Annotated in this window: 112 protein-coding genes and 1 pseudogene (2 of these 113 running past the window's edge); 87 read left to right on the top strand and 26 right to left on the bottom strand. The window is 48.8% G+C overall.

Annotated features, from left to right (window positions below; translation table 11 throughout):
* The 3 genes from fusA to BM091_RS02205 form a co-directional block, all read left to right on the top strand.
* Nucleotides 1-1385, top strand: the 3' portion of a protein-coding gene (fusA, locus tag BM091_RS02215; RefSeq protein ID WP_093393151.1) for an elongation factor G. Its footprint begins 700 nt before the window's first position; the window shows 1385 of its 2085 coding nt (coding positions 701-2085); its start codon lies off the left edge, out of view; the stop codon is at nucleotides 1383-1385.
* Between the two features lie 68 nt (nucleotides 1386-1453).
* The gene (locus tag BM091_RS02210; protein ID WP_093393149.1) at nucleotides 1454-2161 is read left to right on the top strand and encodes a P-loop NTPase family protein; all 708 of its coding nucleotides are present in this window, start codon (nucleotides 1454-1456) and stop codon (nucleotides 2159-2161) included.
* A gap of 3 nt (nucleotides 2162-2164) precedes the next feature.
* A complete protein-coding gene (locus tag BM091_RS02205; RefSeq protein WP_093393148.1) occupies nucleotides 2165-2881 on the top strand; it encodes a hypothetical protein in 717 nt (238 codons plus the stop codon).
* On the opposite strand, the gene BM091_RS02200 is transcribed toward BM091_RS02205, so the two are convergent.
* The 3 genes from BM091_RS02200 to hcp all read right to left on the bottom strand — a co-directional run bounded on the left by BM091_RS02200 (nucleotide 2862) and on the right by hcp (nucleotide 5998).
* On the bottom strand, nucleotides 2862-3716 hold the full coding sequence (locus tag BM091_RS02200; RefSeq protein ID WP_093393146.1) for a flavodoxin family protein: 855 nt from the start codon (nucleotides 3714-3716) through the stop codon (nucleotides 2862-2864). The genes BM091_RS02205 and BM091_RS02200 overlap by 20 nt on opposite strands.
* Nucleotides 3716-4216: a universal stress protein gene (locus BM091_RS02195; RefSeq protein WP_093393145.1), complete on the bottom strand. Its 501-nt coding sequence runs from the start codon at nucleotides 4214-4216 to the stop codon at nucleotides 3716-3718. The genes BM091_RS02200 and BM091_RS02195 overlap by 1 nt, the downstream gene beginning before the upstream one ends.
* A gap of 156 nt (nucleotides 4217-4372) precedes the next feature.
* Entirely contained in the window at nucleotides 4373-5998 is a 1626-nt protein-coding gene (hcp, locus tag BM091_RS02190) for a hydroxylamine reductase (protein ID WP_093393143.1), read from the bottom strand.
* Nucleotides 5999-6193: 195 nt separating this feature from the next.
* On the opposite strand from hcp, the gene BM091_RS02185 reads away from it, so the two are divergent.
* The 4 genes from BM091_RS02185 to BM091_RS02170 are packed head-to-tail and all read left to right on the top strand — an operon-like array spanning nucleotide 6194 to nucleotide 11826.
* Nucleotides 6194-6850 (top strand): TetR/AcrR family transcriptional regulator, encoded by a 657-nt coding sequence (locus BM091_RS02185; RefSeq protein WP_093393142.1) that lies wholly within the window; start codon nucleotides 6194-6196, stop codon nucleotides 6848-6850.
* Nucleotides 6851-6867: 17 nt separating this feature from the next.
* Nucleotides 6868-8892 carry a squalene--hopene cyclase gene (gene shc, locus BM091_RS02180; RefSeq protein WP_093393140.1) on the top strand — a complete coding sequence of 675 codons (2025 nt, stop codon included), beginning with the start codon at nucleotides 6868-6870 and terminating at the stop codon, nucleotides 8890-8892.
* A 50-nt stretch (nucleotides 8893-8942) separates the two neighbouring features.
* On the top strand, nucleotides 8943-10394 hold the full coding sequence (locus tag BM091_RS02175; protein WP_093393139.1) for an RsmB/NOP family class I SAM-dependent RNA methyltransferase: 1452 nt from the start codon (nucleotides 8943-8945) through the stop codon (nucleotides 10392-10394).
* Nucleotides 10395-10413: 19 nt separating this feature from the next.
* Nucleotides 10414-11826, top strand: a complete 1413-nt coding sequence (locus BM091_RS02170) for a flavin monoamine oxidase family protein (protein WP_093393137.1) — start codon at nucleotides 10414-10416, stop codon at nucleotides 11824-11826.
* Nucleotides 11827-11871: 45 nt separating this feature from the next.
* Here BM091_RS02170 and cimA read toward each other — a convergent pair whose 3' ends face one another.
* The gene (cimA, locus tag BM091_RS02165; RefSeq protein WP_093393136.1) at nucleotides 11872-13464 is read right to left on the bottom strand and encodes a citramalate synthase; all 1593 of its coding nucleotides are present in this window, start codon (nucleotides 13462-13464) and stop codon (nucleotides 11872-11874) included.
* A gap of 18 nt (nucleotides 13465-13482) precedes the next feature.
* On the bottom strand, nucleotides 13483-14742 hold the full coding sequence (locus BM091_RS02160) for an aspartate kinase (RefSeq protein WP_093393134.1): 1260 nt from the start codon (nucleotides 14740-14742) through the stop codon (nucleotides 13483-13485).
* Between the two features lie 131 nt (nucleotides 14743-14873).
* Between BM091_RS02160 and BM091_RS02155 the strand changes: the two genes are divergently transcribed.
* From BM091_RS02155 to BM091_RS01940, 44 genes and pseudogenes are all read left to right on the top strand, one after another.
* On the top strand, nucleotides 14874-15605 hold the full coding sequence (locus tag BM091_RS02155; protein WP_093393133.1) for a DUF434 domain-containing protein: 732 nt from the start codon (nucleotides 14874-14876) through the stop codon (nucleotides 15603-15605).
* Between the two features lie 24 nt (nucleotides 15606-15629).
* Complete coding sequence (locus BM091_RS02150; RefSeq protein WP_093393131.1) at nucleotides 15630-17036, top strand: sigma-54-dependent transcriptional regulator; 1407 nt, start codon at nucleotides 15630-15632, stop codon at nucleotides 17034-17036.
* 26 nt (nucleotides 17037-17062) lie between these two features.
* Entirely contained in the window at nucleotides 17063-19474 is a 2412-nt protein-coding gene (locus tag BM091_RS02145) for a tetratricopeptide repeat protein (protein WP_093393130.1), read from the top strand.
* Nucleotides 19475-19492: 18 nt separating this feature from the next.
* On the top strand, nucleotides 19493-20797 hold the full coding sequence (locus tag BM091_RS02140; RefSeq protein WP_093393128.1) for a sigma-54 dependent transcriptional regulator: 1305 nt from the start codon (nucleotides 19493-19495) through the stop codon (nucleotides 20795-20797).
* A gap of 217 nt (nucleotides 20798-21014) precedes the next feature.
* The gene (gene flgB, locus BM091_RS02135) at nucleotides 21015-21416 is read left to right on the top strand and encodes a flagellar basal body rod protein FlgB (RefSeq protein ID WP_093393127.1); all 402 of its coding nucleotides are present in this window, start codon (nucleotides 21015-21017) and stop codon (nucleotides 21414-21416) included.
* Nucleotides 21417-21418: 2 nt separating this feature from the next.
* On the top strand, nucleotides 21419-21853 hold the full coding sequence (gene flgC, locus BM091_RS02130; protein ID WP_093393125.1) for a flagellar basal body rod protein FlgC: 435 nt from the start codon (nucleotides 21419-21421) through the stop codon (nucleotides 21851-21853).
* Between the two features lie 21 nt (nucleotides 21854-21874).
* Complete coding sequence (fliE, locus tag BM091_RS02125; protein ID WP_093393124.1) at nucleotides 21875-22168, top strand: flagellar hook-basal body complex protein FliE; 294 nt, start codon at nucleotides 21875-21877, stop codon at nucleotides 22166-22168.
* A gap of 10 nt (nucleotides 22169-22178) precedes the next feature.
* Nucleotides 22179-23771: a flagellar basal-body MS-ring/collar protein FliF gene (gene fliF, locus BM091_RS02120; protein ID WP_093393122.1), complete on the top strand. Its 1593-nt coding sequence runs from the start codon at nucleotides 22179-22181 to the stop codon at nucleotides 23769-23771.
* A gap of 9 nt (nucleotides 23772-23780) precedes the next feature.
* Nucleotides 23781-24797 (top strand): flagellar motor switch protein FliG, encoded by a 1017-nt coding sequence (gene fliG / locus BM091_RS02115; RefSeq protein WP_093393121.1) that lies wholly within the window; start codon nucleotides 23781-23783, stop codon nucleotides 24795-24797.
* Complete coding sequence (locus BM091_RS02110; RefSeq protein ID WP_093393119.1) at nucleotides 24784-25587, top strand: FliH/SctL family protein; 804 nt, start codon at nucleotides 24784-24786, stop codon at nucleotides 25585-25587. The genes fliG and BM091_RS02110 overlap by 14 nt, the downstream gene beginning before the upstream one ends.
* Nucleotide 25588: 1 nt before the next feature.
* Nucleotides 25589-26929, top strand: a complete 1341-nt coding sequence (locus BM091_RS02105; protein ID WP_093393118.1) for a FliI/YscN family ATPase — start codon at nucleotides 25589-25591, stop codon at nucleotides 26927-26929.
* 13 nt (nucleotides 26930-26942) lie between these two features.
* Nucleotides 26943-27383, top strand: coding sequence for a flagellar export protein FliJ (fliJ, locus tag BM091_RS02100; RefSeq protein WP_093393116.1), 441 nt, complete (start codon nucleotides 26943-26945; stop codon nucleotides 27381-27383).
* The gene (locus BM091_RS02095) at nucleotides 27380-28054 is read left to right on the top strand and encodes a MotE family protein (protein WP_093393115.1); all 675 of its coding nucleotides are present in this window, start codon (nucleotides 27380-27382) and stop codon (nucleotides 28052-28054) included. Before fliJ ends, BM091_RS02095 begins: the two co-directional genes overlap by 4 nt.
* A gap of 238 nt (nucleotides 28055-28292) precedes the next feature.
* Nucleotides 28293-29792, top strand: a complete 1500-nt coding sequence (locus tag BM091_RS02090) for a flagellar hook-length control protein FliK (RefSeq protein ID WP_177193491.1) — start codon at nucleotides 28293-28295, stop codon at nucleotides 29790-29792.
* A gap of 23 nt (nucleotides 29793-29815) precedes the next feature.
* Complete coding sequence (locus tag BM091_RS02085) at nucleotides 29816-30541, top strand: flagellar hook assembly protein FlgD (RefSeq protein WP_093393112.1); 726 nt, start codon at nucleotides 29816-29818, stop codon at nucleotides 30539-30541.
* A gap of 16 nt (nucleotides 30542-30557) precedes the next feature.
* A complete protein-coding gene (locus BM091_RS02080; RefSeq protein ID WP_093393110.1) occupies nucleotides 30558-31349 on the top strand; it encodes a flagellar hook-basal body protein in 792 nt (263 codons plus the stop codon).
* A 155-nt stretch (nucleotides 31350-31504) separates the two neighbouring features.
* Nucleotides 31505-32269, top strand: coding sequence for a motility protein A (locus BM091_RS02075; protein ID WP_093393109.1), 765 nt, complete (start codon nucleotides 31505-31507; stop codon nucleotides 32267-32269).
* A gap of 21 nt (nucleotides 32270-32290) precedes the next feature.
* Complete coding sequence (locus tag BM091_RS02070; protein WP_093393107.1) at nucleotides 32291-32767, top strand: flagellar basal body-associated FliL family protein; 477 nt, start codon at nucleotides 32291-32293, stop codon at nucleotides 32765-32767.
* A gap of 18 nt (nucleotides 32768-32785) precedes the next feature.
* Nucleotides 32786-33775, top strand: coding sequence for a flagellar motor switch protein FliM (gene fliM / locus BM091_RS02065; RefSeq protein WP_093393106.1), 990 nt, complete (start codon nucleotides 32786-32788; stop codon nucleotides 33773-33775).
* A 64-nt stretch (nucleotides 33776-33839) separates the two neighbouring features.
* Nucleotides 33840-34160 (top strand): annotated as a pseudogene (gene fliN / locus BM091_RS02060) (flagellar motor switch protein FliN); the annotation flags it as partial.
* 2 nt (nucleotides 34161-34162) lie between these two features.
* Nucleotides 34163-34468, top strand: coding sequence for a FliO/MopB family protein (locus BM091_RS02055; protein ID WP_093393104.1), 306 nt, complete (start codon nucleotides 34163-34165; stop codon nucleotides 34466-34468).
* Nucleotides 34431-35216 (top strand): flagellar type III secretion system pore protein FliP, encoded by a 786-nt coding sequence (gene fliP / locus BM091_RS02050; protein WP_093393103.1) that lies wholly within the window; start codon nucleotides 34431-34433, stop codon nucleotides 35214-35216. The genes BM091_RS02055 and fliP overlap by 38 nt, the downstream gene beginning before the upstream one ends.
* Before the next feature lie 9 nt (nucleotides 35217-35225).
* Entirely contained in the window at nucleotides 35226-35495 is a 270-nt protein-coding gene (fliQ, locus tag BM091_RS02045) for a flagellar biosynthesis protein FliQ (protein WP_093393101.1), read from the top strand.
* 34 nt (nucleotides 35496-35529) lie between these two features.
* The gene (fliR, locus tag BM091_RS02040) at nucleotides 35530-36312 is read left to right on the top strand and encodes a flagellar biosynthetic protein FliR (protein WP_093393100.1); all 783 of its coding nucleotides are present in this window, start codon (nucleotides 35530-35532) and stop codon (nucleotides 36310-36312) included.
* 23 nt (nucleotides 36313-36335) lie between these two features.
* Entirely contained in the window at nucleotides 36336-37433 is a 1098-nt protein-coding gene (gene flhB / locus BM091_RS02035) for a flagellar biosynthesis protein FlhB (RefSeq protein WP_093393099.1), read from the top strand.
* A gap of 8 nt (nucleotides 37434-37441) precedes the next feature.
* Nucleotides 37442-39556: a flagellar biosynthesis protein FlhA gene (gene flhA / locus BM091_RS02030; protein ID WP_093393097.1), complete on the top strand. Its 2115-nt coding sequence runs from the start codon at nucleotides 37442-37444 to the stop codon at nucleotides 39554-39556.
* Nucleotides 39557-39575: 19 nt separating this feature from the next.
* Nucleotides 39576-40670 (top strand): flagellar biosynthesis protein FlhF, encoded by a 1095-nt coding sequence (locus BM091_RS02025; protein ID WP_177193490.1) that lies wholly within the window; start codon nucleotides 39576-39578, stop codon nucleotides 40668-40670.
* A gap of 27 nt (nucleotides 40671-40697) precedes the next feature.
* Nucleotides 40698-41513: a MinD/ParA family protein gene (locus tag BM091_RS02020; protein WP_177193489.1), complete on the top strand. Its 816-nt coding sequence runs from the start codon at nucleotides 40698-40700 to the stop codon at nucleotides 41511-41513.
* On the top strand, nucleotides 41506-42084 hold the full coding sequence (locus BM091_RS02015) for a sigma-70 family RNA polymerase sigma factor (RefSeq protein WP_093393094.1): 579 nt from the start codon (nucleotides 41506-41508) through the stop codon (nucleotides 42082-42084). The genes BM091_RS02020 and BM091_RS02015 overlap by 8 nt, the downstream gene beginning before the upstream one ends.
* Nucleotides 42085-42089: 5 nt before the next feature.
* The gene (locus BM091_RS02010) at nucleotides 42090-42284 is read left to right on the top strand and encodes a sigma-70 family RNA polymerase sigma factor (protein WP_177193488.1); all 195 of its coding nucleotides are present in this window, start codon (nucleotides 42090-42092) and stop codon (nucleotides 42282-42284) included.
* A gap of 7 nt (nucleotides 42285-42291) precedes the next feature.
* Nucleotides 42292-42858 carry a hypothetical protein gene (locus tag BM091_RS02005; protein WP_093393092.1) on the top strand — a complete coding sequence of 189 codons (567 nt, stop codon included), beginning with the start codon at nucleotides 42292-42294 and terminating at the stop codon, nucleotides 42856-42858.
* Nucleotides 42859-42870: 12 nt separating this feature from the next.
* Complete coding sequence (locus tag BM091_RS02000; RefSeq protein ID WP_093393091.1) at nucleotides 42871-43350, top strand: hypothetical protein; 480 nt, start codon at nucleotides 42871-42873, stop codon at nucleotides 43348-43350.
* 107 nt (nucleotides 43351-43457) lie between these two features.
* Nucleotides 43458-44138 carry a flagellar hook-basal body protein gene (locus tag BM091_RS01995; RefSeq protein ID WP_177193487.1) on the top strand — a complete coding sequence of 227 codons (681 nt, stop codon included), beginning with the start codon at nucleotides 43458-43460 and terminating at the stop codon, nucleotides 44136-44138.
* Between the two features lie 15 nt (nucleotides 44139-44153).
* Nucleotides 44154-44936 carry a flagellar basal-body rod protein FlgG gene (flgG, locus tag BM091_RS01990; protein ID WP_093393088.1) on the top strand — a complete coding sequence of 261 codons (783 nt, stop codon included), beginning with the start codon at nucleotides 44154-44156 and terminating at the stop codon, nucleotides 44934-44936.
* Between the two features lie 12 nt (nucleotides 44937-44948).
* Nucleotides 44949-45947, top strand: a complete 999-nt coding sequence (gene flgA, locus BM091_RS01985; RefSeq protein ID WP_093393086.1) for a flagellar basal body P-ring formation chaperone FlgA — start codon at nucleotides 44949-44951, stop codon at nucleotides 45945-45947.
* Between the two features lie 191 nt (nucleotides 45948-46138).
* Nucleotides 46139-46699, top strand: a complete 561-nt coding sequence (locus tag BM091_RS01980) for a flagellar basal body L-ring protein FlgH (RefSeq protein WP_177193486.1) — start codon at nucleotides 46139-46141, stop codon at nucleotides 46697-46699.
* 23 nt (nucleotides 46700-46722) lie between these two features.
* Nucleotides 46723-47820: a flagellar basal body P-ring protein FlgI gene (locus tag BM091_RS01975; protein ID WP_093393083.1), complete on the top strand. Its 1098-nt coding sequence runs from the start codon at nucleotides 46723-46725 to the stop codon at nucleotides 47818-47820.
* Nucleotides 47821-47830: 10 nt separating this feature from the next.
* Nucleotides 47831-48673 carry an OmpA/MotB family protein gene (locus BM091_RS01970; RefSeq protein ID WP_093393082.1) on the top strand — a complete coding sequence of 281 codons (843 nt, stop codon included), beginning with the start codon at nucleotides 47831-47833 and terminating at the stop codon, nucleotides 48671-48673.
* Nucleotides 48639-49394 (top strand): OmpA family protein, encoded by a 756-nt coding sequence (locus BM091_RS01965; protein ID WP_093393080.1) that lies wholly within the window; start codon nucleotides 48639-48641, stop codon nucleotides 49392-49394. Before BM091_RS01970 ends, BM091_RS01965 begins: the two co-directional genes overlap by 35 nt.
* Before the next feature lie 56 nt (nucleotides 49395-49450).
* Nucleotides 49451-49747, top strand: coding sequence for a rod-binding protein (locus BM091_RS01960; RefSeq protein ID WP_093393079.1), 297 nt, complete (start codon nucleotides 49451-49453; stop codon nucleotides 49745-49747).
* Between the two features lie 10 nt (nucleotides 49748-49757).
* The gene (locus BM091_RS01955) at nucleotides 49758-50129 is read left to right on the top strand and encodes a hypothetical protein (protein WP_093393077.1); all 372 of its coding nucleotides are present in this window, start codon (nucleotides 49758-49760) and stop codon (nucleotides 50127-50129) included.
* A gap of 2 nt (nucleotides 50130-50131) precedes the next feature.
* Nucleotides 50132-51472 carry a flagellar hook-associated protein FlgK gene (gene flgK / locus BM091_RS01950; protein WP_093393076.1) on the top strand — a complete coding sequence of 447 codons (1341 nt, stop codon included), beginning with the start codon at nucleotides 50132-50134 and terminating at the stop codon, nucleotides 51470-51472.
* Nucleotides 51473-51496: 24 nt separating this feature from the next.
* Complete coding sequence (locus BM091_RS01945) at nucleotides 51497-52402, top strand: flagellin N-terminal helical domain-containing protein (RefSeq protein WP_093393074.1); 906 nt, start codon at nucleotides 51497-51499, stop codon at nucleotides 52400-52402.
* A 46-nt stretch (nucleotides 52403-52448) separates the two neighbouring features.
* Nucleotides 52449-53210, top strand: coding sequence for a hypothetical protein (locus BM091_RS01940; RefSeq protein ID WP_093393073.1), 762 nt, complete (start codon nucleotides 52449-52451; stop codon nucleotides 53208-53210).
* 51 nt (nucleotides 53211-53261) lie between these two features.
* Here the strand turns inward: BM091_RS01940 and BM091_RS01935 are convergent, their stop codons facing one another.
* From BM091_RS01935 to BM091_RS01910, 6 genes are all read right to left on the bottom strand, one after another.
* Nucleotides 53262-54125, bottom strand: coding sequence for a hypothetical protein (locus BM091_RS01935; protein WP_093393071.1), 864 nt, complete (start codon nucleotides 54123-54125; stop codon nucleotides 53262-53264).
* A complete protein-coding gene (locus tag BM091_RS01930) occupies nucleotides 54118-54516 on the bottom strand; it encodes a cupin domain-containing protein (RefSeq protein ID WP_177193485.1) in 399 nt (132 codons plus the stop codon). Before BM091_RS01930 ends, BM091_RS01935 begins: the two co-directional genes overlap by 8 nt.
* A 26-nt stretch (nucleotides 54517-54542) precedes the next feature.
* The gene (locus BM091_RS01925; protein ID WP_093393068.1) at nucleotides 54543-55826 is read right to left on the bottom strand and encodes a TRAP transporter large permease; all 1284 of its coding nucleotides are present in this window, start codon (nucleotides 55824-55826) and stop codon (nucleotides 54543-54545) included.
* Nucleotides 55817-56320, bottom strand: a complete 504-nt coding sequence (locus BM091_RS01920; protein ID WP_177193484.1) for a TRAP transporter small permease — start codon at nucleotides 56318-56320, stop codon at nucleotides 55817-55819. The genes BM091_RS01925 and BM091_RS01920 overlap by 10 nt, the downstream gene beginning before the upstream one ends.
* A 34-nt stretch (nucleotides 56321-56354) precedes the next feature.
* A complete protein-coding gene (locus tag BM091_RS01915; RefSeq protein ID WP_093393065.1) occupies nucleotides 56355-57380 on the bottom strand; it encodes a TRAP transporter substrate-binding protein in 1026 nt (341 codons plus the stop codon).
* 108 nt (nucleotides 57381-57488) lie between these two features.
* Nucleotides 57489-59420 carry an oxidoreductase gene (locus tag BM091_RS01910; protein ID WP_093393064.1) on the bottom strand — a complete coding sequence of 644 codons (1932 nt, stop codon included), beginning with the start codon at nucleotides 59418-59420 and terminating at the stop codon, nucleotides 57489-57491.
* Between the two features lie 293 nt (nucleotides 59421-59713).
* Between BM091_RS01910 and BM091_RS01905 the strand changes: the two genes are divergently transcribed.
* From BM091_RS01905 to BM091_RS13820, 29 genes are all read left to right on the top strand, one after another.
* Nucleotides 59714-61150: a 4-hydroxyphenylacetate 3-hydroxylase family protein gene (locus BM091_RS01905; RefSeq protein WP_093393062.1), complete on the top strand. Its 1437-nt coding sequence runs from the start codon at nucleotides 59714-59716 to the stop codon at nucleotides 61148-61150.
* Between the two features lie 18 nt (nucleotides 61151-61168).
* Nucleotides 61169-62410, top strand: coding sequence for an MFS transporter (locus BM091_RS01900; protein ID WP_093393061.1), 1242 nt, complete (start codon nucleotides 61169-61171; stop codon nucleotides 62408-62410).
* Nucleotides 62411-62498: 88 nt separating this feature from the next.
* Entirely contained in the window at nucleotides 62499-62747 is a 249-nt protein-coding gene (locus BM091_RS01895; protein WP_093393059.1) for a 4Fe-4S dicluster domain-containing protein, read from the top strand.
* On the top strand, nucleotides 62740-63882 hold the full coding sequence (locus tag BM091_RS01890) for a 2-oxoacid:acceptor oxidoreductase subunit alpha (protein WP_245735217.1): 1143 nt from the start codon (nucleotides 62740-62742) through the stop codon (nucleotides 63880-63882). Before BM091_RS01895 ends, BM091_RS01890 begins: the two co-directional genes overlap by 8 nt.
* A 2-nt stretch (nucleotides 63883-63884) precedes the next feature.
* Nucleotides 63885-64721 carry a thiamine pyrophosphate-dependent enzyme gene (locus BM091_RS01885; protein WP_093393056.1) on the top strand — a complete coding sequence of 279 codons (837 nt, stop codon included), beginning with the start codon at nucleotides 63885-63887 and terminating at the stop codon, nucleotides 64719-64721.
* A complete protein-coding gene (locus BM091_RS01880; protein WP_093393054.1) occupies nucleotides 64718-65251 on the top strand; it encodes a 2-oxoacid:acceptor oxidoreductase family protein in 534 nt (177 codons plus the stop codon). The genes BM091_RS01885 and BM091_RS01880 overlap by 4 nt, the downstream gene beginning before the upstream one ends.
* A 26-nt stretch (nucleotides 65252-65277) precedes the next feature.
* Complete coding sequence (locus BM091_RS01875; protein ID WP_093393053.1) at nucleotides 65278-67134, top strand: oxidoreductase; 1857 nt, start codon at nucleotides 65278-65280, stop codon at nucleotides 67132-67134.
* 12 nt (nucleotides 67135-67146) lie between these two features.
* Nucleotides 67147-67950 (top strand): MBL fold metallo-hydrolase, encoded by an 804-nt coding sequence (locus BM091_RS01870; RefSeq protein WP_093393051.1) that lies wholly within the window; start codon nucleotides 67147-67149, stop codon nucleotides 67948-67950.
* A 58-nt stretch (nucleotides 67951-68008) separates the two neighbouring features.
* The gene (locus BM091_RS01865; RefSeq protein WP_093393050.1) at nucleotides 68009-69016 is read left to right on the top strand and encodes a TRAP transporter substrate-binding protein; all 1008 of its coding nucleotides are present in this window, start codon (nucleotides 68009-68011) and stop codon (nucleotides 69014-69016) included.
* 74 nt (nucleotides 69017-69090) lie between these two features.
* The gene (locus BM091_RS01860) at nucleotides 69091-69594 is read left to right on the top strand and encodes a TRAP transporter small permease (protein WP_093393048.1); all 504 of its coding nucleotides are present in this window, start codon (nucleotides 69091-69093) and stop codon (nucleotides 69592-69594) included.
* A gap of 1 nt (nucleotide 69595) precedes the next feature.
* Nucleotides 69596-70888: a TRAP transporter large permease gene (locus BM091_RS01855; RefSeq protein WP_093393047.1), complete on the top strand. Its 1293-nt coding sequence runs from the start codon at nucleotides 69596-69598 to the stop codon at nucleotides 70886-70888.
* A 41-nt stretch (nucleotides 70889-70929) separates the two neighbouring features.
* A complete protein-coding gene (locus BM091_RS01850; protein ID WP_093393045.1) occupies nucleotides 70930-71751 on the top strand; it encodes a maleate cis-trans isomerase family protein in 822 nt (273 codons plus the stop codon).
* A gap of 12 nt (nucleotides 71752-71763) precedes the next feature.
* Nucleotides 71764-72444 carry an aspartate/glutamate racemase family protein gene (locus tag BM091_RS01845; protein ID WP_093393044.1) on the top strand — a complete coding sequence of 227 codons (681 nt, stop codon included), beginning with the start codon at nucleotides 71764-71766 and terminating at the stop codon, nucleotides 72442-72444.
* A 37-nt stretch (nucleotides 72445-72481) separates the two neighbouring features.
* Nucleotides 72482-73597 (top strand): tripartite tricarboxylate transporter substrate binding protein, encoded by a 1116-nt coding sequence (locus BM091_RS01840; RefSeq protein ID WP_177193483.1) that lies wholly within the window; start codon nucleotides 72482-72484, stop codon nucleotides 73595-73597.
* A 62-nt stretch (nucleotides 73598-73659) separates the two neighbouring features.
* The gene (locus BM091_RS01835) at nucleotides 73660-74151 is read left to right on the top strand and encodes a hypothetical protein (RefSeq protein ID WP_093393041.1); all 492 of its coding nucleotides are present in this window, start codon (nucleotides 73660-73662) and stop codon (nucleotides 74149-74151) included.
* A gap of 16 nt (nucleotides 74152-74167) precedes the next feature.
* Nucleotides 74168-75688, top strand: coding sequence for a tripartite tricarboxylate transporter permease (locus tag BM091_RS01830; protein WP_093393039.1), 1521 nt, complete (start codon nucleotides 74168-74170; stop codon nucleotides 75686-75688).
* A gap of 22 nt (nucleotides 75689-75710) precedes the next feature.
* Nucleotides 75711-76943: a nickel pincer cofactor-dependent isomerase, group 22 gene (locus BM091_RS01825; RefSeq protein WP_093393038.1), complete on the top strand. Its 1233-nt coding sequence runs from the start codon at nucleotides 75711-75713 to the stop codon at nucleotides 76941-76943.
* A gap of 13 nt (nucleotides 76944-76956) precedes the next feature.
* Nucleotides 76957-78636, top strand: coding sequence for a dihydroxy-acid dehydratase (gene ilvD, locus BM091_RS01820; RefSeq protein ID WP_245735215.1), 1680 nt, complete (start codon nucleotides 76957-76959; stop codon nucleotides 78634-78636).
* Nucleotides 78637-78640: 4 nt separating this feature from the next.
* The gene (locus tag BM091_RS01815) at nucleotides 78641-80179 is read left to right on the top strand and encodes a UxaA family hydrolase (RefSeq protein WP_093393036.1); all 1539 of its coding nucleotides are present in this window, start codon (nucleotides 78641-78643) and stop codon (nucleotides 80177-80179) included.
* A gap of 17 nt (nucleotides 80180-80196) precedes the next feature.
* Nucleotides 80197-80859, top strand: a complete 663-nt coding sequence (locus BM091_RS01810) for a GntR family transcriptional regulator (protein ID WP_093393035.1) — start codon at nucleotides 80197-80199, stop codon at nucleotides 80857-80859.
* An 18-nt stretch (nucleotides 80860-80877) separates the two neighbouring features.
* A complete protein-coding gene (locus BM091_RS01805; RefSeq protein ID WP_093393033.1) occupies nucleotides 80878-81828 on the top strand; it encodes a hydroxyacid dehydrogenase in 951 nt (316 codons plus the stop codon).
* Between the two features lie 13 nt (nucleotides 81829-81841).
* The gene (locus tag BM091_RS01800; protein WP_093393032.1) at nucleotides 81842-82852 is read left to right on the top strand and encodes a hydroxyacid dehydrogenase; all 1011 of its coding nucleotides are present in this window, start codon (nucleotides 81842-81844) and stop codon (nucleotides 82850-82852) included.
* Complete coding sequence (locus BM091_RS01795; RefSeq protein WP_093393030.1) at nucleotides 82849-83970, top strand: transketolase C-terminal domain-containing protein; 1122 nt, start codon at nucleotides 82849-82851, stop codon at nucleotides 83968-83970. Before BM091_RS01800 ends, BM091_RS01795 begins: the two co-directional genes overlap by 4 nt.
* Nucleotides 83967-85289, top strand: a complete 1323-nt coding sequence (locus tag BM091_RS01790) for a thiamine pyrophosphate-dependent enzyme (RefSeq protein WP_093393029.1) — start codon at nucleotides 83967-83969, stop codon at nucleotides 85287-85289. The genes BM091_RS01795 and BM091_RS01790 overlap by 4 nt, the downstream gene beginning before the upstream one ends.
* Nucleotides 85276-86256: a 3-hydroxyacyl-CoA dehydrogenase family protein gene (locus BM091_RS01785; RefSeq protein WP_093393027.1), complete on the top strand. Its 981-nt coding sequence runs from the start codon at nucleotides 85276-85278 to the stop codon at nucleotides 86254-86256. The genes BM091_RS01790 and BM091_RS01785 overlap by 14 nt, the downstream gene beginning before the upstream one ends.
* A gap of 126 nt (nucleotides 86257-86382) precedes the next feature.
* Nucleotides 86383-87570, top strand: coding sequence for a CaiB/BaiF CoA transferase family protein (locus tag BM091_RS01780; RefSeq protein WP_093393026.1), 1188 nt, complete (start codon nucleotides 86383-86385; stop codon nucleotides 87568-87570).
* Between the two features lie 52 nt (nucleotides 87571-87622).
* A complete protein-coding gene (locus tag BM091_RS01775; RefSeq protein ID WP_093393024.1) occupies nucleotides 87623-88597 on the top strand; it encodes a TAXI family TRAP transporter solute-binding subunit in 975 nt (324 codons plus the stop codon).
* A 21-nt stretch (nucleotides 88598-88618) separates the two neighbouring features.
* The gene (locus BM091_RS01770) at nucleotides 88619-90613 is read left to right on the top strand and encodes a TRAP transporter permease (protein WP_093393023.1); all 1995 of its coding nucleotides are present in this window, start codon (nucleotides 88619-88621) and stop codon (nucleotides 90611-90613) included.
* The gene (locus BM091_RS13820) at nucleotides 90610-90780 is read left to right on the top strand and encodes a hypothetical protein (protein WP_177193482.1); all 171 of its coding nucleotides are present in this window, start codon (nucleotides 90610-90612) and stop codon (nucleotides 90778-90780) included. Before BM091_RS01770 ends, BM091_RS13820 begins: the two co-directional genes overlap by 4 nt.
* A 45-nt stretch (nucleotides 90781-90825) precedes the next feature.
* Here the strand turns inward: BM091_RS13820 and BM091_RS01765 are convergent, their stop codons facing one another.
* Entirely contained in the window at nucleotides 90826-91635 is an 810-nt protein-coding gene (locus tag BM091_RS01765; RefSeq protein WP_093393021.1) for a beta-keto acid cleavage family enzyme, read from the bottom strand.
* A 50-nt stretch (nucleotides 91636-91685) separates the two neighbouring features.
* Complete coding sequence (locus BM091_RS01760) at nucleotides 91686-92285, bottom strand: TetR/AcrR family transcriptional regulator (RefSeq protein WP_093393020.1); 600 nt, start codon at nucleotides 92283-92285, stop codon at nucleotides 91686-91688.
* A gap of 233 nt (nucleotides 92286-92518) precedes the next feature.
* Between BM091_RS01760 and glyQ the strand changes: the two genes are divergently transcribed.
* Nucleotides 92519-93394, top strand: coding sequence for a glycine--tRNA ligase subunit alpha (gene glyQ / locus BM091_RS01755; protein WP_093393018.1), 876 nt, complete (start codon nucleotides 92519-92521; stop codon nucleotides 93392-93394).
* Between the two features lie 11 nt (nucleotides 93395-93405).
* The gene (glyS, locus tag BM091_RS01750) at nucleotides 93406-95496 is read left to right on the top strand and encodes a glycine--tRNA ligase subunit beta (RefSeq protein WP_093393017.1); all 2091 of its coding nucleotides are present in this window, start codon (nucleotides 93406-93408) and stop codon (nucleotides 95494-95496) included.
* Here the strand turns inward: glyS and BM091_RS01745 are convergent.
* From BM091_RS01745 to BM091_RS01700, 10 genes are all read right to left on the bottom strand, one after another.
* On the bottom strand, nucleotides 95471-96082 hold the full coding sequence (locus BM091_RS01745; protein WP_093393016.1) for a ComEA family DNA-binding protein: 612 nt from the start codon (nucleotides 96080-96082) through the stop codon (nucleotides 95471-95473). The two genes, glyS and BM091_RS01745, sit on opposite strands and share 26 nt — an antisense overlap.
* Nucleotides 96083-96103: 21 nt before the next feature.
* On the bottom strand, nucleotides 96104-96835 hold the full coding sequence (locus BM091_RS01740) for a hypothetical protein (protein WP_093393014.1): 732 nt from the start codon (nucleotides 96833-96835) through the stop codon (nucleotides 96104-96106).
* Between the two features lie 45 nt (nucleotides 96836-96880).
* Nucleotides 96881-97201, bottom strand: a complete 321-nt coding sequence (locus tag BM091_RS01735) for a zinc ribbon domain-containing protein (RefSeq protein ID WP_093393012.1) — start codon at nucleotides 97199-97201, stop codon at nucleotides 96881-96883.
* A 67-nt stretch (nucleotides 97202-97268) separates the two neighbouring features.
* The gene (gene dnaK, locus BM091_RS01730) at nucleotides 97269-99182 is read right to left on the bottom strand and encodes a molecular chaperone DnaK (RefSeq protein WP_093393011.1); all 1914 of its coding nucleotides are present in this window, start codon (nucleotides 99180-99182) and stop codon (nucleotides 97269-97271) included.
* 6 nt (nucleotides 99183-99188) lie between these two features.
* Nucleotides 99189-99818 (bottom strand): nucleotide exchange factor GrpE, encoded by a 630-nt coding sequence (grpE, locus tag BM091_RS01725; protein WP_093393009.1) that lies wholly within the window; start codon nucleotides 99816-99818, stop codon nucleotides 99189-99191.
* Between the two features lie 7 nt (nucleotides 99819-99825).
* Nucleotides 99826-100905 (bottom strand): heat-inducible transcriptional repressor HrcA, encoded by a 1080-nt coding sequence (gene hrcA / locus BM091_RS01720; RefSeq protein ID WP_093393008.1) that lies wholly within the window; start codon nucleotides 100903-100905, stop codon nucleotides 99826-99828.
* 103 nt (nucleotides 100906-101008) lie between these two features.
* Nucleotides 101009-101503, bottom strand: coding sequence for a hypothetical protein (locus tag BM091_RS01715; RefSeq protein ID WP_093393006.1), 495 nt, complete (start codon nucleotides 101501-101503; stop codon nucleotides 101009-101011).
* Nucleotides 101504-101620: 117 nt separating this feature from the next.
* On the bottom strand, nucleotides 101621-102250 hold the full coding sequence (locus BM091_RS01710) for a flagellar brake protein (protein WP_093393005.1): 630 nt from the start codon (nucleotides 102248-102250) through the stop codon (nucleotides 101621-101623).
* A 31-nt stretch (nucleotides 102251-102281) separates the two neighbouring features.
* On the bottom strand, nucleotides 102282-103820 hold the full coding sequence (gene murJ / locus BM091_RS01705) for a murein biosynthesis integral membrane protein MurJ (RefSeq protein ID WP_093393003.1): 1539 nt from the start codon (nucleotides 103818-103820) through the stop codon (nucleotides 102282-102284).
* A complete protein-coding gene (locus BM091_RS01700; protein ID WP_093393002.1) occupies nucleotides 103817-104275 on the bottom strand; it encodes an acyl-CoA thioesterase in 459 nt (152 codons plus the stop codon). Before BM091_RS01700 ends, murJ begins: the two co-directional genes overlap by 4 nt.
* A gap of 107 nt (nucleotides 104276-104382) precedes the next feature.
* Here BM091_RS01700 and BM091_RS01695 point away from each other — a divergent pair, with 107 nt between their 5' ends.
* The 3 genes from BM091_RS01695 to BM091_RS01685 are packed head-to-tail and all read left to right on the top strand — an operon-like array spanning nucleotide 104383 to nucleotide 108401.
* Nucleotides 104383-107046 carry a DEAD/DEAH box helicase gene (locus tag BM091_RS01695; protein ID WP_093393000.1) on the top strand — a complete coding sequence of 888 codons (2664 nt, stop codon included), beginning with the start codon at nucleotides 104383-104385 and terminating at the stop codon, nucleotides 107044-107046.
* A gap of 3 nt (nucleotides 107047-107049) precedes the next feature.
* Entirely contained in the window at nucleotides 107050-107811 is a 762-nt protein-coding gene (locus tag BM091_RS01690) for a metallophosphoesterase family protein (RefSeq protein WP_093392999.1), read from the top strand.
* A 17-nt stretch (nucleotides 107812-107828) separates the two neighbouring features.
* Nucleotides 107829-108401 carry a GNAT family N-acetyltransferase gene (locus tag BM091_RS01685; protein WP_093392997.1) on the top strand — a complete coding sequence of 191 codons (573 nt, stop codon included), beginning with the start codon at nucleotides 107829-107831 and terminating at the stop codon, nucleotides 108399-108401.
* On the opposite strand, the gene BM091_RS01680 is transcribed toward BM091_RS01685, so the two are convergent.
* Nucleotides 108402-109697 (bottom strand): serine/threonine protein kinase, encoded by a 1296-nt coding sequence (locus tag BM091_RS01680; RefSeq protein ID WP_143083080.1) that lies wholly within the window; start codon nucleotides 109695-109697, stop codon nucleotides 108402-108404. It lies immediately after the preceding gene.
* Nucleotides 109698-109778: 81 nt separating this feature from the next.
* Nucleotides 109779-111041: an L-lactate MFS transporter gene (locus BM091_RS01675; RefSeq protein WP_093392994.1), complete on the bottom strand. Its 1263-nt coding sequence runs from the start codon at nucleotides 111039-111041 to the stop codon at nucleotides 109779-109781.
* Between the two features lie 585 nt (nucleotides 111042-111626).
* Between BM091_RS01675 and BM091_RS01670 the strand changes: the two genes are divergently transcribed.
* Together BM091_RS01670 and BM091_RS01665 are read left to right on the top strand one after the other, a co-directional pair.
* On the top strand, nucleotides 111627-112529 hold the full coding sequence (locus BM091_RS01670; protein ID WP_093392993.1) for an NAD(+)/NADH kinase: 903 nt from the start codon (nucleotides 111627-111629) through the stop codon (nucleotides 112527-112529).
* 104 nt (nucleotides 112530-112633) lie between these two features.
* Nucleotides 112634-113965 carry a DUF362 domain-containing protein gene (locus BM091_RS01665; protein WP_093392991.1) on the top strand — a complete coding sequence of 444 codons (1332 nt, stop codon included), beginning with the start codon at nucleotides 112634-112636 and terminating at the stop codon, nucleotides 113963-113965.
* 48 nt (nucleotides 113966-114013) lie between these two features.
* On the opposite strand, the gene BM091_RS01660 is transcribed toward BM091_RS01665, so the two are convergent.
* Nucleotides 114014-115343: the 3' portion of a UPF0182 family protein gene (locus tag BM091_RS01660; protein ID WP_177193481.1), read on the bottom strand. Its footprint extends 1295 nt past the window's final position; the window shows 1330 of its 2625 coding nt (coding positions 1296-2625); its start codon lies beyond the right edge, outside the window; the stop codon is at nucleotides 114014-114016.

Here is a 115343-nt window from a genome sequence, read left to right as displayed (position 1 = left end):
CTCCTGAACTGATTCACGATGCTATACGAAGAGGAGTCCTATCTTACAGGATGACGCCGGTTTTTCTGGGATCGGCTTATAAAAACAGGGGTATCCAGCCCCTTCTGGACGGGGTGATACGTTACCTTCCGAGTCCGCTGGACATGCCGGTAACTGCCTATGACCTTGATAACGATGAAGCGGAAGTAAAACTTCATTGCAACCCCTCTGCAGCCCTCGTGATGTTTGCCTTTAAACTGGAGGTAAGTAGATTCGGCCAGCTGACCTTTTGTCGGATTTATCAGGGTTCTCTGCGGAAAGGTGATACGATAGTAAACATGAGAACGGGACAGAGGGTAAAAGTTGGTCGGCTGGGCCGGATGCACGCCCAGGAGATGGAGGAAATCGACGAAGTCGGCCCCGGTGAAATTGCGGTTCTTTTCGGTATTGATTGTGTGTCTGGAGATACCTTCACCGACGGTAGTGTAAGGTATGTTATGTCATCCATGTACGTTCCTTCTCCCGTGATATCCCTTGCCATAAATCCCAGGGATAGGGATTCTCAGGTTAAGGTGAGCAAAGCTTTGAACAGGTTTTCCAAAGAAGATCCTACCTTCAGGGCTTACGTGGACGAAGAAACGGGAGAAACGGTGATCTGCGGCATGGGGGAGCTGCACCTTGAGGTTTATATTGAGAGGATGAAGCGGGAGTACGGAGCTGAAGTTGAAACCAGCCCACCTCAGGTAGCCTACAGGGAAACTATAACCGACAGAGCCGAATTCGATTATACTCATAAAAAACAAACCGGTGGAGCCGGGCAGTACGGCCGGGTGGTCGGTTATATGGAACCCCTGGAAGAGGGCGAGTACGAGTTCGTTAACGAGATCGTTGGTGGGGCCATACCAAAAGAGTTCATTCCGTCCTGTGACGAAGGCTTTAAAGCGTGTCTCAAGAAAGGTGCTTTGGCCGGGTATCCCGTTGTGGGCGTGAGGGTCGTGCTGAAAGACGGAGCCTATCATCCTGTAGATTCGTCGGACCTTGCATTCAGACAGGCTGCAATCGGAGCCTTTCGGGAAGCTTACAAAAAAGCCAGGCCCATTCTACTTGAGCCCATCATGAGGGTTTCCGTTGAGGTTCCATCGGAATATCAGGGTACCGTTCTGGGAACGCTGACTCAGCGGCGAGGGGCTATCGTGAGTGCCGTGGATGACGGTACCTATTCTGTCATTGAAGCGGAGGTACCTCTGGCGGAAATGTTTGGATACGCCACACACCTGCGCTCGGCGACCCAGGGGAAAGGTGAATTTACCATGGAATTTCTACGCTACAGCCCTGTTCCGGCTAACATTGCAGAAGAGATAATATCACGGCGGCAAAAGGAAGCCAGAGCCAGGGCAACGGCTTAGTTAAATGATGGATAGAATGGAGAAAGTGTGTTATTAAAAAGGCAAGAATTTTTACGGAGGGCCCTGTTATGGAAATTTCGGAGTTCCCGGTGGTGCGGGGATTGAAGGGAATACTAAAGCGTAACCTCGGGCCTGGAGAAATAGGTGTTGTGGCGGCTCGAGCCGGGGTTGGTAAAACGGCTTTACTGACCCTGATTGCGCTTTCGGAAATATCCGATGGAGGGAGGGTACTCCACGTGTGCATAGACGAGCCGCCTGAGAAGGTTAAGATCTGGTATGAGGAACTCCTAAGATCGAGTAATCCTTCTCTTTCTTTTACTACGGTGAAGACGCTGACCAGAGCCGTGGAACAATACAGGTTTGTCCTATCCTACCTGCACAATAGCTTTTCTCTGGGCAAATTAGAAGAAGCCCTTAAGGGCATAGTTGAGCAAACCAGCTTTCGGCCCACTGTAGCCGTTATAGACGGTTTGGATTTTGATCGTTGCGAAAAGAGGTTCGTTCCCCGTCTTCGGGAGTTGCTGCAGAAATACGAAATTCCGGCGTGGCTCTCGGTGCAATTGCAGAAATATCCGGGAGAAAACGGGGAGGCCGGGCTTTCTTATCCCTGCGATCTTTTGGAAGGTGATTGCGCAATAATGATAATTATGGAATCGAATCCTGAGGGCGGTTTCTCCCTTAAGCTGGTGAAGGAAGGCATAAGGTTGACTTCACCTCGTGTTTTTTCCGATTCCGATGTCCTGTCCTTCCTATCTGCCCCGGGATCCGGGAGATAAGGCATGATGGAAGATGATCTCATTTCATGTCTTACAAGGCAGGTGCAGGAAGAGGTAATAGAAAATTACCTCAACGAGCGCAAGCTGATAGATCTGCAACTCGAAGAACTCGGTGAACTTGGCCAGAAGACCTATAAAAAAGCCTTGAAGACGGGTAAAAGGTTTACCCGAATTGGCTATCTTCTTGTAGATGACGCATTCAGAAAAGAATGGAGCGACCTCGTACGATTGGGCAAAGATAGCTTCTGGTTTCGTTGCCTTACCGATGAGTTCAAAAATGATGTGCGGTTTATCAGGGTCACGGCATTGACTCATAAGGGGAAATTTAAAAAGCTTTTTCATGAAGCTTATAGAAGGCTCCTTGCAAGGGTTAAAGAGTACAAAGAAGCTTACGAGAATCTGAAAAAAGAGTGTGATGCCGTTAATCTTAACATCAAAAAGTTTCATTCCAACTACGACCTGCTAACGATTTTGCAGTTTCTTAAGAGTATGGACGTTTGCGGCATAGAGAGGAAAAAGTTTCTGGGAGAGAACTTTTCCCCTGATGAGCTCATGTCTGTTGACGAAAAACTCTATTTTAAGCCGGTTAAATTTGAAAAATGGAGCCTGCCGGAACCGCCTGAACTGCCTCCTCATCCTTTGATCGAACGAAGACTGGATGATCTGGCCAATCAGGTTTACGAACGCTACGGTAATCAGCTCAAGAGCGTGATTTACTAGGCGGAGTGATTGTCGTTCCCCTTCCTGCCAGGGCTCGGACAACGGGTTTGAGGCTGTCCCGAACTTCCAGGAACCTCTTTTTCATTCCCCTTAACCATTCTGCATGTTCCTTTGCCGCTTCCAGAGACAGGAAGAGCTGGTGTTTTGACGGATTTATTTCGGGTAGCATTTCCCCGTCACTTAGCCGGAAGCTCCCCGTGTTGCTGCAGAGAAGGCACTGAATTGTGCTTTTATCCAGGAAGCGGAAACTTCGGCCTCCGCAAAGGGGACATTCAGGCCCGTTGCTTTGAGCTAAGGGATTTCCGGTGGCTATGGCCTTTGCCGCTTCCGTTATCTTAGCTCTGTTTTCCTCTCCAATTACACCTTCTCCGGGAAATGCCCCGTATATAACAAAAGATCCCAGCAGATTTCCGCCCATTATCTTAACGGCACTTTCTGCCATTAGAAGGGCATAGCCGTCCATGTGTCGGATTCCCGCCGTGACGACGGCAAGCATCGGTTTCCCCCATAATTCATCCAGATGGGCATAGAACATTAGCCCCCGATCTACGAATTTCTTAAGTGTAGCCGAAGCCCCCAAAAAGTAGGTGGGAGCGGTTATCATCACGGCATCGGCAGATGCAATGTGTCTTATCAGCTGACTCATGTCGTCTTTTTGAGGACACCCGTCGAAAAGGCATCGGTAACAGGCACGGCAGGGACCTATGTTCCATTCGACGAGTCGAATTATGTAAAGTTGCCAATCATTTCCCAGTTCTTTATGGACGGCCTTTATAAAAAGCTCGCCGTTTGAGGGCGTTCTGGGCGAACAGACAATTCCCAGCAGCGACGGCATCACTCTTCCTCCGTCGTATCGACAACCCAAACGGTATGACCTTTAGCGTTTCTAACGACCGTCGAAGATGTGCTCCCGATAAGGATCTCCTTTACCCTGCCCAGGCCTCTTCTTCCCACTGCTATTGTGCGGCAGTTTAGCCGTCGGGCGTGCCGCAAAATCAGATTTGCAATTGTGTCCGATGCAACATCAAAAAAAGTCTTTATGTTTTCTTCGGGAATACCCTGGGATTTAAGAAGGTTCACCGCTTCTGAAAAGATCTGAAACATCTTTTCTTCGGATTCTTTGCTCCAGAAGAACCCCGAGAGATGTTCTACTTCCTCGTGAATCTTTTCTATTCGTCTGACTTCTTCAGAAGTTAGAAGATTGGGCGAAACCATTGGAACTACATGAAAAAGATAGACCGTCGTCTTGGGTAGATGGCCTATAATTTCTGCCACGTATTTTACAACCTTAAGGGATGCAGGGGTACCGTCCAGGGCAACCAAAATGGAATTCATATTCCTTCTCCTTTGCCCCTCTGTCGTCACGGGAGACTTTTATGAATACCCTCCTAATAAAATCACAAAGCACGGGAATGATCAAATGTTTGCGTTTAAGGTGGGAAAAGGATGGATGGGCAGGGCGTTATTTTCGAAACGCCCTGCCCTGAGACATTAGCCGAGGATTTCTCTTAAATCATCTTCCGGGGTTGATATCGGTTTGATGTTGTAGTTTTCGACCAGATAAGAGAGGACGGCCGGTGTGAGAAAAGCAGGAAGAGATGGCCCAAGCCTTATGTTTTTTATGCCCAGAGAAAGAAGCGTCAGAAGGATTGCAACGGCTTTTTGTTCATACCACGAAAGGACCATTGAAAGGGGGAGCTCATTTACGTCGCAGGAAAAAGCCCTGGCAAGTGCCACGGCCACCTGAATTGCAGAGTAAGCGTCGTTGCACTGTCCCACGTCTATAAGCCTCGGTATTCCGTCTATTGTTCCCAGATCTTTATCAAAGAATCTGAACTTGCCACAGGCCAGTGTCAGGACTACGCAATCTTCCGGAAGGAGCTCCACAAATCTCGTGTAATAATTTCTTCCCGGTTTGGCCCCATCACAACCGGCCACAAGGAAGAAGTGGCGAATTTTACCGTTTTTTACGGCTTCTACAATTTTATCGGCCACGCTCAAAATGGCATTGCGGGCAAAGCCGACCGTAACAGAACGACCGTTGCTATCCTCGGTAAATCCCGGTAGTTCCATGGCCCTTTCGATTACCGGTGAGAAATCATAGTTGTCGATGTGAACGACTCCAGGCCATCCGACTACCCCTGCCGTAAAGATGTTACTTTCGTAGGACTCCTTTGGTTTTTGAATGCAGTTGGTGGTCATCAGTATTGACCCGGGAAATTGGGCGAATTCTTTTTGCTGGTTCTGCCAGGCTGTGCCGTAGTGGCCGTAAAAGTGCTGGTATTTTTTCAGTTCGGGATATCCGTGGGCAGGGAGCATTTCTCCGTGCGTGTACACATAAATGCCTTTACCTTCGGTCTGTTTTAGCAATTCTTCCAGATCCTTCAGATCGTGACCGGAAACCAGAATGGCCTTACCCTTTTTGTGTCCCAGCGGAACTTTTGTAGGTACGGGGTGGCCATAATTCTCAGTGTGAGCGGCATCCAGAAGCTCCATTGCTTTCAGGTTTACCTGACCGCATTTCAGAACCATTTCCACGGCTTCTTCGAGGGACGGAGTTTTCTTAAGCGTAAAGTCAAGAGCCTGATGGATAAAGCTGTAAACCGCTTCATCCTTTTTGCCGAGTATCTCTGCATGGTAGGCATAGGCGGCAATGCCGCGAATTCCGAAGATTAAGGTGTGCTTCAGGGATCTTATGTCGGCGTTTTCGCCAGCCTCCGGGGCAAATCCGTGAGCTTCCCCCTGAGCTATCATTCCTTCCAGGTCTTCTGCGGGCTGGAACGTTGCAGGCCCTTCAGGGAAGGCAGAACCTCCTGCATCCAGCACTTTTCTTTTGAGCCTTTCTCTGAGTTCGACCGTTTTGCGAATAAGAGGTGGAAACCTCTGAGGGTCGAAATTTACATTTGTCAATGTGGAGAAAAGAGCCTTGCAGGTAAAGACATTCACTTCGTCGTCCGATATGCCCAAACGACGGGCCTCACTGGCAACCTGCCCCAGACCTTTAAGTGCATAGGTTAGCAGGTCCTGAAGGGCCGCAACATCGGGTTGTTTTCCGCAAACCCCGACTTTGGTGCAGGCTTCGTTTTTTGCGGTCTGTTCGCACTGATAGCAAAACATGGCTTACCTCCTCTTTTCGAGTTTTGTTGACCCTTGTTGCCGTAAAGGTAAAACCCGGGCAGGTTAAAACCATTGATTCAGATCAAGATTGCAAAAAATTTTTCTTGCTCCCGGAGAATTTTTTATCTATTTATTGATCGAACGTTCAGTTAGCTTAACGGCTTTTTTGAAACTTTCAGGGAACTGGAGTAACCGGTGCTTGTTGAGAAGGCAAAAAGCAGAGATGCCGAAAACACCAAGCAAGCCATTCTCGATGTAGCAGAAAAGCTTTTTTCTGAAAAGGGATTTTCCGGGGTTTCCGTCAGGGATATTTCCGAAGCTTCAGGGGTATCGCAGTCCCTGATACATCATCATTTCGGAAGCAAGCATGCCCTTTATCAGGAGGTTAAACGCAGGGCAATTGAGCGATTCTGGCATAAGTGGCATGCGAGAACTTCTGCCATCACACATAGACCCAACATTATTCGTGAGGGCATAGAAACCTTCTACTGGTTTGTACGCGATAACCAGACGATTATGCGCCTGAGCTGCTGGGCTTGCCTTGAAGGAGATACGGATCTATGGCCCGGTGAAAAAGAAACGATGGATTTTCTCGCCCAGGAGATTGCCGAAGCACAGAGAGAAGGGATCTTGCGGAACGACATAGACCCCATCATGCTTACCATTCTGATTGAAGCGGCTTCGTTCTTCTGGTGGCAGTACCGTGCCAATCTCGTTAAACTTTTTGAAGGCTCCGGTAGGAGTGCTGGAGAAATAGATTGCGAATATTTGCAGACGATAACAAAAATCCTCCTATGTGGCGTCCTGACACATCAGAAGCAGACGAGCGGTTCAAAAGAGGAACTTCATTAAACGAGATAGGAGGGGTTATGATGCCGGTGGCTTGTCTCAGGGAAGGAGATTTTGGAACTGCCATGGACCGGGCTATAAGTTTAGCCCTCCGGTGGCTGGAAGCACAACAAAAGCCGGAAGGCTACTGGATGGGGTGGCTGGAATCCAACTCCTGTATGGAAGCAGAGTGGCTTCTGGCCTTCCACTTTATGGGTATTCGCGACCCGGTGAAGGAAGAGGGCCTGGTGAAGGCTATCCTCAGGGCTCAGAGGCCCGATGGATCGTGGCAGGTCTATTACAATGCCCCTCAGGGTGACATAAATACCACGGTGGAATGCTATGCCGCATTAAGGAGTGTTGGCTTCTCGCCGGATCACGAAGTCCTTAAAGCGGCACGCCGCTGGATTCTTTCTCACGGCGGATTGAACTCCGTAAGGGTCTTCACTCAGTACTGGCTAGCCCTGATCGGCGAATGGCCCTGGGAGGCCACACCCACTTTGCCTCCCGAATTAATTTTCCTTCCGGGATGGTTTCCCATAAGCATCTACGAATTTGCTTCCTGGGCCAGAGCCACAATAGTGCCTCTGGCCGTGTTGTCTGCAAGGCGACCTGTGCGCCCTCTACCGCCGGATCGACGCCTTGACGAATTATTCCCTCAGGGGCGATCTTCCATAAGGCCCAAGCTTACGCGGCCTCAGCAATTCTTTTCCTGGGACAGCCTGTTTTACTGGGGAGATAGATTTCTGAACAAATACACCTCTTTCCCATTCCGTCCCGGCAGGGAAACGGCCATAAGGTTGTGCCTCGAATGGATTATAAGACATCAGGAATCAGATGGTGCCTGGGGAGGCATACAGCCTCCCTGGGTTTACGGCCTTATGGCGCTTTATAATGAAGGTTATTCTTTGGATCATCCCGTAATGTCCAGAGGGCTGCAGGCCCTTGATGCACCTCACTGGTCGTACTGGAAAGACGGGGCATTGTATGTTCAGGCCAGTAACTCTCCCGTCTGGGATACCGTTTTATCCCTGCTTGCAATGCTTGACTGCGGTGCAGATGCCCGTAGCTCAGAAACCCTGAGGAAGGCCGTTAACTGGCTTCTGGAGCAACAAGTCACGAGTTACGGCGATTGGGCAGTAAAGGCAGCTAACGTTGAACCCGGCGGCTGGGCTTTTGAAATGGCCAACTCCTTTTACCCCGATCTGGACGATACCGCCGTTGCCATGATGGTTCTCGCCCGGGTTCTTCCGGATTGGCCCGGCCCTGCAGAGCCCATTATTAAGGCGCTGGAGAGGGCCGAGAGGTGGGTAAGGGCACTTCAGTCATCAAACGGCGGGTGGGCCGCCTTTGACAAGGACAACACCAACAGGCTCGTTACGAGGATTCCTTTTTGTGACTTCGGTGAAGTGCTTGATCCTCCCAGTGTGGATGTAACGGCCCACGTCGTAGAAGCACTTGCCGCGGTAGGCAGGAACCGTCGTGACCCGGCCGTACGAAAAGCTCTTCGATACATAAAGAGCGAGCAGGAAAGCGACGGAAGCTGGTTTGGACGCTGGGGCGTAAATCACATTTATGGAACCTCTGCCGTACTTCAGGCTCTCAGAGCAATCGGTGAAGATATGCGGCAACCTTACGTAAGAAAAGCCGGTGAATGGCTTGTTGTACATCAAAACGAGGACGGCGGCTGGGGGGAAACTCCCGCTTCTTACATGGATGCGAAACTCCGGGGTAGAGGAGAAAGCACCGCTTCGCAGACTGCATGGGCGCTTCTGGGTCTTTTGGCCATAGGAGATCACGCTTACAGGGATTCAATACGCCGGGGCATTCTATATCTTATTGAACATCAGCGGGATGATGGTACCTGGGATGAGCCCCATTACACGGGTACGGGTTTCCCCGGGTACGGACATGGTGGCAGGACCCGTTTGAACGGGGATGCCGATACGCTGGAACAGGGGCTTGAGCTGTGCCGTGGGTTTATGATCAATTACAACATGTACCGCCATTACTTTCCCATGATGGCCCTTGCCAGAGCGAGGAAGTTTCTTTGCGGCATGGGCTGAGTCTTTCGATTTTAGAAAAAATTTCCTGATCCTTGCGCCGTGCCAGCGAAATGATGGAGTTTCTGGAACGCTACCGAGATATCGTGGACGATTGGCCTGCTTTCCTGCACTTTTCCAGAAAGCCACTTAAATCGGGGGTGTGGGTTAACCTTCTTAAAACGGAGCAAAGGGTTTGTGAAAGGTTACTGCAGGAAGCGGGAATAGATTTTGAACCCCTCCGGTGGTGTCGTTTCGGTTACAGGGTAAGTGATCCGGGAGCCGTGGTTTCTTCGTGGTTTTTTCTGGTGGGACTCTGCCATGTGCAGGATGTTATTTCACTGGTGCCAGTAATCCTGCTGGATCCCCAACCCGGTGAAAGCGTCCTCGATTTGTGCGCCGCTCCGGGAAACAAGACCTCTTTTGCTGCAATGCTCATGAAGAATTCCGGCCGTATTGTGGCCAACGACATGGATACGCATCGTCTGGGTACTGCCATGCACCTCTGCGCACGCCTTGGCGTGGTCACGGCGGTATTTACCAAGTATAATGGAGCCAGTTATCCTTACTCCGGTATGATAGGGGATGCCGGTTTTGACAGGATTCTGGTAGATGCTCCCTGCTCCGGAGAAGGAACAACCCGGAAAAACCCTTCGGGACCGGGGTGGTGTGATAAGGACTTTTCTCTTCGAATGAGTCGGCTTCAGAAAGCGCTTCTGGAGAGGGCCGTAAGGCTTTGTAAACCCGGTGGGCGAATCGTCTATTCGACCTGTACTTACGCTCCAGAGGAAAACGAGGAAGTGGTGGATCATGTCCTTCGGGTCTTCGATGGGCTGATCAGTGTCATTGACGCTGATTTGCCCGGGCTGGTTTGCTCTGAAGGCATCGATTCCTGGGAAGGACGAAGCTTTGATCGTCAGGTCAGGAAATGCCTGCGAATATGGCCTCATCAAAACGATACGGGCGGCTTTTTCGTGGCCGTTCTGGAAAAATCAGGAGACCGGGAATACCCCCGGGGATCGGAAAAGGATCCCGCTTTGGTCAGGTGGAAAAAGGACGAAGTGTGCTCCTGGATGAGCTTTTTAGAGAAGCGCTTTGAGATTGATACAACGGCCTTTGATGCTTATCAATTTTACCGTGGGAATAAAAAACGGGTGCATGTGATAAAGGCAGAAAAATTAGGCATACCCGGTTTTCCGGTACCTCTGGGTATCGGTATGCCTTTTTTGAAAGATCAGGGTGCTGTTCCGAAGTTGACGACGGCGGCATCAATGTACTTTGGTGCCATGATCAGAAAAAATGCGGTAGATCTTTCTAGGGAACAGCTTGGGGCTTATTTCCGCCGGGAGGAAGTGACCCTGACGAAGGAGCAGATTTCTTTATGTGACGGCAGGGGTTATGTGCTGGTGCGGCATAGGGGCGTTCCTTGCGGGCTTGCCATGTTAAAATCACGGGGAAGCGAAATATGGTATCTTGAAAGCCTATTTCCCGCTGGATGGGCTAAAGCTTACGGACAATTGAACTAACATTCGGAGACGGGAGGTTATGAGTGAGAAAGGTGACAAATGGACCATTCATCGTCGAAGTCCTTCGGCAGATTTACCATCTGTAATCGTAGTAGGAGCCGGAATGGCGGGGGCCGTCTGTGCCCGGATACTTCACGACAGCGGCTTCAGGGTAACGGTCCTGGAGGCCCGTAACAGACCCGGTGGGCGAATATGGACGGATCGTCAGGCTGGGTTGCCCTGTGATCTGGGGGCTACCTGGATTCACGGAGTGAAAAATAATCCTCTGACCAGGTGGTGCGATTCCAGAGGATTTCATTATGTAGTATGGCCTAAACGGGATCCCCTCTTTTACGAGCGCGGTGGTGTCGTCGGTTCCTTTCACGGACTCTTTATGAAGCTCGCCCGGGAATTATTCCCGTCGGGTGTTCTGGCCCTGGGAACCAAGTTAAGGATTCAGTGCAGGCATTTCATAGGCCTTGACGGTGATGTGCCACTGGCTGATTGGTTTGTGACCCTTCGAGGCCGTAAGCCGCTACCGGAGATCCTTCAACGGTTTCTCTACTGGTGCGAGGGAATTATTGAAGCCATTGAGGGGGGAACGCTTGCCAGGATCAGTCTGGCCGAGTGGAACCCCATGGAGTATCATCAGAAAAGTGCCGTACTTCTTGAAGGCATGGATGTTTTCATAAGAGATGCACTTACCGGAATAGATGTTCACTATAATCAGACTGTTAAGACCATAGGTTACGGGAATAATGGCGTCTCTGTGGTAACCGCTTCTGATAGGTGGAACGCCGATGTCGTGGTAGTGACCGTCCCACTGGGGGTTCTTAAGGCCGGAAGTATAGTCTTTGATCCGCCTCTGCCGAATTGGAAAGTCAGGGCAATTGAAAGAATTGGTTACGCAGACGATTGTGTGCTCAATAAGGTAGTGCTCCGTTTTCCCAGGCGCTTCTGGATGAAAAACGGCGACCGTATGGGCTGGTTGCCCGACCGTGAAGAACATAGGGGAAGGTTTTCTTTCTGGATAGATCATGACCCTGCAAGGGATGCTCCGGTTCTCGGCGGATATGCGAGTAGCTTTTGGGCGGCCAGAGCTGACAGGGAGCTTTCCGATGATGAGATAGTTCGGGCTGCCTGCGAATCTCTGAAGGAGATGTTCGGGCCCTTTGATTTTGTTCCCGATGTGGCCGTAATCAGTCGCTGGCTTACCGATCCGTACAGCCGGGGATCTTATTCCTACTGCGATTACAGGAGTTCAAAGGAGGACAGAGTACTGCTTGCCAGGCCACTACTGGATCGAGTTTATTTTGCCGGTGAAGCCTGTCATACCCGGGACTACGGAACCGTTCACGGTGCCCTTGAGTCGGGTGAGTCGGCGGCGATGATGATTCACAAAAGATTTTGTGGCTGTGAAGTCTCCTTTTCAGGAATACCCTGGCGTGATTAGCAAGAATTTTCGGGAACGCCCGATTGGTGGGGCGTTCCCGGTTAATCAGGACGAGCTTTTTTCTTTTTCGTCCTTGTACATTTTGTAGGTGATGCTGTCCACGAGAGCCTGCCAGCTTGCTTCCAGTATGTCGTGAGACACGCCCACGGTGCCCCAGGTGTCTTTGCCGTCCGAAGACTCTATAAGAACCCTTACTTTTGATGCCGTACCTTCTCGACCGGGCAGGACCCTGACCTTGTAGTCGATTAGCTCCATGGTCTTGAGTTGAGGGTAAAACTTTTCCAGGGCTTTCCTTAATGCGTTGTCCAGCGCGTTTACCGGGCCCTGGCCGAGGGCAGCCGTGTGTTCTACCTGCCCGCCGACACGAATCTGAATCGTTGCCTCCGAAACCGGGGGGCGTCCGTCTTCTTCCTTCTGGTCGATGACCCGGAATCCCAGGAGTTCAAAATATTTCCTGGATTCCCCTTCCAGACGCTTGATAAGAAGCTCCAGACTCGCTTCGGCCGCTTCAAACTGGAATCCTGCCGCTTCCAGTTCTTTTATCCTCAAAAGTATTGACCGTGCTACCGGATCGTCTTCGGGTAGCTTGATGCCGAATTCTTCGGCTTTCATTTTTACGGCCGCTTTTCCCGAAAGATCTGAAATCAAGAACCGCCTTTTGTTACCCACGAGTTCTGGATCTATGTGTTCATAGGTACGGGGATTCCTTCTGACGGCGCTGATGTGGACTCCTCCCTTATGAGCAAAGGCACTTCGCCCAACAAAGGGCTGATACTTATTTGGTGGCATGTTGGCCAGTTCCAGAATGTACCTGCTTACGTGGCGAAGTTTTCTGAGGTTTTCCGCTGGAATACAGGGGATATTCATTTTAAGGCACAGGTTGGGGATGATTGAGCATAGATTGGCGTTTCCGCATCTTTCTCCGATGCCGTTGATTGTGCCCTGAACATGGGTTATTCCGTTTCTGACGGCCTCCAGTGAGTTCGCCACGGCAAGCTCCGAATCGTTATGGGCATGGATGCCGAAGGTAGCGGAGGGGAAGTGTTTTCTGGTTTCCTGGATTATCTCGGCCAATTCATGGGGTAGTGTGCCCCCGTTGGTGTCGCATAGGACCAGAGTCGTGGCGCCTGCTTCGTGGGCCCGTTTGAGCGTCTGGAGGGCGTAGTCTCTGTCTTCCTTAAAACCGTCAAAATAATGCTCTGCGTCGTAGATCACTTCGTCCACATGTTGTCTGAGGTAGGCGACGCTGTTTTGTATGATTTCGAGATTTCGTTCCAGGGATATGCGAAGGGCTTCTTTTACGTGTACGGTCCAGCTTTTTCCAAAAATGGTGATCACAGGGGTACCGGCTTCGACCAGCGCTCTAAGCCCCTTCTCGGGAGATTGTGCGGGATGATGCGTTGAGCCAAAGGCGGCGATTTTTGCATTTCTTAACTCGTAATTTTTTATTTCCTGAAAAAATTGCTTGTCCTTGGGATTGGAGTCCGGCCATCCTCCTTCAATGTAATGAATCCCAAACTCGTCAAGCTTTAGAGCAATGCGCACTTTATCTTCCACACTAAGAGAAAAATCTTCTCCCTGTGTTCCGTCCCTCAGTGTGGTGTCGTAGATAACCACTGCTTTTTGTTCGACGCTCATGATCCCTTTACTCCGGCCTTACTCAAAGGGTTCTTCCTTTACCCTGAAGACCCCGTTGGGGTCTTTGTCCAGCTCAAAAGTATCGTGGAGGACCCGAACGGCCAGTTCTGTGTATTTTTCGTCAATAACAACGGATATTTTTATTTCCGACGTGCTTATCATCATTATGTTTATGTTTTCTGCGGCCAGGGCAGAAAACATTTTGCCGGCCACACCGCTGTGGCTCTTCATTCCAACCCCGACAATGGAGACTTTCGCAATCCGGTCGTTCCCGTGTACCTCACCGGCACCGATATCACGGGCGATTTCTCTAACGAGTTCCATGGCCTTCTCGTAGTTACTCTTCGAGACGGTGAAGGAAATGTTGGCCTTCCCGGGAATGCCGCTACTTCCTTGTATTATCATGTCCACGTTTATGCCTGCTTCTCCAACGGGTCCGAAGATGCGCGCCGCCATACCGGGCACATCCGGAACGTCTGTTACCGTTATACGCCCTACGTTTTTGGTATAGGTAACCCCTGAAACCACATATTTTTCCATGTCCTGATCCTCCCCTGTGACCAGTGTACCCGGCACATCCTTGAAGGATGAGCAAACCAGAATGGGGATATTGAACTTCATTCCGAACTCTACGGCCCTTGCATGGAGCACCTTTGCGCCAAGGCTTGCCATCTCGAGCATCTCTTCATAACTGATCTTTGACAGCTTTCGGGCATTAGAACATATGTTGGGGTCCGTTGTAAAAACGCCTTCGACATCGGTGTAGATTTCGCAGATGTCTGCACGAAGTGCTGCGGCAAGGGCAACGGCCGTTGTGTCCGAACCTCCTCGTCCCAGAGTCGTTATGTTGTGATGGGGATCGTAGCCCTGAAAGCCTGCCACCGCAACCACATAGCCGTCTTTTAGATATTCCTTTATGATTGCCGTGTTTATCGAGGTTATTCTCGCCTCGCCGTAGTGATCGTCGGTCATAATTCCGGCCTGATAGCCCGTAAGAGATATGGCTTTCTGGCCCAGGTCTTTCATTGCCATGCAGAAAAGTGCAATGGTAACCTGTTCGCCCGTTGATAAGAGCATGTCAAGCTCTCGTGGATCAGGATTGGGACTTACTTCATGGGCAAGGGATATAAGCCTGTCGGTTTCTCCGGCCCTTGCAGAGAGCACGACAACGATATCATGCCCCTCCCTTTTACGCTGATAAACCTTGCGGGCAACTGCCTTTATTCTCTCTACGTTGGCAACAGAGGTGCCGCCGTATTTCTGAACAATCAGGCTCATAGATACACCCTCCAGTGCTCTACGGGGCTGCATAAGGGAACAAAACTTCTACCACAGGCTGATGTTAAAGAACAGATTTTTTATTAAACTTCAATGTGAGAAAAGCTGAAAAAAGCAGGGAAGGGCTCCCTATGCATGCACCGTTAATACTTCTTAAAGCCGCTGCTCAGGATTTCTTCTTCCTTCAATCTCGCGGGTATCCCAGGGAAAAGTCCCTGGAGATGGTGGGAAATCGCTACGAGTTGAGTTCTCAAGATCGGGACATACTGAGGCGAGGGGTGTTCGACCAGAAAACGGCTCTTTTGAGAAGAAGCAAGCAGTTGATCGGTCCAGACTGGTCTGATGAACTGGTGATGATAGACGGTCACAACGTTCATATCACCCTTGAAAGCCTGCTCCTTAACAGGACTCTCATAAGGGCCAACGATGGGGCTATAAGAGACATTGCCAGGATTTCCCGCAATTTTCGACCCGGTCAAACCACTTACTATGTTATTGACCTGATAACCGATTTTTTCAGGGAATATCCGGCAAAAGTGGTGTATATCTTTTTTGACGCTCCTGTAAGCAAAAGCGGAGAACTGGCAGCACTGTATCGGAGGTCTTTCGGAAAAGCCGGAGTGAAGGTTGTGACAAAAGCCGTTCCGGTACCGGAACGAGAATTTGACTATGATGGTGCTATTATTGCCAGCAGTGATAGCGCCGTCATAGATGCAGCATCTCGGTGGTTTGATCTTACATGGTTTATTATGAGTCATAGAAATGTCAAACCGGTTTCTCGCATTGTTGACTTTTTTGATTTGATTATGATGGATGTTATGTCGTGGAATTTTGCAGAGGATTGGCCTGAGGCTTGCAAATAAGGAGTGCGGTCGGTGGGGAGAGCGATGAAGGGTGAGGGAATAGTGCTTCTGGTTGACGGAGATCCGGATTTTTTAGGCAATTTAAGTGAAAAATTTATCGAAAAGGGTTTTAAGGTATTATGTTGCAGGAGTGCAGAAGAAGCGATAAGGACAGTGAATCGTCATACCGTCCATGTTTGTGTCCTTGAGATCTTTTTGCCCGACCGGAGCGGAATGGAGGTGCTCGATTACATTAAACGGTCCGTTCCCCATTGTTCTGTAATAGTGTTAACCGGGCAGGGTTCCGTTAAATCCGCTGTGGAGTCCCTTAAAAAGGGGGCCGTAGATTATTTTACGAAACCGGCGGATTTTGGTGAGCTCTACGAGGCGGTTAAGAGGGCAATGGATGGGGGAGAAAGGTCTCCGGAAGATGCCGGTGACGAAATTCCTGCCTTTGCTTCCATAGTTGGTCACAGTCCGATAATGCGGGAGCTCTTTAGGGTTATCAGGCGGGTTGCCGCAACGGATACGACGGTTCTCATCACCGGTGAAAGCGGTACGGGTAAGGAGCTTGTGGCTAAGGCCATCCATGATCTGAGCTCCCGGCATAGGAGGCCCTTCGTGCCCGTAAACTGTGGAGCCATACCGGAGGAACTTTTGGAGAGTGAGTTCTTCGGTCATGAAAAGGGGGCCTTTTCGGGGGCCATAAGAACCCGGCAGGGGCGGTTTGAACTGGCAGACGGGGGATCGGTTTTTCTGGATGAAATAGGCGAAATGAGTCCGAAATTGCAGGTAAAATTGTTAAGGTTTCTTCAGGACCGCAAATTCGAAAGGGTTGGAGGAGTTCGGACCATCGAGGTTGACGTCAGGATTATTGCGGCCACCAACAGAGATTTGTGGAAGTCTGTGCAGGAAGGATCTTTTCGGGAAGATCTTTTTTACCGCCTTAACGTCGTACCTATTCATGTTCCGGCCCTCAGGGAAAGAACCGAGGACATTCCCCATCTGGTCAGGCATTTTATCAAGATGCATTCAGAGCGGAAGGCTCTTCCGGCAAAGAATGTGAGTGAAGAGGTGATGGAATGTTTTATGAGATACCCATGGCCCGGGAATGTTAGAGAACTGGAAAACCTTATAGAAAGGTTGCTGATTCTGACGGAAGGAGATGTGATAACGATAAAGGACCTTCCCGACAGATTTTTGAATCACGCAGGAGACGGCAAAGGCCCTGTAAAAATTCGCCTTCCCGACTCGGGGATCCATTTGAAAAAAACACTGGAATCCATAGAGATCGATCTCATCATGCAGGCGCTGGATAAGGCAGGAGGAGTAAAAAACCATGCGGCAAAGCTTTTGAGGCTCAATCGTACAACTCTCATTGAAAAGATGAAGAAGCTCGGCATTTCTTATCCTCCTTCGGAGGTCAACTCCGTGATCAGGACCGGCAGGTAGCGAACGGAGCTCTGGAGAATCTTTTAATGATTTTTATGAAAAGAAAGATTCTTCTTTTTCCCTTGTTGTTTCTTGCGGCCTCCTTTGCATCCTTTGAATGTGCAAAAGCGGCCGTCATGGAGGATGTTTCTTTTCGGGTTGAAGACGGCATTACCAGGCTTGTTCTGGTTCTGAGCGGTGAGCTCCCCCAGGAAATTATCACCGATCACAATAGAGCGTTAGTAAGCTTTAAAGAACTTAATCTGTCATCTTCGACGGTGGAGAAGCTCAGGGATTTTCGGCTCCCTTCGGGCATCAAAGACTTTCAGGTCCGGAAAGGGCAGCCTGGAAGCCTTGAAATAGACTTTTCCGTAAAACCCGAATACGTAGAACGCCTGGTTCTGCCCGCGGTCCCACCCTCCGCAGGAAAGTATAGATTGATACTCGATATCTTATTTTCTGCGAAGATTGAAAAGACCGATCAGGAAGGCAAAAAAGAGGCCCCTGAAGTTTCCATGCCTTTTATAGAAGAAAAGATGGAAGAACCTTCCCCGCCGCCCAGAGGCTTTGTTGAAACTGCGCCACCGATCGGGCAGAGATCCGGAATAGTGCCTTTTGTTGAGGCTTTTTATGAAGAAGCTAAAAGAGCTTTTGAACAAAAACATTACAAACGGGCCTTTGTGCTGTTTGATCGCTACCTTCAAAAAAACGGAGAAATTCACAGAGTTGATGCTCTTTACGGCAAAGCTTTTTCTTTCTACGAGATGAACAGGGACAGAGAAGCCGATGTGGGTTTCGACATGATCCAGCTTTTTGGAGAAGCCATTTCTGCAGATAGCACTCACGAAAAAGCCCTTGAAGCTCAATGCCTGACCGCAAGGACTTACTTTATTCTGGGAGTTACCAAACGGGCTTCTGACATGTTCGAGGAGTTGAAAAAGAAGGCAACAACAAATCGAGATAAGTTATGCGCCTTGAAGGGCCTGGGAATGGTAAAAATTAAAAACGGTGAATATATAGAGGCAGTAAGTATATTGAATGATGCCTTAGAACTGGAAGCACCGGTTGATGAAGAGGCAGAACTTCATTTTCTACTGGGAGAAGCTCTTTCCGGAGCAGGGGCTTATTTGGAGGCTCTAAAAAATTTCGGCTCCCTTCTCGAACTGAAACCCGACTTTTACCTGGAAGAGCCGGATGTCGTCAAATTAATCGGCGAAGCTTTCTTTGCTCTGAGGGATTATCAATCGGCACGGGATTTTCTTATCTGGTATCTGAACCTGGACGACCAGGCCCGGGAAAACTCGATGGTCTGGGCAGAGATTGCGGAATCAATGCTTCAGAGCGGCAAGATGGAGCTTGCAGAAAGGCTTCAGAACAAAATCATCGTGGAAATGCCGGATACGGAAGGGGCTTACATTACATTACTCAGAAAAGCTCAGTATCTTGAGCAGAAAGGGACGGGAGGGAGGTTCCAGGCAGAGACAATCTATCAGGATCTTTCACAAAAGAATCTGCCCATTCCTTTGAAGGAAATTGCCTTCTTCCGCTGGGCTGATCTCAAAAGACGAGAGGGGAAAATAGAGGAATCTCTGGATATTGTGAACCGCTTCCTGTCGACCGTTCCGCCTTCGGTTCCGGTGGACGATTTTCTGGTGTTGAAAAGCAAACTCCTCAATGAGGCCGTCATCGAGAACTTCAGGCAGAAATTGTACAGCAAGGTCACATCCTTATACGAGACTGCAGATGAAAATGTAGAATGGAGTATTGATGCTCTTGAAGCGATAGCATCAAGCTATGAAAAACTCGAAATGTATCCCCAGGCTCTGGTTCTATATGAAAAGCTCGTCGATTCCGGTAAAAAATCGGAATCTTTGTATCTTTCCATTGCACGAATTGCGTACCTCCTGGGGGATGCAAAAAAAGCTGAAAAGTATGCCCAAATGTTGAAAGAGGCTGAAAATCTCAAAGAAAAGCTAACGATGCTTGCAAGAATTTACATGGAACGCAGGGATTATAACGCTGCCTTGGCGCAGTTTGAAAGTCTGACCAGATTGGGGACTTTATCGCCCGAGTTGACGTTATTATATCTCCAGTGTGCAGGGGCTCTTAAAAGGTGCGACCTGGTTTCGCGATTGGCCGATGAGATCGCTTTTGGTAAAGAGGACATTACCGATTCCATGAAGTATTCCGCCCTTTCTCAGAAACTCGAGTGCTATCGGAATGCCGGAAAGGTTGATGAAGCCATTAAGGTGGCCGGAGAAATGATAAAACTGGCTTCTGATGAACCGGTTCGATGCCAGACTTTATACCTGCTCGCATCGCTTCAGAGACGTAACGGTGACATGAAAGAAACGGAACTGACTTTGCAAGAGCTTTCGAAGTGCAAAGACCCGTTGTGGAAAAAGGTGGCCGAACAGGAGCTTGCCTTTATGAAACTTACGGGCAATCAAAGTAGATGATGACCTCGGTGGTGTGATATGGAAGTCGTCGTGATCGGGCAGGTTGAGATACCCGAAGGAGCAATGAAAGCCGCCGGCTGGCAGGTTTTCCGGTCTGAAGGCGTCGGCTCACAGATACCTTCGTTGCCGGACGGCAGGGCTTTGGTGGTTTTTCTGAAATCTTTTTCCGATCCGGAGCAAACCGTCAAAGTGTTACAGAAGATAAAGGCGAGGACACCGGAACCCTATGTCATAGTTTTGACGGATGTACCCAGTTTTGACGAAGCCGTGTATGTTATGAAGAACGGGGCGGATGATTTCTGGGTAATGCCCACACCGGAAGAGCGTTTTTTGAGCACCTTAGAATGGTTGCGGGATACTTTCTTTAACCAGTCCGATCTCGTAGATGAAAGTGTGGAGAGACCCATCGTCTCCGTAAGTCCGCGCATGCAACAGCTCAAGCAAATTGCTCTTCAGGTAGCACGGAGTGACGCTTCGGTCTTCATTCAGGGGGAAAGTGGTACGGGCAAGGAGCTCTTTGCCAGGTTTATTCATGCGCGTAGCAGCAGGTCAAAAGGTCCCTTTGTTGCCGTAAACTGTGCTGCCATTCCTGAAAGCCTTATGGAAAGCGAGTTGTTCGGCTTCGAACGAGGCGCTTTTACCGGCGCCACGCGTCAAAAGGCCGGGAAATTTGAGCTTGCTCATGGCGGAACGCTTTTACTGGACGAGGTTACCGAAATTCCCATCCATCTGCAGGCAAAGCTGCTGAGGGTTATCCAGGAAGGTGAAATTGACAGGATCGGTGGCAAAAAGCCGGTTAAGGTCAATGTGCGGATTATTGCGACGACTAATATTTCGGTTGAGGAGCAGGTCAGGGAAGGAAAGTTTCGCAAAGACCTCTATTACAGACTGAATGTAATTCCTTTAAAAATTCCGCCGTTGCGAGAGAGGGTAGAAGACATAATTCCTCTCGCCCGCCACTTCGTTCAAAAGTTTTGCAGGGCTTACAATATGTCCGAAAGAAACCTGACCCCTGAGGCCGAAAGGAAACTACTGCAACACTCCTGGCCCGGCAATGTGAGAGAACTGGAAAATGTTATTCATCGGGCGATATTGTTGAGATCGGGCAGCGAAATAGGCCCATCGGAGATCGTATTTGATAACCTTGAATCCGAAGGATCTCTGGTGCCTCTTATGCCCATACGGGAAATGGAAAGAGAGATGATTTTCAGGGCCCTTGAAGTATCCAACGGAAATCGGACGAAGGCCGCAGAGATACTGGGAATTACGGTTCGAACCTTAAGAAATAAGCTGAGAGAATATCGACAACAGGGCCTTTTATAAAAACTTCCGATAGGACGGTTTAGCTGAGACCGATCTTCTGAAGTAAGTTTTTGCCAGACCCGATATTCAGGACACTCAAAAATTAAGGCTTGACCTCCGTTCAAATCTATTCCCGGCTTTGACTACGGGTTTTCGGTCTATTCGATGTTCTTCTGTGGCACTTCTTTTGCTTGGTGTATCTGGCAACGAAAACTGTGGGTTGGTTGGGGGTGATAGGATGAAAGAGGTTACGGGTATTTTTGACAGAACGGTGGCATTGATGGAAGATAGGCTGACTCTTAATGCAAGACGCCAGGAGCTCATAGCTTCGAACATTGCCAACATTGATACTCCCGGATATGTGGCCAGAGATCTTTCTTTTGAGAGGGTTCTTGAAGAAGCAATGGAACCCAGGATTTCTATGGTAACTTCCGACGAAAAACATATCAAGCCTCCGAATCCTGAAGATGTTATCGTCCAGAGCGGTTCTGATGTCAGAGTTGTTGAAACCGGTCCTGTGGATTTTGAGACAGAAATGGCGAAGCTTATGAAAAACAACGTTGAGTATCAATTTATCGTGACGATGCTCATAAAGAAATTTTCTCTGTTAAAAATGGCACTCACCGAAGGGAGTAGGTAACCATGAACCTGGAAAAAATTTTCAGGATAAGTGCTTCAGGACTGAAGGCTAACAGGATATGGATGACCGTCGTGGCTTCTAACCTGGCAAATGCTAATACAACCCGTACAGATGACGGTCAGCCTTACAAAAGGAGAACGGTGATTTTTGAGGCATCCTCCCTTGAAGACGGGGGATTTAGGAATGTTCTTCAAAAGGAGAATGATTACTATGGGGTAAAAGTGGTCGATGTCGTTCCCGATGGTCGAGATTTCCGCCGTGTTTATGATCCGTCTCATCCTGACGCCAATGATGAAGGTTTTGTCCTCTTTCCCAATATCAATCCCGTTGAGGAGATGGCCAATTTGCTGGAGGCGGCCAGAGCCTACGAAGCCAACATGACCGTTGTGGATACCTCACGTCAGATGGCCTTGAAGGCACTGGAAATGGGCCGGTAGATTCTTAGGGAGGGGTAATCCATGAAGGTCGTAAGGGTTGACGGTATTTTGGAGCCAACGAAAAGCAACGCAGAGGTCTCAGAGCCTTCGAAGAGGGAGTCTTTTTGGGAGGCTTTGAAAGATCGAATTGAAGAAGTTGATGCATTCCAGAAGGCGGCCGACAGGGCCATGGAAAAAGGGGCTATTCAGGGAGCCGAGGACATACACGAAGCAATGATAAGGTTGCAGGAAGCAGAAATAAGCCTGAGGCTTTTTATTGAGGTTCGAAATAAGGCCCTGGAAGCCTATCGTGAAATCATGAGGATGCAGTTCTGAGGGATAGACTATGGCCCTGGATAGAATAATGCTGAGGCTTAAAGGGCTTGCTCAGGCCTTTAGGAATCTCACTACTCCTGTCAAAATTCTCGTCGTAGGCACTTTCCTTGCCGTCACTTTCAGCACGGCCTTCGTTTTCTACCAGATCAACCGTCCTGAATTAGCCCTTCTTTACGGCAGAATGAACGAACGGGATATGGCTCTGGTGGTGGAACAATTAAAGCAGCAAAAGGTGCCTTACAGGATAGAGGGAGACAGGATATTCGTTCCGAAAGATCGCCTGTACGAGGTTAGGCTGGCCCTTGCTCGTGAAGGAATTCCCAGAGGAACGGGGGTTGGTTTTGAAATATTTGATGAACAGAGACTCGGAGCCACGGAGTTTGTTCAGAGGGTTAATTATCAGAGAGCGCTACAGGGTGAGCTGGCCAGAACAATCGCCGCCATGGATAAAATTGAAGAAGCGCGGGTACATCTTGTTATTCCTGAAGAAACCCTCTTTGTCGAAGACCAAAAACCGCCCAGTGCTGCAATCGTTATACGTGTGAAAGAAGGGCAACAGCTAACAAGTCGAGATCTCCAGGGCATGGTTCATCTGGTTTCTTCGTCTGTAAAGGGACTTACAGAGGATCATGTAACCATCGTGAGCACCGATGGTCGGGTTCTTTACAAAAAAGACAGCATTGATAGGTCCTTTGAACTTTCTGAGTTGCAATTAAGTTACAAAGAAAAGATTGAGGAAGCCCTGGAGCGCAAAGCTCAATCGATGCTGGCATCCGTTCTGGGCGCAAACGATGTGATAGTTAGGGTTTCCGCCGACGTGGATTTCAGCGAGGTTCATGTAACAGAGGAACTTTTCGACCCGGATACTACTGCCGTGAGAAGTCAGCAAAGGATGATAGAGAGATCAAACCAGGAGCCGGGAGGCCCTAAAGGCAATCCCGATGTTCCCATTAACGTGGAAAGCAAATTGCTTGTAAGTAAACCACCTCAAGGCGGTGAAGGAGAGTCAACCCAAATTTTTGAGAGACAACAGGATATTACAAACTATGAAATAAATAAAACCCTTAGAAGGGTTGTTTATGCCCCGGGGGCAATCAAAAGACTTACGGTTGCCGTTGTGGTGGACGGGCCTTATAAAGAAGAAAAGACGGCGGATAATGTGATAAAAAAAGTTTTTGTAGGGCGTAGTGAAGATGAATTAAAAGCGATAGAAAGTATCGTGAAAAATGCTGTGGGATATAATCCCGATCGAGGAGATGAAATTACCGTATCCAATATTCCTTTTGCAGAAGAGATTGCGCCCAAACCGGCGCCTACCCGATGGTGGCTTGCTATGTTGAAAGAGCATAGGAGGCTTATAGTGAACGTCCTCCTGGCCCTTTTGGTTCTGTTATTCGTGGTACGCCCCCTTATTAAAAAGCTGGAGAAGATTCCCGTTGAGGTTCAGCCCAAGGCACTTCCGCCCACTGAAGAAGAGATGGCAGAGCTTGAAGCGATGAAAAAGGCCCTTACACCAAGACAGCAGGCTGCTCTCTTCGTTCAGGAAAGGCCGGAGAAAGCGGCCGAGATAATCAGAGCATGGCTTCATGAAGAGGAGGCCTGAAGGTAGGCAATGGCGGAGAAAAAGAAAGATAAACAGCTTTCGGGTGTACAAAAGGCGGCTCTCGTATTGTTAAGCCTGGGAGAGCAGGTGGCTTCTCAGGTGCTGAAGCACTTAAAAACGGAAGAGATAAAGAAGCTTGGTCTCGAGATGAGTAACCTGAGACACATTGACAGGAAGGTGACCGAGGAGGTTCTGAAGGAATTCAATGCTCAATTTCAGGACGAAGAAGCCCTTTTGGTTACGGGCGATGAATACCTGAAAAGACTGCTGCCTTCGGCAATTGGATCGGACAAGGCATCTGAGGTTTTCAAATCCATTGAGAAAGAAAAGGAAAAAGTTCCTTTTAAAAATCTAAGGGACATGGACGCCAGAGTGCTGGCCAATTTCCTTAAAACGGAGCATCCTCAAACGGTTGCCTTGGTCATAGTTCATCTTGGTGAAGAGAAGGCGTCTCAGGTGCTTTCTTACCTGCCCGAACCTTTGCAGTTCGAGGTTATAACCAGGATTACTTCCCTCGACACCATACCGTCTGACGTCATCAAGGAAGTGGATGAAGCTCTGGAGCAGGAATTATTGTCCATGGGAGAACTGCATCAGGTGCTGGGCGGGGTACAAAGAGCTGCGGAAATACTTAACCGATGCGACCGAAGGACTGCCGATAGGGTGTTGCAGGCCCTGGAGGAAGCAGATGCGGAGTTAGCAGAGAAGGTTCGCAAGCTAATGTTCGTTTTTGAAGATCTTGTGGCCGTGCCTGATCAGGGGATCAGAGAATTACTTAAAGAGGTTGATAATAAAGATCTGGTTATTGCATTGAAGACTGCGTCGGAAGACCTGAAGCAAAAGATCTTTAAAAACCTTTCGAAACGCGCGGCTCAGATGCTGGAAGAAGATCTGGCCGTGCTGGGTCCTGTGCGCCTTAGTGAAGTGGAGGAGGCCCAGCAGCGGATCCTGGAAGTTACCCGTCGTCTGGAGCGAGAAGGCCGTATAGTGCTTGTTAGCGGAGAAGGTGGAGATGCCTTCGTATAAACAGAAAGTTGTTATTAAGCAGGTCGATGGAGTTGTGGAAGTTCAGAGTGTCCAGTTTGAGGATCTGGAGCATGGAGCCGACTTCCATGGTCCGGAAGAACGGGTACAGTCGGTTAGCTTTGAAAGTTTTGATGAAAGCCTTCCAGATTCGGCACAGGGACGGTTTACTGAAAAGTCAGGATCTTCCCATGAGAATGTTTCCACTGATTCCATTGAGCCTCTTAATGCTCCTTCGGTGGATGAGATCATAAAAGATATTGTGGCGAAAGCAGAGAAAGATGCTGAAGCCATAAGACAGAGGGCTTATGAAGAAGGGTGGAAAGATGGGTACGGCAAAGGATACGATGAAGGATTGAAGGAGGCGAAAGAGAAACTAGGCGAGGTCGAAGATATTCTTTGGGAAATAAGAAATGTGCCTGCCAGAATTCTGAACGATTACAGAGATTGGCTGATAGAAGCGGCTTTTAAGATAGCAAAAAGCATTGTTCAGGCAGAACTGACATCACATCCCCAGTTGTTTCTTGAAATGCTTAATAAATTGATTGCCAGATTAGACGAAACGTCTCTGATTACGGTTTACCTTAATCCTGACGACCTGGCAGCTCTCCGTATAGCTGCGGACCTGGAAGACTGGGCGGCTCTACAGGATCGGACGATAAAACTGAAGGCCGATGATCAGCTCCCCAGAGGAAGTTGCAGAGTGGAAAGTGAAGTAGAGCTTATTGATGCGGATCTTGAAATGTGCCTTGAAGAACTAAAGAAGGACATCCTGGCCAGGGTGAGAGTTTGAAATGACGGGTACAAGGTCGGGAAATACCGATTACCTTGGTCTGTACGATCTATTGCCGTTTTTCGATGAGAAACCGCCTTTTGTCAAATACGGTAAGGTGGTCAGGGTCGTCGGTAATCTCATAGAGGTTGAGGGATTGAGGTGCGCACTGGGAGAATTATGTTCTATCTCTACCGCAAACGGTTCTGACCCAATAGTGGGCGAGGTTGTGGGGTTTGAGAATAAGCGAATGAAGCTCAGCCCTTTATCGCCTCTGCGGGGAATTCGGCCGGGTTGCTTGGTGAGGCGGTTTGAGGCTTCTGACGTTATCAGAGTTTCCGACGCCTTTGTGGGTCGCGTTATTGATGCCATGGGACGCCCTATTGATGGTTTAGGAGTAATCCCTTCTGAAGGCTTGCCTTACCCGCTCAGAGGATCGGGAGTCAATCCTCTCACAAGGCCTTTGATAAGAGAACAACTGGATGTGGGCATAAGAGCAATAAACGGATTGCTTCCTGTAGGAAAGGGACAGCGGATAGGAATTTTTGCCGGCTCCGGTGTGGGAAAAAGTACTCTGTTAGGAATGATTGCGAGATATACCGCTGCCGACCTGAATGTGATAGCTCTGGTGGGGGAACGGGGACGAGAAGTGCGTGAATTTATAGAGAATGAGCTCGGTCCTTCCGGGATGAGCCATTCTGTGGTGGTGGTCGCCACATCGGATCAACCGGCAACACTTAGAATGAGAGCCGCTTATCTGGCCTGTGCAGTTGCAGAGTATTTTCGGGATCAAAACATGGATGTGCTGCTTATGATGGATTCCATAACCAGATTTGCAATGGCCGGGCGGGAAGTGGGACTTGCCGCCGGAGAACCGCCGACCAGCCGGGGATATACTCCCAGTGTTTTCAGTGCCCTCCCTCAACTACTTGAACGGGCAGGGAACTTTGAGAGGGGTTCCATAACCGGGATTTACACGGTGCTTGTAGAAGGTGATGATTTCGAAGATCCTATTGCCGATACGGTAAGGTCAATACTGGACGGACATATCGTGCTGGATCGTGGACTTGCACAGAATCGTCATTATCCCGCTATAGACCTTCTGAAAAGTGTAAGCCGCCTTATGGATCAATTGCTGGATGAAAAACACAGGAATGCGGCAAAACGTTTTGTTGAGGTTCTGGCAAATTACAGGCGTAATGAGGATATGATACGAATAGGTGCATATGTGAAGGGTTCCGATCCGGAAACGGATTATGCAATCTCTATGATAGGCAGGTTGAAAGCTTATTTGAGACAGGACATTGAGGAAAGGTGCACGATTGAGGAAGCCAGAGAAGCTCTTTTCAGTCTCTTTGAATGAGGAGCAGTGATTTATGGCATTCCGGTTTCGCTTTGAGCAGCTTCTTCACTACAGACGGCACTTGCTTGAGCGTGTTGAACAAGATTTCGGCAGAGCCCTTGAAAAGGTCAGGAAGGTGCAAAGTGAGGTCGATCGAATAGAAAGTCAAAAAAAACTTTGCCAGGACTTGCTATACGAAAAACAGTGCGAAGGACTTCCGGCCGTAGAACATGAGCTCCTTGTTAAGAACCTCTATGGGCTGGAGTTAAAAGCCAGGCAGACCCGCAAACGACTGGAAGAAGCCATAAAAGAAATGGAAGAGCAGCGTGAGCGGCTTATTGAGGCCAAGAAAAGGCTGGAGATGCTCGAAATTCTAAAACGTCAGGAAGTCCAGGAGTATAGGCGTGATCAGACCAAAAAGGAACAAAAGCTTGCCGATGAAATTGCCGTACAAAAAACGGTGAAAGAACCATGAAAACCAGAACAATATTCTGGATCGTGCTTTTAAGCTGTCTTGGGTTTGTTTTGCTCTCCGGTATTCAGTTGTTTGATCTTGCGAGGAATTTTACGCTAAAAGCTGACGAACACCATAAGCCGGAGAAAAATTTACCCGCTCTAAAGGCGGATATGGGTAAAAATGCCTATGCTCAGGATAAGACGACAAACGGTGAAAACACAGTAGCAGTGAACTCCGATAAAGAAGAATCCAAAGGTGCTAATTCAGGTGAGACAGTATCCACTGAGTCAGTGGCGGAATACATGAAGTACCTGAGAGAAAAAGAATTAGAAATTCAAAAGAAAGAGCAAGCCCTTAAGGAAAGAGAAAAAATCCTTAGGGAACTCGAAAAGGATCTGAATACCAAACTGGCACACTTGGAAGAACTTCAGAAAAGCATTGAAGCTTTTAACCGTCAACAGGAACAGCTTGCAAACGAAAGGCTGGATACTCTTGTTAAGATTTACGTTACCATGAAACCAAAAGATGCAGCGGCTCTTTTGGAAAAACTGGACGATGATCTGGTTACCCAGATAATTTCCAGGATGTCCACCGATCAGGCGGCCAAGATTATTGCCAGTATGGACATCAAGAAGGCCGCGCGAATTACTCAAAAGCTCACGGAAAAAAAAGAACCTCTTGCCAGGTGATTATTTCATTCCCTTAATACGGAAAAATTTTTCTCCTTTCTTTCGCGGCATTTGATCGTTGCTCCTTCCCGATTCCCTGGAAACTAAAGCGTGGCGGAGATTGGTATGGTTGTTGCCTGAGAATCAGGTTGCCTGAGAAGTTGAGTGCAGTTCTTCAGGGACAAAGGGAGAACCGGAGTTAATCATGTTGGTGAAGGCAGTAGACGGATCGCCGGTATTATCGGAAGGTACCGGAAGATTGGTAATAAGTGGTAGTAAGAGAAAGAACGGGACCGGAGATGAAAGCCTTTTCCTGGACGAAGTAAGGAGCTACAGGGAAAGGAGAGAAAAAGTAGATTCAGGTGAGCTTCCGCGAGCTGAAGAAAAAAGTGACGATGGAAAATCTGAGAAAGATGAAGAGGATCTGGTTGAGAAGGTTGTAAATGATCTCGGTCTGGCTTACTACTTCGTGCCCATTGAAGAAAAATCGCTCAATTCCCCTGAAGAAACTCTATTATCCGACGATGATTCGGGATCAGGCAGCGTCGAGGATCTGCTGGATAAATTTTTTCTTGATGCCAAGAATGTAGAACAGTTGTTGGCAAAATTTGGTATTCCTTCCGATGTTATTGAGACCCTTCATTCGATGACAAATGAGTCAAATCAGGTATCACTTCAAAGCTTCCTGTCTCTGATAAAAAGCGTAACCGATCTTGAGAAAAATGGCCTTAAACTGACCGCACTTCCCGGCACAACTATTAATGAGCTACTGAACCCAATCGGTTATAATAACGACAGAGGTTTTGTGATTTCATTTGACGGTAATAAGACTTTTTCTTTTTCTGAACTGGGAGAAATATTGAGTAATGTTGCAGAGAAAGCATCGGAAAGCAGAGAAAATAACCTGATAACTCTGGATGCAAAATATCTGAAAGCTTCTTCAGGCGGTAAAGATCAGCTGGTTGCGCAATATTTGAACCAGAACTCCGATATTGTGACATCCACTAATTCAACTCGACAGAACTTTTTAATGGGGAGTGATATTTACAGTTCGGATGATTTGACCAGCTCTGCTTCAGAAAGTGGACCTCTTAATTTGAGAAATGTCAGGGATATCAATTCGGTGAGAGAGAACCTGAATTTGTCCATTGCCAGACATTCGAGTGTATCAAGAGTTGATGGTACTTTGGGATCCAATTTAAATAACAACGGTGGATTCAATGGAAACATGGGGCATAACGATCAAGCTATGCTTGGTTTCACGGGTTATGAGGGTACCCTGAGTTTATCCGGTGGAATGACAAATCCGGAAACTCCTGTAAGTTCCTTCACAACGTTTAGCACTCATTCCTGGGTTTCTCAAATGTCAAGCTACCTGCAGAGGATGGTAGTTGAGGGAAGGAATCAGCTGGTTCTTCAGCTCGAACCTCCCGAGCTAGGGCAAATCTTGATCCGACTCAGGGCTGAGGGTAATCGCATCACCACCCACATTTCGGCTTCAAACGATTCCGTAAGGGACATGATGCAACAATCTCAGTATCTACTGGAACGCTATCTTCAGGAACAGGGCCTTGTTCTCGACGGTTTCTCCGTTGATGTCCATTCTGGAGATGACAAAGAAGGTACGGCGGAAAAGGCCGATAGGGAAATATTTTCCGGGTCCAGGGGGAATGGTTCTATGACCGTTGATAAAGGAGTTAAACCTAACCTGCTGTCTGGAAAAAAATGGCATAGCGGATCTGTTTATTTGTTCGCCTGAGTTTCTGAAAGAGGTGGTTTGGTATGAGCGTTTCTGAAAACTACATACTGGGCATCCCGCCTTTCAGCAGTGAGACGCTGTTAGATACCGGTAAAACCGATCTTTTGGAGATGGATGCATTTCTCAGGATGTTCACCACACAACTGGAGTACCAGGACCCCCTGAATCCAATGCAATCCTATGAACTGGCATCTCAGCTTGCTCAGTTCAGCACGGTGGAGCAACTTACCAGAGCAAACGAATATCTTGATTATGCCAGCAAATACCTTTCATCCATCAATAATGCTCAGGCACTTGCCCTTGTGGATAGGGATGTCTCAGGTAATACAGACGTCATCACCGTAACCGGCGGTGTTCCTGTAAGTCTATCTTATACTCTCGAAGAACCCGGCATGGTTACCATAAACATATATGATCTAAACGGTAAGATGGTTCGTTCTATTGAGGTGGGGTCTCTTGAAGCCGGTACATATGAAATTGACTGGGACGGCAAAGACTACTACGGAAATCAGGTTGAAGATGGTGACTACAAAGTGGAAGTTCAGCTTGTAACGCAGACCGGCGAGACCAAGACGGTTTACCCCGATGTAGAAGGAAATGTGGCAGGAATGAAATTTCTGTCCGGTTTGCCTTATCTGATTCTCGACAGAGAAACCGGTCTTAAAATGCCCTTTGGCTTTGTTGAAGAAATCTATAGCAGAGAAAGCAATAGTGAAGAAAGTGGAGCAAAAAACCAGAACGGTGTTTAAAATATAGGAGGAAGAAATGGCCGGTTTGGGTACAGCAATGTACAATGGTGTAAGCGGTCTCAGGAGTTTCAGTACAGCCATTTCGGTGGTAAGTGACAACATTGCCAATGCAGGCACGACTGCTTTTAAGTCCAACGAGATACGCTTTGCGGATCTGGTAAGCAGTTATTACTCCACCATTTCGTCCTTTAACGATCGGGAGGGCGCCGGATCTTATCCTCTTGCAATTTTAACCGATTGGGGTCAGGGGCCCATGATAAACACCAGCAAATGGTCGGACATGGCTATCAACGGTGAAGGTTTCTTTGTTGTACGGGATGCGCAGGGAAATAATTTCTATACACGAGATGGAAGTTTTTATGTAAATGCAAATGGTGAACTGGTAAATTATTTGGGCTATAGCCTTTTAGATGTAGGAGGTAACCCGATAACGCTCGACCTGGACCAGTACAGCGGATTTGTTGTTAACAGCAACGGTGAAATTTACGGCATTGAAGCTGCCACGGGAAATATGAGCACCGATCCTCTGGCCACCATAGGGCTGGTTACCTTCAGGGATCCCAACGGTTTGATCAGGGTCGGTAATAACTTGTACCGAGAAGGACCGAATTCAGGCCGTCAAGACCCGGCTCAACCCGGGACTAATGGACTCGGAACCATTATGAGCTATACCATCGAGGGCTCGAATGTGGATCTTTCTGAAGAACTGGTTAACATGGTAATCTATCAAGCAAACTTCAATGCTAATTCGAAGGTGATAACCACGGCAGCGGATATGTTGAATACTGCCGTAAACATTGTACGATAGAAGATCGTTTTGGGCCGATAGGCAATTACTGAAAAGCAGGTAATCATTTGTCTTTGTGTAGAGTATTTGAAATGTTATTTACATGATCTGTGAACCGGAAAAATGATGGGGAAATAGGTGTGAGGGACATACCAAGCGCGAGGTAGTCGCGGGATATGGATCTGGCAACTCTGATCGGAATCGTACTGGCCTTCTCCCTGGTCCTCATTTCCATTATGATGGGAAGTGGACTGGGGCTTTTTATTAATATACCTTCCCTTATGATCGTTGTAGGGGGTACCATGGGAGCTACAATGATCAGACACCCCCTCAACGAAGTCATAGGGATGATCAAGGTCGTGAAAAATGTTTTTTTTACAAGAGTTTGGACTCCGGAAAGGATAGTTGATCAGTTTTTGGACTTTGCAGATAAATCCCGAAAGGAAGGAATCCTGGCTCTTGAAGCAGAACTTCCCAACATAGATGATCCTTTTTTTGCCAAGGGCCTGCAAATGGCCATAGACGGTATGGAGCCTGATGCTCTCAGAGAAATACTTGAGACCGAGATTGAGTATCTTCAAGAGCGACATCAGAACGGGGCGGAGATTCTGGATACCATGGGAACCTTTTTCCCCGCAATGGGAATGATCGGTACTCTGATAGGCCTGGTACAGATGCTTCAGACGATGGAAGATCCTTCCACAATAGGACCTGCCATGGCAGTAGCGCTACTGACCACCTTCTACGGAGCAGTAGGTGCAAACCTCGTTTGTTTACCCATGGCCGGAAAGCTCCGTACCAGAAGCAAGGAAGAAACTCTTGTTAAGGAAATGATAATTGCCGGTATAATCGGACTGGCAAATGGGGAAAATCCCAGGATTCTTGAACAGAAGTTGCATTCTTTTCTTGCTCCCAGCAAAAGAGTGAGCAGGTTTGAGTAAATCGGGAGGTGATCGACTGAAATGGCAGAAACAGAAGAAACCAGAGATGAAAAGAAGAAGGGATCAAAGTTAAAATTAATAATTCTGGTGGTTTTAATTTTAATTCTCGGTGGGGGAGGTTTTTTTGCCTACAAGAAATTTTTTGCTTCTTCTAAAGATGAGGAAAGTACGCCGGATAAGGCTCCTCAGCTGCAGCAGGTAATAACCCATCAGCTTGATACTTTCCTCGTCAACCTGGCCGATCCTGGTGGGAAGAGATATTTAAAACTGACGATAGATCTGGAACTGGATAACCCGAAGGTAATTGAAGAAATCACTCAGAATAATTATAAAATCAGGGATACAATACTTTTGATACTATCAAGTAAAGAATTCGATGATATATCAACGGTAGGTGGGAAACTTGCTTTAAAAAAAGAGATCATGACAAAGCTTAATTCTATTTTGACAACAGGTCGCGTCCTCAACATTTATTTTACTGAATTTCTCGTTCAATAATCAGGACGCGGGGATTTTATGGAAAAGATCTTATCTCAGGAAGAAGTAGATGCTTTACTCAGAGGGCTGAGTGAGGGCGAAATAGAGCCCGCCAAGGAAGCCGAGGAGGAACAGTATCCTGAAGGCATACGGCCTTATGACCTGACTGCCCAGGACAGGATCATTCGTGGTCGTATGCCAACACTGGAAATAATCAACGAAAGATTCGCCCGCCTTTACAGGGTAACGATTTCCAGCGCACTCAGGCGGGTCGTGGATATCTCTACAACACAGACGGACATGATGAAATTCGGAGAATTCTTAAAAACTCTTCCGGTGCCGACCAGCCTTCACATAATCAAGATGGAGCCTTTGCGTGGTCATGCCCTGCTTGTTGTGGAAAGTAAATTGATTTTTAATCTTTTAGAGTGCTTCTTCGGCGGAACGGGACGCAGTCATTTCAAGATCGAAGGTCGCGATTTTACTTCCGTTGAGCAGAGAATAATTATGAGAATTGTGAGAATGGCTCTTTCTGAGCTGGAAAATGCCTGGAGACCGGTTGTTCCCATTGAGTTTCAGTTTGTAAGAAGTGAGGTTAACCCGCAGTTTGCGGCGATTGTTCCGCCCAGCGACCTGGTCATCGTGATCCATTTTGAGTTCGAGCTCGATCAGGCAATTGGGAAGATGATTCTCTGCCTTCCTTACTCAACCATTGAGCCCATACGGTCCAAGTTGCATGCAAGTTTTCAGAGCGATCAGCTAGAAATAGACGAAACCTGGTTGCGGAGGCTTAAGAAAAGAGTAACGGAAGTGGAGGTGGAGCTTGTAGTCGAGCTGGGTCGTACAACCATTCAGGCATCGGAGCTCCTCAAGCTCGAAGTGGGTGACGTAATAGTGTTGAATCAGGATGCCGGGAAACCCCTGACCGTTAAGGTCCAGGGAGTGCCCAAGTTTACAGGGTATCCCGGTATTTTCAGAGGAAGCAAGGCGGTTAAAATAGAAGAGCTGATTTATCCCGAAATTCAGTAGTATGCGGAGGTATGTGAGTATGGAGCAAAATGCCCAGGCCGGTATTGACGGTCAGGCCGAAAGGGATGCTGAATTCCCCGATCTGAAGGTCGACGGCGAAGCGGAAAAGCAAGAAAAGGTCCGTGATTTGGAGTTCCTTCTTGACATTCCTCTGGAAGTTTCGGTTGAACTCGGACGTACCACCATCCTGATAAACGATCTTCTGCAGCTCGGTCAGGGGTCTGTTATTGAGTTAACAAAACTTGCCGGAGAACCCCTTGAAATACTCGTAAATGGCAAGCTTATTGCTCGGGGTGAACCTGTGGTGGTCAATGAGAAGTTCGGCGTTCGGATAACGGATATAGTTAGCCCAATTGAAAGGATTAAACAGCTCGGTCCAAAGTAAATATGGATCCAACCTTTGTTCATGCCTTAATCAAAATTGTGATAGCTCTTTTTGGGATCATCTGCCTGCTGGTGCTGGTCTATTTCTTTTTCAGAAAAAAAGGCCTTTACGTTACCGGTATCGGAAAAGGGCGTCTGATATCCGTGGTGGAACGCCAGTATCTTTCTCCAAAGACCTATCTTGCCCATGTTGAATGGGCCGGTAAGGCCCTGCTCATTGCGGTAACTCCTGCCGGGGTCTATGTGGTTAAAGAAATGGACGGAGATACAGATGGGCGTTCGGCACTTTTGTCCAAGGGGGATCGCTAAGGCTTTTTCGATTTTTCTCTTAGCTTTTGCCATTGCCCTGCTTGCTTTCCGTATTTCTCCTGCCGCCGAGCTGAATGTACCGCCCCTTACACTAAATCTGAATGCACAGGATGGACCGAAGCAACTTTCAACGGTTCTTCAGATCGTCATTATTTTGACGATCCTTTCTGTGGCTCCTGCAATACTGCTCATGACGACGTCATTTACACGGCTGGTAATAGCCTTTTCGTTTCTTCGTCATGCCCTGGGAACTCAGCAAAGCCCTCCCAATCAGGTCATAGTATCGCTGGCGCTTTTTTTAACTTTTTTCATTATGAAGCCGGTTTGGGAAAAAGCCTATCATGAAGCATATGTGCCTTATAGAGAAGGCAGAATCAGCGGGGAAGAATTTCTTCAGGACATCCAGCGCCCTTTCAGGGAATTTATGTTGAAGCATACCCGTGAAAAGGATCTTGCTCTGTTTGTTTCTCTTTCGTCCAAGAGCAAACCCAGGAGCCCTGATGAATTACCACTTACGGTGGTAATCCCCGCTTTTGCAATCAGTGAAATTACGACGGCCTTTGAAATTGGCTTTTTGTTGTACATACCTTTTCTTATCCTCGATATGGTAGTGGCAAGTATATTGCTGTCCATGGGTATGATGATGCTTCCACCGGTGATGATTTCCCTGCCCTTTAAAATAATGCTTTTTGTGCTGGTCGATGGGTGGAATCTTCTGGTCGGATCACTCGTGAAAAGCTTTGGTTAAGGAGAAGTTATGACCGATGAGTTCATTATAGGTCTGGGGCGTCAGGCTCTGGAAATAATGCTCATGGTGAGTCTTCCCGTTCTACTCGTGAGTCTTGCTGTTGGTATAATCATCAGTATCTTTCAGGCCGTTACCCAGATTCAGGAGGCTACGATTACCTTCGTTCCGAAAATTGTGGTCACCTTTGTGTCACTTCTCATATTTGGAAGCTGGATGATATCAAAAATAACCGATTTTACCAGGATTATCTTTGAAAATTTGCCTTACTGGATAAGGTAAATTCGAAGGTGTGTCTTTAGGAGCAACGAGTTCCGTGGAACCATGGTACATTTCGATACCTCATCTTTTGACCTTTCTTGGAATTTTCCTGCGCATAAGCATAATGCTGTTTTTGTTCCCCTACTTCAGAGGGCAGGATGTGCCGAATACTTTCAAGGCCTTTCTTGCCCTCTGTTTTTCGCTTGTATTTTATTTACCCCTGTCAGAATATGTCCGCCCTGTTGATCTTAACCCCGTAGCCGTCATGAGCCTTGTTGTTTCCGAATTCATCACCGGGATTGTTTTTTCGCTTTCTTTGCTCATCGTTATGGGAGCTTTTGAGGTGGCCGGTGACATTGTGAGTTTTCAGATGGGCTTTGGCTTTGTCAGGGTGGCCGATCCGGTAACGGGAGTACAGATTACACTTATAAGCAGATTTTTTCAGATACTTGCGGCATTGATCTTTTTCGCCCTTAAAGGCCATCATGTTGTGATCCGAGCTGTTTACGAAAGCTTTGAGGAATTTCCGGTAGGATCGCTGGCTGTTGCAATCTCGACGGAGAATCTGGACCGATTAGTGGCTTTCTCGGGGATGGTTTTTTCTCTGGCCCTGAAAATAGCCGCTCCCATAATGATAACCCTCTTTTTGGGCGAGCTCGGCATGGGCCTTATTGTTAAGTTTGCTCCTCAGATAAACATTCTGATCGTTGGGTTTGCCTTTACAATCCTTCTTGGAATCCTTTTTGCTGCCCTATCAATTGAAGCATGGTCAACCGCCGTTGCACAGGGATTCAGGATGGCGACGGACTTTATATTTCAGGTTCTTTTGCGACGGTAAATTGACGCTCAAGAGGTGTTGCATTGCCGGCTGGTGCCCAGGAGAGAACGGAAAAACCAACTCCAAAGCGCTTACAGAAGGCAAGAAGCGAAGGAAAGCTTGCCAAAAGCCGCGAAATCAATACGCTGGCATCCCTAATAGGAGGAGCTCTCGGTCTGTGGTTTTCCCTGGCGATTATACATGATCAATTTAGAGCTCTGCTTCAATACCTCTGGGGTGACGGTTTTGGTCTGATCACAACCGGAGATTTAACTTCGGGTTTGACCTTCAGACGCTCTGTTGAGTCTCTGTTGATTTCGGCTCTACCCGCTGTTGCCCTGAGCCTTATTTTTTCCGTCCTTGCGAACTTATATCAGAACAAAGGATTTCTTTTCGTGTGGAAAAATCTGGTTCGCTTCGATCTTTCGGCAATTCATCCCGTAAACGGCCTTAAAAGGCTTTTCAGCTTGAGGTCCCTCGTGGACCTGGGTAAAGCCGTAATAAAGTTCGTGGTGGTGTCCTATGTTATGTATTCTCTTTTCCGTTCTAAGGCCGCAGAAATAGCCCAGACCGTTTATCTCTCAAACTTTGATATTTCCAGAACACTGGGCATTCTGGCCTTTATCATGTTGTTCAAGGTCATTGCCGTAATGGTTCTGCTTGCTTACCTGGATTGGAGATACCAGAAATGGCAGTATATAAAAGACCTGATGATGACGAAACAGGAGGTTAAGGAAGAGCACAGGCAGGCTGAAGGTGATCCAAAAATAAAGTCGAAAATTAGGGCGAAGCAACTCCAGATAGCAAGAGCTCGCATGCTTGCACAGGTTCCGAAGGCAGAGGTTGTCGTGACCAACCCGACCCATTTCGCAGTAGCTCTGATGTACCGGCCTGGAGAGATGTCGGCTCCAAAGGTTGTAGCAAAAGGGGTTGATTTCATGGCCAGAAGAATAATTCGTATTGCCCGTCGTCATGGTGTTCCCGTGGTTTATAATCCTCCTCTGGCACGGGCTTTGTACAGGCAGGTACCGCTGGAGGGCACCATCCCGGTTGCCCTCTACAGGGCTGTAGCTAAAGTACTGGCTTACGTATATCATCAGAGGAAGAGAAGATGGCAGGCAGACGCAAAGAAAGTAGGGTAGGCTGAAGTATGGGACCTGTGTCAAAAACAGAAGTGAACGAGGGGATTCTCGGAAGATTGAGAAATATTTCCGACAGCGATGCCCTTATGGGCATTGCCGTCGTAAGTATTCTTGCAGTTATGCTTCTACCTCTCCCCGGTCGCCTGCTTGACATTTTTCTTGCGCTCAATATTTCGTTTGCGATCGTCATTCTTTTGACGGCGATCTACACATTAAAACCCCTGGACTTCATTATCTATCCCTCTTTACTTCTGGTAACCACTCTTTTTCGTCTGGCCCTGAATGTAGCCAGTACGCGTTTGATCTTGCTTTACGGTCACGAAGGGCCCTCCGCTGCCGGCTACATCATAAAGGCTTTTGGTCAATTCGTTGTGGGGGGCAATTATGTGGTAGGGCTTGTTGTTTTTGTAATCCTCGTCATTGTTAATTTTACCGTAATAACCAGGGGTACCGAGCGTATTTCCGAGGTTGCTGCAAGGTTTACTCTTGATGCAATGCCCGGTAAGCAGATGAGCATTGATGCGGATCTGAATGCTGGTTTGATAAATGAAACCGAGGCGCGACGTAGGCGGGAATTGATTGCCCGGGAGGCCGATTTTTACGGCACTATGGATGGTGCCAGTAAATTTGTAAGAGGTGACGCTATAGCGGGAATCCTCATAACTCTTATCAACATCTTCGGGGGGCTTGCGATAGGCGTTATCTTGAGAGGGATGCCACTTAAAGAAGCGCTGGAGACCTACACGATTTTAACCGTTGGAGACGGTCTCGTTTCGCAGATCCCCGCTCTAGTTATATCCACTTCGGCGGGAATACTCGTAAGCCGTGCAGAGACGGATATGGGGCTCGGAAGAGCCTTCGTCAGGCAATTTCGCCTGCAACCGAGACCGGTAGCTCTGGCCGGTCTGATGCTCTACGGTCTGGGTATAGTTCCGGGCTTTCCGGCCCTGCCCCTGTTTTTCGTGGGCTCCTGCCTTCTAGGGCTTTCATGGCAGCTTATGAAGCGAGTTGCAAAAGAAGGAGAGAAGCCGGAGCAGGAGGCTCCAGAGGAAGATGCTTCGGGAGTGGCAAGGGAGGTTGAAGAGCTCCCGCCGCCGCTTGAGTTGCTCCAGCTTGAAATCGGCTATGGCCTTATCCCGCTCATCGATGAAAGTCATGGCGGTGAGATGTTGCAGAGGATTAAAGCCATAAGAAGGCAACTTGCTCTGGAGCGTGGCATTGTGGTCCCGCCCTTGCACATAAAGGACAATCTCCAGTTAGGGCCTATGGAATATCAGTTGCTCCTGAAAGGGAATGTAATTGCCAGGGCCGAACTCATGGCAGGTCATCTGCTTGCCATAAATCCCGGAACTGTAAAACAGGAAATTGAAGGGATTCCCACAAAAGATCCGGCTTTTGGCTTGCCTGCGCTCTGGATTCCAGAAAGTAAAAGGGAGGTTGCGAAAAAGGCTGGATACACGGTAATCGATCACGCAGCGGTTATGGCGACCCATCTAACCGAGCTTTTTAAGAAGTATGCAGACCAGTTGCTGACCCGTCAGGTGGTTCAGCAACTGCTCGACCACCTTGCCGAGTCTCAACCCAAACTGGTCGAGGAACTTACACCCAATGTTCTCCCTGTTGGCGTTATTCAGAAAGTGCTTCAAAATCTTGTAAAGGAACAGGTCTCTATAAGAGATCTTCAGACCATATGCGAGACACTGGCCGATTACGGGGTTACTATAAAAGACCCCGACATCTTAACAGAACACGTGAGGCAGGCTCTTGGAAGGACCATAACGCAGCCTTATGAGTCAGAGGACGGGAAACTCAGGGTTATAACCTTTCATCCGTCCCTCGAGGATTTTCTGAAGAAGAGCATACAGCAAACGGAGCATGGAGCGGTTCCGGGGTTTGATCCCGGCTTTCTGCACAGGTTCGTTCAGGCTGTAAATATGGAAGCCAGTAAAGTGATTCATCAGGGTCACCATCCCGTTATTCTCTGTTCGTCGGCTATAAGGCGCCACGTGAGGCGTATTCTTGAGCGGTTCATACCCGATATTGCCGTAATAAGCCATAATGAAATAACAGGCCCGATCGAGATTCAGGCCGTGGGTGTGGTGCGTGTGAGCGATGCGGATTAAAACCTTTACGGCTCCTAGCATGAAGGAAGCTCTCGAATTGCTGAAAGAGGATCTCGGCCCCGATGCCGTGATTCTTGATCACAGGAAAGTGATGTTACCCGACGGGAAACACGTTTTTGAAGTACGCGCTGCAACCGATAATGTGGACAGAATGGCCCTTGCAGAAAAAAACAACTTCCCTGCTTTGTCGGCAGATACGGGTGAGTTAAAGAGGGAACTCGAGGAAATCAAGGATTTTCTTTCTTTACTGGTCAGCACGAAACAAACCTTTGCCGAGCTCCAGCGGCACAGAAATCTATCGGAACTGTATCATTATCTTTTGATGCAGGAACTGGATGAGAAAAAAATATATCTTTTTCTTACCCGTGCGGTGAAACTTCTGAACGGGAGACTGGAGGACAGGGGCAAACTGGTGACAGCTTTTTGCCAGCAACTACTGAAGTACATTAAGGTTATACAGCCTCTCAGTAACTTAACGGCAGAAAAGATCGATAAAACAGACGAAGTCTGGGCTTTTGTAGGACCTACGGGTGCAGGGAAAACAACGACTCTTGCGAAGCTTGCGGCCAGGTTGAAGCGTGACCGTGGTTACAGGGTTGGTATTGTCAGCCTTGATACATATAGGGTCGGTGCTTATGATCAGATAAAATCCTACGCCGATATAATGGGTTTACCGCTTATGGTTGCTCAGAGTGGGGAGGAACTCAATTTTGCAAGGCGTCAGCTTCGTGATTGTGATATACTCCTTATTGACACTATGGGCCGGAATTACATGAATAAAAAGCATGTTGACGAATTGTTGAAATGCTTTGAAGGTGGAGGCCGGATTAAATACTTTTTGGTATTGAGTGCTAACATGAAGGACAAGGACATGATGAAGTTGATAGCCCAATTCGGCCCCTTCGAACCCTGCGGCTTGATTTTCACAAAGCTTGATGAAACCGTGACTTATGGAAATATGGTTAATCAGCTTCTACGCTACCCTTATCCTCTGGCCTTTCTGTGTGCCGGCCAGAGGGTTCCAGAAGATATAGAGGAAGCAAATAAACGGCAGATTGTGAAGCTACTTTTCCCCGGCAGTCAAGGTAAGCTTTCCGGGAAGGGAGTGGCATGACCATTTATGGAAACCGGAGGTTTCAAGGTGGAGGGGATAGGAAACGGTGTGAGAGTTATCTCTGTCAGCAGTGGCAAAGGCGGAGTCGGTAAAAGTAACATCGTGATAAATCTGGCGCTAGCTCTTGATCGGATGGGAAAAAGGGTAATGATTCTTGACGCCGACCTGGGACTTGCCAACGTGGATGTGCTTTTGGGGCTGAATCCGAAATACAATATAAGCCATGTGCTTTCGGGAGAAAAAGAGCTTACCGACATAATAGTAAAGGGTCCCGGGAATGTGCTCATCATGCCTGCTAGCTCGGGTGTGCAAGAGCTCACAAGGCTATCTCAGGATCAGAAGATTCTGCTTATGGATCTGTTTGAGTCACTTCCGATGGAGTTTGATGTCTTCTTTATTGATACGGGAGCGGGAATTTCAGACATGGTCATGTACTTCAATATGGTGGCTCATGAGAAGATTGTTGTCTTTACTCCCGAACCGACTTCTCTCACCGACGGATACGCCCTTATCAAAGTACTTTATCAGCGTTATGGAGAAAGATATTTCAGGGTTCTTGTGAACAACGTCGATGGTGAGAAACAGGCCAGAACGATTTTCTCTCAGATTTCCAAAGTGGCAGACTACTTTCTGGACGGTATATCTCTTGATTTTCTTGGGTTTATACCGAGAGATGAGAATCTCGGTAAATCCGTGATGAAGCAAAGACCTTTGCTGGAGCTTTTTCCCAATTCCCCGGCATCAAAGGCCTTTATGACCGTTGCCGAAAGGTTGTTGAGGCTGTCTCCACCGGTGGAGCAGGGTACGGTTAGAATTTTCTGGAAGAGACTTTTAAATGTCTGAAAAGAAATTGCGGAGTGCAGGAACATTGAGTTTTCAGCGTTTGAGCCGAGAAGAGCGAAACGAGCTTGTGGTTCGCTATCTACCTCTTGTGAAAACGGCCGCGTTGCGCCTCATGGGGCGATTGCCAGATCATATTACCTATGATGAACTCTTCAGCAGCGGCGTGGTGGGGCTTCTGGACGCCGTGGATAAGTACGACCCATCTTTCGGAATTCCCTTTGAAAGCTATGCCTTAATACGCATACGGGGCTCCATGATTGATGATATACGCTCGAAAGATGTTGTTCCAAGAGGCGTAAGAGCAAAGGTTGCCGAGATTGAACAGGTCATCGAAAGACTGGAACAAAGGTTGGGACGTCCTCCCGAAGATGAAGAGATAGCAAATGAGCTTGGGATGGATGTTTCTGAATATCACGAAACCCTGGATAACCTGCGGGGGCTTTCTCTGTCTTATTCGCTGGAACATCTCCTTGATTCGGGACAGCATCCGGATTCTCTGACGGAGGACGGTGGGGATGTAACCAGGCAGGTTTATCTAAAGGAGATAAAAAAATCCTGGCCGAAGCAATAAAACGATTGCCCGAACGGGAACAGCTGATCTTGTCGCTCTATTACTACGAAGAACTGACGATGAAGGAAATCGGTGAAATCCTGGGCTACACAGAATCCAGAATATCTCAGCTTCATACCAGCATTCTTCTTAAACTGCGCACCAGGCTCAGGAGAATGCTCAGAAAGGACGACTTACCCGAGGGCGTAGCCGCAGAGTGATAGAGCCATGACGGAGATGGATCGAGAGGACTTTGAACAGGTGGAAGGCCCGGATTTCCGGGGTGACGAACTCGATGAGGATCGCGTCGTAAGCGATAGCGGGCAGCCTGAAAAGATCGTCAAAAAGAGGCAAAAAAACCGGAGACGGTTTATGTTTTCCCTGGGAATGGCAGCAATTTTCGTTGTCCTTACTACGCCGATTGCTCTCATGTTATTTAGATATGAAGAAAAAAGCAGACCTGTTCGTACTGAAGTAATAGCTCCTGTACCTTCTCAGAATTATGTTTCCCGCCTTACTTTTTATGTCCTGGCTCAAAGCAAGGAAAAAGAGGACTTTATACGCCTGGATGTGACCTTTGGCTTTGCAAGTTTAAACGGTAAAGAGTGTTTTGAGCGGAATGAGATTCTTTATAAGGATATGGCTTACAGATTCCTGAAAAAACAGAGGCCTGAAAAAAATGCTCAGTCCCAGTGGAGCAGGATAATTGAAGGGCCTCTTCTTGAGCACCTGAATAAAGAGAAAGTGCCCTGTTCGGTGAAATCCGTTTATCTTGAGATGTTGCAGAGGGTGTAAAACAGGATTTTTATGATGCCGTTGAATTCTCATTACTATGTGGTTGTTCAGTTTGCGTTGCTGGTTGTTTTGCTCATTGCAACGGTTTATTTTTCTACGAAGTACGTGCGTACTCAGAAGAAGATGATGGAATATTTGAAGATGCTGGAATCTCTGGCCGAGACCCATGCATCCCTTGCCCAACAGTTTGAACGAAACCTGGCAGAGCGGGAAGAGATCATAAAAGGCCTGGTAAAACTGCTCGATGAAAGAATAGAAGCGGCAAGAGAGCTCGGTGAAAGGCTCCGGGAAATTTCAGAAAGTGCAATGAATGTGGAAAAAAACGCCATGGGTGACATCTCTGTGAATCCCGAGCATGAAAAAATAGTAAGGCTTGCCCGCCGAGGATTGAGCGCGCGTCGGATAGCCCAGTACTTTCAGAAGCCCCTCGGAGAAATCGAGCTTATTCTCGGGCTTTACGGAATTCCGACTTCAGATAACCCTTCCGATTAGGAATTTTTTTCCCCGGTTAATCTCTTGAAGCGTTCATGGATAAAGAAACGTCATGGAAAGCCTTTTGGCATTCCTTTTGCTCTTCTTTCAGGGCGGAGGTGTGGATTATGAGGCTTGGGTTTGCGGCTTCGGCTCTGGGTTCCATTTTGCAGGAAAAGCGGCTTGAGGTAATTGCCAATAACCTGGCAAATGCCCAGACTCCGGGATTTAAAAAAGACGATGTCCGCTTTACGGACTTTCTCTATCAGGAAACTCATACAAGAATGGATCAGGGCCCTATCCGAATAACATCATCGCCTCTTGATGTTGCCCTGGTCGGTCCGGGGTGGTTCAAGGTCAAGACCGATGAGGGAATATTCTACACGAGATCCGGCAATTTCATGAGAGACCCGGAGGGCAGGCTTGTGACCCCAGAAGGGTGGCCCGTTTTGGACGAATCCGGCGGAGAGATTCAAATCAATTCGACGGATATAACGATCGACGAGAGAGGAAGGGTTTTGGAAAACGGGGTAACCGTAGGGACAATTGCCGTGGTTGATTTTGACGAGGGTGTCAGGCTTGAGAAGGTCAGGGGCGGTTATTTCCGTACCGTTGGATCGGACATAAGAGAGCAGGAACCGGAGGGAACCAGAATTCAGCAGGGAGCCCTGGAAGAACCGAATTTTCATATAGTTGAGGAAATGACCCGCATGATAGACACCCTTAGAATGTTTGAGGCCTATCAAAAAGCCATGAAGCTGTTTCATTCGGAAGATACTCAACTTGCACGAAAGGTGTCAGGGCGCTGACAGGAGGTGTAGGATATGATCAGGAGTCTTTGGACAGCAGCAACAGGAATGGCGGCTCAGCAGTTGAACCTGGATGTAATTGCCAACAATCTGGCCAACGCTCAAACTACGGCCTTCAAAAAGAGCAGAGCCAATTTTGAGGACCTAATGTATCAGACGATTATTCCCCCCGGGGTAACTACTTCAAACGATGTTACGATCCCCACGGGAATTCAGGTTGGTATGGGCGTTAAAACCGTTTCCGTTGATAAGATGTTCAGTCAGGGAAGCTTCGTTCAAACTGAAAATCCCCTTGATCTTGCAATAGAAGGCAAAGGATTTTTCAAAGTTCTGCGTGGGACAGAAGAAGTTTACACCAGGGCAGGATCGTTCAAGCTGGATGCCGACGGATACATATGTGATCCCGAAGGAAACAGGCTTCAGCCCGAAATCAGCATACCAAGAGAAGCCGTGACCATAACCGTTGATGCCGGCGGAACCCTGACCGCTCTTGATCAAAACGGGACCGTCCTCGTAACCGAAACCATAACACTCTACGACTTTCCCAATCCTGCAGGGCTTATCAGCATAGGGCGAAACTACTTTATTCCATCGGAGGCCTCGGGGGAAGAAGTGGAAGGAGAATCCGGGACCGAGGGGTTTGGTACAATACTGCAGGGCTTTCTTGAAAGCTCCAACGTAAATGTCGTGGAAGAAATGGTTAATATGATAGCGGGCCAGAGAGCCTATGAGGCAAACTCGAAGATAATTCGCACGGTGGATGAGATGCTTAGAATTGCAAATAACGTTCAGGCTTAAGGGTAACAAATCATGAAAGCCCGTAAGACGGTTCTGCTGGCTTTTCTGGTAATGTTCTCCTCAACGCTGGCCGACAGGTTATGGGCCCTGTCGCCTCTACACAGGGTGGAGATAGCATCAAGGGTTGAGGTGACCGGTGACGCTGTGTATCTTTCTGACATTGTGGTTCCAGAAAGCGTACCGGAAGACTGGTTCAGAAAATTCCAGTCCATCTATCTCGGAGAAGCTCCACAGCCGGGTGAAGTCAAATACGTTCAGGTAGCCCTTCTGGCCGATTACCTCAGAAAGGTGATCTCTTCGAATATGATGAGTTCAGAAAGTGCCGAAGACATCGTCATATCAATTCCCGACGAAGTAGTTGTTTCGAGAAAAACGATTGTTATACCGAAAGAAGAAATAGAGAAAGCCTACGTTGATTACGTTCTGGCACATAGCCCCTGGGATGCCGAGGATATCAAAATAGAACAAATAAGATATGCAGGCCTTCCTGTTGTACCTGCCGGTACAAGGACGTATGAGGTTTCTGCCGATCGAAATGAAAGGTTTCTGGGTAACGTGACCCTCACCGTCCGTTGTCTAGTTAACGGTCGTCATGCGAGGACTCTCAGGGTTGCCGGGTTTGTCAGATTGTTCAAAGAGGTGATTCATGCTTCCGAGATAATTCCGAAAGGTTCGATTATTGATGCTTCAAAGCTTTCCTGGAAAAGGGCGGACATTACAGAAAGCCCCGAAGATTATGTAACGGAACCCTCCAGGGTGATAGGGAAAAGGGTTCTTCAGGACGTTTATCCAGGAGAACCCATAAAAATTTCGGAGATTGACGATCCCATCGTCGTCCGCAGGGGTGATCCGGTAAAGATTGTCTTTCAGCGCCCCGGTCTGATTCTTACGGCCAAGGGGCAGGTCAAAGAGGACGGGCGTGTCGGTGATGTGGTAAAGGTGATAAACCTTTCGTCAAGAAAGGTGATACAGTGCCGGGTTGCCAGTAAGGACGTTGTAATGGTCGAATAAACATGGGACCAGGGAAGATGAGAACTAAAGATTTTATTTGCCTTATTTGGATACTGACCGCATGTTACGGGTGTGTGAGCACGCAAAATGCCGGAATGACCCGCCAGGCGGTTTCTCCTCCCCCGCCACCCATGGAATTGTTTTATTCGGCCCAGAGTCATGGGGGGCGTGATTCCGCCTTGGATCTTCAGATGAGCGCACCGTCAGGTTCTCTGTGGTCGCCCATGTCTCGATCTCTCTTTTCTGACATTAAAGCTCACAGAATAGGGGATATCTTAACCATAACCATAAGTGAAGAAGCCGATGCTTCGGGAGAAGCCGAAACCGAGACGGAACGAACTCACGATTGGACTGGAAAATTGTCGGCATCGGATTTCAGCGCGGCGGGAAGGAATCTTCTTGGAGGGACCACTTCTTTTAACTACGGAGCGGAATTCGGAAGAGGCCTTAAAGGTTCAGGGAAGACAACGAGAACCAATTCCGTTAAAGCATATATGACAGCGACGGTTATTGATGTTCTTCCCAACGGAAATCTCGTTATTAGAGGGTCAAGGTGGATAAAGGTAAACGACGAAATGCATCAAATTATACTGGAAGGGGTCGTAAGGCCTGTGGACATTACCCGCAATAACACCATTTTGTCCCAGAAAATCGCCGATGCAAAGATCTTTGTCGTCGGGAAAGGACCCATATCGAGACAGCAAAGGCCGGGATGGCTGGGGCAGATTATCGATTTACTCTTTCCTCTGTAAGATCCCTTACGGGGAGGGCTAGAATGAGCCGGCTTTTGAGCTTAATTCTGGTGACGGCATTTCTGGTGATGGCGGAACTCAGCTCGGGAGCCAGAATCAAAGATATTGCTTACTTTGTCGGCAATAGACCCAATTTGCTCATCGGTTACGGGCTTGTTGTGGGGCTTAACGGCACGGGCGATAAAGACAAGACTGAATTTACGGTGAGCACGCTGGCAAACCTTCTGGACAACATGGGCATTAACGTCGATCCAGAGCAGGTGAAGGTTAAAAACGTTGCCGCCGTAATGGTAACTGCGAGGCTTCCGGCTTTTGCAAGGGTCGGGAGCAAGATCGACGTACAGGTGTCTTCAATCGGAGATGCAAAGAGCCTTGCGGGGGGAACTCTTCTCATGACCCCCTTGCAGGGACCCGACGGAGAAATTTATGCTGTTGCTCAGGGTCCCGTTACAATCGGTGGGTTTGCAGCAGGAGGTGCGGCAGCACAGGTTCAGCAGAATCACCCGACGGTGGGATACATCGCAAACGGGGCTATCGTCGAAAAAGAGGTTCCCGTGGACTATTCGGGCCTTAACAGGCTCGATCTGATTATAAGAGATCCCGACTTCACTACGGCTTACCATATCTCCGAAGCCATAAACGTTGTTTTCGGGAACGGAACGGCTTCACCTAAAGATGCCGGCACCGTTACTGTGAGCATTCCTCCAAAATGGGCATCCAATATTGTGGGGTTCATCTCGAAGGTCGAGTCTCTTGAGGTTATACCCGACTATATTGCCAAGGTTGTAATAAACGAAAGAACGGGTACAATTGTTATGGGTGAAAACGTTAGAATTTCGCCCGTGGCCGTTGCACACGGAAATCTCACTGTGAGCATCACAGAACGGCCTTACGTGTCACAGCCTCTGCCTTTTGCGCCCGGAGAGACGGTCGTGGTGCCCAGAACAGAGGTTGAGGTAAAAGAAGAGAAAGCACATCTGGCCGTCGTGGGAGGAGGTGTTACAATAGGGCAGGTGGTGGAAGGCCTGAATGCCCTCGGAGCGACACCCCGGGATCTGATAAACATTCTTCAGGCAATTAAAGCGGCCGGGGCGCTGCATGCAGATCTGGAAATAATGTAGGAGGCCCGATATGGCCCGAAAGGAAAAGGAAGAAAATTCCGGAGGCGGAGGCGGTAGCTGGCTTACTACATATACCGATCTTTGCACCCTACTTTTGACCTTCTTCGTTCTTCTCCTCAGCATGTCGGTAATCGATCCAGAAAGGAAAAAAGAGGCCCTCAATTCGCTTGTTGGGGCCTTCGGTTTTCTTTCTGGGGGCAGATCACCTCTTGGGCAAAAAACGGGCATGGACGTGCGCGAAGCTACAGCCCCTTTAAGGGAAAATTCTCCCATCTCTTACGACATGCTCAAGGAGCTCACCATCAGGAATAACCTCGATCCCGACGCGGAAGTGATAAAGGAGGAAAATCGAATTGTTGTAAGAATAAGCGATAGAATACTTTTTGAGCCGGGCTCTTTGCGCCTGACCCCTCAGGGTGAAAAGTTTCTGGCCCTTTTGGGCATATATTTGAAAAAAACCTTTGAGGAGATTGAAATACGCGGTCATGTTGACATGTACGAAATGCCCGAAAACCCTGAGTGGCCTCAGCAGGCCTGGAAGCTTTCGGCTTTAAGGGCCCTTGAGGTATATAAATTTTTCCTTGATATGGGCATAAGTCCCGAGCGAATGAGTGCTCACGGGCTGAGCTACTTCTGGCCTGTTGTGGACAGCTCGGAGTATCCACATCTCAGATACAAAAACCGCCGAGTTGATATAATCATAGGAAGAAATCCAACAATTCCCCAGAGCCTTTTCCGCAGAAAACCGTCACCGCACTCCTATGTTAACTACAAGAATTTCTTCTTTCGGCTTTTTCCGAATATAGGAGAAGAATCCGGTGGCAAGAAAGAAAAAGAAACAGCAATCGAATAATCAGGGTGGTGGGGAAAGTTCTTGGATGATGACCTTTTCGGACCTTTCTACCCTTCTCCTTACCTTTTTCGTGCTCCTGATTTCCATGTCATCTCTTAACGAACAGGCTTTGAGAACGGCTTTTCATAATTTCGACAGGATGAGCGGGATTCTTTTCTTCAGAAATCGAGAAGCGGTAACCCTTCCCGAAAATGTTGCTTTTAAAGACATCATAAAATCGCTTGAAAGCGTATATGTTATCGATGTTAGGGATATTGACGAGCAGACGCCGGAAATGATTTCCGATCGCGAATTCAACCTGCTGGTCTCCACGGGGAACCTTGTCTGGTACAAAAAGCAGGAAATATATCGTTCTTTTAGCTTTATATTTAATGACGAGCTGCTTTTTGAGAGCGGAAGTGCCAGCCTGAATCCAAAGGTCTTTCCACTTTTGAACAAGCTTGCTGCCTTCCTGAAAGAATCAAGATATATGGTTTTCATTGACGGCCATACGGACAACATACCGCCTTCGCCGACTTCGGCGTATCGGAGTAATGAAGAACTTTCCATTGCCCGGGCTATGGCGGTAGCAGCTTACTTTATCGAACAGGCCGGAGTGCCTCCGTCAAAGATCGCAGTTACCGGATATGGGGATCTCTTACCTATTGCAGATAACAGCACACCCAAAGGAAGGGCTCTGAATCGTCGCGTTGAATTAATATTTCGCCCCGTTGAAGAGTAGGTCGTGAAAATCTTTCCGCCCCAGGAGGAAAGGAATAACGGCAGAGGGAAGTTACCATGAAGGTAGGAAGTTTGTTTAAGAACCCGGATGTTGATGTCGATCTACAGAAAAGAGAGCTTCGTAAAGCCTGCTCCGAATTCGAAAGTCTTTTTGTGGCGCAGATTTTGAAAAATGCCAGGGCGAGTATCCTTCGTTCAGAAGAACCGGATGCGGCAATGGCTATTTATGAGAGTATGTTCGATGATGCAGTCGCCAGAACAGTTGCTGAAAAAGGGATCTTTGGAATAGGGGAGCTTCTTTATGAAGAGCTTGTCCCTTTGATCGAAAAGAAAAAGGATCCGGCCAAGGAGTGAGGGCAGAAAGATGAATAAGGAACTTGCCCGGCGACTTATCTGTCTGAAAGATATCCTGGAGGAAGAGAAAAGATGCTTACGTGAAAAAGCCTGGGATCGGTTCCCGGGGTTAATGGGCGAAAAGCTTGCCCTTCTGTCGGAAATTCGAGAAATCGTAGAGAAAAATGAGCAGAATGACCGATCGCCAGGAGATCCGGAAGTAAGAAATCTGGCCAGGGAAATTAGAAAAATCAATGAGAGTAACAGACTCTACATAGAGGAGATGCTTTCTTTCTATCAGGGGATTCTTTCTCTTATCCTGCCGGATCAGTACAACGTTCAGGGATTGAACAAGCCTTCTCCGTTATGCACCAGGGGGTTGGCAGTACATAAAGAGGCATAACCATGGGCGGGTTGATTCAGGCTCTCGAGACGGCCAAACTGAGTCTTCTCAACACACAGCTTCAAATTCAGACGGCCAACAATAACATTTCACAGGCCGAAAATGAAAATTACCACAGACAGACCGTAGAACTGGTAACAAACCCTCCCGTGAGGTACGGTCATCACTTTATCGGTACGGGAGCAAGGGTTTATAGAATAAGACAGGAGATCGATAGATTCGTCGAGCAGCGATTGTTCAATGCCATCTCCGGAGAATCGGATTTTGCCACAAGAAGTTTCTACCTAGACACACTGTCCACCTATGCCTTTGATGATGGTGAATCCGGTGTTTCATCGCTTTTGAGAAATTTCTGGGATGCCTGGGACGATCTGTCGGCAAATCCGGGCGAAGCCGAAAAGGTAAGCGTTGTGAAAGCAGCAGAAAGCCTCGCCGATTTCATAAGAAGCACCTATCAATCCATGGCCGAAGTGGCCGGGGATATCGATAAGGATTTAGAGCAGACCGTTGACCGTGCTAACGAGCTGATACAGAAAATAACCGAGTATAATAGCCAGATCGTCAGGACGGAATATCCCCTCGATCCGGGTAATTCGGAAATCCGGGACACCGCAAATTCTCTTCGAGATCTCCGATATGAGGCAATAAAGGAGCTGGCATCACTTATTCCTATATCTGTTCAGGAACAGGAAAACGGAAGCGTTGTGGTGTCTGTGACGGATAACGTGGGAGATCCCCCAGTTCTCCAGGAAATACCTTTGATTTACGGAAATACGGGAACGGATTTTACGACCCTTGTTTACGACGGAAATGGCGAGTTTCATTATAATGGATACGCTCAAAGCCCTTCTCATTCACTGGATGGTGGCAAAATAAACGGTTTGCTGACAAGCTATGATGATCTTAACACGGTAATGGACGAGTTCAACCGGTTTGCCGTTTCTCTTATAGACGAGGTTAATTCAAGACATGCCGATGTCTTTTCCGGGACGGGTGCCGATGATATCCAGGTTTCCACGACATTCGACCCGGACCCCACACTGGCTCTTTATGTCTCAAACTTGCAGGATACGAATATCGCCTCCCTGGGTGATTTCACTTTTGCCGAATACCTGTCACAGATCCAGCACAATATCGGCTCTTTACATGAGAGTGCCGAAGACAGGCATTCCTTCTACTCGGCGCTGGTAGATGAAGTGCAGGAACAACAGCAGAGCATATCCGGCGTTTCTCTGGATGAAGAACTGGTCGATCTTATAAAATTTCAGCAGCTTTTCCAGGCCTCTGCGAAGGTAATTACCACGGTTTCTGAGCTTATGAACACGGTGGTGAACATGGTGTGATAAAAGTACATCTGGAGACCGGAAATGAAGGTCAGTTTTTCCACCAAGTATAATTCTCTTCTGGAAGGAATTTTCCGTAAAGAACAGGATATTTCCAAACTACGGGAATCTATATCAAAGGGAAAGGAACTACTTCGACCTTCCGACGACCCTGTGAGTTGGTATAGGGTGATGAACCTGAAAAACCTGTCGGGAGAAACCGAACAATGGCTTGAAAATCTGGACTTTGCTACACATTGGGGAGAATATACGGAATCAAGACTCAATCATCTTAACGACTTGCTCACAAGGGCCAGAGAAATAGCCATAAAAGCAATAAAGGTTAATTCTGAAGAGACTATTTCCGGTTATGTGTCTGAACTTGATGAAATCGTCGATGAAGCCCTTTCTATCGCCAGGAGCACTTATCTGGATCGTTATGTTTTCCTTCCGTGGAGTGATATAGATCCGACTGCCGCTATATTCGATCCATCGACTGGTGATTTAATGCTGCCTTTTGCTCCCGACGATTTTAGTGAATCCCTTGAAGTTAGAATTGGTCCGCAGGAGAAATTGCGGGTTAATGTGGACGCCAAGAAAGTTTTTTTCAGCGAAGACGGAAGTACTATCTTCAATCACCTTATAGGCTTGCGGAATGCCATTCAAAGTAATGATACGGATCAAATAAGCCAGTACATGGGGCAAATTGAGGAAGATCAGGATAGAGTTCTGGCAGGTTTGGCTGAAGCAGGAACCATTATGGTCAGGCTTGATGCCAGGTCGAATGCGCTGGAGGAATTGCAGATAGACCTTGAGGACGACACGGCAGAACTGGAACAAACCGACGTGACTCGTATGGCAACGGATTATCAATTGAAGGTCCTCGCCCTTCAGGCTCTGTATCAGACCACCTCCGGGGTTTCTTCGCTGTCATTGGTTTCCTATTTGTAACAAGCCCTTTTAAGTAGCCGATTTTTTATCAATGGAGGGTGGCACGATGAGAAAACTGTTTATACCCGGGCTAATTTTGGGGGTAGTGCTTATTGCCCAGGCTGGTGACACTGCGGTTACTCCCGATTCAATTAGTGAATATTTCAGGGAAGTTGCCGAATTGGTCATAAAGAGGGATGCGAAAGGGATTTATGAAAGAATGACACCGGAGGTTCAGCAGAAGTTTACGTCTGATTATATTGCCGATTTTCTCAACAAGACCCTTGGGGACATAGGTGAGCCGATTTCAGCGACCTTGACCGGATTTCAGTTGGACTCCGGGCAGGGGTTTTCCCAGGTAGAAGGTCTTCTGGAGTTTTCCAAGGGGAAAATATTTCTGGGGCTCCTGCTTAAAAACACCCCTGAAGGGTTTCGGATTCACTATCTGAACATACATTACCCGCAAGATGATGTTCATGGACAGAAGATGATTCAGACTTTTGCTTCTGAGGCAAAGAATTTTCTCAAAGACACATTCTTCGAAACCTTAAAGAAAGAAGGGTCGCAAATTGCCATCAATTATGTTGATCCCGAGGTTCGTAAAGAAGTGGGCGACGATTTAATAACCATGATACTCGACAGGCTGAGAAACGTCGAAATTACCGATATCCAGAACTACTCTTACGATTCAAGCAGAGAGGGTATTCTACACAAGTTTCTTTTATCCGGTCTTACTGACAATCAAGAAGGGTGCAGTGTTGAAGTAGTTCTGAGAGAGGAGAAGGAGAACTTCAATATTTTGGATATAAACATATATTCAAGTAGATAAGGTGGGGATCAGGATAGCGTGCTATCCTGATCCAGGAGGGATGGGGAGAAGCTATCCGGGGAAGCAGGCCTCAAGAACTTGCTGGATCTCCTCGCCGCTGAGCCTTACATAGTCTGCCCGCATAACTTCCGCGAGCATATCTGACGTCCAGACGTCGTAACCCGGGTTTTCTTCAAATATCCATGTTTCCATGGCGGGTTCTATAATTACCCCGGGATCAAATTTCCACCCTATGTCAAAGACAACCTCCGGGTTCCTGCACATAAATACAAGCTTTCCCTGATAGTTTCCCTTGACCATATAAACATTGGGACAGGTGTAATCAAATTTCCAGCCCTCTCTGTCAAGCGCAGCTTCGGCGAATTTTTGAATGACTTCCGGGTGGACACTTGTGCGAACGTTAATGTGCATGTGATTTGTAGTACTTTGAGTAGCGATATCAAGACCCTTTAAAAAGTGCTCACTCCTGAAATAGGCATCCAATGTCTTCTCTTCCTGAGAACCAACCTGTCGAAAGGGAAACTTTTCGTAGAAGCGGTTTATATACCATCGATTCCATACAAGCAAATTGCATCCAGATTCTCCACCTTCACAGGGTCTTATGCCCACATCCTTGTTGAAAAACCATTGAAAATCGAAATGAGGTTTACCCTTGGGCTCTATGCCATGAAGACTGCCCATTCCGGGTTTGGGTGCCATATGATCAATCCTTCTCGTAGAAGGCCACCCCAATTTCTCAAAGTAGCCGGTTATAATTGCTTCCAGTGAATCTGGATGAACTGACGTTTCCACGTAAGCGTGAAGATGGCTTCCCTGTGGATCTGGATCCACGGCTAGAGCCGCACACAGCCTTCGCCAGTGATCGGAGTTGGCGAAATAGTCTTTGACCTGATTAAGAAGCTCCTTTCTATCCATTGTTCTCCTCCTTAACATTAGCTGATGGATTTGGTTCTTTTCGGTCATAAGACCCGGGACGTACAGGTGGGCTGAAAACGCTGATTAATACCAGTGGTTCGCTTCCGGTGTTTTTTACGCCATGTTCCTCACCGGGACTTGTGAAAACCGCAACTCCAGGTTCTAGCCTGTAAACCTTGCCTTCTACCGTGGTCTCTCCCCGCCCTGAAATCACATATATGATCTCCTCTTCGTTCTCATGCCTGTGAGATCCGGGATCGCTCCCCGGGGGGAAGATTACCACCCCAAATATCATATTGCGGCAGTTTCCATCCTCAGGTCCCACGAGTTTTTTCCACAACCGTCCCGGCAACTCAAGCCCTGCAACTTCACCTTCTCTGACATAGTACATTTTTAACTCCTCCATATTTCAGGGAGTTATCCGAACATACCCGGTATTACCAGCGTCAATTGAGGAAAGAGGTTTATTAAAAACAATATAATCAACATGGTAATAATTACGGGAACTGCATGAAGAGCTGTCTTTTCCACGGGAACTTGAGAAATCGCCGACGATACGAAGAGGCAGTATCCTACCGGAGGGGTAAGAAGTCCTATTGACATGTTAAGTATAAAGATCATTGCCATATGTAACTGGTTTATACCGAGAGCATCGGCGAGAGGAATCAGAACAGGAACTATGATTACGGTGGCTACCAGTATATCCAGTAAAAGACCCGTTAGAAGAAGTATGATATTTAAAACAAATAATACTACCCACTTATTCGTCGATATTGAAAACATAAAATTTTGAAACAATTCGGGGATACCCTCGTTGATTGAAATGTATGAAAAAACCGATGCAGCGGCTATAATAATAACCAGCTTTGCTGTTGTTTTTGCCGAGTTCAGCAAAAGAGTTGGAACCTGAGACCACTTGAGCTCGCGATAGGCATAAATTGCTACGGCAAGGGAATATACGACCCCGATCATTGCAGATTCTGTGGGAGTAAATACTCCGCTTACAATGCCTCCGACTATAATCAGAGGGGTAAGAATCGCCAGGATAGAACGCCTGAAGGTATTCCATACCGTAGCCCAGGAAAAGCGGTAGCCCTCGGATGGACCATATCCCTTCTTTTTGCATACTATGTAGCACATAGCCATCAGGCTAAACCCTATCATCATGCCTGGTATGTAACCCGCCAGAAAAAGGTCCAGAAGAGAAAGACCGGCAGTCATGGAATATACAATCATCGGTATTGAAGGCGGAATTATATTTCCCAGAGGGCCTGCGGTTCCAACAACTGCCGACGAAAACTCCTTGGGATATTTTTCTTTTTCCATAAGTGGCACGAGTACCGAGGCTACTGCGGCCGTATCCGCCACGGCAGATCCGGAAATTCCCCCCATGATCATGCCCGTTAAAACAGCGACCATAGACAACCCGCCCCGGAAGTGACCGACCAGCGAATTGGAAAAATCAACGGCGCGCCTGGAAATTCCACCGATACACATAATTTCACCGGCAAGGACAAATCCGGGAATTGCAAGCAAAGCGAAAGAGTCCATCCCTATCATGAGACGCTGAGCGATGATTTGCAGGGGAAGATCGCCGAGTATACATGCCACCGCAGCGGATATTCCAAAGGAAAAGAAGAGCGGCATTCCCATAAGGCAACAAAACAGAAAAACGGCAACAACCCATAACATCAATGACATGGATTTCTCTCCGATCTGAGTGATCTGATGTATTCATTAACGGTTCTGATAAGATTTTCCGTTACGTAAAGAGCCATAAAAAAGGCTCCAACGGGAATACAGAGATAGAACCAGCCCATGGAGAGACCGAGGCTTGGGGAAAGGGCTTCCGATACTGTTGGGTAAATCCTTATACCTTCCGTGATAATTATCAGGCAGATAAAAAGCATTGCCAGGTTCATTGTGACCATCCAGATAGTACGTGGGGTTTTCGGCAGGGCATTCAGAATGAAGGTGATCTGAATGTGACTGTTTTCCCGAGTTACCAGGGCACTTCCCAGCATTACAGTCCAGAGAAACATAAGTCGGCTGACTTCCATAGACCAGGACGGTGGATTATGAAACACATATCGCATCACGACTGCGTAGAAAAGAACAGCCACTATTGCTGCCATAAAAACAATGCATACAAGGGTGAGGCCACGGGAAATAGTGTTTAAAACCGATCGTATCACGATCCCCTCCATGGGCGGTCTGACCTTAATCTGTCTATTTTTGAGACTTTCTCAATTCTTCCAGGAATTGAAGGGCTTCATCCATGAACTCGGGGCCTATTTTGTTGCGAAATGAGACGTATATGGGTTTTGTCCTTTCTCTAAATTCATTGAAAGCAGCTTCCGTTAAATAATTCACTTTAACGCCCTTGGCTTCAAGGAGTTCCTTTGATTTTTCATCCACTTCCTGTTGCTGTAGTCGTGCCCACTTCATCGCTTCAGCGCCCGTTTCTTTGATTATTTTCTGCTCTTCCGGAGTGAAGGTGCTGAAAAGCTTTTTGCTCATAATCAGAGGAGCAGATTCATAATAGTGCATTGTTTTGGTGGCGTATTTGGCAATTTCATATAGCTTAAGGTCATAGCCCAGACCGTAGGTTGTGGAAATGCCATCTACAGTGCCCTGCCTGAGTCCCATAAGACATTCGCTCCAGGCCATCGGTGTGGGGATTCCCCCCATGTAGGTTATTATTGCCATATCCAGAGGGGTCTCTACGGTTCGTATTTTGAGACCTTTAAGATCTTCGGGTCCGTTTATAGGTCTTACGTTATTCCAGATGCCTCGGAATGACCATGTTGCCCAGCCTATTCCCACGATCTCCTTTTCCTCCAGGAGCTTAAAGAGCTTCTGACCTATTTTACCGTCAAGGAAAGCATTGGCTTCTTCGTGGCTGTTGAAAAGATAGGGCATGGCTATCATTGCGAATTGAGGTACGATGTTGGCAATTACCGAGCCACTCACAACGGCGCTGTCAAGAGTTCCCAGGCGACATGCTTCTATCATTTCTCTATCGCCCCCCATTACTCCACGCCCCAGGATTTTCACCTTCAGCTTACCGCCCGAACGATCGTTTAGAAGCTCCTGCCATTTGAGGAGCCCCTTGTAGATGGTTGTTTCGGGGAGGGCAACGGTGGCTACCCTTATTGTTTTTTGAGCATGTACCGTGGCAATGGGAGTTAACACAAAGGCAAACAACGTTAGTAAAAGGGTTATAAAGCTCGTTCTAAACCACAATCTTTTCATGACCGCCTCCTTATTATACTGAGTGGTCGTTTTAATAACCCGAACTTAAAAATCTCACGCCCAAATTACTCATTCTGCCGTCGCTCTGGTTTTCACCGAGCCGGACCGCTAGATCAGACGGGCCACATCAAAAGCATGGTGAATTGCATTCATGGCGTTTCCGGGACAGGCGCAATCTCCCACGTAATAACATTCGCACTTTTTGGAAGTATCAGGTGGAACACAGAGAGCAGGTCTTGCTCCAGCAGCAATAACGACACGGCGAGCCGGCACACGCATTTCTTTTCCCCCGCCGATCAGCGGGCGATCAGAAACAACCACTGAATCGGCCTCAATAACCATGGCCCTGCAACCCGTTAAGATTCTCACCCCCTTCTTTTCTAGCCTGGCTAATAGTGACTCCCGCACCCCTGTTCCCGGAATCAGATCTCTTCCAACGGCATCGAGCATCTCTACGACGCTGATTTCCAGCTTCCGATCGGCCAGAAAATCAGCAGTTTCAAGCCCGACGGCTCCCCCGCCGATAACAACGACAGGATCTTCCCTGACCTCAACGGCTCCTGATAGAACATCGTGAGCCGTGGAGACATGAGGTAAATCGACTCCGGGAATACATGGCAAAACGGGTATAGAACCTGTTGCTACAATGTAAACATCGCCCTGGAGCTCTCTTAACACCTCGGCCGTTGCCTCGGTTCCAAGGCGAATTTCCACTCCCAGACGCTCTAGTTCCCTGGAATAAAATTCTACGAGCATGGCAAACTCTTTTTTGCCGGGAGCGGCGGAAGCAAGGTTGAATTGGCCGCCGAGAAGCTCTTCTTTCTCCAGTAAAGTGACCTTGTGTCCTCTCAGGGATGCAACACGGGCTGCCTCGCATCCGGCAGGCCCACCTCCGATGACAACAACCCGTTTCTTCTTCGGTGCCTGCTTTATCGGTTTTTCGTACTCCCGGCCTGCTTCAGGATTGTAGAGACATGATATGCCGTTGCGTTCCGGTTGTCGTAAAGCTCCAAAACATCCCTGATTGCAGCGGATGCATCTGCGTATTTCGGCAACCCTGTTTTCGGCAAGCTTGTTGGGCAAATCGGGATCGGCTATAAGGGGTCTACCGAGGCCTATGAAGTCTGCTTTTCCCTCTCTTATTACTTTTGATGCCAGCTCTGGAGTCATGGAGTTTCCAACTATTACGGGGACCTTAACGTGGGACTTTACTGTTGCTGCTATCGGTACCAAGAGGCCTCTGGGAATGTCACTGGGGGGTATGGATATGTGATTAATGTGACCGAGGCCGCCTGATATGTTGATGGCCGTTACGCCGTTTTTTTCCAGCTCCTGTGACAGGGCTATTGCATCTTCTTCCGTAAAGCCTTCCGGATGAAATTCGCTTCCCGAAATTCGATAAATAACGGGGTAATCGGCTCCGAGGGTTTCTCTAATACGTTGCAGGATTTCTAGAGCGAAGCGGAAACGCCCGTTCCTTGAACCGCCGTACTCATCGGCGCGCTTATTCCAGTAAGGAGAAAGAAACTCCGAGATCAGGCAACCATGGCACGCATGGATCTCTATGGCGTCAAACCCTGCTGATTTTGCCCGGCAAGCAGCGGAAACAAACAGTTCAACAATGTATTTTATTTCTTCTTTTGTGAGTTCCAGACAGGGGTTTATGCAGTCGGGGGCTTGTGCCGAGGCTGCAAACCTGGGGAAGCCGTTCAGGGTTTGACGAAAATAGATTCCCAGCTGTATGGATGCGAGAGAACCTTCTTTGTGGATTCGAGTGGCAAGCGCCGTAAGCCCCGGTATTAGATTGTCGCTGTAAATTCCGAGGGCATTCCTGATATGGGGCAACAGGGGATGGATATAGGCTTCTTCGACCGTTACAAGTGCCACTCCGCCGGCGGCTCGGGTGGCATAATATTCCAGCATTCTTTCGGTAACTATTCCTCTTGGGTTCGCGAAGCCGGTACTCATGGCGGTCATAATGAGTCGGTTTTTAAGGGTTAGCTGGCCGAGTTTTGCGGGTTCAAAAAGAACAGAGTACATTGATTGACCCCTTATTTGGGTTTGAAGGAAAGGTGATGTCACATCGCCGAGTCATAGGTTGCCTTGAGGTTAGGGTGATTGGAGTTGCCTTTTATTGTTCACAAAATTGTTAACAATAAAAAGACCGAGATGTCAAGTCAAAATTTTGTCAAAGAAGCAAAAAACTTCCCGACTCTCGACTTTGCTCCGCGCCTTTCGGGTTCTGAAATTTTTCCTTGACGCTCTGGAGCCAGGAGGGTACTATATTGTTAACAATATTGTGAACGATATTATTCCCGCTACAGGAGGTTTCCATGGGGCTAAAAACAAAAGAAGAGTACATCGAATCCCTTAGAGCAATGAATCCCACAGTCTATATGTTCGGACAGCGTATCACCAACGTGGTCGATAACCCCAGAATAAGAGCCGGGATAGAGGCCACCGCCGCAACCTATGAACTCGCAGAAATGGATGAGTACAAAGATCTGATTGTTACCACAAGCCCTCTGATAAATGAGCCGGTCAATCGTTTTACACTGCCCCCTTCCAGCATTGAAGACCTGGTGGCCCGGGTTAAGATTAATCGCACGCTGGGGCGGCGCGTGGGGACCTGTCATCAAAGATGCACGGGTCTGGACTGCCTGTGTGCACTTTCGATAGTCACCTACAACATCGATCAGGAACACGGTACGGAGTATCATCAGCGCTTTCTGGAATTCCTGAAGCATGTTCAGAAAAACGATTTGACCTGTAATGCCGGAGTAACGGACGCAAAAGGAGATCGGTCGCTTTCTCCGGGAGCTCAGCCAGACCCCGACATGTATCTCCGCGTCGTAGAAAAAAAGGCCGACGGCATTGTGGTAAGAGGTGCTAAAGTGCATCAGACGGGTTCTCTTTCTTCTCATGAAATCATCGTTCTCCCTACAAGGGCTCTTAAACCCGGTGAAGAGGATTATGCCGTAGCCTTTGCGGTGCCGACGGACACAAAGGGACTGATTCACGTTGTTGGGCGTTCTACCCTTGATTTAAGAGAAATCGAAGGATGCGACATAGGGAATAGGTTATATTCGAAATATTGTCCCACGGTGATCTTTGACGACGTCTTTGTCCCCTGGGAAAGAGTCTTTATGTGCGGTGAGGTTAAATTCGCTTCTCAGATGGTTTTGACCTTTTCCAGCTTTCACAGGCAGAGCCACGGTGGCTGTAAGGCCGGGAAGATCGATTGTATGATAGGTGCTGCCCTTACCATGATGGAATATAACGGCACGGCGGGGGCCAGCCATCACAGGCAGAAGCTGATAGATATGATACACCGTGCGGAGACCCTTTATGGCTGCAGTCTTGCAGCTTCTTACGAAGGAAAGAAACAGCCCTCCGGAACTTTTTTCATTGATCCGGTGCTTGCCAACGCCTCCAAGATTCACGAAGGAAAGGAAATGGCCGAAGCTATCAGGCTTATGGTGGACATAGCAGGGGGATTTGTTTCCGATCTTCCTTCAGACAGAGACTTTGAAAATCCCGAGGTAGGAGGGCTTCTCAGGAAATACATGAAGGGCGTTGATGGTGTACCCGTTGAAAACAGAATACGTATGTTCCGTCTTATTGAAAAACTGGCTCTTGAAAGTGCCGATTTTGTATCGGATATTCACGGGGGTGGTTCTCCGGAAGCCCATCGGGTGACCATACTGCGTGAAGTCGATCTTGAAGAGAAAAAGAAGGCGGCAAAGCGTCTGGCCGGAATAGAGGAATAACAGAAATCGAGCATCCCAATGGCGGCATTTTCTCAGAGATGGCGGATTTTCTCCCTCTGCTCTCTCCTGTTCATTCTTTCTCAATTTTACCGTACCTCCAGTGCCGTAATTGCTCCCGATCTGGAGCGGGAGTTTTCTCTGTCCTCGACTCAACTGGGCATGCTTGGTGCGGCTTTTTTCTATGCCTTCGCCCTTTCTCAAATTCCCATCGGTTTGCTCCTCGATCGAAAAGGCCCTCGATTGACGATGACGGTGCTCAGCCTTATTGCTGCCGTTGGGTCCTGCATCTTTGCAACGGCTGCCGATTACGGGACGGCGCTGCTGGGCAGAGTCATGCTCGGTGTCGGTATGGCGGGGAACCTTATGGGACCCATGGCCCTGATAGGAAGGTGGTTCGAGCGGGATAGGTTTGCAACTCTTTCCGGAGTGTTGCTTGCTATGGGTACCCTGGGGAATACCCTGTCCACCAGCCCGCTGGCCTATGCCGCTAAAACGGTGGGGTGGCGGCTGACATTTCTGGTCCTTGGGGTCCTGACCTTCTCATTAAGCGTCCTCTTTTACCGTATTGTCAGGGATAGGCCCGGCTGTGGCAGTGTTGATGGTGGGTATCCTCCGGATTTTTTTTCGGTAAGAAGCACCCTTTCGCTTCTGGTGGTAAACCGGAATTACTGGCTGATTTCCGCGGGGACCTTTTTGAGGTATGGAACCTTTGCGGCAATTCAGAGCCTCTGGGCGGGCCCATACCTGATAAAGCAGCACGGTCTGAGCCCTGTTGCCGCAGGAAACATCCTTTTACTTCTGAATGTGGGACTTATTATGGGTTCGCCTCTGGGGGGATGGCTCTCCGAAGCGGTGGTGAAGTCTTCAAAAAAGACGGTGCTTTTGGGACTGGCCGGCCTGAGCTTCTTTCAATTTACTTTGGGTTTATACGATTCTCCCGGTAAGTTTTCAGTTCTGGGTGTGCTCTTCTGGGGTACGGGCTTTTTTGGAGCCTTCGGGATTATTATGTATGCTCACATAAAGGAACTCATGCCGGATCGTATCACCGGGACGGCTCTTACGGGCATTAACCTTTTTACTATGCTGGGTGCGGCGGTTTTTATTCACGGTTTGGGTTCTCTTCTGGACCGGGTTTCCTCGGAATGGGGTTATTCAGGGGCTTTTGTGGTCTGTGGTTTGAGCGCCTTTGTGGGGATGGTTTTGTACCTCTTTACGTCCGAAGGCATCGGTGGGAAAGACAACTCTCGACAAAATTGTTAACAATGATGTTGACAGAAGCCGAGCGGTATGGCATCCTTAATGTGAACTTTCCGATAAAACGGTCCTTCCAACCTAACGGGAGTGGTCAATGGCTCGTGTCGTCATCATCAAAGAATCCTGCAAAGGGGTCGAAGATTGCGGCATATGTGTTTACATATGTCCCAAATCACTTTTTGGTCCCTCAGGAGAAATGAATTCCCTCGGTTACATTCCCCCTCGGCTATCCAATGAGGAGGAATGTACTGCCTGCAGGAGTTGCATGTACATGTGTCCCGATTTTGCCATAGTCGTTGATGCAAACAGCATGACCAATACCGAAGAGGGAGATGATGAATAGGGTTCTGACCGGTACTTATTTTGAAATGGGAAACTGGACCTGTGCAGAAGGCGCCCTGGCTGCGGGATGTTCTTTTTGCGCTGCCTATCCCATTACGCCTGCCAGTGAGATAGCCAACCGGCTTGCCCGGCGGCTACCCGAAGTGGGAGGTGTTTTTATTCAGATGGAAGACGAAATCGGTGCAGTATGTGCCGCCATTGGAGCCTCCTGGGCCGGCAAAAAGGCTATGACGGTAACATCAGGCCCCGGAATCAGTCTAATGCAGGAAAATATCGGATATGCAGCATCAACAGAAGCACCGCTCGTTATAGTGGATGTGCAGAGGCTCGGTCCCTCTACAGGCGTCCCCTCCGTGGGGGTTGCAGGGGATATGGTTCAGGTAGCCCGGGGTTCTCATGGCGATTACCAGATCATAGCACTGGCTCCGGAAAGCCCTCAGGAGATGTTTGACCTCACGATTCATGCTTTCAATCTGGCAGAACGTTACCGTGTTCCCGTCTTTGTAATGGCCGACGCCTTTGTGGGCCATATGAGGGAGAGGGTTCGTATTCCCGATGAAAAAGAAATAAAGATATGGAACAGAAAAGTTGCCTCAAAAGCCGGCAGTGTGCTGGAAAGGCGGGATTTTCTGGATATCGACGTTGCGCCCATGCCGGTTTTCGGACTAGGTCTTAAAGCCCACGTAACGGGATCGTGCCACGACGAACACGGAATGAGAAATCTCTCCGATCCCGAGGTGATGCACCGATATGTGATGAATCCCATAAAGAAAATAATCACTAAAATCAAGGATATAACGATGGTGGAGGATCTCTCGGAAAACAGCCCCGTGGTTCTTCTTTCCTACGGCAGTGTTGCCCGTTCTGCAAAAGCAACGGCCGTGCTTGCCCGTCAGAGGGGCATGAAGCTGGGGGTCTTTCGCCTCATAACATGCTGGCCTTTTCCCGAAGAGGAGATTGTTAAGCTGTCTCAACGATGTGATGAGATCGTCGTTTTGGAAAACAACTCCGGACAGATGTACCCTTATATCAGAGCAGTGGCAGCCTCGAATTGCAGGGTAAGGTTTATAGAACCTGAGATTATCGGTCAGATTCACAGTCCCGAATACATTCTTTCAAAACTTGGGAGTTTTTGAAAATGGTGGAAGCCTTTCACCCTTTGAAAAAGTACATTAGACCGCATGTCAAAAAGACGACCTTTTGCCCCGGCTGTGGAAATGGGATCGTAGCGCAGGCAATTCTCCGGGCCATTGATGATCTCGGCCTTGACATCGACGACTTTGTCTTTGTCTCGGGTATTGGTTGTTCCGCCTGGATTCCGAGTCCCCTGTTCAACGCGGATACCTTACATACGACTCACGGGCGCCCTGTCGCTTACGCCACAGGTGTCAAGCTGGCTCTCCCCGAAAAAAATGTCATGGTTGTGAGTGGAGACGGGGATCTGGCATCCATAGGTGGAAATCATCTGATCCACGCGGCCAGGCGTAACCTGGGGATTATAGTAATAATGATAAACAACAGTATCTACGGCATGACCGGCGGTCAGGCCGGTCCGACCTCACCTCATGGCCTCAGAACTGTTACATCACCCTACGGAACGCTGGAATATCCCTTTGATATTGCGCCACTTGTGGCCGCAGCTGGAGCCCCTTACGTGGCGCGATGGACTACCTTGCAGGTAAGGCCGCTTACCCGCTCGATCAAGAAGGCATTGCAGCGGAGGAGCTTCAGCTTCATTGAAGTCATAAGTCAGTGCCCCGTTCAATTCGGGCGTGCCAGCGGCCTGGGCAGGGTAACATCCATCCTGGATTATTACAAAAAGAACAGCGTACGCATCGACAAAGCGAGCAGGCTGTCTCCCGAGGAGATGAAGCAGAAGATTGTGATCGGAGAATTTGTGGACGAGGAGAAGCCGGAGCTTACGGAGCAGTGGCAGATCCTGTGGGAAAGGTTAAAAAAGGAGAAATCGCAATGAGCCGTGTTGAGATTACAATTGCCGGCCTTGGGGGTCAGGGGTCCATTCTGGCAGGTGTAATCATAGGTAAGGCTGCGGTGATATATGACGGTAAGTTTGCCGTGCAGACCCAGGCGTACTCCTCCGAATTAAGAGGGGGCTTTGCAGCGGCCTGGGTTGTTGTGGACGACAATCCGGTGGTTTTTCCCAGGGTGACCCGACCCGACGTTCTCATTGCCCAGGCTCAAGACTCGATAAATCGCTTCGCCCATACGCTGGCTCCGGAGGGCATGCTGATTTACGATTCCGATATGGTTCAAAACATACCCGATTCTGTGGTCAAGAACAGGTTTGGTGTTGCTGCCACGTCTTCGGCTCGAGAAAAATTCGGCAGCCCTGTGGTCGCCAACATGATCCTTCTCGGTTTATTTTCGAGGGTTAAGCCCATTCTGAGTAGTGAGGCTCTTGAGAAGGCAATTCGTGAGTCCGTTCCGCCCAGGAAAACGGAAGTTAACCTGGAAGCCTTCAGGTATGGATCTTCTCTTGCTTGAAAGCGCTTCATAGAGGAGGCGTTTAAGTGGCCGTCCTGCAGGATCCTGTTAAATTAGGCAATATGGAACTTATCAATCGCACCGTTATGGCCCCCATGGTTCCCAATATGGCCACCGAGGACGGAAAGGTTACAGAGGAATATTTGAATTTTTATCTGGCTCGTGCCCGCAACATGGTGGGCTACATTGTACTGGGTGGAGTTTATGTCCTTGAAGAAGGCAAGGGATTTAAATTTCAACTGGGCATTGATCGGGATGACAAGTGTGAAGGTCTCGAAAGACTGACCGAATCCATTACGCCCTGGACAAGGATTGGCGTTCAGCTTAGCTACAAAGGCGTGGGTCGTGCCCCTCAAACGTACACTCTCGGCGAACTCCGGGATATAAGAAAAGCCTTTGCCGGTGCAGCCGGGCGTGCCAGAAGATGTGGCTTCGATGCCGTCGAACTCCACGGATGCCACGAATACCTTATAAACTACTTTCTTTCCCCGGTTTTTAACAGGCGCGTTGATTCCTACGGCGGCGATATCAAAAACAGGATGCGGCTTCTAATTGAGATTCTTCAAGAAATAAAGGAGGCTACGGGCAACGATTTGACCATTGGTGTGAGATTGAGTGTTGACGATTTTGTTGATAACGGCCTGGGGGCGGCCGATATTCTGGAGGTAGTTAGCCGGCTGGAAGAACTGGGTGTATCCTATATAAGCGCTTCGGGCGGGATTGGTATTACTCAGTACCGGATGTCTCCTCCCTCCGACATACCGAGAGGATCGCTTCTGAGCCTGGCAAGGCTTGTCAGGTCCTACAGCAGATTACCCGTCATAGGCGTTGGACGGCTGGATAGGCCTGAGGCCTTTCGGTCCGCCGTTGAGGACGGCTATGCCGATCTTGCGGCCGTAGCCAGAGCACTGATAGCAGACCATCAGTATGTAAAGAAGGTGCTGGCGGGAGAGACGGAGGAAATTCGACCCTGCATAGCCTGCAACCACTGCCTGGCTTATCTTCATGAAAACAGACCCATAAAGTGTACGGTGAATCCTCGTTTGGGAAGAGATCTGGGGGAGCCGTCGCGGTTGGATAAGAGCAAAAGGATACTCGTTATAGGTGGCGGTCCGGCGGGTTTGACTGCTGCAACGGTTGCGGCCAAAAGGGGGGCTTCCGTAACCCTTGTGGAAAAGCAAAGTTGCCCAGGAGGGCTGGTAAGAGTTGCAAGCATTCCTCCGGGAAAGGATCCCCTGGTGGATTTCATCGCTTATCTTGAGAAGAAGGCCCGGGAGGCAGGAGTGAAAATGCTTCTCGGAAAAGAGGTCGGGCCCAGAAACCTGGTGGTTGAAGGTAATACGGATAGGTGGGATGCCATCATTGTGGCTTCGGGAGGGAAGCCGATACTTCCCGGGTTTGCCGTCAATAACCCCAGAGTCAGGATGGCGGAAGACGTACTTCTCGGCTCCTCTATTCCGGAGGGACGATACCTTGTGGTCGGGGCGGGAATGGTTGGGCTGGAGACTGCCGATTTCCTGGTAAGCAAAGGTCGATCTGTTACTGTCGTGGATATGCTACCCAGGACGGGCCGCGGGCTTCCGGGAATACGGCACAGGCTTATCCACGATCGCCTTGTCAGAGGTGGAGCGGTAATTTTGACCAGGGCAAAGGTAACGAAAATAGATGAAAGAGGTGCCGTTTTTGCCGAAATGGCCGGCCGTGAGATTGAGCTGGGTGTTTTTGATCAAATTGTTATAGCCGTGGGGTATAGTCCAGGGGACTCCGAATGGAAAAGAGTTCAGCTGGGTATCCCGGTGTACCTGATCGGGGATGTGGTGGAGCCCAGGGGTATTCTGGAAGCCGTGGCAGAAGGCTGGGAGGTCGCCTCTGCCCTTAAATAGAGGTGATGGTAGATGCGGGTTTGGGGGAGTGATATCTTTGGCAAAGAATGGGAGGATTTCTGGATACTTCTGCCGGGTGTGCCTGCGAGAACCGATCGGGGGTTTCTCGGTTTTTGCTCGGTGTGCCTTTTTCGGCTTCAAGGGGAACTCTGTCTTTTTGATACCGGCTCTTATGCTGATAGATCGCTTCTACTTCAGCAGCTTGGCGAGCTAAGGATAGACCCCATTGACATAAAATACCTTATGCTTTCCCATTTGCACTATGATCATTGTCTAAATCTCTCACTCTTCCCCAGAGCTGCCGTTTTCCTTTCAAGGAAAGATTTTGTCTATGCCAGGAGAGTATTGGCAGGAGAAGTTGTGGACAGCGCCGTGGCAGATAACGCTGTTGAGTTACTTGATCGGAGGGACTGCACTTTCGTTGATGAAGAGATGGATCTTTTCGGAGAGGTCAGTTTGAAGGTGTTTCCCGGTCATACTCCCGGTGGCCTGGTTGCGGTTCTCAGAAGGAATGTTCGGGTTGCTCTGTGCGGTGATGTGGTAAAGAACGCATGCGAACTGGTAAACCGTAAACCTTCCATGGTGACCACGGATTACGATGTGGCAGTGCGCTCAATGGAAAAGCTTTTAGAGGTTGCCGACCATTTCATTCCGGGGCACGACAGTCCCTTTTCCTGTAGAGATGGTGAAATTGTTTTGTTGTCCGAGATGAGCATCAAAATCAGCGCAGATCTGGACTTATCAAAGAGAACCCCGTTGAGTATGGAGCTTCGCAGGGGAATTAACTACGGTATCGCCTTCAGTTTCTCGCTGTAGTTGATCGGCCGCGGCGCTATAAACCCTGAATATAACAAGCAACTAATGGGAGGGTACCATGGTCAAGAGGCTCGTGGCAATAATAGTGCCGATCTGTATGTTAACAATTTTGTTGATAACTGGTGGACGGGGTCAGTGTGCGGAGTTTACCCTGAAATTCGCCAACCCCGTTCCGAAGGATCACTCCTGGGGTAAAGGTGCTGAGTATTTTGCAGAGGCCGTTGCCGAAGTGACCAACGGCCGGGTGGAAGTCAAAGTATATCACTCCGGTACACTTGGAAAAATCCGTGAAACCATTGAAATGGCCAAAAACGGATCCGTCGATTTCGTATTGGCCGGAGTCGGCCACTATACAGCTTACATTCCTGAATTGGGCATTGTTCTTTTGCCCTATCTCTGGAAAGACGGACAGACAATGTTTCAGGTTCTTGATGGACCTATAGGGGCAAAATTTAACGAGCTTGCAAACGCTCAGGGTCTTGAGATCACAGGCTGGTGGGACAACGGCTTCCGCCATGTAAGTAATAACCGTGGGCCCATTGTAAAACCGGAAGACATAAGGGGACTGAAAATCAGAACCCTTCCTACCAAAGTCCACATAGAATTCTTCAAAAAGCTTGGATGCGTACCGGTGCCGATAGGCTGGACCGAACTCTACCAGGCCTTACAGCAAGGCGTGGTCGATGCTCAGGAAAACCCCCCTGCCATGGTCTATATGGGAAAACTTCATGAGGTGCAGAAGTACTACTCTCTAACTTCTCACGTTAACGAACCCGGAATGGTTGTCATGAGCCAGATTACTTATAAGCGGCTACCTCCTGAACTACAACTCGCCGTCAAAGTTGCAGCACAGAAGGCCTCTTTATGGCAGCGTAAGGAAAACGAGAAAGATAATAAAGAAGTTATGGAAAAGTTAATATCCGAAGGATTGAAGGTTAACGAAGTCCCTGCGGACACTATTACATATTTCAGAAATGTTGCCTTTACAGTTTACGGAGAAGTTGTAGATAAGCTCAACCCTGAGTTTAAGAGAATTGTTGATATGCTTAAATGGTATAATAGATAATTTAGCTGTTATCGGTGAATACCTGCTGGCACAACAACAGGTATTCACCGACGATACTATAACGAGGTTCAGTTATGTTAAGCAATGTGCTGAAGATGGTAGAAAAAGTTATATATATCTTCTTATCTCTGATCTCATTCTTTATAATTGCAATGGTTACTTGCGATGTAATATTGAGAAAGTTCTTTGGAAGAAGTCTTATTATAACAGAAGAACTTGCACGATACCTGATGGTATGGCTGGTTTTTATGGGTAGTTGCCTTGCTATAAAAGATGATTCGCATATCAGTATAGAGTTGTTAACCAAGAAACTCAGTTCTAGAAGTAGATGTTATGTAAATATACTTGTACATCTCATATTTATAATCTTTCTGATATTTTTAGGTGTTGAAACGCTTGGTTTGCTGCCAAAACAGCGATACCAAACTTGCATTACTTTTGATGTGAGTATGTTCTATTTCTACCTTGCGATGCCTGTAGGCTGTGCTCTTATGATTCTGTTTTTAATTAGTCGCATAACAAACGAATTATCTGCATTGCGGAAAGGTGGTTATACCGACAAAATCCAGGGAGCATGACATGAACACTTTGATTCTCCTTGTAGTCTTTGCCGTTATGGTTTGCATGAATGTTCCCGTGGCGGTGTGTCTGGGGATGGCGGCGCTGGTTTTTCTGCTTGTAACCCCGGACTATTCGATCTCTGTAATTCCTACCTTGATTTTCGGAGGCATAGATTCTTTTCCTCTTATGGCGATACCTTTCTTCATCATGGCCGGTGACATGATGCGGAGATCGGGTGTGTTACCCGGTCTTGTTGCACTGGCCGATAGCCTTGTCGGGCATCTTAGGGGCGGACTTGCTTATGTAAACATAGTTTCTTCCATGTTTTTTTCGGGAGTTACAGGGGTAGCAGTAGCTGATACTGCAGCCATTGGAACGATGCTTATCCCACCGATGATACAGCAGGGATACAGACCGGCTTTCTGTGCTGCCGTAACGGCGGCATCATCGATGATGGGTCCCATCATACCGCCCTCTGTAGCTATGATCATATATGCCAATGTTTTTGGTGGGGGCATTTCCGTTGCCAAGCTTTTTTTACTGGGGATTGTTCCGGGATGTCTGCTTGGTTTTGGGATGATGATTCTTGTGTTTGCTTTTGCCAGATGGTTCGGCGTGCCGCCTGTGTCGACGGGTCGGAGTTTTTCGTTGGAGCGGGTGTTTCGGCAACTGTGGAAAGCACTCCCGGGTCTTATGGTACCTGTGATCATTCTTGGCGGGATCATAGGGGGTGTCTTCACACCGACCGAGGCCGGGGCGATTGCTGTGGCCTATGCGATGCTGGTGGGTATTTTAACAGGAAATCTCTCTCTGAGGGATGTTGCAGATAGCCTTGTTGAAAGCTGCAAGATATCGTCGGTGGTGTACCTGTTACTCGCAACTGCCAAGCTGGTGTCGTTCATTCTGGCAAGCCAACAGATACCTCAGCTTGTTGCAGAAGCTTTCCTCAGCTGGACCGCTTCTCCGTACATTTTTCTGCTGTTGACGGTCCTGTTTTTATTATCTCTGGGATTTGTTATGGAAGCAGTGGCAACAATGATCATGCTTGTGCCTGTTTTAGGCCCCGCTGCATTATCGTATGGCATAGATCCTCATATATTCGGCCTTGTCGTAGTAATGACTGTACAGGCAGCTCTCATAACTCCGCCTGTAGCACTTGGGTTGTTTATTGCATGCCCAATAGCAAAGTGCAAAATTGAAGAAGCAACTAAATATATATGGCCGTTTTTAGTATTGATGTTTTCCGTGATAATGCTCGTTGGATGTGTGCCTGGCATTACATTATGGCTTGTTGATCTATTTGGTATTTAGTGTGAACCTTAAATTATATAAATTCAAAGGAGGATGTGGTTATGAGAAGGTATGCAAGGACATTTGAAGCTCCCTACGGTTATCGAGCAAGAGTAGGTCTTATTGTCGTCGGACCCAATCTGAATCCCACTCATGAGATCGCACGAATGCTTCCCGACTACGTGGAAGTAAGGGAGACGAGAATTCACATGGAACCTGTTGTGACGGTAGAAGAATGCATGAAGTTGAGCGAACCTCTGGGACAAGCTGCCAGGGTTTTAGCCGAAGGACTCTGTTCTCCGATCTTGGGTAACCGATCTGCCATCGCCTTTGCGTGTACTGCCGGGTCTCTTGTCGGTGGTCCTGGATGGGACAGGAGAGAAATAGAGATGATGGAGACGGCTACTGCCGATTTTCCCTGCTATAAGGCATCCATAGGCGGACAGGGCAAAGGCATTCCCTGTACCACTACGGCCACGGCTGCCGAGGAAGCCATGAAGTTTATGGGCTTCAAAAAGATAGTTATTACAGGACCTTATATTGATGAGATTAATGCAAAGTTTAAAGCGTTCTACGAAAATTCGGGCTTTGAGGTTTTAAAGGTAACTGGCCTTGGTATTCGCGATCTTTATGAGATGGGTGCAACAAAGCCCTCGGATGCCTATAGAGCGGCTCTGGAGGCCGTAGTCCCCGAGGCTGATGGAATTTTCATCGCCTGCACCAATTTCCGGTGTAGTGACGTTATCGAACAGATTGAGCATGATACCGGTAAGCCGGTTGTGACGGCCAATCAGGCAACGGCCTGGCATCTCATGAAACTTCTGGGAATAAACGACGTTGTGGAAGGATACGGCCAGCTACTCAGGAAGGTACCCCGGGTCTAATGGGAGAGACGAATGAAACGAGTTGCGGCAATACATACGGCCTTCTTTGTAGCTCAGATGTTTAAGGGGAGGTTTGAAAAGAGTTTTCCGAACCTCTCCTTTTTCCACATGGTTGATGAAAGTCTCCTAAATGAGCTCCTTTCTGAAGGAAGGTTGACTTCCGGGGTTAAGCGCAGGTTGTGCAATATGGCATTTAACGCAAAGGATGCCGGTGCGGATCTGATCGTTTTTACCTGTTCGTCAACTTCTCCTGCTGTTGATGTGGTAAGAGAGTTGCTCGATATTCCTGTTTTAAAAATCGACGATCCAATGGCCGAGAAAGCAGTTAAGCTGGGGAGGCGGATCGGTGTCATTTGTAGTGCTGTTACAGCTGGCGAAGCGGCAAAATTATTGTTGCGGGGCCATTCAGAGCGCCTGAGCAAACCGGTGGATATTAAGATTGCTCTTGTTACCGACGCATTTTCGGCAATCCAGCGTGGCGACAGGGAACTTCACGATGAGCTGATAACGAAAGAAGCTTTAAAGCTCAGTAGCGATGTTGATGTCTTAGTGCTGGCCCAGTTGTCCATGTCTCATCTTGGGGCGAAATTGGATCAGATGGTTTGCGTACCGGTCCTTAACAGCTTGGATGCCTGTATGGAGCATCTTTCGCAGTTTTTTGCGTCTGATGACCCAGGGGAAAAAGCTGTGTAAGGTTTAGTTACATTGAGCAATTTAAGGAGGGATGGCGATGAAGAGACTGGCGGTGTTGTCTGTTATGGCGGCCTTTTTTATGGTTCTGGGTACCGGTAAAGGAGCCATGGCTTGGCCGGATAACCCGATTACCATCTACGTTGGATGGTCGGCAGGGGGATCGTCCGATGTTACAACCAGAGCCGTTGCTGCCGAAATGGAAAAAAAGCTTGGAACCCGCATACTTGTCACAAATGTTACGGGGGCTCTTGGGGCAATTGGAGGTACCAGGGTTGCCAAGGCTCCTGCGGACGGCTACCTGTGGTTCGGTGGAGCTGCCGTCCTGGGAACCTGGCCGGTTATGGGATCAAGTGATGTTTCCTGGAACGACTTTTATGCCTTTTTGAGCGTCGTGTTTCCCACGACGATTTACGTTAAATCCGATGCGCCCTGGAAAACCCTGGACGACCTTATTAACGACATAAAATCAAAACCCGAAGGCACCTTCAAATTCGGATCACCCGGTCCCGGAAGCAACGGGGCGATCTTTGCGGGGCTTTTGCTGGATGCCGCCGGTGTCGGGGGAAAGGTTCAGCCGGTTCCTTACAAGGGCGGCCGGGAAGCCGGCAGGTATCTCCTCTCGGGTGATGTCCAGTTTGTTTCCGTGACAATGGGAGATCTGGCCGATTGGGCAGCCGCAGGCCGTATTCGACCTCTTGCGAACCTCTACAACAAAGACGTGACCTTTGAGGGCATAACTTTTCCCGCCGTAACCAAGAAATATCCAGAGCTTGAACCCTACATGGCAATTAATCCCTACTTCGGAGTTTATCTAAACCGGGCAACCCCTGACGATATTATCATAAAAGTCGCCGAAGCCTTTGCGTGGGCGGTCAAGCAACCCGGATTTCAGAGGATTGCGGTAAAGGAACGGGCCGGTGTTCTTGCGCCCTTAATGGGTGTGGCTTCTGACCAGCAGATGTCGAAGATTGAGTCCGCCCGCTGCTGGGCTCTCCACAGCCTGGGCATTGCCAAAAAAGATCCCAAAGAATTCGGTATCCCCAAAATTACCGAATGGAAGTGGCCTCCCCACGATCGGGCAAAGAATCTTAAACCATGGCCCCAGAAGGTTGAGGAAATTTACGCCGAACTGGCCAAAGAACTCGGTATGTAGCTGATATTACGGGGCGAGAAGGGAATTCCCTTTCTCGCCCGGGTACATGGGAGAGTAGGTCTATGGGCAGTCTTAATGAAAGGCTTTACCATACGGGAGATTTTATTCTGGGCCTATTCATTTGGATGTTTTCTCTTTTCGTTATTGAAGAATCTCTGAGGATGCCTGCCAGAGGACATCTGGGGATATTGTGCTATCCCGGTTTCGTTCCCTTTTTCTCGGGGCTGATGATATTTTTGCTCAGTAGCTGGCAAATTGCGAGATCTTACAGAGGAGCGTTACGAGCAGGTGGGCTGGCTTTTGCTGAGTGGATAAGGGATGTCAGGTTATCTCTTGAAAACAGGCGTTTTCTGGCCGTTCTGTTCATCATGTGCCTGTATGTTATTGTGTTTCTCGGGCGAATTCCTTTTATCGTGGCAACCTTTTTGTATCACCTGGCCATATTTTCTTATTTACGCATAGGGCGTCCGCCTGCCGTTTTTTTCTGGTCTGTGGGAGCGACACTCCTGGTTGCCGTGGTATTGCCCTATTTTTTCGACATGCCCGTGCCCTAGAGAGGAGGCTTGATCTATGGATTGGTCTCTTGTGGTTCAGGAATGGAAGCTTTTACCTCATGTGATTGTAACGATACTTTCAAATCCCTCTTTAATTCTTACGGTATTTCTCGGAGCCGTACTGGGGCTTGTGGTAGGAATGCTTCCCGGGCTTTCGGCGGTTATGGCCATGTCGCTCCTTATGGGGTTTGTCTTTAAAGTTCCTGCCGATGTGGGTTTCGGTTTGCTCATTGCAATCTACGTGGGGGCAATGGCCGCAGGTGGTGTTACCGCCATCATGGTCAACATTCCCGGCACTCCTGCGGCGGCGGCAACGGTTATGGATGGTTTTCCCATGGCAAAGGCGGGCAGGGCAAAGGAAGCCGTGGAGGCTTCATTCAGTGCGAGTTTTGTCGGTGAAATTCTGGGCGAGGGCTGTACACTTCTGCTGCTTCCTTTTATAGCCGTGGCGGCTCTCAAGCTGGGAGATTGGGAAATATTCCTCGTTGCACTGCTGGGAATAACCCTGGCGGGTGCCCTTTCCGGAGATAATCCTCTAAAAGGGTGGATTTCTGCATTTATAGGCATTGTCATCGCAATGGTGGGTATGGATGAGATCTGGGCCTATCCCCGTTTCGGCTACACTGCCGAACTCCAAAGGGGCTTCAATTTCGTTCCTGCGCTGATCGGGCTTTTTGGAATGGCCGAGGTTTTTATGGTCCTTAAGAGCCATCGACCTTACCAGATAACCGGAGAGGGAGGCTGGATTTTCATCAATTTCAGGCTGATAGGTAGATATTTCGTTACGATTCTGAGGTCCGTTCTTGTTGCAATTGGAATTGGTATCGTTCCGGGAGTTGGAGAGTCGGCCGCATGCTGGGTTGGATATGAGATGGCCCGTAAACGATCCAGGAACAGGGCCAATTTCGGCAAAGGCGAGGTCGAAGGGGTCATAGCTTCGGAAGCGGCTAACAGCGCAACATCGGGTGGAGCCCTGATACCAACACTTATTTTCGGCATTCCCGGGAGCGGCCCGACGGCAATTCTTATGGCCGCAATGTTCATGTACGGAATAAGGCCCGGCCCTATGCTCATGATCGAACAACCCGGCTTTGTTGCCGAAGTGGTGTGTCTTTTCTGGCTTTCTGCTATTTGCTCCAGACTGGGTGGGATTATTCTGTCGCCGGCTTTTATACACATCCTGTCAAGCCCTCGAGAAATAGTATTGCCCGTTGCGGCCGCCCTTGGTGTTCTAGGAGCCTGGGCTGCCGGTTTCACCCTTTTCGATGTTTACTGCATGCTGGGCTTTGGCGTTCTTGGGTTTTTCCTGCGTCTGCGCAATTACCCTCTTGCCCCCATGGTTTTGGGGATACTTGTCGGCAAAATTGCCGATACGGCTCTGCGCAGAGCCCTTATAACTTACGGTGACAATTATCTGGGAATGCTGATCAGACCTTTCAGCATTATTATGCTCGCTTTCCTGATTTTTACGGTCTATTCACAGGTCAAACCGTTGATTGTGAAACCTAAAGGGGAGCCTGGCAAAATAGGAAAGTGATAATACGGGAGGGTATCTGGCGATGGGTTATCCTGAATTTCGTAAGGTGAGACAGATTTTCAGGTCCGAGTCCATAAAGGATCCTGTAGGCGAGCTGAGACGGCAGCTTAAGAGTCTGGATCTGCACGGCCGTGTACGTCCCGGCCAGAGTGTGGCCATTGGTGTCGGATCCCGTGGCGTTGCCCGTATTGTTGATATGGTGAAAGAAGTGGTGGCTTTTCTCAAAGAACTGGGTCTTAAGCCCTACGTAACGCCGGCCATGGGATCTCACGGTGCTGCTACTGCCGAGGGACAGGCAGATGTGTTGAGAAATCTGGGTATCAAAGAAGATGTGGTAGGTGCTCCGATAGTTGCCAGCATGGATGTAGTCTGTCTGGGGGAGCTGGATTCGGGGGCAAGGGTCTATTTTGCCAGAGATGCCCTTGATGCCGATCACCTCGTCGTTATCAACAGGGTCAAACCCCACACGGCCTTTCGCTCCGATGTGGAATCGGGGCTTTGTAAAATGCTTGCCGTGGGTCTGGGCAGGCAAAAGGGAGCCTCTTATATGCACAAGTTTCAGCTGGGCAAGACCATAGTTCCGGCCGCAAGGCTTATCCTGAGTAAAGTCTCCGTGCTTTTCGGTGTGGCCGTCGTGGAGAATGAGCGGCACGAGCTTTACAGGCTAAAGGTTGCCGGCCCGGAGGAATTCGTGGATGTGGACAGGGCGCTACTCCTTGATGCCTGGGAGGTATTCCCCCGAATTCCCGTGGACGATCTCGATACGCTTATTATCGACCGCATGGGCAAGGACATAAGCGGTGCCGGAATGGACCCCAACGTTATAGGTTTCTGGAGAAGGGAAGGCGGCGAGAGAAAGCCGGATTACAGAACCGTTATCGTTCTGGATCTCACGCCGGCGTCCCACGGGAATGCTACCGGAATCGGCATGGCCGACATTGTTCCCAGAAGACTGATAGATAAGGTCGATTGGAACGCAACCTACACGAACGCCAGAACATCAAGGGTTTTGAGATCCGCCCGAATGCCTCTCGTGGTGGATAGCGATAAGGAGGCCTTTGAGCTGGCTCTGGACATGGTGCCTGACCCTCACAGGATCCGTATGGTTCGAATCAAGAACACACTGGAGCTGGAGACTTTCTGGGCTACTGAACCCGTCGTTGCGGAGTTACAGGGGCTGCCCAACATCGTGGTCGAAAATCGATCCTTCGTTCCCGAGTTTGATGAAGAATTGCGGCTAATTCCTTTCGAATAAAGGGGGTGAACCGGTGAGCTATTTAAAGATCACAAAGACCTACAGAAGCAGAATAATCGTTGATGGGCCTGCAAGGGCAGGCCAGAGGGCCCATCTCCGTTCTCTCGGGCTTCTGGATCGGGATTTGGATAAACCCTTTATCGGGATTGTTAACTCCTGGAATGAGATGCATCCGGGTCATCGACATTTGAGGGAGTTGAGTGAAGAGGTTAAGAAAGGTGTGTACGAGGCTGGAGGTATTCCTTTTGAGTTCAATACCATAGCAATATGTGACGGTATTACGCAGGGGCATCGTGGGATGTGTTACGTTTTGCCCAGCAGGGACTGGATAGCCGACTCCATTGAACTGGTGGTGGAGGCTCAGCAACTGGACGGTCTGGTTTTTATCGGTGGATGCGACAAGATTGAGCCGGCAATGCTCATGGCAATGGCACGGCTGAATCTCCCGTCAATTATGGTAACCGGTGGTCCGATGTTGCCCGGTTATTTTCAGGGCCGCAAGGTTGCCATTCCGGACATGAGGGAGGGCGTGGGGAGGTGGCGTCGCGGCGAGTTGACCGACGAGGAGGTCCTAAAGCTTGAGTGCAGCGTCTGTCCCGGGCCCGGTTCCTGCGCCATGATGGGTACGGCCAACACAATGGCGTGTTTTGCCGAAGTTCTGGGAGTAACCTTGCCGGGATCGTCCACGGCTCACGCAGTATCATCCGAAAAAAAGCGTATTGCCCGTCAAAGCGGCCTGGAAGTCCTTCGGCTTGTCCGTGAAGACATCAAACCCCGGGACATCATGACCAGAGGAGCCTTTGAAAATGCCGTAAGAGTTTGTGCCGCCGTCGGCGGATCGACCAACCTTCTGCTTCACGCTCCCGCCATAGCAGCCGAAGCGGAAATAGATATTTCTCTGAAGGATTTTGATACCCTGAGCAGAACAACTCCCTATATATGCCATCTCAAGCCCGCAGGTCCCTTTACCCTTCTGGATCTGGACATGGCCGGAGGTATTCCGGCTGTTTGCAAACGCTTGATGCCTCTTCTGAATCCCGACGAAGTTAATGTTCTGGGTATGAAGATTAGGGACGTGGCGGCCAGGGCCGTGATCAATGACGATGAAGTTATCCGGCCTCTGGATAACCCTGTAAAAGAAGAGGGAAGCTATGCCATCCTTTTCGGAACTCTGGCTCCTGACGGAGCCTGCGTTAAGCAGACCGGCGTGGATCTGTCGGTGAAATATTTCCGGGGCAGGGCCAGGGTTTTTGATAATGAGCAGGATGCGGAGCACGCTATATACGACGGAAAGATAAAGCCCGGTGATGTTGTGGTTATTCGGTATGAAGGCCCTAAGGGAGGGCCGGGTATGAGAGAAATGCTATCGGCAACGGCGGCTCTCGTGGGAATGGGTCTGGGCAAGGAATGTGCCCTTGTGACGGACGGACGATTTTCGGGATCGACCCGGGGGCTGTGCGTGGGCCATGTTTCACCGGAAGCAGCTCTTGGTGGTCCCATAGCTTATGTCATGGACGGGGATGTTATTGAGATCGATTTGCCGGGTAGAAGGATAGATTTGAAGGTTGACGAGGCCGAACTCGAGAGGCGGCGCAAGACCGTTAAGATAAGGGAAAAAGCCGTGAAGGGGGTCCTGGCACGCTACTCCATGCTGGTGGGTAAAGTTTCAGAAGGGGCAAGGCTCAGGGAGTGATCGCATGGATGCCGTAAGGACAGGTGCAATCCTCATTCATAGAAGCGACAATGTGGCTGTGGCCCTGAAGGATATTGCCGAAGGTAGTTGCCTGCAGGTTGGTGGGCTCCGGGTAGTTTTAAGGGATCATGTTCCCCGTGGTCATAAGTTTGCCGTCAGTCCGATCCCGGCAGGAAGCCCTGTTTTCAAGTATGGGCACTACATAGGAACTGCAACGAAAGATATTCTTCCCGGTGAACATGTTCACGATCATAACATGGTGGCGGGTGAGGTTCCGGGAGATAGGAAGGTTGCTGCTGGCAGGAGTTTTTTCCCCGATACATCGGAGCCCGATGAACCGCCCGTTTTTAAAGGTTTCCTCAGACCCGACGGCAGTGTGGGTATTCGAAATTACGTTGCAATAATGACGACGGTCTCATGTGCCAACCCGGTGGCATCAAGGATTGCCGATATTTTCCGGCCACGACTTGAAAAGGACTTTCCGGGGGTGGACGGAGTCGTGGCCTTTGGTCACACGCTGGGATGCGGAATGGCCGCCCGATCTCCGGGGCTTGCAAACCTGCGGCGCTCCATTGCCGGATATTGTAATCACCCCTCCTTTTTTGCCGTGGTCCTTTTGGGGTTGGGATGTGAAACGAATCAGCTGAAGGCTCTGCTGGATGAGTACTATCTGAAGGACAGAAGCAGATTGCTTACGGTAAACATTCAGGATGTGGGCGGCACCGAAAGGGCCGTTGAAATCGTAAGGGATTGGCTTGAGAGGGAATTAAAAGAAGCTTCAGCCGTGAAGCGGGTGGATGTCCCGGTATCCAGACTTGTGGTGGGACTAGAGTGCGGCGGTTCCGATGCATTCTCGGGTATTACTGCAAATCCTTCACTGGGTGTAGCGGTGGACATGCTGGTCGGGTACGGAGGAACGGCCGTACTGAGTGAAACGCCCGAAATTTACGGAGCGGAACATATTCTAATGACCAGAGCCGTTAATGATCGGGTTTCCCTGAAACTGGCGGAAAAGATAGAGTGGTGGAAAAATTACACCGGGCTTCACGGGTGTGTGCTCGACAACAACCCGCAGCCCGGGAACAAAGCCGGTGGAATTACGACGATTTACGAAAAATCGTTGGGAGCGGTTTCCAAAGGCGGGACCACTTCACTCAGGGCGGTGTATGATTACGCCGAAAGGATAACGGAAACGGGGCTGGTTTTTATGGATACTCCCGGTTACGATGTAACCTCGATTACAGGGATGGTTGCCGGAGGAGCTCATCTTATATGCTTCACCACGGGTCGAGGATCTGTGCTGGGTTGTAAGCCTGCTCCGGTGATAAAAATTGCTTCCAACAGCGATACCTTTTTGCGTATGCAGAAAGATATGGACCTTAACGCAGGTGCCATTATCGACGAGGGGTTAACTTTGAGGGAAATGGGTGAATGTATATTTCGAGAAATTCTGGAGGTTGCTTCGGGTAAAAAAACGAAGAGTGAGTCCTTCGGTTTCGGTGATGACTCCTTTGTGCCTTGGCACATAGGGGCGGTCATTTAAGGGGGGAGAATTGTTCAATGCCGCAGAAAAGCTCTAACCTGGATGCACTGGTGAAAAAAATAGAAAACATGATCCTTACGGGTGTTTTTAGACCCAGGGAACATCTCGTCGAAACCGACCTTGCTTCCAGACTCAATGTCAGCCGCTATGCGGTCCGGGATGCACTCAAGATACTTGAGACGAAAGGCCTTGTTCAGATTACTCCCTATAAGGGAGCCACGGTTAAAGACCTGAGCAAAAAAGAGATTGAAGACATTTTTGTTATTCGGGTTCAACTGGAGCGTCTTGCCCTGAGGCTGGCCTTGAAGAACATCCGTCCCGAGGACATCGATCGGCTGGAAGAGCTGGCGGATCGGTTTGAAGAAGCCTATGAAAAGAGAGACATTGAGGCAATGATTCAGACAAATTCGAGATTTCACGATGCCATGTTTGAGCTGGCCGATAACCCCGTGCTGTTCCAGCTCATAGTGGACCTCAGAACGCGGCTCTATATCGTGCGCTATGCATCGTGGTCGTCTCCGGGCGTTTTGCAAACGATCCTTCAGGAACACAGGGAATTTTTAAAAGCTTTCAGAGAGAAAGATGTTGCCAAGCTGGATGAACTGGCAGAAAGACATCTGGCTCACGCCAAAGAACGCTATCTTGCTCAGCTGGAGGCGGTTGAGGCCTTTGCCCACTAAAGCATTGTGGAGGATAAAATGGAGAAGAGGTTTTCCGTGTTGCTTTGTGAAGACATGCATGAAGCCGGTGTGAATCTGCTTAAGGAAAAATGCAACGTTAAGTTTCCCGAGTCTCTTGAAGAGGATGACCTGGTTCGGGAGGTGGCCGACGTAGACGCCGTGGTCATAAGAGCCCGAGGGGCTATAACCCGGCGGGTTATTGAAGCAGCTCCCAGGTTGAAGGTAATAGGTCGTCACGGCGTGGGGCTGGATAACATAGATCTTGAAGCGGCCAGGGAAAAAGGTATTCGCGTTGTTTACACCCCGCTGGCAAATGCTCAGAGCGTTGCCGAGCATTTTGTCGGTCTGGCACTGGTTCTGGCGAAAAAGATCAACCACGCCTTTGAAGCACTCAAACAGGGCCATTGGAACGCCCGATACGAAATCCGCACGACCGAGCTACAGGGAAAAACCCTTGGGGTTGTGGGTTTCGGCAACATTGGCCAGTGCACTGCCCGGATATGTCATTTCGGTTTTGAAATGCCCGTTTTATATTTTGACGTTGAGCCCAAAGAGGATGCCGAAAAGCTGATGAATGCCCGTCGGGTAAGTCTGGAAGAGTTGTTTTCTCAGTCCGATATAATCTCCATAAACCTGCCCTTACTTCCCGAGACCAGGCATCTCATAGACAGAAAATTCTTCACAATGATGAAACCCACGGCCTTCGTGATCAACATGGCTCGAGGTCCTGTGTGGAAAGAAGAGGATCTGATAGAGGTTTTGAAGGAAAGAAGAATTGCAGGTGCTGCGGCCGATGTATTCGAGCAGGAGCCCCTGCCTGCAGATCATCCGCTCCTCAAGCTGGATAACTTTGTGGGGACTCCTCACATGGCCGCTCATACCGAGGAGGGGATGTACAGGATGAGCATGGTTGCCGAAGATGTCATAGCCGTCCTGGAAGGGCGGGAGCCCAGGTTCCCCGCCGTGTAGAAGGAGAAATCTCATGAAGATACTGTTAGCCGAGAAGATTCACGAAGCAGGTATGACCATTTTGGAGCAGGCCGGTAAGGTGATGGTGTCGCCGAGTGTGTCGGAGGAGGTCATCGTAGAAGAACTTAAGGACGCCGATGCTTTCGTCGTTCGTTCTTCACCTGTTACCCGGCGAATGATTCAGGCCTCTCCTCGTCTTAAGGTTATCGGAAGGCACGGAATAGGTGTGGATAACATAGATCTTGAGGCCGCAACCGAGAGAGGGGTCATCGTCGTCAACACACCCGACGCCAACAGCATGTCCGTTGCCGAGTATGTCGTGATGGCCATGGGGTATCTTGCAAAGAGGTTCAAGGAGGCCGATAGAGCCCTCCGGGAAGGCCTGTTCAACAGGGATGGTTCTCTTCCGGGGCTGGTCACGCGGCTTGGCTTTACCTGCATAGAACTAAACGGAAAAACCCTCGGGCTCGTCGGTTTCGGACGTATAGGCCGACTGGTTGCCCGGAAGTGCCGTGACGGTTTCGATATGAGGGTGATAGCCTATGACCCCTACATTTCGGAAGAGGCAATTCGGCAGGGTGGAGCCGTACCGCGGAGCGACCTGGAGTCAGTTTTTGTTGAAGCCGACGTCGTGTCCGTACACGTTCCCCTGTCCGAAGAAACCCGAGGGCTTATTGATATGCGTTATCTCAGGCTCATGAAGCCGACGGCCTATCTTATAAATGCGGCAAGAGGTGGTATTGTCGTGGAAAAGGATCTTTACGAGATTCTGAAAGAGAAACGTATTGCCGGGGCGGCAATCGACGTGTTTGAAAAGGAACCTCCACCGCCAGATCACCCCTTCTTTACCCTGGATAATGTGCTCGTTACCCCTCATATGGCCGCAATGACGGATGGAGCGCTTAAGAGGATGGCAGAAGAAGTTGCCCGTGATGTCGTTGCCGTTCTGAAAGGCGAGCGCCCCCGTAATCTTGTGAATCCTCAGGCATGGGATGAAACTCGGTTTAAGGAGAACAGGCTATGAGAAAGGTATTCTGGGAGGGTAACGAAGCCGTAGCCTGGGGAGCACTGCATGCAGGCTGCCGCTTCTTTGCGGGCTATCCCATTACACCGGCTACCACAATCTTACACACCATGTTGAGAATCCTTCCTCCTAACGGTGGAATAGTGATGCAGGGAGAAGATGAAATCGCTTCTATAGGTTTCTGTATCGGTGCATCCATGGCAGGATACAAGGCCATGACGGCCACATCGGGCCCCGGTATAAGCCTTTATAGCGAAAATATTTCTTTCGCCATTGCCTGCGAAATACCTCTTGTTATTGTTGACGTTCAGCGCCTGGGCCCTTCCACCGGGTCTGCAACGAGAGGAGCCGATGGGGACGTCCAGTTCATCAGATGGTCAAACACCGGCGGCTTTCCTACAATTGTGCTGTGTCCCACCACCGTCTCGGATTGTTACTCTCTGACGATCCATGCTTTCAATCTCGCCGAAAGATTCCGCTGTCCCGTCTTTATTGCTTCCAACAAGGAAATCGGAATGACCCGTGAGGTGATTGACCTGGATGAACTGGAAAAACCGCCTCTCCTAGACCGGATGGAAGCACCGAAGGAAGAGGTGTATCTGCCCTATAGAGTCTCCTCCGATGGTCGGGTTCCTTATTTCCTGCCCATTGGCGCCAGAGGTAGACTCAGTCGCTTTACTTCCTCCACTCACGGAGAAGACGGCTACATTACCACTAACCCTGAACACATAGAAAGACAGAACAGACGGCTTGAAGAAAAGCTGATTTCCTCGGTGGATGAGTTTACCTTTTACGACTATTTTCATAAAGATAACGCAGACACACTGGTGATATCCTACGGAATAACCGCTCGGTCTGCTCTGGAAGCGGCCAGAACCCTGGAATCCAAGGCCCAAACTGTGAGCCTTCTGGTGCTGAAAACCCTGTGGCCTGTGCCGGAGAAGCTGATAAGAGAAAAAGCTAAGGATTACGAAAGGATCGCCGTGGTTGAAATGAATACAGGCCAGTATGTGCGGGAAATCAGCAGGGTGCTCTGTAGAGATGACATCATCTCGATAACCAAAATGAACGGGACACTCATAACGCCTGAGGAGATAGAAAGGAGTCTTTCTAAATGAACTCCGGGAGCCTTATAAATCCCTCAAGACCGCCGGTTTTCTGTCCCGGCTGTTCTCACGAAACCGTGGTCAAAGCACTGGATAGAGCCCTCGTTAATTTAGGCCTTCAGGGCGACAGGGTGTGCATCGTAAGCGACATAGGATGCTCAGGCCTTTTCGATACCTTTTTCAATACCCACGCCGTTCATGGCCTGCACGGACGCGCTCTTACTTACGCCACCGGGATTAAGATGTGCAGACCCGAACTAAAGGTAATCGTTACACTGGGTGACGGTGGTGTCGGTATAGGAGGAGCTCACTTCCTGGCGGCCTGCAGACGCAACCTGGACCTGACGCTGATAATAATGAACAACTTCAACTTCGGAATGACCGGAGGACAGCATTCTTCTACAACTCCTCAGGATGCCAGTGTTACCACGAGTTTTCTTAACCGAATTGAAAAACCCCTTCCCGTTGCGGAGGTTGCTGCGGCAGCGGGAGCCCCCTTTGTGTATGTCTGTTCGGCCCAGGACGGTAATCTCACGGGTATTCTCGAAGAGGCCGTTAAATTTGACGGGTTTAGTGTGGTTGAGATCAGAGAGATATGCCCGGGCCGATATTCCCGGCGGAACAGGCTAACGCCAAAGATGCTTGAGGAATCGGTGAAATTAACGCCTTTCCGGGGTCTCGTGGAACATAACCTGCGCACCGAATACGGAAAGGCTTACAGGGAGCACCTTGGGAAGCTCGAGCCCGTATCGCTTCCGGAGGGAATAGAAATTCGCTTTGAGCCGCTGGAAAGAAGAAGATATGAGGTTTTGATTCTCGGCGCGGCTGGACAACATGTGGTTACGGCAGGAGAAGTTCTGGCTCTTGCCGCGATGAGTGCGGGTCTGAGGGTTGCGCAGAAAAACGAATACGACATAACGGTCCTGAGGGGACCGTCGATTGCGGAAGTCATTTTATCGGGAGATGAAATTCACTACACCGGGATCAAAAGTCCCGATGTGGTTCTTGCCGTTGCCCAGGAAGGCGTTGAAAGAAGGCGGGCTATTTTTGAAAAGCTTTCGGAAAAATCACTGATTATTTGCGACTCGGGGTTGAACCTCCCTGCTTGCCCTGCCGAGATTAAGGAAGTCAGTTTTCGTGATCTGGGTATAAAGAAAAATCAAAGGGCTTTTGGCGCTCTGGCTTTAATGGCAATCATGAAAAGAGGCATTACCGTGGATATGCTTCGATTTGCCATAGAAAGGCGTTACGAATCTCAAAAGATAAGGCAGGAAATGCGGGAAATGCTGAAAAAACTTTCTGAAGGGATAACCGGCAATGGGAACCGATAGTTTATACACCGGTCATGTGGAGGTCCGAAAGGTTGCATGCATAGGCTCGGGGTTTATAGGTCAGGGGTGGGCCGTTGTCTTTGCGCTCCGTGGGCTTCCCGTCGCGGCTTATGACATCGGAGAAACGGTTCTTTCAGAGGCTCAACGAAGAATAAGAAAACACCTTAATCTTTTGAGAGACCATGGCCTTGTGACTTCTGACGAAGTTGATGAAGCCTTAGGAAGGATCGAATTTACGACGGTAATGGAAAGAGCCCTGGAAGGGGCGGACTATGTTCAAGAATCCGTTCCGGACAGGCTTCAGATAAAGCGAAAAGTTTTTCAAGATCTGGACGGAATGACCGATCGGGCGGTTATTCTTGCCAGCAGCTCTTCAGGCTTCAGGATGACGGATATTCAGAAAGGACTCCGGCATCCGGAGCGTTGCGTTCTGGTTCACCCCTTTCTGCCCGTACACATCATTCCCGTGGTCGAAGTCGTTGGCGGTGAGCTGACGTCGCCGGAAGTTGTCGAAAGGGTATGTGAGTTTATGAAGCGGGTGGGTAAGGTTCCCATCAGGCTTAAGAAAGAGGTACCGGGATACATTCTTAACCGTTTTCAGGCCGCAGTGCTTAGAGAAGCCGTTGATCTGGTGGGCCGTGGGGTGGCTTCGGTTGAGGACATAGACAGGGCTTTTCGATTGGGGCTGGGGATCCGAGACCCTTTTATGGGGCCTTTTATGAGGGCCAGTATGGCCGGGGGCGACATAGAAGGTTTTTTTGAACACTTTTCTTCTTCCTACAGGAGTAGATGGGAAGATATGGCCACGTGGACCGAGATTCCGGAGGAGGCAAAAGAGAAGGTGGTAGAAGAAGTCAGTTTGCTGGAGACCGCCTTTGGGACGGATTTGGAAGCCCGAGAATTATGGCGTGATCGTATGATTGTGGAGATGATTAAATTTCTGAATTCTTTCGAGGTAAAGGAATAGCCGGTTTAAAATAGAAGAAAGGCGGAATTGTGGTAAAGAAGCTTGACTTTTTGTAGAAGGCGCTATAAAAAGTGAGTTGTGACCTACCGTTCATACGGTCGAACAGAAAACCCCCGGAGGCCTAAAATGCTTCAACCCCTTCAGGGTATCAGGGTCCTTGAGCTTGCCAGAACTCTGGCAGGCCCCTTCTGCGGAATGATTCTGGGTGATATGGGAGCCGACGTCATCAAGGTTGAACAGCCGGGTGTGGGCGACGAAACAAGACACTATAAACCCCCGGAATGGGGAGGTGAAAGCTGCTACTATCTCAGTCTGAACCGAAATAAAAAAAGTATTACCGTTAATTTAAAAAGTGAGCAGGGCCGGGAAATTATCAAAGCCCTTGCGGCCCAATCCGACGTGCTCATCGAAAATTTCCGCACCGGAACAATGGAAAAATTCGGACTGGGTTATGAAGAGCTCAAAAAGATTAACCCGGAGCTTGTCTATTGCGCCGTTAGCGGTTTTGGTCGAAGGGGTCCGCTGAAAGATGAACCCGCCTATGATCTTCTCATGCAGGCCTTTGGCGGTTTGATGAGCGTCACGGGTGAACCGGAGGGCCCGCCGGTCAGGGTGGGGTTTTCAATAGTTGACCTTGCGACGGGCCTTTATGCGGCCTTCGGTGTTATGGCCGCTCTCTTTGCCCGGACAAAAACGGGGAAAGGTCAGTATGTTGAGGTGTCACTACTTCAAGCGGTGGTATCGCTTCAAACCTACCTGGGTCAGTCCTTTCTTGCCACGGGGGAAAGTCCTGGCAGGATGGGTTCGGGCCATCCCAATCTTGCGCCTTATCAGGCCTTTGAGGCAGGTGATGGCTATGTGATCATCGCAGTTCCCAACGATTGGCTGTGGATAAAAATGTGTGATGCTCTTGGCTTGGAGCATCTCAAAAACGACCCGAGGTTTAAGACCAACAAGGATCGGGTAAAGCATCGTGAAGTTCTGGTGGAGTTAATCACCGATTTTACGAGACGGAAAAGCCGTGAGGAGATCATATCCCGGCTTAAAAAGGCCGGTGTTCCCTGTGGTCCCATAAATACCGTTGGCGAGGTGCTCACACACCCTCAGGTTGTTCATCTGAAAATGGTCGAAGAGGTTCCTCATCCCACCATCGGTATAATGAAACTCCTCGGTATTCCTCTTTATCTCTCCGATACCCCCGGCTCCATCCGTTTGGCTCCGCCTCTTTTGGGTGAACATACCGAAGAAGTGCTCCAGGGTCTTGGGTACTCCGAGGCAGACATAGAAAACCTCAGGAAAGAGGGTGTTATTTAATATCCCGGTGTACGGGAATATTGTGACCAATATCAACGGATAGGAGGGAACCATGAAAGTCAAAATGAAATGGGCAGGTGTTTTTTTTCTCACTTTTTGCCTGGCCTTTGGGGCCATCGGTTTTTCGGATCAGGCGGTGAAGTTTCTCCGTATGGCTTCGGGGCCCGAAGGTGGAGCGTGGTATCCGCTGGGTTCGGCTATGATGAGTATCATCGAGAGGGAGTTGAAAATATCTACTTCCAACGGACCGGGTGGTGGTGTTGTGAACTGCAAGGCCGTCAATGCCGGAAGGGCAGATATAGGCTGGACCTATACTCACACGGCCTACAATGCCTACGAGGGTAGAGGTGAGTTTGTTAAGAAACACTCAAATCTGAGGCATCTCATGTCCCTCTATCCCGGTGTTTTTCAAATGGCCGTTCGTCGTGACAGCAACATTTATTCCGTAGCGGATCTCAGGGATAAAAGAATTGTTCCCGGTAAGATCGGTTTTACCGGTACCATCATTGCCGAACTGGTCCTGAAGGCTTACGGATTGACCTTCGATGACATCAAGAAAAACGGCGGAATGGTAACCTTTGTGGGTTATGCCGATTCTGCGGCAATGCTGAAAGACGGCCACAGCGATTGCTACATGGCCGTAACAGCGTGTCCTCAGTCCACTCTCATTGAACTCAATTTCCAGCCCGGGATACGCTTTCTGCCGATCGATGAGGAGCACATGAAAAAGATTCTGGAGATGGAGCCCGGCCTTATGCCAACGGTTATTCCCAAGACGGCCTACAAGGGTATGACGGAGGATGTTCCCACTGTGGGTACCGTGACATGTCTTGTGGTTCGGGCGGATCTTCCCGACGATCTGGTCTATAATATTGTCAAAACGCTCTATGCTCACTGGCCGGAGCTTGCGGAAGTGAAGAAGCAGGCCATTGAGCAGGCGAAGCCCGAAAAAGCCCTTCTTGGAGCGAAGATACCGGTACATCCCGGGGCACTGCGCTATTACAAAGAAATGGGCTACGTTCAGTAGAAGATTTGGGAGGTCGATTTTATGCACCCCGTTGCAGGCAATACCGTTGAATATCACGATCGCAGAGAGAACAGCATTGTTGAGTTACTCCGCGGTGGCAAAGGTTCTCTTACCGGCGTCTCTTTAGGATATGTTATCTCTGCTCTTGCCGTGGCTTTGAGCATCTATCATCTCTACATAGCCTATGCCGGAGCCGTAGAAGCCCACGCTTTTCGTTCAACTCATCTGGCTTTTGTGATGGTACTCTGTTTTTTGACCAGGCCTCTGAGGCGGAAAAGCTGGTCGGAGCCGGTAAACATCTGGTTTTTCGTCGATCTGATTCTAATTATGTTGGTGGTAGCCGTTCAGGTTTACACCTTGTGGGATCTTGATGCCTTCATACTGCGGCGGGGTGATCTGACAGATTGGGATCTCATAATGGGAACGGTGATGATTTTTCTGTTGCTTGAAGCCACCCGCAGAGCGGTTGGGTGGGCTATGGTTATCATTGCACTCTTCTTTCTCGTGCAAACCGTTTTCTCGGATCATTTTTTCGGAGTTTTTTACGGGCCTCCCAATTCCTGGTTTAATGTGGTGGATTACCTTTTTATGAGGGAGAACGGAATTTATGGAATTCCTTTGATGGTAATGGCTACTTACATATTTCTGTTTATTCTTTTTGGGGCTTTGCTGGTACGGTCGGGTGCGGGCAGGTTTTTTATTAACGTTGCGCTTGCGCTGACCGGGCGTACGGTCGGAGGACCCGCCAAGGCCTCCATAGTCAGTTCCTGCCTTATGGCCTCAATATCCGGTTCGGCTGTTGCCAATGTGGTGACCACGGGAAGCTTTACGATACCCTTAATGGAAAGGATCGGATATCGACCCTATTTTGCGGCGGCGGTTGAGGCATGTGCCTCCTCGGGTGGTCAGATCATGCCGCCCGTTATGGGAGCCGCGGCATTCATCATAGCCGAATTTCTAAACATGCCCTACCTCAAGGTCGCCGTGGCCAGCCTTTTTCCCGCTCTGATTTATTTTTTCTCCATCTTCGTAATGGTCCATTTTGAAGCCCGTAAAAGGAATCTTCCCACTCTGAAAGAAGACGAACTTCCGGACCTTAAGTACGAGCTCAAAAGAGGAGGCCATCTCTTTATTTCTATCCTCGTTATAATTTTGCTTCTGGTTTTCGGCTATACCCCGATGTTTTCCGCTTTCTGGGCAATCGTATCCATCTTTGTTTTGAGCTTTTTGAGAAGAGAAACCCGGATGACTCCTCTGGATATCGTCAGTGCCCTTGAAGAGGGGGCGAGGGCGGCAGTGCCCGTCTCTGTGGCTTGTGCCGCAGCGGGTATAATTATCGGCTGTGTTTTTGTTTCCGGCCTCGGCCTGAAGTTCACGAATGCCCTGGTTACGATTGCAGGTGGGAAGCTCTGGGTTACCCTTATCCTCACCATGTTTGCATCACTGATACTTGGAATGGGACTCACCACGACGGCCGTTTACATTACTCTGGCCGCCCTTGTCGTTCCGGCCGTTGTGAAAATGGGGGTTGAACCCATTGCGGCCCATCTTTTCGCTTTCTATTTCGGCCTGGTTTCCGCCATCACTCCACCGGTTGCTCTTGCTTCCTTTGCCGCCGCCGGTGTTGCCAAGGCCAATCCCATGCAAACGGGGTTTCATTCCGTTAGGCTGGGGATTGCCAAGTATATTTTACCCTTTGTGTTTGTTTACAATCCGGGACTTGTCATGGTGGGCAAATGGTACAATATCGTACTGTCCATCATAGGCGGATTTCTTGGTATTTATGCTTTGACCATAACGACGGAAGGGTGGGCTTTTACCAGAGCAGGTCTGTTGTCACGGCTTTTGGCCTGCCTTGCGGCATTTCTCTATTTTGTCCCCTACCTTGACCTTGGAGGTTTAAGGCTTCCGCTCTGGGGAACGCAAATCTTAGGCACAGTCATACTTGCAGCGGTGTTGTTTGCCAATTATGCAAGGCTGAGAAAAGTGGAAAGGCTTACGGAGGAGCCTGCATGAGATTGTCTAAGTCTTTAAAAGAGTGGGCATTACTGGCGATGACGGCATTACTTGTTGTAATCTTAAAGGAGCTTCATTTTGCCGTCACTCATTACAATGTGTTTCTGTCAATCCTCCTGGGCTGGGGAGCCCTGCTCGTAGGATTTTTTGGTTTCGTCTTTCGCTGATGAGCCGATTCCGGAGGGCCTTTCAACATTGAAAGGCCCTTTCTTTCATAAATGAAGAATTTCTCTTGCTTCACCGGGGGTTGCTATCTCCCTATCGAATTCTCTTGCGAGCCTGACAATCCTTTCAACGAGCATCTCGTTGGATGCTACCACGCCTTTTTTGTAGTAGATATTGTCTTCCAGACCCACTCTTACATGACCACCCATGAGGATTGCGTGGACTGCCAGAGGAAGCTGGAATCGGCCTATGCCTGTAACGGTCCAGGTGCTGTTTTCGGGAATCATCCGTTTTAGATGTACGAGCTGTTCTATCGTAGCGGGTTGTGTACCTTTTAGCCCCATAACGAAGTTGAAATGTATGGGCGTGGATACGATTCCCTCTTTTGCAAGGTCAATAGCCGGCTGAACCATGGATGTATCGAATATTTCCATTTCCGGTTTGATACCCCGTTCCCGCATGGCTTCTGCGAGCGCTTTAACATCGGCAGGTGGGTTAACGTAAACGGAATTGGGAAAATTCACCGAACCCGTTGTGAGGGACGCCATTTCACAGGGTACGTTGAGTCGTGCTATTCTGCTTTCGAGGCCGGAGCCGGCCCGTCCTCCTGTTGATATCTGAATAATCAGCTTGCTACCGGCCGCTTTTAATCCGGAAACGACTTCTTGAAACAGCTTCGGATCGTCGGAAGGATTTTGATCTCGATCTCTTACGTGGATGTGTACTATGGATGCCCCCAGTTCTTCGCATCTTAGTGCACAATCCACTATTTCCTGTGGGGTGACGGGGACGTGCGGATTTTGTTCCTTTCTTGGGAGTGATCCCGTTGGAGCAACCGTGATGATCAACTTTTGCATCTTTTGCTCCTGCTTGTTTTAAGGGAGTAGAATGTCGTTAATCCTGGGTTTTACCCCTGTAGGGATTTATCGGCTCTCAGTCCGTTAAAGAAAATCTCCGTCATTACGGAGGCGATTTCGTCGGCTGATTTTTCTCCTTCTGGCTTAACCCACCTAATGAGCCAGTTTACCATACCGAGCATGGCAAATCCCGTTAGCTTTTCGTCCAGATTTTTGAATTCTCCCAGTTCCCTGCCCGTTCTGATAATCCCGCGAATTATGCTCTCATAGCGATCCCGGAGTCCAACGGCTTCGGGCCAGTATTCACCCATGTTTACCGGGTTTACCTCACGGAGGCTCACGGTGAAAATGTCGAGATGGTCAACGACGAGTCTTATGTGAGCCGTCATGAGGGCTTTCAGCTTTTCCGTGGGGCTCATGTTTGAGTAGGCCACCCGTTCGGCTTCGGCAATGAGCATGTTCATGCAGGCTCTGGCTATTTCCACCAGGAGTTCCTGTTTCGATTTTATGTAGTAGTATATGGAAGCTTTCTGGATTCCCGCCGCCGAGGCGATGTCGCTCATTGAGGTGGCACAGTAACCCTTTTCCCGGAAAAGCCGGGTTGCTTCGGCGAATAGCCTGTCTCTAGTAGAGCCAGCCGTATTTTTCATCTCCCAATCCTACCGGTCGTTTGGTTAAACATCTCTAACACATCCAGACTTAAAATGTCAAACACAAATATCCTAAAACCGCAACAATTGTTCCTCAAGACGGAACATCAATGGATTAAGATGGCGAATCTACTGGACAATACTGGGCATTTTGAAGCATACTGAATCAGCCGTCGGCAGTAATGTCATTGCTAACCTTTACCGTCAAATCGGCACAGCAAGGGGTGATGTCCATGACGTTTCAGGAACTTATTCTTGCACTGGATGCTTTTTGGGCAAAGCACGGCTGTGTTATTCAGCAGCCTTACGACCTCGAAGTAGGAGCCGGAACCTTCAATCCGGCCACCTTTTTGAGGGTTCTTGGCCCTGAACCCTGGAAGGTCGCCTATGTGGAGCCCTCAAGGCGACCTACAGATGGGCGTTATGGGGAAAACCCAAACCGCTTACAGCATTACTATCAGTATCAGGTCATTTTGAAACCTTCTCCGCCAGACTCACAGGAGCTTTATCTGGAAAGCCTGAAAAGCCTGGGAATTGACCCCCTGGACCACGACATCCGATTCGTTGAAGACGACTGGGAGTCTCCTACCCTGGGTGCTTCAGGCCTGGGATGGGAAGTATGGCTCGACGGTATGGAAATTACTCAATTTACCTATTTTCAACAGGTCGGAGGAATACAGCTTCATCCTGTCAGCGTTGAATTAACCTACGGAATCGAACGAATTGCCATGTATCTCCAGGGAGTTGACAGCGTCTTCGATCTTAAATGGAACGATGTTATCACCTATGGAGATGTACATCACAAAGGTGAGGTGGAGTGGTCCTACTACAACTTCGAAGAGGCCGATGTTGATATGCTGTTCAAACTCTTCGATATGTATGAAGCAGAATCGTTGCGGATGAACGAGCGTGGCCTTGTGTTGCCCTCCTACGATTACTGCCTGAAGTGTTCTCATGTATTCAATCTACTTGATGCAAGAGGTGCTATAAGCGTTACGGAAAGGACCCAGTACATAGCCCGGGTCAGACACCTGGCAAGGCTGGTTGCCCATGCCTATGTTAAACAAAGAGAAGAAATGGGCTTTCCGCTCATGAACCGCTGGAAGTAGAGGGGAAAGAGATGGCAGAAAAAAGTGTTTTTTTGCTTGAAATAGGAACGGAAGAGATACCCGCCGGTTACATCGGGCCGGCCCTTGATATGATGGCCCGTCAGATAGAGGATTTTTTCCGTAACAACCGAATAGGGTTTGAAAAGGTCGAAACGGCAGGTACCCCGAGAAGACTGGTTCTTGTTGCCCATGGTGTTGACATGGTTCAAGAGCCCGCCGTGCAGGAGATTACCGGGCCACCTTATTCGATTGCTTTCACTCCTGATGGTAAACCCACGAAGGCCGCGGAAGGCTTTGCACGGGGCTTAGGGGTTTCTGTCGATGAGCTTCAGGTGAAGGACACCCCTAAGGGTAAGTATCTTTTCTTCGTTAAGGAAGAAAAGGGCCGTTCCACAAAGGAGCTTCTGGCCGAATATCTTCCCGATTTTGTAGCACATATACCCTTTCCCAAGTCCATGAGATGGGGAGATCAGACGGTTACCTTTGCCCGGCCCATACACTGGATTGTTGCTCTGCTCGGTGATGAAGTCGTCCCCTTCAGTTATGGCGATGTCGTAAGTGGTCGTCATTCCAAAGGACACAGGTTTATGAAACCCGATGTCATTAGCGTTCCTTCCGATTTCGACGAATACAAAAAGATTCTTCGCGACCATTTCGTTATCGTTGATAGAAACGAGCGTAAAGAGATGATACGAAGTTCCGTGAAGGCTCTTGCTGAATCCCTTGGCGGGATCGTTGTGGAGGATGAGGACCTTCTCGACGAGGTAACTCATCTGGTTGAGTATCCTTATCCGCTCGTTGGAAAGTTCGAAGAAAAGTATCTTGAGCTCCCCCCGGAAGTTCCCATCACCGTTATGAAGGAGCATCAGAGATACTTCGCTTTAACGGATGCCCGGGGGAAGCTCATGCCCTATTTTATCACCGTAGCCAATACCGTACCCAGAAGACCGGAGGTAGTAGCTCAGGGTAACGAAAGAGTTGTTAGGGCCAGGCTGGAGGATGCTCGGTTCTATTATGAGGAAGACAAAAAGATACCACTGGAAAAGCGGGCCGAAGAGCTGAAAAATGTGGTTTTTCATTCAAAGCTGGGGACTAGTTGGGAGAAGGTTGAACGCTTCAGGGCCGTTGCAAAATGGCTTTCCGATCAGCTACAGTTTGATGAATCCCAGAATGCGAAGCTGATGCGGGCGGCTCTTCTATGCAAAGCCGATCTCGTAACGGGCATGGTGAGCGAGTTCCCCGAGTTACAGGGTGTGATGGGCAGGGCTTATGCTCTTCATCAGGGAGAAGATCCCGACGTGGCAGAGGCCATCTATGAGCATTATCTCCCTGCCAAAGCTGGTGACGTGGTTCCTTCAGGAATTATCGGGGCCGTACTAAGTATTGCCGATAAGATCGATACTATTGTCGGGTGCTTCGGCGTTGGATTAATACCCACAGGAACGGCGGATCCTTTTGCCTTAAGGCGGCAAACCCTTGCCATCATAAGAATTCTTCTGGAAAAGGAACTGCCCATATCTCTTGTAAGCCTGGTGCGCAATACGATTCCTGGCCTGAGGAAATGGATAACCGAGCCGGAAAATACCGTCATTGAAGGAGTAATCCAGTTCTTTAAAGGACGTCTGGAGCATTATCTGCAAACCCATTACGGTTACCCTATCGATGTTATCCAGGCCGCTTTGTCGGTGGAAATTGATGTTCTGGTAAACGACGTGAAAAGAATTGCAGCCCTTTCGGAATTTCGTAAGCGTTCTGATTTTAATGCCCTGGCGACGACCTTTAAGAGGGTTGTTAACATTATCAAAGAACCTGTGGAAATAGCGGTAAAACCGGAACTTTTTGAGGACGACGCAGAAAGGGAACTTTGGAAGCTCATTCAGGACCTGAGAGAGCGCTTCCGGACCTGGGAGCAGGAACGCAATTATGGCAGAGCCCTGGAGGAGTTCGCGTCCCTCAGGCCCGCAGTTGATAGATTTTTCGATGCCGTGCTTGTTATGGCCAAAGAGACTGAGGTCAGAAATAACAGGCTTGCTCTGCTTAGCACCCTGAAGAGCCTCTTCGAGAATATTGCCGACTTTAAAATGATTCAGACCGAAGTCTAGTTCGGCAGATTTCTACAGGGCTCGGGGTGGGGCTACAGGAAATAAACGGTTCGATTTCTTTAAGCCTTTTCTCCCCGATGCCCTCTATTCTCGTGAGTTCCTTTTTTACCCGAAAGGATTGCTTTTTTCTCATTTCGATAATTTGTTTTGCCGCCTCGTCCGTTATGTAAGGCAGTGCTCTGAGGACCTGGAAGGGCGCACTGTTTATGTTGACCGGTAGGCCCAGGGCCAGGCGGTATCGGTCCTGCATGGTGCCGAGGGATATTTTGATTTCTTCCGAGGTGTTATGGAGATACACGGCATCTCCTGTTTTCATGGGAAGGTCTAGATAAGGACCACATTGGGTTAGGTCATACGAAGGGATCTCGGCCTGCAGTATTTCCTTTAGGGTAGGCGTAGGTGACTGGAGACACATTAACCGTGATTTTCCTTCGGTTTCTATTACCAGCTCAACGAAGGTGCACGGGGGTTCCCTCGATCCGGTACATCGGATTTTATCCATGTAAGAATAACAGGTAATAAGTACGGCCAGGAAGGCCAGAAGCATGTAAATTTTTGCTTCCTTTCCCGGCCGATAAAATTTCATGAACCTTCAGCGAAAAAGGTTTTAAAGATCCGGATAAACGTTTCCGGTTTCTATGATCTGCCAGCCTCTCGGTGTTTTCCCGAGAAGCAGGTTTACATGCCAGCCTACCCGGCAGTGCGTAAGAATCTCTTCCGGAAGCCGGAGTTCAACCGTTTCGATATCCGATGACAGGCTTGATAGAATCAGTCTTCCCGGTAGAATTTCTTCTATTGTGAAGTAATCGTCGATTTCCATAGTCCAGAAGCGGGGTGCATGAAGGTGGGCATGTTCATAAAGCAGACGTGCAAGCCTTTCTGCTGCGGGCAGGACTTTTGATGCTTCGGCAGCATACCTCATCGCCTTTCTGGCGCGAGCCTTGCCCACATATCCGTAATCGGCAAGCCATTTGGCGAGTTTTTTCGTAACCGTTCCCGACCATCTGAGCAGTGATTCGGAAGCCGCAACCTTTCTTATCATGAACTCGCCGAGAAAGGTGGGGAGGCCGGCAAGAATCTTGTCTGCCCCGAAGATCGAGCAAAACTCAAGGTTTTTCACCGTGTAGAGCCGCTCGTAGAGTTGATATTCCGCATCGGTCAGAAAGTTAGGGCCGTACCCGTCCAGGCAATGTCGGAGCAGTTCGGTCACGACCCTGTACTGCCTGAACGTGGCAGGCTTCAATCTTCTGTTCTGTTCCTGAAGAAATTCGTCGAGTAATTCATTTATGTTGGGGCGTGCGACCTGAGGAAAGGGTATGACCTGAGCCTTCTGCTTCATATTGTTACCGTCCTCGTGGGGATTTGTCGTTAAACTTCCTGTTGCTTATACTTTGGTTCCGCATCTCGGGCAATAGTTAAATGACGGATCCAGTTCGAGACCGCAGGATGGACATTGCGGCCTTCTGTGAAATTGGCGGCTTCTGGCAAAGTAGTCGGCCTGATCAGGAGGAGCGGCAAAACCACAACGTTCGCACATCAGGAGAGGTTCGCCTTTTTTTACAGGAAATAGCGGAATGAAGAAAAGGCTTACGTAGTGGTCTATTCTTTTCAATTTTGCCTGAGCCAGCCCACAGGATGGACACAGCCTGGGGTTTTCATCCAGTGTGACCGTTTTTGGTTGAACACCGCCGATAAAGAAAAACATCTGGTACCTCTTTTGGACCCCTGGGATGAGCAGGGTAGATCGGCCTTTGCGACCGATCTACCGGACATCAGGCTTCCTTTCCTTCTCCTTTTACTTCCTCAAATTCTGCGTCCACTACATCGTCACCGCCCTGGCTCTTCTGTTCCTTTTCTTCTTTATCTCCGGGAGTCCCCTGTGCTGCCTCTCTGTAGACCTTTTCGGCGAGTTCGTGAGAGAGCTTTATCAGGGCATCCGTTTCTCGAACAATGGCTTCTTTATCGTCTTTGTCCATGACCTCTCTGAGTCTGGATATCTGATCCTCGATGTTTTTTCTGACCTCGGGAGCCACCTTATCTCCCAACTCTCTGAGGCTTTTTTCCGTGCCGTAGATTATGTTATCGGCTCTGTTTCTGGCCTCTACGAGCTCTCTCTTCTTCCTGTCTTCCTCGGCGTGGAGTTCTGCCTCCTTGATCAGACGCTGTATCTCTTCTTCGGTCAATCCGCTGGAAGGCGTGATTTTTATCGATTGCTCCTTTCCCGTCGCCAGGTCTTTGGCCGAAACGTGAACGATTCCGTTAGCGTCTATGTCGAAAGTTACCTCGATCTTCGGGACACCTCTTGGAGCCGGTGGGATTCCTACCAGCTCGAAACGCCCCAGGCTTTTGTTATCGGCCGCCATTTCTCGTTCGCCCTGAAGAACGTGAATCATCACGGAGGTCTGATTGTCGGAGGCGGTAGAGAATATCTGGCTCTTTCTGGTCGGTATGGTTGTGTTCCTTTCGATGATTTTGGTCATTACCCCGCCCAGGGTTTCTATTCCGAGAGAAAGTGGAGTTACATCCAGCAGGAGTACATCCTTTACTTCTCCTTTAAGGACTGCCCCCTGGATTGCAGCTCCTATGGCAACGACTTCGTCGGGGTTAACACCCTTGTGAGGTTCACGACCGAAGAACTCTTTAACCTTTTCTTGAATGCGAGGCATTCGAGTCATTCCGCCTACGAGGATTACTTCGTCGATATCCCTCGGCGTTAGCCCTGCATCCTTCAGGGCCAGCTCCATAGGCGGTATCAACTTTTCAATGAGGTCTTCAACCAGAGATTCGAACTTTGCACGGGTGAGTTTTTTGACCAGGTGTTTTGGGCCGGTATGGTCTGCAGTGATGAAGGGCAGGTTTATCTCGGTTTCCAGTGCAGAAGAGAGTTCCATCTTTGCGCGTTCCGCTGCATCTTTTAGCCGTTGTAGGGCCATTCTGTCCTGACGAAGATCGATTCCGTGTTCTTTTTTGAATTCTTCGATCAGCCAATCGATTATCCGCTGGTCGAAGTCTTCTCCGCCCAGGTGGGTATCACCGTTTGTGGCTTTTACTTCGAAGACCCCGTCCCCGATTTCGAGAATCGATATATCGTAAGTTCCGCCTCCAAGGTCAAAGACGGCGATTTTTTCGTCTTTTTTCTTATCAAGGCCGTATGCAAGGGATGCGGCAGTCGGCTCGTTGATGATCCTGAGAACATTCAGGCCGGCGATTCTTCCGGCGTCCTTGGTTGCCTGACGCTGGCTGTCGTTAAAATATGCCGGAACGGTAATAACGGCGTCCGTTACCTTTTCACCCAGATAGTCTTCTGCGGTTTGTTTCATTTTCATGAGAATATAAGCAGAAATCTCAGGGGGACTGTACTGTCTTCCCTGAACTTCTACATGAGCATCGCCGTTTGGTGCTGATACGACTTTGTAGGGCAGTATGCCGAGATCCCTCTGAACCTCCGGTGAGTTAAATTTTTTCCCCATCAGGCGTTTTATTGCGTAGATTGTATTGGTCGGATTCGTTATTGCCTGCCTTTTGGCAACCTGTCCGACCAGTCTTTCTCCGGATTCCGTAAATGCCACCACCGATGGGGTGGTCCTGCCACCCTCCGCATTTGTCAGCACTTTGGGTTCTTTTCCCTCCATTATGGCGACTACGGAATTTGTGGTTCCCAGATCAATTCCTATAACCCGTCCCATGAAGGCTTATCCCTCCTCATCCTGTTTTTTCTCTTTTACCGATCGGGCCACAACAACCATGGCCGGTCTGAGCAATCTGTCTTTTAACATGTAACCCTTCTGGTATTCCTGAAGGACCGTATTTTCCGGGTATTCCTCTGTTTCCTGCTGCATTATTGCTTCGTGATAAGAAGGATCAAAGGGCTTGCCGACCGACTCAAAGGGCGTGCAACCAAACCTTTCCAGAGTTGAAAGAAAACTTCTCAGGGTGATTTCAACCCCTTCCAGAAGGGCCTTCGGGTCGGTCTCGGAGTTTGCGTGAGAAATGGCCCGTTCAAGGTTGTCTATAACCGGCAGGAGCTCTCGCAATATCTGCTCATTAGCGTAAGCAACTGCTTCATTCCTTTCTCGTTCAAGACGCTTTCTGGTGTTATCCATCTCCGCTGCCATTCGGAGTATCTTTTCGTTAAGCCTTGCGATTTTCTGATCTTTCTGTTTCAGGAGCTCTATCAATTCCTCTCTACTTATATCCTTGTAAGGATCTTTGGCTTCTGCTTCAGCTTCGACTTCCTGTGCATCCACCTGCTGTTCTTTTTCCTGCACATCCATCGAGTTATTTTCTTTGTTCCTGTGTTCTTCCGGCTCCACCTTTATCATGATAACATTAACCTCCTGATTGTATTATTTCCCCGCAGATGTCACCTTTTTCCGGATTTTGTAACACTTCGCTGAGAACCCGGGCTGTGAAGTCCACAATTGGGACGATTTTAGGGTAGTCCATTCTAAGCGGTCCGATAACACCTACCACACCCAACACGGTTTCCCCGCGTTTGTAAGGCGATGATACGATACCGATGTTTTCGAGGTCCTGGATATTGCTTTCGGGACCGAGAATTATCTGAACACCCTGCGTGGACTCCATGGTTACATCAAGGAGTTTTAATATGCGGGACTTATCCTCAAAGGCCTCAAGAATTTTTTTTAGCCTTTCTATATCTGTGAATTCGGGGTTATCCAGCAACTTAGACTGGCCCTCGATGTACATTTCCGTACTTTCGGCCTGTAGCTGAAGGGCCTCCTTTATTATCGTCACGGCGCGGTTGTATATCCGGTCGAAGAGCGCTTTTTCCTCCTGGAGTTCTTTGATTATGCGGTTTTTTATTTCCTCCAGCGTGAGGTTCCCGTAGGTTTCGTTAATGTATCTACCGAATCTGTCCAGTTCTTCCTGAGATATGTCCTCATCCAGGATGATGAGCCTGTGGTGTATTATGCCTGATTCCGCGACGAGAATTGTGAGCACGTGATTTTGGTGCAACCTTACGAACTCTATTCTTCTGAGACGGGTTGCCGATAGTCTGGGCCAGAGGACGAGAGCCGCCTGTGCGCATAGCGAAGACAGGACATGGGTGGTGCGCTTGAGAACATCTTCTATCCCGGACACATCCATGTAAGCCTGACGGATTACTTCTTTTTCCTTCTTCTCCAGTTCCTCCCACTCCATCAGGAATTCTAAATAAAAGCGTAAACCCTTCTCCGTGGGGATTCTGCCTGCGGAGGTGTGAGGCTGATACAAATATCCGAGATCTTCCAGATCGGCCATTATATTGCGGATTGTGGCAGAACTGAGGTTTTTCATATATTTTTTGGAAACGGTTCTGGATCCAACGGGTTCACCGCTTTTTATGTAATCGAGCACTACAGCCCGGAGTATACTCTGATCTCTGGGACTCAGTTCTGCCGTCATGGCTTTTACCACTCCTGCTTGTTAGCACTCTCACCTACCGAGTGCTAATCTAAAGTAGTTATGCTGACGCAAATTGTCAATTGTGCCCGGGGAAATAACCCGTTCATAGCAAGTTAAGCTTTCTGAGCACTTCGGCGAAGTCGTCCGCTCTTTTCGAATATTCTCTCAGGGCATTGAACCATTCGGCGAATCTGTACTTTTCTTCCAGTTCTTTCATGGCTTCTTCTTTTGCCTTGTCCTTAAAGGTTCTTCTGTCCCATAGGAGCAATCCCACGAAGACTCCACAGAGACCTCCGAAAACACCGATCATGGCTATTATTAAATTCTGCATGAACTCGAGCCTCTTATCAATCTGTTCAAATCTCTTGTCGACCTGTTCGAATCTTTTATCGATCTGCTCGAATCTCTTGTCTATCTGTTCAAGGCTTCTATCTATGGATTCTTTAAAGGCCTCCAGCATTGTTTCCAGTCTCACGAGCCTTTCCCTGTCTTCCTGGGAAAAGCCCTGTTTCTCCTTTTCTGCGTAAGAAGGCTGGGACAGGAGGCCGCAAATCAGAAGGCCTAACACCACGATCAGGATCTTCCTGTTTTGTATCATTATAAAAACCTCCCTGTCAGCGGGCTTTACCTGTTAATTAGCTTTTCATTTGCAGTCGTGATAATAACCGACCCCGGCTCACATGAGTCCCTCGTGACAAATTTCATCTTCGCTTTTTTATTCTACCCTGAAATATTCACAAAAATGACAAAAAGTCTCTATTTTTTTCTTTAATTGCTCAGGGCCTGTGAATTCAATTCCGATGGTGGTTTTTCTGCGAACCCGATCGATCTTTACACTCCTGACTTTTCCTTCAATCCCCCTTATTGGTTCTCCCGTTGGAAGATCAAAGCTGAGCTCCACAGGATCCTCCTTGACGACCAGAACTATCGTCTCAACTTCAAGACGGCATCCGCCACTGCTTATGTCAACAATACTCCCGGCATATTCCTCTCTTTTCTTACCCAGATGACTTCTTGTTTCCAGATTAACGGTTATACGCGGATATTTTCGCAGCATCTCGATTTCAAATCTCTCAGGATACTCCAGAAAGGTGATTCCGTCCTTTATCTTTTCTTTAATGGTACTAGAGAACTTATACATTGTACCCTCGTGGATATACCAGCAGTTCACCGGTCCTTCCACCAGAGCAACGAGGCGATCTGAGATTGCCACGACGGGTTCCTCGACCAATATAAATTCGCCGTGTCGTGCCCCGATTATTTTGCTTCGAGCCTTATGAGGCATGGTCTTATCGAGGGACTGTATTACTATTTCTTCGCCGATGTAAAGTGGAAGCTTCTTCACATGAGCCTCCTCTAGAGGTTTTCAACTCGGGTTATTTTATCCTCATAAATTCTCGAAGATCTGACCTGCCTATTAGCATTGTAACGGTTCCCCATACGGTGATGTAAGCCGTAGAGGTAAGCATGCCGAGACAGAGCCACCGGATCACCGGACAGAAACTTTCAAAATACGATTTTACGGCCTGAAACAGAACCAACGATGCCACGGTAGCAATTATGCACGTCAGGGTGGATCGAAACAAGCAGGTAATAACTTCAAAGGACCTGATTGGAAATCTTTTTCTCCACAGGCTTCCCAGACCGACGCAGTAGATAATCAGCCCCATGACACTGGCTAGAGCTATTCCCCTTTCCCCCATCAGTATTCTGCCGTAATGGAAAACGGGGATGCTTATAAAGGTAGCGACGGTTCCCACGGCAACGGGTGTGAGGGTATCGCCTGTAGCGTAGAAGGCTCTTCCCAGAATTTGCTGATAGGTCCAGAGCGGAACGGTTACCAGAAGAATCCTGAAAAGAGTCTTTGTCTGGAGGACATCATCGATCAAAAAACGTCCCTGGCCGAAAACGATGCCCACTGCCGGCTCTGCTACGGCAAAAAGTATGCCCGTGAGAGCCAATGCGAGGAAAAGGGATTTCTGTATTGCCCTGTCCAGGGTTTCCGCAAATCGGGAATAATCTTTCTTCGCAAAGAGCTCTGCAAGGAAGGGGTAGGATGCTACGGCGGCCGCCTGAGCCACTACGCCGACGGGAACAAAAACGAGCCGCCGGGCGTAGTTCAGCCTGCTTACGGCACCTTCTCCGGCCATTGACCCAAAAATCCTGAAGAACTGTTCGTCCAGGACGACAATAGACTGCCCGAGCATGAGTGGCAGGGCGGTTCTTATGAAGCGTTTCATTGAAGGATGGTTCAGCCTCAAGGAAAACTTCATCTCTTCGTTGATTATCACGGTAATTAGGGGCAGCAGGAAACTTCCCACGAAGGCTCCCAGAAGAACTCCCCAGCAGAAGCCGATCATGCCGTGCCTTCGCAACATAATGCCGCCGGAGATTATAAAAAGATTGTACAGAAGCGGGGCGAGAGATGGAATTATGAAATGCTTTTTCAGATACAAAAGCCCGTTGAAAAAAGCGCCACTGATGAAGAATATCTGGGCCGGTAGAATGATTCTAACGAAAAGGGTGAGCCGTCTTATTGCTGCTTCATCGAAGCCCGGAGCAATTCCGGGGATCACCATAGGCGCAGTAATTTCCATGATAAGGGTTATTAGAACTGCAATAAGAGTCGTCCAGAAGAGAGCGCAAAAGAAAAAATCCCAGGCTTCTTTTTCGTCTTTCAGAAACAGCTCCTGGAGTATGGGGATCAGGGTAATAGAGAAATATCCGCCGGCTAGAAGATAGTTTATGAAATCCGGAATAACGAAGGCTGTAAAGTAGATGTCCGATTCAATGGAAGCACCGAACCAGTAGGAAATGATCTTGTCTCTTACAAGACCCATGAAACGGGAGATCAGTATGCTTGAGCTTATAATAATTGCCGCAAGGGTTATTCCCTGGCGACTTCGCAAGATCATCTTAATTCCTCTTTGGTTGTCTTTTCTTCTATTATCCAGTGGTAAAGGGTCTTTCTCAGGTCGTCAGGGATTCTTGCAGGTTTGCCGGTGTGGTCGACACAAACCATGGCGAACTGAGCCTGCGTGCAGACCACGCCGTCCCGGTCAATTCGCTGAATTATAGAAAGGCTCCTGGACCCAAGTTCCAGTAACCCCGTGTAAACCTGTACGATTTCGTCGTAATGAAGACCTGCGAAGTATCTACAGCTGAGCTGGGCAATGGTGAGATGATATCCCCGCCTGATCAGAGAGGAATAGGGTAAACCGAGGGCCCTGAAAAAATCGTCCCGGGCAATTTCGAAGATGTGAAAATAGGCACCGTGGTACATCGCATTGCCGAGATCTATTTCGAAAAGAGGTATTCTTACGGTCGTCATGTGAGACGGCTTGAATGAGATCGGTGAGATACGCTTCATGGATACATCTCCTTAACCGTGCCGCAAAACTTTTGCCTTTTACGAGAATAATGATATGAATTGTTTGAGTAAAAATTCTTACGGAAGGGATAAATAAGCATTAAAGTATGAGAAAGTCACGCACAATAACGGCCCGCTCTGGATTCGACGATGAATTTTGTATCAGGATCCATCCTCGTGTGAAAAATCAGCTGGCCTGTATTAGGTGCCCCGAAGTCGCCGAATTCAAACCCGATCCTTTTCAGGTTGAGGCGATAGAGGCAATAAAAGAGGCCGATGTTCTTGTCACGGCACCGACCGGCGCGGGAAAGACTTATATTGCCGTGGAGGCTATACGTGATGTCTTTGACCGTGGAGGAAAGGCCTGGTATGCATCGCCCCTGAAAGCCCTTTCCAACGCTAAGTATGAAGAATTCGGTTGCCTCTTCGGTGCAGAAAATGTGGGCATCCTGACGGGGGATCGTAAAGAGAACCCGGAGGCGCCCGTAATAGTTGGCACAACGGAGATATTGCGAAACCAGCTCTACGATACAATGCATCGGGGCGATGACCTTGATGTGGATCTGGTGGTGCTGGACGAAGCTCACTACCTGGGGGATGAAGACCGGGGTGTTGTCTGGGAAGAAGTGCTCATATATCTTCCGCCGAGAGTAAGAGTATTGCTTCTTTCTGCAACCATCCGAAACGCTGCGGAAATATGTGACTGGCTTACATGGCTCCGGGGAAATGAATGTCGATGGGTGAATGCCACGGAACGCCCTGTTCCACTTTATCCGCTCTTTCTGTTTCCATCCGGGGAGCTTGTTCCACTGGAGACTCCTAAAGGTTTCTTTAAAAAGATTGATACCGTTCGGCCTGGAGATTTTCCGCGCTTTTACTTTCCGGACATTCCCAGGATTATGGAGGTATTGCGGACGGCCAACCTGCTTCCTGCCATATTTTTTCTCAAATCTCGGGCAGATTGCGAGCGAGCCATAGAAATGTGCCCGCCGGTGGACCATACCAGCCTGAACAAAAGCAGAGAAGAATTTCTTCAGAGAATTGAGGAACTGCTCGAGATATACCCCTTTCTGCGAAATCACAGACACCTGGAAATACTGAAAAGGTCTCGTGTGGGGGCTCACCATGGAGGTCAGCTACCTTATTGGAAGGTTTTCCTTGAAAAGCTCATGCAGGAAGGCTATCTGGAAGCCATTTTCTCCACATCCACGGTGGCGGCTGGAGTGAATTTTCCCGCCAGAACCGTTGTCATTACCCAGGATGATCGTTACAACGGTCACGAATTCGTGCCTCTTACCGCTACAGAACTCCTTCAGATGACCGGAAGGGCAGGACGTCGGGGAATGGACGAGGTGGGGTTCGTTCTCGTGGTACCGGGTCCTTATCAGGATGCGAGAAACATATACGAGTTGCTTAAAAGCCCACCCGATCCCATAGTCAGTCAGGTCAGGGTTAACTTTTCAATGGTTCTGAACTTACTTCTTTCTCACCGGCCTGAAGAAATTCGGGAGCTCTTTTCGCTAAGCCTTGCCACCTTTCAGAGTATGGCCGAAGAAAGGAAGCGCAAAAAGCAGATAACCGGTCGCCTGAAAAAAGAAATCGGGCGATGGCAGAAAGATATGGCCTGTGGAAGCTTTGATCGGCTTACGGAAATTAGAACCAGGTACATAAATTTAAGTCGCCGCATATCTGAGCTAAAAAGAACCTGGAAAAAGAGCTTTTTACCGGCCTCCGTAGAACACCTGCTTCTCAGGGGCAGGGTGGTTTACAACAGAAGAGGCGTGCCCTACGTTGTTTTCGAAAGACCTTTGCCGGGTTCCGATCGGATCAAGGCTGTCAGGCTGACCATTCCCCTGAAAACCAGGAAAGGCAGGGTGAAGATTTCGGAAATTAAAATATCGCGACTTGCATCCATAGGAGGGCATATACCCCATCTGCCCGAGCCTGCGGATCTTACTTCTTGGCGGAATGTTGTGGAAAGCTTTGAACGAAGCGGCAATTTCGGCGAGCATAAAATAAAACCTTTTCCCGGTGGGCCGGCCGAAGAAATGAAAGAGCTTCTTGCTCATCGCTCCGAGCTTCCCTGTGAGCGCTGTGAGCTCTATGGGCCTTGCATAAAAGAAACGAATCATCCTTTTACGGGGCTTATTTACCGTTACGAGAGGGTAATGGAAAATCTTACGAGCACCCAGGACAAGTTGTGGAATTCCTTCATGTACCACTATCGTTTTCTTCAACGAGAGGGGTATGTTGATGACGAAGGTCGGTTAACCGACGATGGGCTGTGGGCTTCAAAACTCCGCATCGATCAGCCTTTGCTTATTTCCGAATGCATCCGCAGGGGAGTATTCCCGGAAAATGACCCCGCCCTGCTTGCCGCACTCATTGCGCCCTTTGTTATGGACAGGGATCGTACTCAGGACATCGAGATGGCATCCCTCGTGTATCGGTACCCTGACCTTGCGGAACCCTATTTCAGGATGATCCAATCCCTGCAGGGGCTGAGAAACAGACTCCACGAATGGGGCTTTATGAACCCTCCTATTCCTTTCTGGACCGTACCTGCACTTTACTACTGGGCCCGGGGAAGCTCCTGGCAGCATGTTAAAGAAATTGCCCGTGTGGACGAAGGGGATCTCGTAATGCTTATAATCCGGACGGCAGACCATCTACATCAGATTGAATCACTCGTTGACACACACCCCGACCTTGCGCGTACGGCTCGTGAGGCGAGGACAAGGATTATGAGGGAACCGGTAATAGTGGTATGAAAAATGGCCAAATTCGCCGTTATTTCAGACATACATGCAAACCTGGAGGCTCTGGAGGCCGTCTTCAGAGATATTGAAAAACGCGGGGCTGACAGGATCGTGCATTTGGGTGATGTTATAGGATACAATGCCGATCCCTGTGAGGTCATAGATCGTGTGCTTGAACTCGGTATTATCGGGGTTGTAGGGAACCATGATGCCGCGGCTGTTGATTTGAAGCTCGCCGAAGGCTTCAATATGCTTGCCTACCATTCCATCCTTTACACCAGGGACAGGCTTGACGGGCACCATTACGGATATCTCGCTTCACTGCCCTTTAGTCTGATACTGGAAGGTTTTATGCTTTTTTTCCATGGATCCCCTGAAAGCTCCTCAACTTATATTGCCAACATGTACCAGGCTAAAAGAGCCTTCAACTACATCGTGAAACAGCTACCCTCTGTAAAGATAGTATTCTTTGGACATACTCATGTTCCCAAGATATGGGTGCGGGATCCGAGAGGTAAGGTCAGGGCCTTAGGAGTTGGTGCTTCTGAATCGGAACAGCTTTTTTATCTGGACCCTGAAAACATATACCTGATTAATCCGGGTAGTGTTGGTCAGCCAAGACAGCGTGATAACAGAGCATCTTATGTTATTTTCGATACGGAAAATTCTTCGGTGAGATTTTGTGCTGTTTCGTACGATATAGAAAAGGCTCAGAGAAAAATTCTTCAGGCCCGGTTACCCGAATTCCTGGCGGTAAGGCTTGCAGAGGGAATTTGAAAACGGAGAGGTTGGCTATGTTCGGTTCAAAAGAAATAACCCTTCGTTCCGGAAAAAAGGTTGTTATGAGACCCATGGTGCCGGAGGACGAAAAACGTCTTTACGAATTCTTCCGGAAACTTCCCGATGAACTTCTAATGTTCGTGCGCCATGATGTGAAAAATCCTGCTGTGATACGCGAATGGGTTGAAAATCTGAATTACGATCGGGTTTTGCCTCTTCTTGCACTGGACGGAGACAGCGTCGTGGCTGACGTGACCCTTCACAGGATACCCCATGGGTGGAAACGCCACATCGGACAGGTCCGTATTGTTGTGGCTCCCACTCATCAGGGTGAAGGCCTCGCCACGGCCATGCTGAATGAGGTTGTCGAGCTCTCGGCAGAACTGGGGCTTGAGAAACTCTGGGCCGAAGTCCCGCTAGATTCGGTTGCGGCCATAAGAGCATTCCGTAATGCCGGGTTCGGGTGCAAGGCCGTTATAGAAGGTCTGGTCAAGGATGTTAAGGGCAACAATCAGGATATTCTGATAATGGTCTGCGACATTGAGCGCTATTTTGATCGGAAGTGGTTAAAAGGCTCTCACGGGTAGTCATGGGATGACTTTTCCCTCTCCGAATTCAGGAATTTTTTCCAGCAAGTCTTTTTGCAATGCTCTGGCATGAGGATAGCGTTTTTCCGGGTCCTTTTCCAGGCATCGTAATATAATGTTTTCGAGTTCCGGGGGAATTTCCGGAACTAGTTCCCTCGGTCTTTGAGGAGGGGCTTCAAGGATCATGTCCATGAGCTCTTTTTCTTTTTCCGAGTAAAAAGGAAGGTATTCTGTCGACAGGGCATAGAGAAGAACTCCAAGAGCCCAGACATCACTGGCCCTGCGGCTCTGACCCAGTATCTGTTCAGGGGCCATGAAGGGTCTTGATCCCACAACGGTGCTGCTGACGCTCCTGAGGCTCACATCTTTTGCCGCCCCGAAATCAAGCACTTTAACCAATCCCTGGGACGTAACCACTATATTTTCGGGTTTTATATCTCTGTGCATTATCGCCATTTCATGAGCGTATGCAACGAGATCAACAGTCTGGAGAAAAACCTGCTCCTTCTGAGCGCTTTCCATTCCTTCATCCATTAACTCCTGAAGTGTGCGTCCTTCGACAAATTCTTCGATCAAGACGATTTTCCCACCCTGCTCCAGCACTTCTATGACACCCACGGCGTTGGGATGATCCTGTAGCTTTCGAAGAATTTCGGCCTCCTGCAATAGTTTTTCGTTGATGCGGCTTTCATGGGGGATTTTTGCCACGGCAAAATATTCGGAAACAGTTCCGCGCCTTCGTACCAGCCATACTTCTCCAAAGCTTCCGAAACCCAGGCGTCGAACCCTTTCCCATCTTCCTCCTATGATAGACACCATCTCCGGAGTTACGACAGGCTGTCTGGGGCGAAACATCCTGAGGGCAAAATCGCTAAACCGCCTCCAGAGCGATAAACCTCTGTCGGCCGTTGATAGCTGTTTTACGGCCTTAGAAGGAGAGCGCTTTTTGATGGAGTTCAGAAACAATTTTATGCGTTTTTTTATCCTTTCCGGCGTGTCGTCGGCAAAAGCATAATCGGCAACTTCCCGGGAATTTATCACTTCGGAGATGGTCGAAAGGTTTTCTTCTTCCGGCGGTAAAAAGACAAAAAGAGCGGCCTGATCGTTCTGTGTTTTCAGGTACCCTTCGTGACGGTTATTCCACATTGCAAAAATAATATCGGCTGTAGTGGATGACGGCGATGTGAGTATGTTAATCTCTGTACCAAGCTCTGAGGCCACGGCTTCCATTACGATAAGTTGAAGATTTTCCGGCAGATCCAGGAGAAGTACCGATTCGATTTTCGGTTTTTCCATCTCTTCATTCCGCCAGATCACAAGAAAAGGGGGAAATTCCTCTGGAATTTCCCCCTCCGAACGGACTACATCAGATACCCTTTATTCTTTGGCATATCTGGGTCGTTTCGTTATGAGAGCCAGTACGATACCTATAATCAGAAGAACACCGGCAATATAGAAGGCATAATCATAGGATTTATACTTGTCGTAGATGCGGCCGGCCAGCTTGGGCATAAAAGCACCAAAACCCCACCCGAGGAACACAAGACCGTAGTTGAAACCCAGGTTCTTTGCGCCGTAGAAGTCGGCGGTGAAAGAGGGAAACAGGGAGAGTCCACCACCGTAGCACCAGAAACCTACGGCCGCGGCGATGAAAAGCAGTGGGATATTCTTCAGGCTCAGCAGATAAGGGAAGAAGAACATGACCAGGCAGGCAAGGATGTAGTTCAGTATAAGAGCATTGGTTCGCCCGATCTTGTCGGAAATGATACCGGTTCCGATTCGACCAATGGAGTTAAAAATAGCTCCCCAGGAGACAAGCAGGTAACCGGCAGCCATTATACCCTTAATCATTTTTGCGGCGTGGCCAATCAGAAGCAAACCTGCCTGGGTATTTATGCAAAACATGATGACCAGAGCATAATACTGCCAGGTCCTGAGCATCTCAGAGGCGGTCCAATCGTAACGTGTCTGTGTTGCCGCTTTTGCCGCCGTCTGGGCCGTTGCGGGAGGAGCGGGCGGTACGTATCCTGCGGGAGGCCATGCCAGAACCTGCGCCGCCGCAAGTATGACAATCAGATAGAGTATACCAAGAACGTAAAAAGACGCGCTAACACTGTAGCTGGTAATCAACCACCTTGCAAGTGGTGCCACGTAGAAGGCTGCAAGACCGTAACCGCTCACAACAAGTCCGGCTATAAGGCCTCTTTTGTGAGGTCCAAACCATTTTAATGCCGCAGGAGTGGGTGCCGCATAACCTATACCCATACCGATTCCGCCGAGAAGTCCAAAACCCAACATGATACCGGCATAACTTTTCATTGCTCCGGCAATGAGGAGACCGATTCCTATTGAAAGCCCTCCTATTGAAGCCGCCACTTTAGGACCGTACTTGTCCTGGATTTTTCCACCGGGAATCATCAGAAGGGCAAATATGAGAATACACAGTGATGCCGGGTTGGATGCCTGCTCTGCGGTGAGAGGAGTCCAGCCCTGAGCCTTCATAAATTCGGCGTCCGTCAGGTACTTAACCCACACACTCCAGGCATAAAGACATCCGAGGCAAAGGTTGATGGCCGTTCCGGCAAAGGTAACCTGCCACGCCTTTGCCGGTTCTTTGGCTACAGCTTGCCCGTTAGTCATAATTTACCTCCTCTCTAAATCCCTAAAAAGACACATCATCTCCGGCCGCACTGAAGAAGCGACCGTACCATTGCATTTAACCAACCAAAATAATGAGTAACTTTTGAGAGCTTGTAGCTGCGTTCGCTCTTAGAGGAGGAATACTGCCCTTGATTTCAAACCCACTCCTGGATCAGAAACTCGAAGCTTCCGCTTCGAAACCTTCAGGAAGATACAGCAGAAGAAAAATCGACAGAACTTTCCACTGGAAGGAAACCTACAACCCACCTAACACTACCGCTCACCCTATCCTTCACTATCACCTCCTTCCAGCAAAAACACAAAAGACAACCTTTATAAGGACCACAACACGTAAAACCAAACCTGATTAACCCAATACTTGATAATATTGAGGCGGTCAAGAAATTTTTTTAAGAATTTTAGATTGTTACAAAAAGCACATGATTTGATAAAAAGCTCTCCGGCATAGAGCCTTGAATATGAGAGAAATCAAAGGGGTTGTTCGGGAAAATTACTTTTGATTACTACCCTTTGCTTCTGGTACAGAATAAAAGCGCAGGGAGAACCAATCTATGCAGGTGTATCATGACTTGGATTGAGTATGCTCTTATTTACTGCAAGAAAAAACCGGAGTGCTTCAATCTCGTCGCCTCCTTGGAAAATTTCTTAAAAAACCGTGGCGTGAAAGAGATAGTGGTGATAGTAGCCGATAATATCGACTCGGCAGACAGAAGAAGCCTGCTCTCCACCGCTACGGAGCACCGTAACACCTCGTTGCTCATTGTACTGGGCGGAGACGGTACTTTTTTAAGTGCCGTAAGGTGGCTTGCCGATGTGCCGGTTCCCGTTGTCGGCATAAACCTGGGAAGTCTGGGTTTCCTTACCGAAATCTCCCGCCAGTCCTGCTTTGAAGATCTCGGCAAGATTGTGGAAGGAAATTACGTATTGGAAGAGCGCATGCGCTTTGATGTAAAGGTGGTCAGGGGGGATGAGGTTGTCTATGAACAAACCGTTTTAAACGATGCCGTCATCAATAAAGGTGCCCTGGCAAGGATTATCGATCTCGAAGCATACATAAATGGATGTTTCCTCACTCACTATCGAGCAGACGGCCTGATAGTATCCACGCCCACCGGATCAACTGCATACAATATCTCTGCCGGTGGTCCCATAATATGCCCAACCGCTCGGGTGGCCGTGATAACACCGATATGCTCCTTTACGCTTTCCGATCGCCCTATAGTCATCCCTGCCCCTTTTACTATTGAAATTTTCCTCACCAGCCGTGAACAGGAAGTTTATCTAACCTGCGATGGGCAAACCGGGTGCTACCTTTCGCCAGAACATGTGGTGCGCATTAATGTATCCGAATACCCTCTTCGTTTTATAAAACCACCGGCTCTTGATTTCTTCGAAATCCTTAGAACCAAGCTTAAGTGGGGACAACCGGTAGAACCCGTTCGACAAGATCTGACAGGTTGTAAGTAGATTGCCTATGTCTCTTTACTCATGACAAATGGAGTTGTAGATTATCTTTCAAACTTCCTTTTTGTATTTGGTTTCGGTCCACAGGGGAGTTCAGGAGGGGGGACATGACAGAAGATGCGGCAAAAGTGGTGCTCAGGTCTTTTATTCCCGGGAATGATGTCGTAAGAGAAGTGCTGGAAAGAATGGATTTATGGGATCGGCTGGATCGAGGGGCCAGGATTTTCGTCAAGCCCAACATAGTGGTGTGGACGAGAAACGGAAATTTCCCGAAATGGGGGGTTATTACCACCAGCCGTGTAATTTACGATGTCGTAAGGTGGTTAAAGGAGCGGGGTTTTGAAAATATACACATAGGAGAAGGCGTTGCTCTCGTTCCCGCTCACGGCAAGCACGGGATCATAAGAGATGCTTATGCGATGCTTGGATATGAAATCCTGCAAAAACGATACGGTGTGGTACTTCATGATGCTCTGGAGGGCCCTTTTGATGTGCTGGATCTCGGCGATGGTGTAAGGCTTAATGTTTTTGCACCCGCCGTAGAAAGCGATGTCGTTATATCCGTTCCGGTTCTGAAGACCCACGCACAGACCAGGGTGAGTCTAGGGATAAAGAACCTTAAGGGCCTGATCGATATCCGCTCTCGCAAACTGTGCCACTCTCCCAGACCGGATTTTCCTCTCGACAGAATGATAGCCTATATTCCCAGAGCGTTCCGCAGGGTTGTTGTGCTGATTGACGGTATCTATTCCCTGGAACGGGGCCCTTCTTTTGACGGAAAGGCCAGAAGGTTTAATGTGATTGTTGGCTCCGATGACCTTCTAGCGGGGGACATGGTAGGAGCCAGGCTTCTGGGGTATAATCCCCGGGAAGTTCCACACCTCCTATGTTATGCAATGCTTACGGAGCGGAATATTGATTCAATTCGCCTGCAGGTAGATGGCCCTGCCGTTGATGAGCTTGCCAGCTTTCATCCTTACGATTTCCCTTATACGCCCGATAATTGTCTTCCGGTGCCTTTAGCACGTCTTGGGGTTCATGGATTGTGCTACAGAAAATACGATGACACGCTATGTACTTACTGTTCTGAGCTTAACGGCATAATACTTACATCCATTGCACGATCCTGGAAGGGCAAACCCTGGCCAAAGGTGGAAGTCCTTACGGGCAAGAAAATGCATCCGACCCCCGGTATGGACGCCACAATCCTTCTGGGAAAGTGTATGTCCGAAGCCCACGCCGACAATCCATCAGTAAAGAAAGCCATAACGGTAAAAACATGTCCGCCTCATCCTAAAGCCATTGTGAAGGCCTTTAAAGATGCGGGGATTGAGCTTGACGAAGGATTGCTCACCAACCTTGAGGCCCATGCCCAATCCTTCTTCAGGAAGTACGAAGGTAAGACCGAGTTTGATGAGTCCTTTTATAGGATTTTTTGATGGATGTATAAAGGCGGGTCGCAATCGATTACGGCCCGCCCTGGATTCCTATTGAGATTCCTGATTATGTCCCGGGGCTTCCTGACCGGAGAAACGCTCAATTCTCCGCCGGTAGATTTCTTCACGGGCCTTTATTCGTTCCATGAGGCCCGTCACCGCACCTTCAACGTTGACATCCATGACAACCATGTCTTCAAAGGCCACTATTACTCTCTTCAGTTCCGGAATTTTTAGCCTTGTCGTGGCCTTGAGGTATACGGGTTGGATGTAGAATACCGAACCGCTATAGGGAAGAATTATCATTTTTCCTCGCTCTACCGCGGAGCCAATCTGATCCCAGAGGGTGAATTGCTGTGATACATAAGTGTCCTGGTCTATGAGGGCATTTACCTGGGATGGACCGTAAACCTGGATGTCTTTGGGAAAGGCGAATAGTGTGATTTTGCCGTAGTTTTCTCCGTCACTTGATACACAGGCGATGGCCCTCAATGTGTCCAAACCCCTTGGACTGAAAGGCTGAACGAGAAGGAATTCAAACTTTTTCGGGTCTATAAGATTAAGCGTCAGGTAATATGGCTTTATGATTTTTTCCTTAGTTCCTCCATATATTCTGGCAAATTTCCAGGCGTCTTCCTGCTTGAAAAATGTTTCGGGGTCGGTCTGGTGATACCTGGCAAAGATGCCCATCTGGATTTCGAAAAGATCTCTCGGATATCGAAGGTGCTTTTTTAACTCCGGGTCCATGGCATCCATGGGCTTAAAAATGTTCCGGTACGCTCTGGAATAAGCACGGATTATGGGATCATCGGGATCGGAGATGTAATATTCCACCGTGCCGTTATAAGCATCCACCACGATTTTTACGCTGTTTCTTATATAATTTATTTCGCCGTTGAAGGGTTCTGCCGCAGGATAATGCGATGAAACCGTATAGGCATCCTGTATCCAGAAAAGCCCTCCCTTCGTGACGACGAGATAGGGATCTCGATCGAGCAAGAGAAAAGGCGTAATCGTTTTGATCCTTTCCACAATGTTGCGTCTGAAAAGGATTTTAGAGTCCTTTTTGGTTTTGGTTGTTAAGAATATGTTCCTTTCTTTGAAATAGAGGGCAAAAAGAGCTTTGCGGAAAACCGAAGATAAAGGTACTCCGCATTTCCCCTGATAATTGTCCGTAACGATCGTTTCGCCTTTCGGATAACCCACCTCTCCCAGTTCGTTTGGAACTATTGCGTAGGTGTAATCTCCTTCACCGAAATATATTCCCGGCTGCTTTAAGGTGACTCCATATTCAGAACGAGGCGGAAGATCTTTTAGAAACCATGTAATGGGTTCTTCTCCGCCCTGAATTGCAGGAGTAATTACGGCCCCATAACCGTGA

Origin of the sequence: Thermodesulforhabdus norvegica (assembly GCF_900114975.1) — a bacterium.
GTDB classification, from domain to species: domain Bacteria; phylum Desulfobacterota; class Syntrophobacteria; order Syntrophobacterales; family Thermodesulforhabdaceae; genus Thermodesulforhabdus; species Thermodesulforhabdus norvegica.
The sequence above is the reverse complement of the archived record's forward strand: the minus strand, read 5'-3'. Positions and strand labels throughout refer to the sequence as shown.

Bases quoted from the DNA above. Each gene is read 5' to 3' on its own strand.
- BM091_RS02210 (WP_093393149.1), top strand. From the start codon at position 1,454: ATGGAAATTTCGGAGTTCCCGGTGGTGCGGGGATTGAAGGGAATACTA.
- BM091_RS02205 (WP_093393148.1), top strand. From the start codon at position 2,165: ATGATGGAAGATGATCTCATTTCATGTCTTACAAGGCAGGTGCAGGAA.
- BM091_RS02200 (WP_093393146.1), bottom strand. From the start codon at position 3,716: ATGCCGTCGCTGCTGGGAATTGTCTGTTCGCCCAGAACGCCCTCAAAC.
- BM091_RS02195 (WP_093393145.1), bottom strand. From the start codon at position 4,216: ATGAATTCCATTTTGGTTGCCCTGGACGGTACCCCTGCATCCCTTAAG.
- hcp (WP_093393143.1), bottom strand. From the start codon at position 5,998: ATGTTTTGCTATCAGTGCGAACAGACCGCAAAAAACGAAGCCTGCACC.
- shc (WP_093393140.1), top strand. From the start codon at position 6,868: ATGATGCCGGTGGCTTGTCTCAGGGAAGGAGATTTTGGAACTGCCATG.
- BM091_RS02175 (WP_093393139.1), top strand. From the start codon at position 8,943: ATGATGGAGTTTCTGGAACGCTACCGAGATATCGTGGACGATTGGCCT.
- BM091_RS02170 (WP_093393137.1), top strand. From the start codon at position 10,414: ATGAGTGAGAAAGGTGACAAATGGACCATTCATCGTCGAAGTCCTTCG.
- cimA (WP_093393136.1), bottom strand. From the start codon at position 13,464: ATGAGCGTCGAACAAAAAGCAGTGGTTATCTACGACACCACACTGAGG.
- BM091_RS02160 (WP_093393134.1), bottom strand. From the start codon at position 14,742: ATGAGCCTGATTGTTCAGAAATACGGCGGCACCTCTGTTGCCAACGTA.
- BM091_RS02155 (WP_093393133.1), top strand. From the start codon at position 14,874: ATGCATGCACCGTTAATACTTCTTAAAGCCGCTGCTCAGGATTTCTTC.
- BM091_RS02150 (WP_093393131.1), top strand. From the start codon at position 15,630: ATGAAGGGTGAGGGAATAGTGCTTCTGGTTGACGGAGATCCGGATTTT.
- BM091_RS02145 (WP_093393130.1), top strand. From the start codon at position 17,063: ATGATTTTTATGAAAAGAAAGATTCTTCTTTTTCCCTTGTTGTTTCTT.
- BM091_RS02140 (WP_093393128.1), top strand. From the start codon at position 19,493: ATGGAAGTCGTCGTGATCGGGCAGGTTGAGATACCCGAAGGAGCAATG.
- flgB (WP_093393127.1), top strand. From the start codon at position 21,015: ATGAAAGAGGTTACGGGTATTTTTGACAGAACGGTGGCATTGATGGAA.
- flgC (WP_093393125.1), top strand. From the start codon at position 21,419: ATGAACCTGGAAAAAATTTTCAGGATAAGTGCTTCAGGACTGAAGGCT.
- fliE (WP_093393124.1), top strand. From the start codon at position 21,875: ATGAAGGTCGTAAGGGTTGACGGTATTTTGGAGCCAACGAAAAGCAAC.
- fliF (WP_093393122.1), top strand. From the start codon at position 22,179: ATGGCCCTGGATAGAATAATGCTGAGGCTTAAAGGGCTTGCTCAGGCC.
- fliG (WP_093393121.1), top strand. From the start codon at position 23,781: ATGGCGGAGAAAAAGAAAGATAAACAGCTTTCGGGTGTACAAAAGGCG.
- BM091_RS02110 (WP_093393119.1), top strand. From the start codon at position 24,784: ATGCCTTCGTATAAACAGAAAGTTGTTATTAAGCAGGTCGATGGAGTT.
- BM091_RS02105 (WP_093393118.1), top strand. From the start codon at position 25,589: ATGACGGGTACAAGGTCGGGAAATACCGATTACCTTGGTCTGTACGAT.
- fliJ (WP_093393116.1), top strand. From the start codon at position 26,943: ATGGCATTCCGGTTTCGCTTTGAGCAGCTTCTTCACTACAGACGGCAC.
- BM091_RS02095 (WP_093393115.1), top strand. From the start codon at position 27,380: ATGAAAACCAGAACAATATTCTGGATCGTGCTTTTAAGCTGTCTTGGG.
- BM091_RS02085 (WP_093393112.1), top strand. From the start codon at position 29,816: ATGAGCGTTTCTGAAAACTACATACTGGGCATCCCGCCTTTCAGCAGT.
- BM091_RS02080 (WP_093393110.1), top strand. From the start codon at position 30,558: ATGGCCGGTTTGGGTACAGCAATGTACAATGGTGTAAGCGGTCTCAGG.
- BM091_RS02075 (WP_093393109.1), top strand. From the start codon at position 31,505: ATGGATCTGGCAACTCTGATCGGAATCGTACTGGCCTTCTCCCTGGTC.
- BM091_RS02070 (WP_093393107.1), top strand. From the start codon at position 32,291: ATGGCAGAAACAGAAGAAACCAGAGATGAAAAGAAGAAGGGATCAAAG.
- fliM (WP_093393106.1), top strand. From the start codon at position 32,786: ATGGAAAAGATCTTATCTCAGGAAGAAGTAGATGCTTTACTCAGAGGG.
- BM091_RS02055 (WP_093393104.1), top strand. From the start codon at position 34,163: ATGGATCCAACCTTTGTTCATGCCTTAATCAAAATTGTGATAGCTCTT.
- fliP (WP_093393103.1), top strand. From the start codon at position 34,431: ATGGGCGTTCGGCACTTTTGTCCAAGGGGGATCGCTAAGGCTTTTTCG.
- fliQ (WP_093393101.1), top strand. From the start codon at position 35,226: ATGACCGATGAGTTCATTATAGGTCTGGGGCGTCAGGCTCTGGAAATA.
- flhA (WP_093393097.1), top strand. From the start codon at position 37,442: ATGGGACCTGTGTCAAAAACAGAAGTGAACGAGGGGATTCTCGGAAGA.
- BM091_RS02025 (WP_177193490.1), top strand. From the start codon at position 39,576: ATGAAGGAAGCTCTCGAATTGCTGAAAGAGGATCTCGGCCCCGATGCC.
- BM091_RS02015 (WP_093393094.1), top strand. From the start codon at position 41,506: ATGTCTGAAAAGAAATTGCGGAGTGCAGGAACATTGAGTTTTCAGCGT.
- BM091_RS02005 (WP_093393092.1), top strand. From the start codon at position 42,292: ATGACGGAGATGGATCGAGAGGACTTTGAACAGGTGGAAGGCCCGGAT.
- BM091_RS02000 (WP_093393091.1), top strand. From the start codon at position 42,871: ATGATGCCGTTGAATTCTCATTACTATGTGGTTGTTCAGTTTGCGTTG.
- BM091_RS01995 (WP_177193487.1), top strand. From the start codon at position 43,458: ATGAGGCTTGGGTTTGCGGCTTCGGCTCTGGGTTCCATTTTGCAGGAA.
- flgG (WP_093393088.1), top strand. From the start codon at position 44,154: ATGATCAGGAGTCTTTGGACAGCAGCAACAGGAATGGCGGCTCAGCAG.
- flgA (WP_093393086.1), top strand. From the start codon at position 44,949: ATGAAAGCCCGTAAGACGGTTCTGCTGGCTTTTCTGGTAATGTTCTCC.
- BM091_RS01980 (WP_177193486.1), top strand. From the start codon at position 46,139: ATGAGCGCACCGTCAGGTTCTCTGTGGTCGCCCATGTCTCGATCTCTC.
- BM091_RS01975 (WP_093393083.1), top strand. From the start codon at position 46,723: ATGAGCCGGCTTTTGAGCTTAATTCTGGTGACGGCATTTCTGGTGATG.
- BM091_RS01970 (WP_093393082.1), top strand. From the start codon at position 47,831: ATGGCCCGAAAGGAAAAGGAAGAAAATTCCGGAGGCGGAGGCGGTAGC.
- BM091_RS01960 (WP_093393079.1), top strand. From the start codon at position 49,451: ATGAAGGTAGGAAGTTTGTTTAAGAACCCGGATGTTGATGTCGATCTA.
- BM091_RS01955 (WP_093393077.1), top strand. From the start codon at position 49,758: ATGAATAAGGAACTTGCCCGGCGACTTATCTGTCTGAAAGATATCCTG.
- flgK (WP_093393076.1), top strand. From the start codon at position 50,132: ATGGGCGGGTTGATTCAGGCTCTCGAGACGGCCAAACTGAGTCTTCTC.
- BM091_RS01945 (WP_093393074.1), top strand. From the start codon at position 51,497: ATGAAGGTCAGTTTTTCCACCAAGTATAATTCTCTTCTGGAAGGAATT.
- BM091_RS01940 (WP_093393073.1), top strand. From the start codon at position 52,449: ATGAGAAAACTGTTTATACCCGGGCTAATTTTGGGGGTAGTGCTTATT.
- BM091_RS01935 (WP_093393071.1), bottom strand. From the start codon at position 54,125: ATGGATAGAAAGGAGCTTCTTAATCAGGTCAAAGACTATTTCGCCAAC.
- BM091_RS01930 (WP_177193485.1), bottom strand. From the start codon at position 54,516: ATGTACTATGTCAGAGAAGGTGAAGTTGCAGGGCTTGAGTTGCCGGGA.
- BM091_RS01925 (WP_093393068.1), bottom strand. From the start codon at position 55,826: ATGTCATTGATGTTATGGGTTGTTGCCGTTTTTCTGTTTTGTTGCCTT.
- BM091_RS01915 (WP_093393065.1), bottom strand. From the start codon at position 57,380: ATGAAAAGATTGTGGTTTAGAACGAGCTTTATAACCCTTTTACTAACG.
- BM091_RS01910 (WP_093393064.1), bottom strand. From the start codon at position 59,420: ATGTACTCTGTTCTTTTTGAACCCGCAAAACTCGGCCAGCTAACCCTT.
- BM091_RS01905 (WP_093393062.1), top strand. From the start codon at position 59,714: ATGGGGCTAAAAACAAAAGAAGAGTACATCGAATCCCTTAGAGCAATG.
- BM091_RS01900 (WP_093393061.1), top strand. From the start codon at position 61,169: ATGGCGGCATTTTCTCAGAGATGGCGGATTTTCTCCCTCTGCTCTCTC.
- BM091_RS01895 (WP_093393059.1), top strand. From the start codon at position 62,499: ATGGCTCGTGTCGTCATCATCAAAGAATCCTGCAAAGGGGTCGAAGAT.
- BM091_RS01890 (WP_245735217.1), top strand. From the start codon at position 62,740: ATGAATAGGGTTCTGACCGGTACTTATTTTGAAATGGGAAACTGGACC.
- BM091_RS01885 (WP_093393056.1), top strand. From the start codon at position 63,885: ATGGTGGAAGCCTTTCACCCTTTGAAAAAGTACATTAGACCGCATGTC.
- BM091_RS01880 (WP_093393054.1), top strand. From the start codon at position 64,718: ATGAGCCGTGTTGAGATTACAATTGCCGGCCTTGGGGGTCAGGGGTCC.
- BM091_RS01870 (WP_093393051.1), top strand. From the start codon at position 67,147: ATGCGGGTTTGGGGGAGTGATATCTTTGGCAAAGAATGGGAGGATTTC.
- BM091_RS01865 (WP_093393050.1), top strand. From the start codon at position 68,009: ATGGTCAAGAGGCTCGTGGCAATAATAGTGCCGATCTGTATGTTAACA.
- BM091_RS01860 (WP_093393048.1), top strand. From the start codon at position 69,091: ATGTTAAGCAATGTGCTGAAGATGGTAGAAAAAGTTATATATATCTTC.
- BM091_RS01855 (WP_093393047.1), top strand. From the start codon at position 69,596: ATGAACACTTTGATTCTCCTTGTAGTCTTTGCCGTTATGGTTTGCATG.
- BM091_RS01850 (WP_093393045.1), top strand. From the start codon at position 70,930: ATGAGAAGGTATGCAAGGACATTTGAAGCTCCCTACGGTTATCGAGCA.
- BM091_RS01845 (WP_093393044.1), top strand. From the start codon at position 71,764: ATGAAACGAGTTGCGGCAATACATACGGCCTTCTTTGTAGCTCAGATG.
- BM091_RS01840 (WP_177193483.1), top strand. From the start codon at position 72,482: ATGAAGAGACTGGCGGTGTTGTCTGTTATGGCGGCCTTTTTTATGGTT.
- BM091_RS01835 (WP_093393041.1), top strand. From the start codon at position 73,660: ATGGGCAGTCTTAATGAAAGGCTTTACCATACGGGAGATTTTATTCTG.
- BM091_RS01830 (WP_093393039.1), top strand. From the start codon at position 74,168: ATGGATTGGTCTCTTGTGGTTCAGGAATGGAAGCTTTTACCTCATGTG.
- BM091_RS01825 (WP_093393038.1), top strand. From the start codon at position 75,711: ATGGGTTATCCTGAATTTCGTAAGGTGAGACAGATTTTCAGGTCCGAG.
- BM091_RS01815 (WP_093393036.1), top strand. From the start codon at position 78,641: ATGGATGCCGTAAGGACAGGTGCAATCCTCATTCATAGAAGCGACAAT.
- BM091_RS01810 (WP_093393035.1), top strand. From the start codon at position 80,197: ATGCCGCAGAAAAGCTCTAACCTGGATGCACTGGTGAAAAAAATAGAA.
- BM091_RS01805 (WP_093393033.1), top strand. From the start codon at position 80,878: ATGGAGAAGAGGTTTTCCGTGTTGCTTTGTGAAGACATGCATGAAGCC.
- BM091_RS01800 (WP_093393032.1), top strand. From the start codon at position 81,842: ATGAAGATACTGTTAGCCGAGAAGATTCACGAAGCAGGTATGACCATT.
- BM091_RS01795 (WP_093393030.1), top strand. From the start codon at position 82,849: ATGAGAAAGGTATTCTGGGAGGGTAACGAAGCCGTAGCCTGGGGAGCA.
- BM091_RS01790 (WP_093393029.1), top strand. From the start codon at position 83,967: ATGAACTCCGGGAGCCTTATAAATCCCTCAAGACCGCCGGTTTTCTGT.
- BM091_RS01785 (WP_093393027.1), top strand. From the start codon at position 85,276: ATGGGAACCGATAGTTTATACACCGGTCATGTGGAGGTCCGAAAGGTT.
- BM091_RS01780 (WP_093393026.1), top strand. From the start codon at position 86,383: ATGCTTCAACCCCTTCAGGGTATCAGGGTCCTTGAGCTTGCCAGAACT.
- BM091_RS01775 (WP_093393024.1), top strand. From the start codon at position 87,623: ATGAAAGTCAAAATGAAATGGGCAGGTGTTTTTTTTCTCACTTTTTGC.
- BM091_RS01770 (WP_093393023.1), top strand. From the start codon at position 88,619: ATGCACCCCGTTGCAGGCAATACCGTTGAATATCACGATCGCAGAGAG.
- BM091_RS13820 (WP_177193482.1), top strand. From the start codon at position 90,610: ATGAGATTGTCTAAGTCTTTAAAAGAGTGGGCATTACTGGCGATGACG.
- BM091_RS01765 (WP_093393021.1), bottom strand. From the start codon at position 91,635: ATGCAAAAGTTGATCATCACGGTTGCTCCAACGGGATCACTCCCAAGA.
- BM091_RS01760 (WP_093393020.1), bottom strand. From the start codon at position 92,285: ATGAAAAATACGGCTGGCTCTACTAGAGACAGGCTATTCGCCGAAGCA.
- glyQ (WP_093393018.1), top strand. From the start codon at position 92,519: ATGACGTTTCAGGAACTTATTCTTGCACTGGATGCTTTTTGGGCAAAG.
- glyS (WP_093393017.1), top strand. From the start codon at position 93,406: ATGGCAGAAAAAAGTGTTTTTTTGCTTGAAATAGGAACGGAAGAGATA.
- BM091_RS01745 (WP_093393016.1), bottom strand. From the start codon at position 96,082: ATGAAATTTTATCGGCCGGGAAAGGAAGCAAAAATTTACATGCTTCTG.
- BM091_RS01740 (WP_093393014.1), bottom strand. From the start codon at position 96,835: ATGAAGCAGAAGGCTCAGGTCATACCCTTTCCTCAGGTCGCACGCCCC.
- BM091_RS01735 (WP_093393012.1), bottom strand. From the start codon at position 97,201: ATGTTTTTCTTTATCGGCGGTGTTCAACCAAAAACGGTCACACTGGAT.
- dnaK (WP_093393011.1), bottom strand. From the start codon at position 99,182: ATGGGACGGGTTATAGGAATTGATCTGGGAACCACAAATTCCGTAGTC.
- grpE (WP_093393009.1), bottom strand. From the start codon at position 99,818: ATGATAAAGGTGGAGCCGGAAGAACACAGGAACAAAGAAAATAACTCG.
- hrcA (WP_093393008.1), bottom strand. From the start codon at position 100,905: ATGACGGCAGAACTGAGTCCCAGAGATCAGAGTATACTCCGGGCTGTA.
- BM091_RS01715 (WP_093393006.1), bottom strand. From the start codon at position 101,503: ATGATACAAAACAGGAAGATCCTGATCGTGGTGTTAGGCCTTCTGATT.
- murJ (WP_093393003.1), bottom strand. From the start codon at position 103,820: ATGATCTTGCGAAGTCGCCAGGGAATAACCCTTGCGGCAATTATTATA.
- BM091_RS01700 (WP_093393002.1), bottom strand. From the start codon at position 104,275: ATGAAGCGTATCTCACCGATCTCATTCAAGCCGTCTCACATGACGACC.
- BM091_RS01695 (WP_093393000.1), top strand. From the start codon at position 104,383: ATGAGAAAGTCACGCACAATAACGGCCCGCTCTGGATTCGACGATGAA.
- BM091_RS01690 (WP_093392999.1), top strand. From the start codon at position 107,050: ATGGCCAAATTCGCCGTTATTTCAGACATACATGCAAACCTGGAGGCT.
- BM091_RS01685 (WP_093392997.1), top strand. From the start codon at position 107,829: ATGTTCGGTTCAAAAGAAATAACCCTTCGTTCCGGAAAAAAGGTTGTT.
- BM091_RS01680 (WP_143083080.1), bottom strand. From the start codon at position 109,697: ATGGAAAAACCGAAAATCGAATCGGTACTTCTCCTGGATCTGCCGGAA.
- BM091_RS01675 (WP_093392994.1), bottom strand. From the start codon at position 111,041: ATGACTAACGGGCAAGCTGTAGCCAAAGAACCGGCAAAGGCGTGGCAG.
- BM091_RS01670 (WP_093392993.1), top strand. From the start codon at position 111,627: ATGACTTGGATTGAGTATGCTCTTATTTACTGCAAGAAAAAACCGGAG.
- BM091_RS01665 (WP_093392991.1), top strand. From the start codon at position 112,634: ATGACAGAAGATGCGGCAAAAGTGGTGCTCAGGTCTTTTATTCCCGGG.